Annotated in this window: 91 protein-coding genes, 2 tRNA genes and 1 pseudogene (1 of these 94 only partly in view); 38 read left to right on the forward strand and 56 right to left on the reverse strand. The window is 47.8% G+C overall.

What is annotated here, in order from left to right; translation table 11 throughout:
• Both treS and AMD24_RS02985 read left to right on the forward strand, forming a co-directional pair.
• Nucleotides 1–2,452, forward strand: partial view of a maltose alpha-D-glucosyltransferase gene (gene treS / locus AMD24_RS02980; RefSeq protein WP_082383035.1) — the 3' portion only. The gene continues 827 nt to the left of window position 1, outside the view; the window shows 2,452 of its 3,279 coding nt (coding positions 828–3,279); its start codon lies off the left edge, out of view; its stop codon occupies nt 2,450–2,452.
• A 756-nt stretch (nt 2,453–3,208) separates the two neighbouring features.
• Nucleotides 3,209–4,342: an LptF/LptG family permease gene (locus AMD24_RS02985; RefSeq protein ID WP_062100596.1), complete on the forward strand. Its 1,134-nt coding sequence runs from the start codon at nt 3,209–3,211 to the stop codon at nt 4,340–4,342.
• A gap of 236 nt (nt 4,343–4,578) precedes the next feature.
• Here the strand turns inward: AMD24_RS02985 and proS are convergent, their stop codons facing one another.
• Both proS and AMD24_RS02995 read right to left on the reverse strand, forming a co-directional pair.
• Complete coding sequence (gene proS, locus AMD24_RS02990) at nt 4,579–6,096, reverse strand: proline--tRNA ligase (protein WP_062100597.1); 1,518 nt, start codon at nt 6,094–6,096, stop codon at nt 4,579–4,581.
• 73 nt (nt 6,097–6,169) lie between these two features.
• Complete coding sequence (locus tag AMD24_RS02995) at nt 6,170–7,117, reverse strand: NAD-dependent epimerase/dehydratase family protein (RefSeq protein ID WP_062100598.1); 948 nt, start codon at nt 7,115–7,117, stop codon at nt 6,170–6,172.
• A 214-nt stretch (nt 7,118–7,331) separates the two neighbouring features.
• Between AMD24_RS02995 and AMD24_RS03000 the strand changes: the two genes are divergently transcribed.
• On the forward strand, nt 7,332–7,550 hold the full coding sequence (locus AMD24_RS03000) for a DNA-directed RNA polymerase subunit omega (RefSeq protein ID WP_062100599.1): 219 nt from the start codon (nt 7,332–7,334) through the stop codon (nt 7,548–7,550).
• A gap of 97 nt (nt 7,551–7,647) precedes the next feature.
• The gene (gene smpB / locus AMD24_RS03005; protein WP_200906702.1) at nt 7,648–8,112 is read left to right on the forward strand and encodes an SsrA-binding protein SmpB; all 465 of its coding nucleotides are present in this window, start codon (nt 7,648–7,650) and stop codon (nt 8,110–8,112) included.
• 103 nt (nt 8,113–8,215) lie between these two features.
• Here smpB and AMD24_RS03010 read toward each other — a convergent pair whose 3' ends face one another.
• On the reverse strand, nt 8,216–9,316 hold the full coding sequence (locus AMD24_RS03010; RefSeq protein ID WP_062100600.1) for an FtsW/RodA/SpoVE family cell cycle protein: 1,101 nt from the start codon (nt 9,314–9,316) through the stop codon (nt 8,216–8,218).
• A gap of 436 nt (nt 9,317–9,752) precedes the next feature.
• Entirely contained in the window at nt 9,753–10,529 is a 777-nt protein-coding gene (locus AMD24_RS03015) for an HAD family hydrolase (protein ID WP_062100601.1), read from the reverse strand.
• Nucleotides 10,530–11,122: 593 nt separating this feature from the next.
• Between AMD24_RS03015 and AMD24_RS03025 the strand changes: the two genes are divergently transcribed.
• Entirely contained in the window at nt 11,123–12,262 is a 1,140-nt protein-coding gene (locus AMD24_RS03025) for an ABC transporter substrate-binding protein (RefSeq protein WP_158404370.1), read from the forward strand.
• Between the two features lie 615 nt (nt 12,263–12,877).
• Complete coding sequence (locus AMD24_RS03030) at nt 12,878–13,783, forward strand: branched-chain amino acid ABC transporter permease (protein WP_062100887.1); 906 nt, start codon at nt 12,878–12,880, stop codon at nt 13,781–13,783.
• 33 nt (nt 13,784–13,816) lie between these two features.
• On the opposite strand, the gene AMD24_RS03035 is transcribed toward AMD24_RS03030, so the two are convergent.
• The 6 genes and pseudogenes from AMD24_RS03035 to AMD24_RS03060 form a co-directional block, all read right to left on the reverse strand.
• Nucleotides 13,817–14,167, reverse strand: coding sequence for a YbjQ family protein (locus AMD24_RS03035; RefSeq protein WP_062100604.1), 351 nt, complete (start codon nt 14,165–14,167; stop codon nt 13,817–13,819).
• 107 nt (nt 14,168–14,274) lie between these two features.
• Nucleotides 14,275–14,583 (reverse strand): hypothetical protein, encoded by a 309-nt coding sequence (locus AMD24_RS03040; protein ID WP_062100605.1) that lies wholly within the window; start codon nt 14,581–14,583, stop codon nt 14,275–14,277.
• A 136-nt stretch (nt 14,584–14,719) separates the two neighbouring features.
• Complete coding sequence (holA, locus tag AMD24_RS03045; RefSeq protein WP_062100606.1) at nt 14,720–15,883, reverse strand: DNA polymerase III subunit delta; 1,164 nt, start codon at nt 15,881–15,883, stop codon at nt 14,720–14,722.
• 305 nt (nt 15,884–16,188) lie between these two features.
• Nucleotides 16,189–16,482: pseudogene (locus AMD24_RS04465) on the reverse strand (hypothetical protein); the annotation flags it as partial.
• A 177-nt stretch (nt 16,483–16,659) separates the two neighbouring features.
• On the reverse strand, nt 16,660–18,384 hold the full coding sequence (locus tag AMD24_RS03055; protein WP_082383037.1) for a serine hydroxymethyltransferase: 1,725 nt from the start codon (nt 18,382–18,384) through the stop codon (nt 16,660–16,662).
• Between the two features lie 396 nt (nt 18,385–18,780).
• Nucleotides 18,781–20,052, reverse strand: a complete 1,272-nt coding sequence (locus AMD24_RS03060) for a Glu/Leu/Phe/Val family dehydrogenase (protein WP_062100608.1) — start codon at nt 20,050–20,052, stop codon at nt 18,781–18,783.
• A gap of 362 nt (nt 20,053–20,414) precedes the next feature.
• Between AMD24_RS03060 and AMD24_RS04420 the strand changes: the two genes are divergently transcribed.
• A complete protein-coding gene (locus AMD24_RS04420; protein ID WP_158404372.1) occupies nt 20,415–20,597 on the forward strand; it encodes a hypothetical protein in 183 nt (60 codons plus the stop codon).
• 298 nt (nt 20,598–20,895) lie between these two features.
• Here AMD24_RS04420 and phoU read toward each other — a convergent pair whose 3' ends face one another.
• From phoU to pstS, 5 genes are all read right to left on the reverse strand, one after another.
• Nucleotides 20,896–21,573: a phosphate signaling complex protein PhoU gene (gene phoU, locus AMD24_RS03075; RefSeq protein WP_062100889.1), complete on the reverse strand. Its 678-nt coding sequence runs from the start codon at nt 21,571–21,573 to the stop codon at nt 20,896–20,898.
• Nucleotides 21,574–21,624: 51 nt separating this feature from the next.
• Complete coding sequence (pstB, locus tag AMD24_RS03080) at nt 21,625–22,377, reverse strand: phosphate ABC transporter ATP-binding protein PstB (RefSeq protein ID WP_062100890.1); 753 nt, start codon at nt 22,375–22,377, stop codon at nt 21,625–21,627.
• Nucleotides 22,378–22,514: 137 nt separating this feature from the next.
• On the reverse strand, nt 22,515–23,390 hold the full coding sequence (gene pstA, locus AMD24_RS03085) for a phosphate ABC transporter permease PstA (protein WP_062100611.1): 876 nt from the start codon (nt 23,388–23,390) through the stop codon (nt 22,515–22,517).
• Complete coding sequence (pstC, locus tag AMD24_RS03090) at nt 23,387–24,328, reverse strand: phosphate ABC transporter permease subunit PstC (protein ID WP_062100612.1); 942 nt, start codon at nt 24,326–24,328, stop codon at nt 23,387–23,389. Before pstC ends, pstA begins: the two co-directional genes overlap by 4 nt.
• 9 nt (nt 24,329–24,337) lie before the next feature.
• The gene (gene pstS / locus AMD24_RS03095) at nt 24,338–25,366 is read right to left on the reverse strand and encodes a phosphate ABC transporter substrate-binding protein PstS (RefSeq protein WP_062100613.1); all 1,029 of its coding nucleotides are present in this window, start codon (nt 25,364–25,366) and stop codon (nt 24,338–24,340) included.
• A 152-nt stretch (nt 25,367–25,518) separates the two neighbouring features.
• Between pstS and AMD24_RS03100 the strand changes: the two genes are divergently transcribed.
• Nucleotides 25,519–26,175, forward strand: coding sequence for an ABC transporter ATP-binding protein (locus AMD24_RS03100; RefSeq protein WP_148565188.1), 657 nt, complete (start codon nt 25,519–25,521; stop codon nt 26,173–26,175).
• A gap of 68 nt (nt 26,176–26,243) precedes the next feature.
• Nucleotides 26,244–27,398 carry a glycosyltransferase family 4 protein gene (locus tag AMD24_RS03105; RefSeq protein ID WP_062100615.1) on the forward strand — a complete coding sequence of 385 codons (1,155 nt, stop codon included), beginning with the start codon at nt 26,244–26,246 and terminating at the stop codon, nt 27,396–27,398.
• A 26-nt stretch (nt 27,399–27,424) separates the two neighbouring features.
• Here the strand turns inward: AMD24_RS03105 and pnp are convergent, their stop codons facing one another.
• Complete coding sequence (pnp, locus tag AMD24_RS03110) at nt 27,425–29,557, reverse strand: polyribonucleotide nucleotidyltransferase (RefSeq protein ID WP_256379091.1); 2,133 nt, start codon at nt 29,555–29,557, stop codon at nt 27,425–27,427.
• A gap of 11 nt (nt 29,558–29,568) precedes the next feature.
• Nucleotides 29,569–29,853, reverse strand: a complete 285-nt coding sequence (rpsO, locus tag AMD24_RS03115) for a 30S ribosomal protein S15 (protein ID WP_269464968.1) — start codon at nt 29,851–29,853, stop codon at nt 29,569–29,571.
• 451 nt (nt 29,854–30,304) lie between these two features.
• Here rpsO and AMD24_RS03125 point away from each other — a divergent pair, with 451 nt between their 5' ends.
• The 5 genes from AMD24_RS03125 (at nt 30,305) to AMD24_RS03150 (ending at nt 35,542) form a co-directional block, all read left to right on the forward strand.
• Nucleotides 30,305–30,724, forward strand: a complete 420-nt coding sequence (locus AMD24_RS03125) for a secondary thiamine-phosphate synthase enzyme YjbQ (protein WP_062100618.1) — start codon at nt 30,305–30,307, stop codon at nt 30,722–30,724.
• Between the two features lie 32 nt (nt 30,725–30,756).
• On the forward strand, nt 30,757–33,138 hold the full coding sequence (locus AMD24_RS03130; protein WP_062100619.1) for a DEAD/DEAH box helicase: 2,382 nt from the start codon (nt 30,757–30,759) through the stop codon (nt 33,136–33,138).
• A gap of 348 nt (nt 33,139–33,486) precedes the next feature.
• A complete protein-coding gene (gene ruvA / locus AMD24_RS03140; RefSeq protein ID WP_062100621.1) occupies nt 33,487–34,086 on the forward strand; it encodes a Holliday junction branch migration protein RuvA in 600 nt (199 codons plus the stop codon).
• A 4-nt stretch (nt 34,087–34,090) separates the two neighbouring features.
• Nucleotides 34,091–35,422 (forward strand): hypothetical protein, encoded by a 1,332-nt coding sequence (locus tag AMD24_RS03145; protein WP_235503177.1) that lies wholly within the window; start codon nt 34,091–34,093, stop codon nt 35,420–35,422.
• Nucleotides 35,423–35,469: 47 nt separating this feature from the next.
• Nucleotides 35,470–35,542, forward strand: a tRNA-Ala gene (locus AMD24_RS03150).
• 152 nt (nt 35,543–35,694) lie between these two features.
• Here the strand turns inward: AMD24_RS03150 and AMD24_RS03155 are convergent.
• Both AMD24_RS03155 and AMD24_RS03160 read right to left on the reverse strand, forming a co-directional pair.
• Complete coding sequence (locus tag AMD24_RS03155) at nt 35,695–37,299, reverse strand: hypothetical protein (protein WP_148565189.1); 1,605 nt, start codon at nt 37,297–37,299, stop codon at nt 35,695–35,697.
• Nucleotides 37,300–37,429: 130 nt separating this feature from the next.
• Nucleotides 37,430–37,741, reverse strand: coding sequence for a HesB/IscA family protein (locus AMD24_RS03160; RefSeq protein ID WP_062100624.1), 312 nt, complete (start codon nt 37,739–37,741; stop codon nt 37,430–37,432).
• 673 nt (nt 37,742–38,414) lie between these two features.
• On the opposite strand from AMD24_RS03160, the gene AMD24_RS03170 reads away from it, so the two are divergent.
• On the forward strand, nt 38,415–40,370 hold the full coding sequence (locus AMD24_RS03170) for an alpha-1,4-glucan--maltose-1-phosphate maltosyltransferase (RefSeq protein WP_082383081.1): 1,956 nt from the start codon (nt 38,415–38,417) through the stop codon (nt 40,368–40,370).
• A 79-nt stretch (nt 40,371–40,449) separates the two neighbouring features.
• Here the strand turns inward: AMD24_RS03170 and AMD24_RS03175 are convergent, their stop codons facing one another.
• The 9 genes from AMD24_RS03175 to fumC all read right to left on the reverse strand — a co-directional run bounded on the left by AMD24_RS03175 (nt 40,450) and on the right by fumC (nt 51,182).
• Nucleotides 40,450–42,033, reverse strand: a complete 1,584-nt coding sequence (locus tag AMD24_RS03175; RefSeq protein WP_062100627.1) for an Rne/Rng family ribonuclease — start codon at nt 42,031–42,033, stop codon at nt 40,450–40,452.
• A gap of 330 nt (nt 42,034–42,363) precedes the next feature.
• Nucleotides 42,364–44,460 carry a penicillin-binding protein 2 gene (gene mrdA, locus AMD24_RS03180; RefSeq protein ID WP_062100628.1) on the reverse strand — a complete coding sequence of 699 codons (2,097 nt, stop codon included), beginning with the start codon at nt 44,458–44,460 and terminating at the stop codon, nt 42,364–42,366.
• A 10-nt stretch (nt 44,461–44,470) separates the two neighbouring features.
• Nucleotides 44,471–45,019: a hypothetical protein gene (locus AMD24_RS03185; protein WP_158404374.1), complete on the reverse strand. Its 549-nt coding sequence runs from the start codon at nt 45,017–45,019 to the stop codon at nt 44,471–44,473.
• Nucleotides 45,016–45,840: a rod shape-determining protein MreC gene (gene mreC, locus AMD24_RS03190; RefSeq protein ID WP_082383040.1), complete on the reverse strand. Its 825-nt coding sequence runs from the start codon at nt 45,838–45,840 to the stop codon at nt 45,016–45,018. Before mreC ends, AMD24_RS03185 begins: the two co-directional genes overlap by 4 nt.
• A 50-nt stretch (nt 45,841–45,890) precedes the next feature.
• Nucleotides 45,891–46,940 (reverse strand): rod shape-determining protein, encoded by a 1,050-nt coding sequence (locus tag AMD24_RS03195; protein ID WP_062100631.1) that lies wholly within the window; start codon nt 46,938–46,940, stop codon nt 45,891–45,893.
• A gap of 84 nt (nt 46,941–47,024) precedes the next feature.
• On the reverse strand, nt 47,025–48,140 hold the full coding sequence (gene leuB, locus AMD24_RS03200; protein WP_062100632.1) for a 3-isopropylmalate dehydrogenase: 1,116 nt from the start codon (nt 48,138–48,140) through the stop codon (nt 47,025–47,027).
• Between the two features lie 19 nt (nt 48,141–48,159).
• Nucleotides 48,160–48,831 (reverse strand): phosphoribosylanthranilate isomerase, encoded by a 672-nt coding sequence (locus AMD24_RS03205; protein WP_062100633.1) that lies wholly within the window; start codon nt 48,829–48,831, stop codon nt 48,160–48,162.
• A gap of 177 nt (nt 48,832–49,008) precedes the next feature.
• The gene (locus tag AMD24_RS03210; RefSeq protein ID WP_062100634.1) at nt 49,009–49,434 is read right to left on the reverse strand and encodes a phage holin family protein; all 426 of its coding nucleotides are present in this window, start codon (nt 49,432–49,434) and stop codon (nt 49,009–49,011) included.
• A gap of 341 nt (nt 49,435–49,775) precedes the next feature.
• Complete coding sequence (gene fumC / locus AMD24_RS03215) at nt 49,776–51,182, reverse strand: class II fumarate hydratase (protein ID WP_062100892.1); 1,407 nt, start codon at nt 51,180–51,182, stop codon at nt 49,776–49,778.
• A gap of 570 nt (nt 51,183–51,752) precedes the next feature.
• On the opposite strand from fumC, the gene AMD24_RS03220 reads away from it, so the two are divergent.
• From AMD24_RS03220 to AMD24_RS03255, 8 genes are all read left to right on the forward strand, one after another.
• Nucleotides 51,753–52,442: a YggS family pyridoxal phosphate-dependent enzyme gene (locus AMD24_RS03220; RefSeq protein ID WP_062100635.1), complete on the forward strand. Its 690-nt coding sequence runs from the start codon at nt 51,753–51,755 to the stop codon at nt 52,440–52,442.
• Nucleotides 52,443–52,672: 230 nt separating this feature from the next.
• Complete coding sequence (gene secA, locus AMD24_RS03225) at nt 52,673–55,648, forward strand: preprotein translocase subunit SecA (RefSeq protein ID WP_062100636.1); 2,976 nt, start codon at nt 52,673–52,675, stop codon at nt 55,646–55,648.
• A gap of 302 nt (nt 55,649–55,950) precedes the next feature.
• Nucleotides 55,951–57,219 (forward strand): adenylosuccinate synthase, encoded by a 1,269-nt coding sequence (locus tag AMD24_RS03230; RefSeq protein ID WP_062100637.1) that lies wholly within the window; start codon nt 55,951–55,953, stop codon nt 57,217–57,219.
• Nucleotides 57,219–57,926: an isoprenyl transferase gene (locus AMD24_RS03235; RefSeq protein WP_062100638.1), complete on the forward strand. Its 708-nt coding sequence runs from the start codon at nt 57,219–57,221 to the stop codon at nt 57,924–57,926. The genes AMD24_RS03230 and AMD24_RS03235 overlap by 1 nt, the downstream gene beginning before the upstream one ends.
• A 596-nt stretch (nt 57,927–58,522) precedes the next feature.
• Entirely contained in the window at nt 58,523–59,515 is a 993-nt protein-coding gene (locus tag AMD24_RS03240; RefSeq protein ID WP_082383041.1) for a peptidylprolyl isomerase, read from the forward strand.
• A 452-nt stretch (nt 59,516–59,967) separates the two neighbouring features.
• Nucleotides 59,968–60,039 (forward strand) — tRNA-Ile (locus AMD24_RS03245).
• A 911-nt stretch (nt 60,040–60,950) separates the two neighbouring features.
• Nucleotides 60,951–61,724, forward strand: coding sequence for an MBL fold metallo-hydrolase (locus AMD24_RS03250; RefSeq protein WP_062100640.1), 774 nt, complete (start codon nt 60,951–60,953; stop codon nt 61,722–61,724).
• Between the two features lie 269 nt (nt 61,725–61,993).
• On the forward strand, nt 61,994–62,344 hold the full coding sequence (locus AMD24_RS03255) for a hypothetical protein (RefSeq protein WP_158404376.1): 351 nt from the start codon (nt 61,994–61,996) through the stop codon (nt 62,342–62,344).
• A gap of 295 nt (nt 62,345–62,639) precedes the next feature.
• On the opposite strand, the gene ribD is transcribed toward AMD24_RS03255, so the two are convergent.
• Nucleotides 62,640–63,728 (reverse strand): bifunctional diaminohydroxyphosphoribosylaminopyrimidine deaminase/5-amino-6-(5-phosphoribosylamino)uracil reductase RibD, encoded by a 1,089-nt coding sequence (gene ribD, locus AMD24_RS03260; protein ID WP_082383042.1) that lies wholly within the window; start codon nt 63,726–63,728, stop codon nt 62,640–62,642.
• 323 nt (nt 63,729–64,051) lie between these two features.
• Here ribD and AMD24_RS03270 point away from each other — a divergent pair, with 323 nt between their 5' ends.
• Both AMD24_RS03270 and AMD24_RS03275 read left to right on the forward strand, forming a co-directional pair.
• A complete protein-coding gene (locus AMD24_RS03270) occupies nt 64,052–64,504 on the forward strand; it encodes an Hsp20/alpha crystallin family protein (RefSeq protein WP_082383043.1) in 453 nt (150 codons plus the stop codon).
• 32 nt (nt 64,505–64,536) lie between these two features.
• Entirely contained in the window at nt 64,537–64,926 is a 390-nt protein-coding gene (locus AMD24_RS03275) for an Hsp20/alpha crystallin family protein (RefSeq protein ID WP_062100644.1), read from the forward strand.
• A gap of 198 nt (nt 64,927–65,124) precedes the next feature.
• Here the strand turns inward: AMD24_RS03275 and folK are convergent, their stop codons facing one another.
• From folK to gltX, 12 genes are all read right to left on the reverse strand, one after another.
• Nucleotides 65,125–65,667, reverse strand: coding sequence for a 2-amino-4-hydroxy-6-hydroxymethyldihydropteridine diphosphokinase (gene folK / locus AMD24_RS03280; protein WP_062100645.1), 543 nt, complete (start codon nt 65,665–65,667; stop codon nt 65,125–65,127).
• Nucleotides 65,664–66,425, reverse strand: coding sequence for a 4-hydroxy-tetrahydrodipicolinate reductase (dapB, locus tag AMD24_RS03285; protein WP_235503178.1), 762 nt, complete (start codon nt 66,423–66,425; stop codon nt 65,664–65,666). The genes folK and dapB overlap by 4 nt, the downstream gene beginning before the upstream one ends.
• A complete protein-coding gene (gene dapA / locus AMD24_RS03290) occupies nt 66,422–67,321 on the reverse strand; it encodes a 4-hydroxy-tetrahydrodipicolinate synthase (RefSeq protein ID WP_062100646.1) in 900 nt (299 codons plus the stop codon). The genes dapB and dapA overlap by 4 nt, the downstream gene beginning before the upstream one ends.
• Nucleotides 67,322–67,339: 18 nt before the next feature.
• Complete coding sequence (gene dapF, locus AMD24_RS03295; protein ID WP_235503179.1) at nt 67,340–68,149, reverse strand: diaminopimelate epimerase; 810 nt, start codon at nt 68,147–68,149, stop codon at nt 67,340–67,342.
• A gap of 21 nt (nt 68,150–68,170) precedes the next feature.
• Nucleotides 68,171–68,983, reverse strand: coding sequence for a tryptophan synthase subunit alpha (trpA, locus tag AMD24_RS03300; RefSeq protein ID WP_062100647.1), 813 nt, complete (start codon nt 68,981–68,983; stop codon nt 68,171–68,173).
• Between the two features lie 126 nt (nt 68,984–69,109).
• Nucleotides 69,110–70,225 (reverse strand): lipid-A-disaccharide synthase, encoded by a 1,116-nt coding sequence (gene lpxB / locus AMD24_RS03305; protein WP_062100648.1) that lies wholly within the window; start codon nt 70,223–70,225, stop codon nt 69,110–69,112.
• Nucleotides 70,197–71,174, reverse strand: a complete 978-nt coding sequence (locus AMD24_RS03310) for a Gfo/Idh/MocA family protein (protein WP_082383046.1) — start codon at nt 71,172–71,174, stop codon at nt 70,197–70,199. Before AMD24_RS03310 ends, lpxB begins: the two co-directional genes overlap by 29 nt.
• Nucleotides 71,171–71,989, reverse strand: a complete 819-nt coding sequence (locus AMD24_RS03315; protein ID WP_062100649.1) for an LpxI family protein — start codon at nt 71,987–71,989, stop codon at nt 71,171–71,173. Before AMD24_RS03315 ends, AMD24_RS03310 begins: the two co-directional genes overlap by 4 nt.
• Nucleotides 71,990–72,057: 68 nt before the next feature.
• Nucleotides 72,058–73,101 carry a tRNA lysidine(34) synthetase TilS gene (gene tilS, locus AMD24_RS03320; RefSeq protein ID WP_158404384.1) on the reverse strand — a complete coding sequence of 348 codons (1,044 nt, stop codon included), beginning with the start codon at nt 73,099–73,101 and terminating at the stop codon, nt 72,058–72,060.
• Nucleotides 73,031–74,410, reverse strand: a complete 1,380-nt coding sequence (gene serS / locus AMD24_RS03325) for a serine--tRNA ligase (protein ID WP_320408891.1) — start codon at nt 74,408–74,410, stop codon at nt 73,031–73,033. The genes tilS and serS overlap by 71 nt, the downstream gene beginning before the upstream one ends.
• A 998-nt stretch (nt 74,411–75,408) precedes the next feature.
• Entirely contained in the window at nt 75,409–76,362 is a 954-nt protein-coding gene (aroE, locus tag AMD24_RS03330; protein WP_062100652.1) for a shikimate dehydrogenase, read from the reverse strand.
• Nucleotides 76,359–77,684, reverse strand: a complete 1,326-nt coding sequence (gene gltX, locus AMD24_RS03335) for a glutamate--tRNA ligase (protein ID WP_062100653.1) — start codon at nt 77,682–77,684, stop codon at nt 76,359–76,361. Before gltX ends, aroE begins: the two co-directional genes overlap by 4 nt.
• Before the next feature lie 124 nt (nt 77,685–77,808).
• On the opposite strand from gltX, the gene ispD reads away from it, so the two are divergent.
• Nucleotides 77,809–78,528 carry a 2-C-methyl-D-erythritol 4-phosphate cytidylyltransferase gene (ispD, locus tag AMD24_RS03340; RefSeq protein ID WP_062100654.1) on the forward strand — a complete coding sequence of 240 codons (720 nt, stop codon included), beginning with the start codon at nt 77,809–77,811 and terminating at the stop codon, nt 78,526–78,528.
• 418 nt (nt 78,529–78,946) lie between these two features.
• Here ispD and AMD24_RS03350 read toward each other — a convergent pair whose 3' ends face one another.
• Complete coding sequence (locus AMD24_RS03350; protein ID WP_062100656.1) at nt 78,947–80,572, reverse strand: cytochrome c biogenesis protein; 1,626 nt, start codon at nt 80,570–80,572, stop codon at nt 78,947–78,949.
• Nucleotides 80,569–82,290 (reverse strand): cytochrome c biogenesis protein ResB, encoded by a 1,722-nt coding sequence (locus AMD24_RS03355; RefSeq protein ID WP_062100657.1) that lies wholly within the window; start codon nt 82,288–82,290, stop codon nt 80,569–80,571. Before AMD24_RS03355 ends, AMD24_RS03350 begins: the two co-directional genes overlap by 4 nt.
• Before the next feature lie 314 nt (nt 82,291–82,604).
• Between AMD24_RS03355 and hisS the strand changes: the two genes are divergently transcribed.
• The 4 genes from hisS (at nt 82,605) to AMD24_RS03385 (ending at nt 90,311) form a co-directional block, all read left to right on the forward strand.
• Entirely contained in the window at nt 82,605–83,879 is a 1,275-nt protein-coding gene (hisS, locus tag AMD24_RS03360) for a histidine--tRNA ligase (protein WP_148565191.1), read from the forward strand.
• Entirely contained in the window at nt 83,860–85,647 is a 1,788-nt protein-coding gene (aspS, locus tag AMD24_RS03365) for an aspartate--tRNA ligase (protein WP_062100659.1), read from the forward strand. Before hisS ends, aspS begins: the two co-directional genes overlap by 20 nt.
• Before the next feature lie 357 nt (nt 85,648–86,004).
• Nucleotides 86,005–87,090: a ribonucleotide-diphosphate reductase subunit beta gene (locus AMD24_RS03370; RefSeq protein ID WP_062100660.1), complete on the forward strand. Its 1,086-nt coding sequence runs from the start codon at nt 86,005–86,007 to the stop codon at nt 87,088–87,090.
• 647 nt (nt 87,091–87,737) lie between these two features.
• Nucleotides 87,738–90,311 (forward strand): ribonucleoside-diphosphate reductase subunit alpha, encoded by a 2,574-nt coding sequence (locus AMD24_RS03385; protein WP_062100663.1) that lies wholly within the window; start codon nt 87,738–87,740, stop codon nt 90,309–90,311.
• Nucleotides 90,312–90,415: 104 nt separating this feature from the next.
• On the opposite strand, the gene glk is transcribed toward AMD24_RS03385, so the two are convergent.
• The gene (gene glk / locus AMD24_RS03390) at nt 90,416–91,447 is read right to left on the reverse strand and encodes a glucokinase (protein WP_062100664.1); all 1,032 of its coding nucleotides are present in this window, start codon (nt 91,445–91,447) and stop codon (nt 90,416–90,418) included.
• Between the two features lie 240 nt (nt 91,448–91,687).
• On the opposite strand from glk, the gene AMD24_RS03395 reads away from it, so the two are divergent.
• A complete protein-coding gene (locus tag AMD24_RS03395) occupies nt 91,688–91,990 on the forward strand; it encodes a hypothetical protein (protein ID WP_062100895.1) in 303 nt (100 codons plus the stop codon).
• Nucleotides 91,991–92,294: 304 nt separating this feature from the next.
• Here the strand turns inward: AMD24_RS03395 and AMD24_RS03400 are convergent, their stop codons facing one another.
• From AMD24_RS03400 to AMD24_RS03415, 4 genes are all read right to left on the reverse strand, one after another.
• Complete coding sequence (locus tag AMD24_RS03400; RefSeq protein WP_062100665.1) at nt 92,295–93,002, reverse strand: hypothetical protein; 708 nt, start codon at nt 93,000–93,002, stop codon at nt 92,295–92,297.
• Nucleotides 93,003–93,230: 228 nt separating this feature from the next.
• Nucleotides 93,231–93,998, reverse strand: a complete 768-nt coding sequence (locus AMD24_RS03405) for a succinate dehydrogenase/fumarate reductase iron-sulfur subunit (RefSeq protein ID WP_062100896.1) — start codon at nt 93,996–93,998, stop codon at nt 93,231–93,233.
• Between the two features lie 16 nt (nt 93,999–94,014).
• Nucleotides 94,015–95,934, reverse strand: coding sequence for a fumarate reductase/succinate dehydrogenase flavoprotein subunit (locus AMD24_RS03410; protein WP_062100666.1), 1,920 nt, complete (start codon nt 95,932–95,934; stop codon nt 94,015–94,017).
• A 4-nt stretch (nt 95,935–95,938) separates the two neighbouring features.
• The gene (locus AMD24_RS03415) at nt 95,939–96,709 is read right to left on the reverse strand and encodes a succinate dehydrogenase cytochrome b subunit (RefSeq protein ID WP_082383049.1); all 771 of its coding nucleotides are present in this window, start codon (nt 96,707–96,709) and stop codon (nt 95,939–95,941) included.
• Nucleotides 96,710–97,387: 678 nt separating this feature from the next.
• Here AMD24_RS03415 and AMD24_RS03420 point away from each other — a divergent pair.
• The 3 genes from AMD24_RS03420 to AMD24_RS03430 are packed head-to-tail and all read left to right on the forward strand — an operon-like array spanning nt 97,388 to nt 99,406.
• Complete coding sequence (locus AMD24_RS03420; protein WP_062100668.1) at nt 97,388–97,852, forward strand: NfeD family protein; 465 nt, start codon at nt 97,388–97,390, stop codon at nt 97,850–97,852.
• 50 nt (nt 97,853–97,902) lie between these two features.
• The gene (gene floA, locus AMD24_RS03425) at nt 97,903–98,919 is read left to right on the forward strand and encodes a flotillin-like protein FloA (protein WP_062100669.1); all 1,017 of its coding nucleotides are present in this window, start codon (nt 97,903–97,905) and stop codon (nt 98,917–98,919) included.
• Nucleotides 98,920–98,926: 7 nt separating this feature from the next.
• A complete protein-coding gene (locus tag AMD24_RS03430) occupies nt 98,927–99,406 on the forward strand; it encodes a hypothetical protein (protein WP_062100670.1) in 480 nt (159 codons plus the stop codon).
• An 11-nt stretch (nt 99,407–99,417) separates the two neighbouring features.
• Here AMD24_RS03430 and AMD24_RS03435 read toward each other — a convergent pair whose 3' ends face one another.
• On the reverse strand, nt 99,418–100,233 hold the full coding sequence (locus AMD24_RS03435) for a phytoene/squalene synthase family protein (protein ID WP_158404386.1): 816 nt from the start codon (nt 100,231–100,233) through the stop codon (nt 99,418–99,420).
• Between the two features lie 169 nt (nt 100,234–100,402).
• Between AMD24_RS03435 and AMD24_RS03440 the strand changes: the two genes are divergently transcribed.
• Together AMD24_RS03440 and der are read left to right on the forward strand one after the other, a co-directional pair.
• Nucleotides 100,403–101,044: a CDP-alcohol phosphatidyltransferase family protein gene (locus tag AMD24_RS03440; RefSeq protein WP_082383050.1), complete on the forward strand. Its 642-nt coding sequence runs from the start codon at nt 100,403–100,405 to the stop codon at nt 101,042–101,044.
• A gap of 6 nt (nt 101,045–101,050) precedes the next feature.
• The gene (gene der / locus AMD24_RS03445; protein ID WP_082383051.1) at nt 101,051–102,454 is read left to right on the forward strand and encodes a ribosome biogenesis GTPase Der; all 1,404 of its coding nucleotides are present in this window, start codon (nt 101,051–101,053) and stop codon (nt 102,452–102,454) included.
• 75 nt (nt 102,455–102,529) lie between these two features.
• On the opposite strand, the gene AMD24_RS03450 is transcribed toward der, so the two are convergent.
• From AMD24_RS03450 to aroB, 7 genes are all read right to left on the reverse strand, one after another.
• Nucleotides 102,530–102,865, reverse strand: a complete 336-nt coding sequence (locus tag AMD24_RS03450; protein ID WP_062100674.1) for a glutaredoxin family protein — start codon at nt 102,863–102,865, stop codon at nt 102,530–102,532.
• A 1-nt stretch (nt 102,866) separates the two neighbouring features.
• On the reverse strand, nt 102,867–104,564 hold the full coding sequence (locus tag AMD24_RS03455) for a 30S ribosomal protein S1 (protein WP_062100675.1): 1,698 nt from the start codon (nt 104,562–104,564) through the stop codon (nt 102,867–102,869).
• 158 nt (nt 104,565–104,722) lie between these two features.
• The gene (zwf, locus tag AMD24_RS03460) at nt 104,723–106,207 is read right to left on the reverse strand and encodes a glucose-6-phosphate dehydrogenase (RefSeq protein WP_062100676.1); all 1,485 of its coding nucleotides are present in this window, start codon (nt 106,205–106,207) and stop codon (nt 104,723–104,725) included.
• A 937-nt stretch (nt 106,208–107,144) separates the two neighbouring features.
• Nucleotides 107,145–107,657 (reverse strand): methylated-DNA--[protein]-cysteine S-methyltransferase, encoded by a 513-nt coding sequence (locus tag AMD24_RS03465; protein ID WP_062100677.1) that lies wholly within the window; start codon nt 107,655–107,657, stop codon nt 107,145–107,147.
• A 59-nt stretch (nt 107,658–107,716) separates the two neighbouring features.
• Nucleotides 107,717–109,075 carry a transcription termination factor Rho gene (rho, locus tag AMD24_RS03470; protein WP_235503180.1) on the reverse strand — a complete coding sequence of 453 codons (1,359 nt, stop codon included), beginning with the start codon at nt 109,073–109,075 and terminating at the stop codon, nt 107,717–107,719.
• 18 nt (nt 109,076–109,093) lie between these two features.
• Nucleotides 109,094–109,855 (reverse strand): YebC/PmpR family DNA-binding transcriptional regulator, encoded by a 762-nt coding sequence (locus tag AMD24_RS03475; protein WP_062100678.1) that lies wholly within the window; start codon nt 109,853–109,855, stop codon nt 109,094–109,096.
• 585 nt (nt 109,856–110,440) lie between these two features.
• On the reverse strand, nt 110,441–111,523 hold the full coding sequence (gene aroB, locus AMD24_RS03480) for a 3-dehydroquinate synthase (RefSeq protein ID WP_062100898.1): 1,083 nt from the start codon (nt 111,521–111,523) through the stop codon (nt 110,441–110,443).
• A 246-nt stretch (nt 111,524–111,769) separates the two neighbouring features.
• Here aroB and fabV point away from each other — a divergent pair, with 246 nt between their 5' ends.
• Together fabV and sufT are read left to right on the forward strand one after the other, a co-directional pair.
• Nucleotides 111,770–112,957, forward strand: coding sequence for an enoyl-ACP reductase FabV (gene fabV / locus AMD24_RS03485; protein WP_062100899.1), 1,188 nt, complete (start codon nt 111,770–111,772; stop codon nt 112,955–112,957).
• Nucleotides 112,958–114,359: 1,402 nt separating this feature from the next.
• The gene (gene sufT, locus AMD24_RS03490) at nt 114,360–114,899 is read left to right on the forward strand and encodes a putative Fe-S cluster assembly protein SufT (RefSeq protein WP_062100679.1); all 540 of its coding nucleotides are present in this window, start codon (nt 114,360–114,362) and stop codon (nt 114,897–114,899) included.
• Nucleotides 114,900–115,343: the final 444 nt, after the last annotated feature.

Below are 115,343 nucleotides of genomic sequence, written 5' to 3' on the forward strand. Positions count from 1 at the left end.
TATGGCGTTACAGATGGAAGACCGCTTTCCACTAACTGACATTTTCGATCAGACCCCTGCTATTCCAGAAAATTGCCAGTGGGCCATTTTTCTTCGTAACCACGACGAGTTGACGTTAGAGATGGTTTCTGATGAGGAAAGGGATTACATGGTGCGTCTTTATGCAGAGGATATCCGGGCCCGTATTAACTTGGGCATCCGTCGCCGTTTAGCTCCCTTGCTGGGAAACAATCGCCGTAAGATCGAATTGATGAAATCCCTTCTGCTTTCACTGCCTGGCACTCCCATTTTGTACTATGGAGACGAAATCGGTATGGGAGATAATTTCTATTTGGGAGACCGTAATGGAGTACGCACGCCGATGCAATGGAGCGCCGACCGCAATGCTGGGTTTTCACGCGCTAACCCCCAGCAGCTATTTCTACCTATTATCATAGATCCTGAGTTTCACTATGAGACGGTGAACGTAGATGTGCAAAGAAGGAATCTTTCTTCACTCTTCTGGTGGATGCGGCGCATCTTAGGAATTCGCCAAAAGCATCCGGCATTTTCCCTTGGAGGTATCCAATTTCTCTCCACAGAGAATTCTAAGGTATTAGCCTATCTCCGCCGGTATAAAGAGGATCAGGTCTTACTTGTGGTAGCCAACCTCTCACGTTATTCCCAGGCGGTTTCCTTGGATCTTTCTGAATTCTGCGACCGATTTCCGGAGGAGCTTTTTGGCAACACACGATTCCCTATCATTAGCAATCTTCCTTATCTTTTTACTCTTGGACCACATGGGTTTTATTGGTTGCAGCTACACCCCCTTTCTGTAGAAGAGGAAGGAGTGTTAACTGAAAATGCTCCCCCACTGCTTACGGAGGCGGCTGAATGGACGCCAAAGCTCCACCATGCGCTAGAGCGCACAATTCTACCGCACTATATGCAAAAGTGCCGCTGGTTTGGGGAAAAACAATCGGCGTTACGGAAGATTCGCATTATGGAGAGCTTTTCCCCAAAAGAAGATCCGTACACGCAAATCCTCTTGATAGAGGTGGCCTTTACGCAAGGACACACCGCTATTTATGTAGTTCCACTGACCATCAGAAATAAGGACACTAGCGACATCAGCTCCCACTCCACTGTAGCTAGCTTCGCAAGCGGTGAAAAGCTTTTGGATGCACTGTGTGTCCAAGAGGTGCGGCAACATTTTCTCAATCTCATCGCACAAAAACAAACATGGCGCTGTGGAACTTCCCGGCTTTTCGGCATAGGAGAGGATATTTGTCCAGAACCTTCCCTCTCCCGATTGTTTGGAAGTGAACAATCTAATTCATCACTAGTCTTTAATGAACAATTTAATTTGAAGCTTCTACGCCGATATGAAGCTGGTCACAACCCTGATGCCGATCTCCTTCGAGCATTGGGAGAAGTGGGGTTTTCACATGTGCCACGCTACTGCGGTGAAATACGCTACACGGGCAGCAGGCAACAGGGAACTATTGCATTACTCACTGCTTATGTTCCAAACCAAGGAGACGCCTGGGTATACACCCTGGACTCACTTGGACGCTTCTTTGAGGGTGCACTCGCAGCGCCATCTCTAGAAGAGGGAAACAAAATGCTTCCAGAACTTATGGCCGGTTATCCAGAGCGAGTGTACCAACTTGGCCTGCGCACAGGCGAGCTTCACCGATGCTTAGCAACACTCCCAGGGACAAATTTTACACCAGAACCTTTTACTAATCTTTACCAGCGTTCCCTTTACCAAACATTGCGCAGCCTAGCACGCCGGACTGAATTAGACTTGGCCAGCAAGACCCCTTATCTTCCGGAATCCCTTCAGGTGCAAGCTAAAAGTTGGATTGCAGCAACACCCCGCCTGCTTGCATTTTACGCAAGGCTCCTCGGAACAAAGATATCTGCGAAAAAAATTCGTGGCCACGGGGACTACCATCTGGGTCAAGTGCTTAATACCGGCAAGGATTTTGTTATCCTAGACTTCGAGGGGGAGCCGTGTCGTCCGCTCGGAGAACGGTTGCTCAAGCGCCCCGCATTGGTTGATGTTGCTGGTATGCTACGCTCGTTTGATTATGCTGTGCAAAGTGCATTGCTGGCCATCGAACGCCAGGAGGATCACATCCGGCTTGCTCCCTGGTGTGATCTTTGGAAAAACCACATTACATCCGCGTTCCTGGAAGGATACTTGGCTGGCGTTGCTGGAGCCGCTTTTCTCCCTCGGACAGAGAAAGATTTTACTTTTCTTCTCAAGGTTTTTCTTCTCGACAAGGCACTCTATGAAATCTGGTATGAACTGAGTTACCGTCCTGACCTTCTCGGCATACCACTCTGTTCTGCCTGTCAGATGCTTCAAGCAGTTGATGAATGGGGAGGGGTTATTACAGAGACCTTTAACCGCTTCACTGAAGCAGTGAGGGCAGAAGACGCTGCTGAAAAGGCTCCGGAGTAGCCTCGCGTTTTTCCAAAAAACTCATTGACTGACTATTGTCTCTAGCATGTCACACATAGCGTGCGTGGTGGGCAGTTATACTTCTCGCATGACCCCCCAGTAATTGCCCGACAACGAACGTACTGGGATAACCTGTGGAAACTTAACGCTGGTTTGTCCGGAGCAGAGAATTGAAGGCCTGCCTGTGTAAAGAAAACCCTCATTACTGGAGCATTTGTGTCTAGGGCCTTTTTTCTCCTTTGTGTCATTCTAACAGCCAGAGTTTAGGCCACGATTCTCGTAATTGGATTATTACTGAACTATTAAGGTAGCTAGCGTGTACAGCAATAGGGACTGGATGCACCGAAGGTGTCGAATGCATTTTTTGCAATATCCCCTCGCGCACTACTTGGTTGTAAATGGTTGTAAACAAATCACCCTTTCTTAGGAAAGGCTCTTTCAAGGGATCGTTCATAGGCTAGATGTTAAAGATATATTCATTAGCACTTCCACTCTAGGCGGTTAAATAACCGTTTAAGAGAGGTGTAGACTGGATACTTAGGTAGGGTATAAGGTTTGTCCCGACAGGAGGATCAAATGAAGAGCAACATTTTCTACTAGGGAATTAACCCTCAGATTAAGGAAACTGCCTGGGACTCAGATTGAGAGAATAGCAGGACACTGTGGTCAGAGTGAAAACACCTAGCGCCCTCCGGTAGCCAGGTAAGTCGACTAAATGGAAGAAGCATTACCCCGAAGTAGAGGAAGCTGACTTGGATGACTATTCTGGATCGCTATCTTTTAAAAAAGTTCCTGACCCCCTTTTTTTACTGCGTCATAGGATTCACCATGGTTTGGTTTATCTTTGACTTGAGCGACAATTTGTCCACCTTCCTAAAGGGAAGGGCTAGTTTCTCTCTTAAGCTCCGGTATTATTGGTCTCAGCTTCCCGCTACCCTTGTGCTATCTCTCCCTGTGGGCACTCTCCTTGCACTTCTATATAGTTTGTCTGCAATGTCTCGCAGTAATGAGATCATTTCCATGCTGGCTGCTGGAAAAAGCGTGTTGCGCGTGTTAGGTCCACTTCTGACGGTGGGTCTGCTACTCGTCGGGGTGACTTCCTATTTTAATTGGTCCACTGCCCCGCATGCACGGCATATAAAGAGGCGGATGCTAAATGAAATAAAGCAGGGGGGTACTACCAAAAACAGCTATGTCATGGCTCACATGTTCCGAAACCGTCGAGACCACCGGCTGTGGTTCATGCGCCGTGTCCTCCTGAAGCAGGCTAAATGGCAGGTGGAAGATTTGCAAGTCGTTCAACAGAACGCTTGCAGTGAAGTCACTGAGGAATGGTTTGCCAGGAAAGCTTCCTATGATCCCTTCAAAAGGAACTGGACTCTGTCGCAGGTGCGACATCTAAAGTTAGATCCACGGGGAAATATCTTGAAGAAAATTGACTCTGATCGGCTGACTATCTCGCATTGGAGCGAGACGCCACAACGTATTGCCAGCCTGATTACAAATCCCGATTACCTTTCTGTACCAGAATTGCGAGAATATCTTGCTCAAAATTTAGATTCTCCCTCAGGTCGCCTGGCTCCCTATCGTACGCACCTGGAATACCGTTTCGCGCTACCCTGGCAAGCAATGGTGGCCATCCTTCTGGCTGGGCCGCTTGGAATCGTCTACTCGCGCTACAGTCTCTTTCGGGATATCACCATAGCGATTATTCTTTTTTTCTGTCTGATCTTTTTGGATAAAGTATCCATTGCCTTGGGGGAGGGAAATCACGTTTCCCCGTTTGTAGCGGCTTGGGCCCCCCTCATAGGATGTTCTATCCTTGGTTGCTGGTTTCTATGGCTGCGTTCTACTAACCGGGACATCCCTAGCTTGAGGAATGTCGAATAATGTCCTAATACAAAAGATGGCACACCTACACAAAATGAACGGAACTAACATCGCCTGAATAGAATCCTTCATTTGGATGATATGGATAGAGTAAGTGCTTAGGATCCGACCTCAAGCAGAGGGCCTTATTGCTTTTACTTTTTATAAATATCCAGTTTCTGCAGAGTCTTCTGTGGGTTCTAGTGTTTGTCAGCCAGCCTGGTAGAAATTGTGCTACTTGCTGACAGAGTTAATTCTCAGTAGGACTTAGCAAAAAGGGCCAGTTGGGAACTTGGTTTACCAGTGAAAATGCATATCCCTGATTCTTTAAAGGTATTGGAAGGGATACAGCGGAGGGTGACCTTAAGATCCGTCTTAAGTTTCTCTTCAATGTTTGAAGAGTCATTCCAGTAAGTTAGGGCAAATCCTCCGTGAATTTCAGGCTTTTCCGTGTTCCGAGGGGTAAAAAATTGATAGAACTCCCTTTCGGAATTAATATAGTGGGTGTGCGTCTCGCAAAAGTTTGTAGCGCGAGTTAGTAGGTTTGCTTGAATGTTGGCAAGAAGGTGGGGTACCTCTGCTAGGGCCTGGTCAGCTGGCAAGAAGCATCTCTCCTCGGGAGAGAGATCCCTCCTGGAAATGGCAACGGAGCCTGTCTCCAAGTCTCGTGAACCCAATTCGAGGCGTATGGGGACTCCCCTCTTAATCCATTCCCATTTTTTTGCCCCGTTCCCCAAGTTGCGGGTGTCAAGTTCCACACGGATGGGCTGATTGCAGAAATATCTCCTGCGAAGTTCTCTGGCAACTGACTCTGCACGAGTGAGCACCAGGGCATGTGTTTCTCCTTTAGAAAGGAGAGGTATGACAACTACTTGCGTAGGTGCAATCCGTGGGGGCAAAACTAGACCGTTGTCGTCGCTATGCGCCATAATGAGAGTCCCAATCAGTCGCGTGCTGACCCCCCAACTAGTAGTCCAAGCATACTCTAACCGTCCGGAGCGCGATTGAAACCGAATACCTGAAGCGCGGGAAAAGTTCTGCCCAAAAAAATGGGAAGTCCCAGCTTGGACAGCTCTGCGGTCTTGGGCCATGGCTTCGATGCAGAAAGTGCGTACAGCACCCGGAAAGCGCTCAGAAATTGTCTTTTCTCCACTGATCACAGGCAGAGCTAGGTAGTCTCTAGCAAAGCTCTCATAGAGAGATAGCATTCCTTTAGTCTCTTCAGTTGCCTCAGCTTCTGTTGCGTGGACCGTGTGGCCTTCTTGCCAGAGAAATTCAGCAGTCCGCAGGAATAAACGAGGCCGCATTTCCCATCGGACCACGTTAGCCCATTGGTTAAGGAGAATAGGAAGATCGCGGTAGGAGTGGACCCATCTAGCAAAAGTGGATCCGATAATGGTTTCTGACGTAGGACGCACTATCAATGGCTCTTTGAGAGGAGAAGTAGGAATCAACTTACCACCATCATATGTTTCTAAACGGCAATGGGTGACTACTGCGCATTCCTTAGCAAATCCCTTGACATGTTTAGCCTCCCGCTGAAGATGGCTGAGTGGAATAAGCAGGGGAAAGTAAGCGTTGCGATGGCCGGTCGACTTCAGCATGTAATCGAGTGCCGCCTGTATATTTTCCCAGAGTGCATATCCCCACGGCTTGATAATCATGCAGCCGCGCACTTCAGAGTTCTCTGCTAAATCAGCAACCTGGATAACCCATTGATACCATCCAGAAAAGTCTTCTTCACGGGTGGGAGAAATCGCCTGTCGTGATTTCATAAAGGGCCTTCAGCTCCATGGAGGGGATAAAATCCCCCCTGTTTATCAAGGATGGAAACTTCTAGAGCAATCCTCATTGCACCTTCTCCAAGTACCAGCTCACAAATTTTTTGATTCCGACAGGGATGCTGATTTGTGGTTGGTAGCCGAGCAACCTACGCGCCTTTGAGACATCTGCACATGTGTACGGCATGTCACCATTTTGTTCGGAGAGTGGCCGTATAAGCGCCTTTTTTCCGAGAGCTTCTTCGATGGTCACTATGAGCTCGTTGAGGGTAGTGGTACTACTCTTCCCAAGATTAAAGACCTCAAAGACCTCTCCCTTGTAATACAGAGCCTTCAGTATTCCTTGAATGACATCGTCAACGTAAGTGTAGTCGCGTTGTGTAGTGCCGTCACCAAACTTTTGAATTGGAACTTCTCTAGAAATAGACTGAGTGAACTTATAAATGGCAAGATCTGGACGTTGCGCCGGGCCATATACAGTGAAGAATCGTAGGCAAACCACGTGTATGCCATGGAGACAAGCAAAATCTCTGCAGAGCTGTTCAGCAACGAGCTTGCTAGCTGCATAAGGGTTAAGCGTTTGCGAAAGGGTTATCCCTTCGGAGAAGGGAACCTTTTCTTTCAGACCATAAACAGAAGAACTTGAGCCAAACAAAAACTTGGGTACACCTGCTCGGTGCGCTGCCTTTAAAAGCTGTAACGTACCGTCGACATTTGTCTTCAAGTAGAGCGTTGGATACTGAACAGAGGGACGTACTCCAGCGTAAGCTGCAAGATGAACCACGGAGTCAAAATGCCAACGCGTAAAAAGCGCACCTACGGTAGCCGAGCAGCAGATATCACCCTCCACCACTTTAACTTGACTCGAGAAAGAGGAAACATTCACGAGTTTAAGACTCGGCGCATAGAAGTCATTAAAGTTATCTAGAATGACCACTGCATGTCCCTCCTTAGACAAGGCAGACACCAGATGCGAACCTATAAACCCCGCACCTCCTGTTACCAACACCCTCATGCTAAGGAGGATAAAAAAACCGTGGGAAATAGGGCAAGCTCTTTTCCTAAAGACTACTTTAAACTTTTGCTGAATTTAGGAGAAATGGTGTCCACGCTCCTTCTTGCGGAAGAAGCGCCAGGTTTTCTCCGAAAGTAATTCAAGTGAGAGAATATGTTAGCTTTGTGTTAGCTTTGACAGGCAAACAGAATCTTGCTAGCAGTGGGGCTGTTGTATGAATAGCCAAATCCTTGAGGAAGCCTTTAGGAGGGTTGAGAACGCTCCGGTCCTGATTAACATGATTTCCAAGCGCGTGCGCCAGTTGAACGCAGGTAGCCGCCCTATGGTAGCGGTTCGATCAGGTATGGGACTCTCTGATGTGGCCCTTTCTGAAGTAGCGGCTGGGAAGCTTGGAGTTCCGCAGTATCCTACCAGTCCTGCAGCCGTGGATTAAAAGTGCCTGGCTTGTTTGATTTTGCGTTGATAGGACCGTACTTCTTCCGCCACTACTGCTGGTGGAGTATATGACGGTGCTATTCTTCTAAGTGTTCGTGAAACTTCATATCAAGGATATTGTTACCAACCGCAGAGCCTTACAAAACTATGCAGTTCTGGATAAGGTGGAAGCTGGAATCGCTCTGGTGGGAACGGAGGTGAAATCCATTCGCGAGAATTTAATTAACCCTCAGGCTGCTTATGCGAAGGTAGAAGGGGGGGAAGTGTTTTTGTACGATCTTTTTATTCAACCTTATGAACGGGCAGGCTCTAAGCAGCATGAGGCTAAGCGCAGACGCAAGCTCCTCCTCCATAGAGGTGAAATCAATAAGCTTCTTGGCAAGGTGTCAAGAAGAGGTTACTCCTTGGTACCGTTGCGCTTTTACTGGAGAAATGCACGAATCAAGGTGGAACTGGCTATTGGAAGGGGACAAGCTTCCTATGACAAACGAGAAGTCTTGAAAAAGAGAGCCACACAACGTGAAGCAGCGCTGGAAGTAGCCTCTGTATACCGCAGATAACCTTATAGCACATAAAAAACACGCCAAAACACCACCCCCCCTTTTAAGGTATCCTGCTAATTACGACCCCCTTATTAGAAGCTTCCTTGCTCAGCCGCTCAGCCTATCCGTGCCCTTTTCGGTAGATCCAAATGCTTTGTAGGAGAGCTAAAGAGGTCATTACTGTAAACAAGAAGGTTCCCCCGTAGCTCATGAGCGGCAACGGAAGGCCCGTGACAGGCGTAACTGCAACGGTCATGCCAAGGTTCATGAAAATGTGTGCGAAAAGCATCATTGTAATGCCTAGAGCAAGCAAACATCCAAAATCATCGTCGGCTTGCGAGGCAACATAGAGGCCTGTCAGCAGCAAGAGAGCATATGTAACGACTAGGCATAGTCCACCAAGAAATCCATGTTGTTCTCCCATTACGCTAAAAATAAAATCGTTGTGGGCGGCTGCCCTTGGTAAATATCCAAGTTTGTTTAGGGTATCTTCAGCCCTAAACCCCTTTCCATACAACCCACCTGAACCAATAGCGTTCAAAGATTGGTTTATATTGTAGGAGGTATTCAGTGGATCAACGTCGGGATTTAGGAAAGTCGTGATCCGTTCTCTTTGATAAGGCTTTAGGCCGAAATATACTACCACTGGCACAGCTGCCACCGTGACCAGTAGCATAACGATTAAATAGCGCTTAGGAATACCAGCCACAAATAGCATTCCCATAAGCGTAAATCCCCACACCAAAGAAGACCCTAAATCTGGCTGTAGAAGTACTAAGACCGCAGGTACTCCTACAAGAACCAGGCTAACCATAATGCGAAAAAGTGGGTGTAGTCGATGTGATTGATGCAAGAAAATAGCCAACATGATGATACCCGTTACAATCGCAAGGCTCGAGGGCTGGAAGCTAATAGAACCGAGGCTAAGCCAACGGCCACTGCCATAGACGACCTTAGCGCTCGAGTACGTGACCGCCAAACTTCCAATTCCCAAGAGGTAGAGCGGAAATCCACACCACCTGAGCCAGTGATAATCCAGTAGAGTCAATGTGAGGAAAACGGGCAAGGAGACCAGAAACCACGCAATTTGCAAATTGTAAAAGCGCAAGTCTCGCATCCAGGTTGCGCTGTAGATGGAATAAATGCCGTAGACCCCCAGCCCCAATGTGAGGGTCAGCAAAAGCCAGTTTAGTCCGAGAAGTTTCTTGAGAAATGGATGCATGCAGGAAGCTTTTGGTCTATCCATTTTTGGGGAGTGGAAAGGACTACTATAATTCCGCTTGTAAGGGAAAAACAAATGGACCGGACAAAACATCTGTTGGTTCTCGGATGACTCCTTTCCTTGCATCAACTTGGGAATACCGCATGATTCGTAACGAGCGACGAAGCAGCTCTGCTGCTCATAACTTTTAGCTTCCCATCGCCAAGCGATCTACCTGTGTGAAGAGACCCGTTACTCTTAGGTCAATCCCACCCTTACCTCGCTAGGTAGAGAGACCATCTGCCTGGGTCTCTTCTTACACTTTTCCCAGACAGATGTTGCAGTGGCAGAACAGTACGTATTTTCTAGCACCAGATATCTTGCCAGGAGGCCTCTATCGATCGATAGCCCGCAATTTCACCGCAAAATACCGCTTTGAGGTTTATCAGGGTGAAACCTATTCGCGACCGTGAAAGTGATCAATGGCTTCTACTACTCCAGCAGCATAAGTCCTGGAAGCGACAAATCCGCCTGCCTGTGAAACGGCTTGCTTCACCGCAGCGACGGCATTTGCGGGGCAAGCACACATGGCTGCCGCCTCTCCGTCCAACATAGAAAGATCGTTATAGCTGTCTCCAATAGCAAGGACAGCTTCTTGCGAGAGGTTGATGAGTCTGCAGAGCTCTACTAATGTGGACCCCTTGTGGTAGTCAGCATGGCTAAAACGCAGGTAAACAGTGTTTCTCTGAAAAGAGAATTTTGGGAAGTTTCTACAAATTTCCTCTAATTCCAGGATGAACCGGCACATAATTTTTTCTTCAGGAATAATTAGGCCAACAAAAGCTTCCTGCTCATGCACGACTGTCACCCCCCGGTGTCGAACTGCTTGTTTATAAACTTCTTGCAGTGATTCTTGGCATTGAAACATAAGTTCTTCTTGCTGAGAACGCCCTAGTTCTGTCCAATCGCTAAAATGCTCCCACCCTCCGGAAGGGATATGACGATAAATTTCTCGTTCGAGCGAGATAATGTATTCGGGAGATATAGGAGATCGAAACTTGCTGAGTCCATCTAAAGTGTATGTAAAAGAACGGCCAGTATTAATTACCCAGATTCCTCCCTCTTGTTGGTGACGGAAGAGTCTGTTCATAAATTCCTCTGTGCACTGTCCGTGAAAAAATGGATTAATTAGGGTGCCGTCAAAGTCGGTACAGAGTAAAGCAATAGTAGACATTGGGTGATCCCCAACTTAGGGGGGGTGTAGATTAAGATAAACGGGCGTTAGACTGCCCTTGTGGAACAAGGGCCGTAGAAACACCACTTCTAGCGAAAAACCGACTCCAAGCAGGGGGCCATAGAAAACAGGCACGGTAAACAAGTCGCAAGTTAAGTGCACACTTGCTTCTTAAGATGACTGGGCAATTCTCAGACAGAAACCAAGGTACCCTAGCGGGGGGGCAGGCTACCGAGAAACAACGAGCAAAAGAAGCAAAATATTCTGCGTCCCCACTTTTCCGTGAAAGCAGTGCTTTTTTTGCTTGGCAAGTGGGAGCAATTTTCGCGAGCCTGTCTCCCACAGGCGGAACACTGTGAAAGGGGGTCTGCGCTCTTTCCTTGCTTTTAAAAGGTTAGTGAGCTTCTAACAGCCAGGAGCACATACCTTTGTGTGCGGAATTACCCTGATGTGAACACTCCGTGTCCTTCTTGTCTCCCATGTCTCAGATGATTTCTCTAAGGAACTTGACTCTTGTATTATCCGCTGTTCTTGTCCTTTCAATATTTTCCTTCCAGGCCCTCCAGAGAGGGAGAGACAGACAAGTTGGCAATATGCAAGAACCAATTCGCATTGGGGTGTTCCAGTCGCTTACTGGGGCAGAAGCTAGTTTTGGTCAGGAAGTGATGAAGGGAATCGAGATGGCCATGAAAGAAATCAATGCTCAGGGAGGGGTATTGGTGAAATGGAACAAGAAAAATTCCTTAAGGTGTCCTCTAGAGATCATTGTGCGTGATAACCAATCTAAACCAGGGGAGACTTCAGCCATTGCTAGAGAACTTATTAGCCGCTATCGTGTGGTGGCTCTCATTGGAGAGGTTTCCTCGGGACGCACCTTGGAGGCTGCGCCTATTGCCCAAAGATATCATGTTCCTTTGCTGGCCAACTCTGCTTCCAATGACAGGGTTACGAAAATTGGGAACTATGTTTTTCGCATAAGTTATCGTGATAGTCAGCAGGGAGAGGTTCTAGCACGATACATATATCTCTTAGGGAAAAGGAAGGCCGCACTTCTCGTGGATTCTAGCAGAGATAACAGTGCCACCATGGCCGACAGTTTTAAAAAGCAGTTCATCGCATTGGGTGGCGACATTGTAGAAAGGCAAAGTTATAATGCTCACGACAAGGATTTCCAGGCCCAGGTTACTACCATTAAGAACTCTGGCGCTGACTGCCTTTTTCTACCGGGAGTTTATACAGAGTGTGCCACCATTATGAAACAAGCACGGTCTTTGGGATTAAACCTATCCACATTTGGCGGAGATTCCTGGGATTCTCCAGTTTTTGTCAATGTGGCAGGAAAGGCGGCTGAAGGAGCAGTCTTCACAAACAGCTTTTCTGCTGATGATCCCGATCCTACTGTACAATCCTTCGTTCAGAGCTATCGGAGTAAATATGGCCAACATGCTAAGCCTATGGCTCTTGCCGTAACAGGTTTTGATGCGCTCAAATTAATGGTGAATGCTATTGAGCGCGCTAAGGTCGACGGTCCAGATGTTAACCTGAAAGACCCAGGTAGGCTCAAGCGTTTTCGGCACGCGATTCGTGATGCCCTTGCAAAGACCTGTAATTATGGAGCTGTTAGCGGTAGCATTACCTTTGACAAAAACGGTGATCCTGCCAAAGCTATGGTGCTGTTGCGTGTTTGCCATGGGCGGTTTGAATTCATCCGAAAGGAGCCTCCTCCTCAATAGGGTTGTGATACACCCCAGTTGGATAGCATGCCTATGCGAATAAAGTATAAGGAAAAGGGATGGAGGACAACCGTCTACGCGGTAGAGTCGATTCAGGGAGATGCATTGGAAGGTTGCTTCCATCGCTCGAAATGGCAGGTTTAGGTTCTCTCATGTGCTCTGAAGCTTCACCATGAATGAAGCGCATGCACAAGTACGGAGATGTTTGTTGCCAAGTGTTCGCTCCTGGAAATGGAGAGGCCCTTGGAAAGGTAAGGCTTTAAGGGTGTTGCGTACATGTAGCAACAGTTCATGATAAATTATGTGGAAGAATGCAGTATTTTCCTTCTGTATTGCTATCTTGCCTACGTTCCTATAAGTCCACTAAAAGGATGTCGCTATGGAATACTCTATCTCTCCATACTCCTAGAGCTACTTATGCAGCGCAAAGCTGGAGGGGGGCGTGTATGCCCCACGGGCTAGTAGAAAAGCCTTGGAAGGGACTTCTGCTGAGACGCCCTGCGAGGTTTCTAAAACCGGAGGGTGGTGCGCGGCAAAATTGGAACCCAGAGGATCTGCAGTAATTCTCGTGTACAGGACAGGAAATTTACTTACCTAGAGGGCTTTTGCTCCGAAATGGAATTTTCTCAACAACTGATTAACGGACTCTCGCTTGGCTCGATTTATGCGCTTATCGCTTTAGGATACAGTATGGTATATGGTGTGCTGAGGTTCATTAATTTCGCGCACGGAGACATTCTAATGGTGGGAGCTTTTGTTGGCTATTACTTGACTCCGAGGATGCAAGTTTTCTTAGGTGGTTTTGGACTGATACCGGTTGGAATTGCAGTGTTGATGTCGACAATGGTAATCTGCGCCCTGCTGGGGGTCTCCATCGAATTTTTCGCCTACCGCCCCTTGAGGAAGCACCCAAGGCTCACAGTGCTAATTACCTCAATTGGTGTGTCTCTCTTGCTAGAGTACGGTGGCCAAATTCTCTTTGGTGTCAATGTTAAACCGTTCCCTAGCCTTCTTCCATCCTTTCGCATTCCCTTGGGATTTGGGTTGAGTGTGGCCTCTAACCATTTAGTAGCGCTTGGAGTATCTGGAATATTACTTTTAGTGTTACGCTTGTTAGTGTTGCGCACCAGACTGGGCCTGGCTATGAGGGCGCTAGCTCACAACCAAGAGGCAGCCTCACTCATGGGGATTAACACAAATATTATTATTTCTCTCACTTTCGCTGCTGGATCTGCACTTGCTGGTGCTGGGGGGATCCTTTATGCCTTGAACATCCATTCTATTGATCCTCTCATGGGGATTCTACCGGGCATGAAAGCCTTTGTTGCAGCAGTGTTAGGTGGGATTGGAAGTCTACCTGGCGCAGCCCTAGGAGGGATTCTCTTAGGTGTGGTAGAAAGCCTAATTGGAGGCTCTTCAATCTCTTCTTATCGAGATGCTGTAGTGTTTAGCATTCTTATTCTGATCCTTTTACTGCGCCCGACGGGGATTCTTGGCAAGGTAGTCCAAGAGAAAGTTTAAACTGGAAGCATACGCTCGGAAGATCTGGTTCCTTCATGGAGAAGGAAAGTTTGTTGGTTTAACAACAACGGCCGTTCCATAGGCAAAGACTTCCGTGATGCTCTGTGGAAGTTCGGTACTGTCGTAATGGACAGCGAGGAGAGCATTAGCTCCACGCTCCGATGCCTGCGCGATGAGCACATGTAAGGCCTCTTGGCGGGCCCTTTCACAGACTCTGGTACACAGAGTTTTTCGGTTGCCAGTTATCATCTTCAAGAAGTCCAGAAATCTCTGAGCTCCAATGGAGAAGCGTATGGCAGCACCGTGCACAATCCCCAACTGGCGGACTATTTGGTATCCTACTAACTCGTTTGCAGTAGTAGTGAAGAAATTTACGGAGTCCATATCGTTTGCGCCCTAAGGATGAGGAGTAACAAGCAAACGGCAGTTTGGATTAAGTTGTTCCTTATATCGGTAGATATTAGTTGGTGCAACAGAAAGGAGATCGGCTTTTAGCAAAACAAACTCTGGATAAAATTGGTTACTTGCAGGCTCATATACGGTTTGGCCGGAAAAATATCCCCTAAGGGAGTACTCATGATTATTATCAAATCCAATCCTATTTTGCTTTCTGTCAGGGGCAAGGCATTGTAGTCTACTTTATACATCCGTCTTCCAATAAAATAGCTCTCGGGTCCATCGTGGACAATGGCCCTTTGTGTGTTGGTAGAATCACAAACGGAGATGACTGGCTCAAACACTTTACAGCCGACTAACCCTATAATGAAGGCAGTGGGCAAAAGCGACAAAAAGCGGTTCACAGAGACTTCTGCTCCTTAGCAGTATTAGACTACGACTTTCGCATTCTCACAGGATAGCTGACTTTAGACTCAAGGAGAAGTGGTATTGGGAAGGGCTAGTAGGATATGTGACCTTTATCACTCTAACCCGTTACTCTTAAGAATAAGCAGAGGAGATATAGTCGGTATTCGTTGCTGTCTTCCCTACAATACGCAAAAGGAGATGCGTGAGAACTGTCGCTTCTTCCAGTGGAGAAGGATTGATGAGCAATCGATTTGTTTCTAGACATTTCTTTAGGGCAGTTCTCAGTTCCGCTTGCGAGTATCTGGCGGAGTGTATTGCGGAAAGCCCAAGGGCGTATGTGTTTAGAGTGCCGTCCTTTTTTCTTGGAAAATGAGAAACTACGCTAGTGGGAAGTTTTCTAATTAAGTGAGCAAAGGCGTTCGCATGTGTGGGTGGAGAGATATCATGGCGTTCTATGAGAGCTTTAACGATGAGGAGGTTACGTATGGTAGGAACTATAGCTACTAAAAGGATGCCTATGGCATGCTCGCCCTGGAGGATAAGTTGTCGGAGGAACTCTAAGCAAAGGGGCGCATTTCGGGTCAAGATCGCATTGGAGAGGTCAAAGATGCTGCTCGCACGCGTGGCAGGAACTAACTCTCGTACCACAGCCTCCGTGATGGTATTGCCGTCTTCTGAACTTAACGAGACGAAAAGTTTTTGAAGCTCTAACTCAGCCTGGGAGGTGCTTTCCCCGACACGAATCGCAAAGAGATCTAGAGCAGCAGGTTCAAAGCAAAAGTGGTGCTTGGCGGCATTTTTTTTTATCCATTCAGTGATATCAGCATTGGAGATGTGCCATCTTGAGCTGGGGTTATCGCAAATTATTACCTTTGCCAGCTTGGTTAATGATTTATAAGTGGATCTTCGCCTATCTGCACCAGGCGTGCTTAGAAGAAAGAAGACACCAGTAGAAATGCCCGATTTCAGGGTATTTTGCAGTTCTTCCAGGGCAGAGCTAAGGACTGTTGAATGCCCAAGCACGGGATCCGTGAGCATCGAGGCATTTTTTAACCAAACCAACTTGTTTTCATATAGGAGTGGAGCAGTTAGCAGAGCCTGAATAGTACTCGTGATGACCTTTACCGCGTGACCAACCGTTTCTGTGGCACCATCAATAATTTCCCTAGCAAAGGAATGCGCGTGTGGCACCAGGCGCTCTGCCAAATCTGCAGCGGCGAGTTGGACCGCAGCTTCGTCTGAGCCTGTTACAATATAAAAGGTCCCATCCGGCCTATGGAGTAGTGCGGCAGACATATTCGGGCTATCCAGCTCATGAGTCTACAAGCGTCAGCTACGCGGTGGAGAATCCTGGAAGTCCTGGCAGACAGACACCTGGCGCCAGTTCCGTGTCTTTTTAGGTATACAACTCAGCCCATCGATCCTGGTGCTACGGAAAAAGCCGGGGATTACAGCAGGAATTCCCGACCCTCCAGCATAGCTGTATTACCTTCTGGCTGCAAGAAAAGTGTTCGCCAAAACCCCGGATCGGTAACAGAAAAACCTTCTGAGAGATGAGGGAGGTGGAGATAGGGGGGGAGTTAGGAAAACATGCCCGACTTTCATTTGGCAGTAGGGAGGAAGCGTGGATAACAAGGGGGGGGTTGTTTTCTCTTGTGGGGGGCTCCTGAACTCCTCAAGCACCCAATGTAGTTTATACGCCAGTAGTGGTTGCCACAAAGTTCTGGAACGTAGAAAGCAATGCGCACACGATTCTGCACCCCCCTAAGTCTAAAGTTATAGGAGACCTCCTCAGGTCTTGACTCATGCAGGAGTCTTGCACGGCTGATGTTAAATGCAGAAGAGCAGTGGATAATTCCGTGTACTGTGTATTCCTTCTTAAGGAGAAGTTCTGTAAGGTAAGAACCTTCCCATTAGTAGAAGCTATGGAAAGGACAAGAGACACTATTCTGTAGGTAGGATGGAAAAAAATTGGAAAACAGAGTAATTCAGTTGCACTTTCTCTTGCCTTGTTCAATAAACCACGCTGGTGCAAGTTTGCCGGAGCAGCTTCCAGAGCCACTGGTGGGATTCTATCCACTAGGGAGAGTTGCAGGAGGGGGGAACTTCAGAGTGAAGTCAACAACCTTGGAACGGATCTTCGCAAGAGCCTGATCGTCCGAACGCACTTTGAGGGAAGCATCGACAAAGTCTGCAATTTCCCCAATGGCCTCTTCCTTCATTCCTCGAGTAGTCACAGCTAGCGTACCAAGACGAACGCCCCCAGTCTTTGTGATAGGCTCTGTGTCGAATGGCAGCGCATTTTTATTAACCGTAATGGCAGCCTTATCTAGGATAGTTTGGGCCTCGGCTCCACGAATGTTTTGAGGACGGAGATCCACGAGGAACATGTGATTGTCTGTGCCACCAGAGACTATGCGATAGCCTAGTGAAGAAAGTTGACTAGCCAGTAGCCTGCTATTGGAAATGACTTGCCGTGTATAGGACACAAAAGCGGGCTGGAGTGCCTCATAGAAACATACAGCTTTCGCCGCAACAACGTGCGGTAGAGGACCGCCTTGTATACCAGGAAAGACCGTTGAGTCTATCTTTTTGGCATACCGTTGCCTACATAAGATTAACCCGGCACGTGGCCCACGGAGACTTTTGTGGGTAGTGGCAGTCACAAAATCAGCGTAGGGAATGGGACTGGGATGTACCCCACCAGCGACCAGACCAGCAATGTGTGCCATATCCACAAGCAACAATGCGTCGACCAGATCAGCAATTTGCCTAAATAAAGCAAAATCAATGATGCGGGAATAAGCAGAGGCTCCCGCTATGATCAGCTTAGGGTGAATCGTCTCGGCCTGACGAGCTAAAGCATCGTAGTCAATCTGTTCTGTTTGTTGATCAACTCCGTAGTGGTGTATTTCGTAGAGTTTTCCAGAAAAATTTGCCTTATGGCCATGGGTAAGGTGTCCTCCATGAGCAAGATCCATCGTCAAAATACGATCGCCAGGCTCTAGACAACTAGAGCATACAGCCATGTTTGCTTGACTTCCCGAATGGGGCTGCACATTTGCGTGCTCAGCCTTGAAAAGCTTTTTCGCACGCTCAACAGCAAGCAACTCTATGGCGTCTACAAACTCACAGCCACCATACCACCGCCTTCCAGGGTAGCCTTCTGCATATTTATTTGTGAGGCAAGAACTTTGAGCCTGCATCACCGCAACGCTTGTATAGTTTTCTGAGGCAATAAGCTCGATATGCTCAAGCTGGCGGCGTTGCTCCCTGCAAATTGCTTGGGCGATCTCAGGATCTAAAGCTCCCAGTTGCAGGGAAGAAGAGAAGAAGGAGGGAGTAGCATTATAGTCTAAAAGACCAAGAATTTTTTGCACAGCACTCTTAATTGCATCCTTACACCGCTGGTATGTTTCCAGATCGTTCCCAATAGGATCTGGGATATCTAGAGATGTATCGGACTCAAGCTCACGAAGAAGAAAAGATTTGCTCGTAGCGGATGGATGAAACAATACGAGTCTTCTCTTCTGTTCACGGCTCATAACAAAGATATGCGTGGCATGCTTAATGTGCTCCTCCGTAAGAGGATGGCTCCGATGAGAGGAGATGTTAATGTCTTCTTCTTCATGAAGAATCTGTAGGGCAAACTGACTAGGGGGGACATCAGGGATAGCGTGGAGACCGGCAGACTGCACCTCGATGTCTTTTCGGCCACGTAGCAGCTTTTTCAGAAGAGCTTCTGCCATTGGACTACGGCAAGTATTTCCTGTACAAACGAACAAAACCGATTTCATCAAGGAAGAAGAGAGACAAAGACTAGGGTTAGAGTAATTTGCTAGGGGTTGAAGTCAATGCCTGAAACCAAGCAACCCCCAGAGCAGTGGGGGGGGTCTCTTCGCAGAGTGTGATCATTCAATGGAATGCCTTCCTATATGAGAAAACGCAGCCCACGACGATCCCTAAGCACCTAGGGCGCCATCCATCCTCAAGAGATGCCGGTTCTAGAAAGAAGGATGTGTCATTTCTCAGGACCCGCCCCCTGCCTGGCTGTACAACATAATATCCTTGCCTAGGTTTTCTTCCCTCTTCTCAGGAAGAATCCTAGTTCGGTCGCGCGATAGGGGGATGTAAAGGTAACAGCCAACCTCTTTTGCCACCATAAGGCAAAACACCACGAATCATGGCCCCTCTTATGGGAACAAGCCCCTCAGCCGCTTAGCGGCTTGGACGCGCTCAATACCAATAGAGAGGGCCGAGTTCCGATGAGAAATACCCCTCTCTTTTGCTCTTCGTACTACTGCGGAAAAAGCACTCTCCAGAATCCTGCATAATCTGTCAACTACCTCTGTGTTGGTCCAGAGGAAGTTTTGCATATCTTGAACCCACTCGAAGTAGGATACTACAACGCCGCCCACATTGCAGAGGATATCTGGTATGATGAAAATCTCCTCTCGCCTTTGATCCAGAATAGCGTCAGCCTCCGGGGTTGTAGGGCCGTTAGCAGCTTCTGCTAGAATACGGCATTGAAGTTTCCCAGCGTTGGACGCCGTAATAACGCGCTCTATAGCAGCTGGAATCAGTACATCACAAGGAAGGGTCAGGAGTTCCTCAGGATCAATGACTTCTCCACCTGAAAATCCTGCCAAACTCTTGTTGTGTTCTGCAGCGTAGCGATCTGCCATGGCTACATCAATTCCCTTGGGGTTATAAATGGCGACTGCCTGGTCACTAATGCCGATAATTTTCATTCCAGTGCGATAGGCAAGACCGCAGGCTGTTACAGAGCCCACATTGCCGAACCCCTGCACGATGGCAGTACGACCCTGTGGATTGATCTGCATATGGCTAAAAGCACGCTCCACAAGAAATGTCACACCGCGGCCAGTAGCCTCGCGTCTTCCAGCACATCCACCCAGGGCTGCTGGTTTTCCGGTGACAATCTCAGCAACTGACTTTCCTGAATGGGAGGAGTAAGCATCCATAAACCAGGCCATGATTTGCTCATTTGTACCTAAATCTGGCCCCATGATGTCCGTTTGTGGTCCGACAAAGGGAATCATCTCCAACATGTACCTGCGAGAAATCCTTTGAAGCTCAACTGAAGTCAGGCTTCTGGGATCTACGGCAACCCCTCCCTTTGCGCCCCCATAGGGAAGACTAGCAAGGGCGCATTTCCAACTCATCCATACAGCCAGTGCTGCAGATTCACCTAAAGTCAAGGAAGGTGTAAAACGGGTGCCTCCCTTTGTAGGACCAAGGGCAAGATGGTGCTGTACGCGGTAGCCTTGGAAGACAGTGATGCTTCCATCTTCACGATGGATAGGGATCGATATGGAGATCGCTCGTTTAGGAAGGATAAGCTGGTCGCGTTCACCATCGTGGATCTCTAACATGTCAGCCACAGTATCGAACTGCTGCCGAGCCATCTTAAAGGTGGGATCCAAATGGATTTCTCGTTCCATATTCTTTTTGAGATAGCGGAGGGTCGATGAGGCTAAGCTCTACTAGTCAATTTACCGCAGCCACTTCTACCTTGCAGGTAGTAAAATCCCAGACGGCGGTGGCCAGTCAAGTGTTGTTCATGCATTTGGTAAAAAGATCTTTTCACAACAAGGGGGCTGGTGTCCTCTTTTGTGTAAGTCTGCATGTCCTCCCCGCCTGCTCTAGTACTCCTGATAGAATGTGTCTGGCTGGCGCAAGTAGCGAGTGCCTAAAGACCCAGCGCAAAGAATGTGGTCTCTTTTCTACACCAAGAGGCGACAGGGAGGTGATGTATCCCCCAGGTGATGTATCCACCTAATGCGTTAGAAGATTTTTATTCAGAGTGAACAGAAAATGGCACCCTTCTCCGCTAACGAGCGCTTGGGGAGATATAGGTGCCATTCCGTATTTCTACCTCAGTTTTTTTGCTGCTACTGGAAGTAATATCTTCTCCTGCAATGGATGGACTTTAGTCATTAAGTCTTATGGTATAGCGGAGGCCGTGAGAGAGGGGGGTGACATCTGACCTGGCACGGGAGAGGGACCGTCCTTGTATGCATATCTTACTTGAAATCTTTCTCCAAGCGGTATCTTGCCCGGAAACAGACAACCGCATTCCTCTGTATTGCGAGGCAATAAAAAACCTTATTCTGTATAGCCAAAAAAGTGCTTCCTGTGGGAAAGTGGCGCGTAGCAAATACCTTTTTGCATATGAGACTTGCACTTGTAGTCGCAGTGGTTACCCTCTAGAGTGAGAATGCGCTTGCTAAGCGCTCCTTCCATTTGGAGGTTGTATTGCCCTTTTGGGGATTTTCTCTGGAAACCTAGTTTTGGTGTCGAATGTCCAGTGCTGAAATAAGAAAAACTGTATCCTCCGCGATGTTGGTGGAATGATCTCCGATGCGTTCAATATAGCGGGCGATAAAAATTAAATTCAAGTAGGTGCGAACACGAAAAACATCCCTCAGCATGGTATCGCTAAGTTTCTCAGCGATTTCCTTGTTCATGTCGTCTAGTCTTCTGTCACGCGATCTAAGTGCTAGGGCAAGTTCGATGTTGCGATTAGCAAATGCCTGTAGGGCATCCACAAACATGTTAGTAGCATGGCAGAACATTTCGTGAGTTGCTATGACTTCTGGAACTGACGGAACCGAGTTGAGTTGAATAACTCTGCGTGCGATTCCAACAGCTTGATCGGCGATACGTTCGAGATGAACGCTGAGTTTCATGGTAGCCAGGACTTCGCGCATATCGGAGGCAACCGGATTAAAGCGCATCATTGTCTCAGTGCCGTCTCGGTCAATTTGCACCTCTAGAGCATCAATTTCTTCATCGTCAGCAATGACGGTTGTGCAAGGTTGGTTTTCACGTTGAGTTAATCCAATGAGAGAGTTTTGTAAGTTTCGCTGAGTAAGACTTGCCATCATAAGCACGTTCGTTCGCAGAGAAGTCATAGCAGCTTCGAATGTACCCAAAATGTGGCGTGAGATACGTGCATTCATCCTTTTTACCAGGCGCTCATGCCCCTCCTTCTCCATTCCAACGTAGGGAGATTAGCCAAAACGCCCCGTAATGTAATCTTCTGTTTGTTTCTTTCCAGGATTAGAAAAGACTTTTGTGGTAGTATCGTACTCGACGAGATACCCGAGATAGAAGAAAGCGGTTCGGTCAGAACAACGTGTGGCTTGCTGCATGTTATGGGTAACTATAACGACAGTGAGTTTTTGTTTAAGTCTCTGGATGAGTTCTTCAACCTTAGCAGTAGCGATGGGATCAAGGGCTGAACAGGGCTCATCCATGAGAAGCACCTCGGGTTGATTTGCGATGGCACGGGCAATGCAGAGGCGCTGCATTTGACCCCCTGAAAGCCCTAGCGCACTTTCGTGAAGGCGGTCTTTGACTTCTTCCCAAAGGGCGGCATCTCGTAGGCTCCGCTCCACAGTTTGATCCAGGAGGTTCTTCTTACTTTGTCCGGCAATCCGGAGGCTGTATACGATATTTTCGTAAATAGACTTGGGAAAGGGATTTGATTTTTGAAAGACCATACCAATTCTCCTCCGTAATGCGATGACCTCTATCTGTGGGCCGTAGATACTTCTCCCCATCAAGGTGATATCACCCTCATGGTGTACCCCTTCAATTAACTCATTCATGCGATTGAAGTTGCGTAAGAGAGTTGACTTGCCACATCCTGAAGGGCCAATAAAGGCGGTTACCTCCCTTTCAGGGATCTCCATGGAAATACCATGAAGCGCTTTCTTAGAACCGTAGTAGAAGCTGAAATTTTGAACCGAAAGTAGGTCCATCCGCCTTACAGGCCGTGGCTCTAGAATCAGGGACGAACTCTCTTCATCGTTACATTGCACACCAACACTCTGAGCACCAGGAACCACTAGGTGGGTATGGTACTCCACTTTGGAATCCGCTTGCAACCGGTTAGGAATCACTTTTTTCTAACGAGAAGCTGCGCGGTGACGCTGGTGATGGTAACGATACCTACCAATACCAACGAAGCGGCCCATGCTAGCCTTACTTGGTGATCATATGGGATGTTGGAAAAGTTGTAAATAAGTACTGAGAGGGAGGCAGTAGGATATCCAAGAGACTTAGGCCAGTAAGGGTTAAAGAGCGCTGTAAAAAGTACTGGAGCTGTTTCCCCTGCAGCACGAGCAATTGCCAGCATAAGACCGGTCGTCATAGCAGGCAAAGCTTCAGGAAGCACTACACACCAGGTAGTTTGGAATATAGTGGCACCTAATCCAGTGGAAGCTTCCCGCAGAGAATAGGGTACTCCCAACAAGGCCTGTTCAGAGGTAAGAAGGATGGTGGGAAGAATAAGTATGGCAAGGGCGACGCTACCTGCCATGGCAGAAAATCCTATGTGGATAACCAGGATGGAAAAGACAAAGACTCCGCAAATAATGGATGGAATACCAGTTAACAGCTTAGCTACAAAACGCACTGTGCAGGAAAATCTGGAGCTACGGTCGTATTCATTGATATAAATTGCGGCAAGAACACCAACTGGGGCTGCAATGATTAAGGCAAGGCCTACCATGATAACGGTGCCAATGACAGCATTTCCGAATCCACCTCCCGCTAGTCCCGCCGCAGGTGGAAGACTGGTAAAAAGAGAGGGTGTTAGAAGCAGGATGCCGTTCCTGAGTACGAGAAAGACGATTGATAATAGAGGAACAAGCGTGAGAAGCGAAAGGCCAATGCAAACGAAACTTAAAAAAGTGCTGAGAGAGGAACGCAATTTTGCCTTCTGTGCCTTGGATGCATCCACCAGACAATTCAGGGAGTTTATGGGACTCATCGTTGGCGGATTTTTACTGTAGTACGCTGAGTGCGTCTAAGGATGATTTCTCCTGTGGCGTTCACCAAAAGAGTAAGCAACATCAGTAAAAGTGCGGCATGCATCAGAGAGGAAACTTGTAGTCCTTCCGCCTCAGCAAATTGATTGGCTAACAGGCTAGCCAGAGTTCCAGCTGGAGCTAAAAGAGAAAACGTCAACCGTGTACTATTCCCAATAAGCATGGCTACGGCCATTGTCTCCCCCATGGCCCGACCAAGGGCGAGTATGGTTGCAGCAACGATGCCAGGGGTTGCAGTTGGCAAAATAACACCGAGAATTGCTTCCCAACGGGTTGCTCCGAGTGCATATGCTCCTTCTCTCAAAGTTTTAGGCACGTCAACCAGAGCAGTACGAGAAATGGCAGTGATGGTAGGCAGCACCATGAGGGCCAAGATCAAACTTGCAGCCAGCATGCTGTTGCCAAAAACAGGTCCCTGGAACAGAGGAATAAATCCTAGGGAGCTGGACAGCCAATTGCCGCCTCTTCGGACAATTGGAATCACCACAGCAATACCCCAAAGCCCATAAACCACGCTAGGAATGGCAGCAAGAAGCTCTATTACAAAACGGATGGATTGGCGAAATACGGAAGGGAGGAAGTCCTCGCTTAAAAAGATTGCAATTGCCACCCCAAGAGGCAAGGCAATAAGGAGTGCAAGGACAGAACTCATTGTAGTGCCAACCAGAAAAGGAAGCACTCCAAAACGGTTTGTGTTGGGATCCCAAGAAACGTGGATAAAAAACTGCAGTCCAAATTTTCTGATGGAAGGAAGTGCTTGGCTAAAAATTTCTAGGACGATCCATGCCAAGAGTGCAACAGTAGCTGCTGCAGCTGTCCAACAGAGGACGTGTAACCAGTCTGGCCAAGACAATCTTCCCCCTTTTCTCTTCTCCTTCATAGTGAGAGCCTATTCTGTTACAGATCGAGGTTTATTTATACTTATCAGCTTCTCTTGAGTTTTCTTTACCATTAGGGATGAAAGGGGAACGTAGCCAAGTTGCGTAGCAAATGATTGACCAGTGGTTAGAGCATAACCTACAAAGGCCTTAAGAGCCCTGCCCTTCTCAGTGTCCTCATAGCTTCTATGCAGAAGGAGCCAACTGAAGGTGACAATGGGATAGTCCTCCCTTCCATCCGGATCTGTGGGGGAATCCTCAGATGAGGAGACGGAGGATAAAGCAGCGTAGCCACTTGCTGGCGTGGCTCTTACGAAGTTTCCGGACTTGTTTTGTAGTTTGGGGAACGTGACCTTGCTGCTGACAGCGTAGCTATATTCCATGTAACCAATGGCACCGGGGATTTGTTTAATAAGTGTGGTAACCCCGTCATTTCCCTTTCCAGCTACACCAATAGGCCAAGCTACAGATTTGTTGGCACCAATAGCTTTCTTAAAATCTTGGCTGATTGCAGAGAGATGGCGGGTAAACGCGAAGGTGGTCCCACTTCCATCCGAACGCGTTACGACGAGGACAGGAAGATTTGGAAGTACTACTTCACGGTTTATGGAGGCGATATTAGGATCATTCCAGCAGGTAATTTTTCCAAGAAAAATATCAGTGTAAGCTTTGCGAGAAAGCTTGAGGGAGGTAATACCAGGAAGGTTATAGCCTAAGACAATTGACCCTCCAATAGCCGGGATTGTTACAATACCCTTTGGGATGGCTACACTCTCCTCAGGGGCTATAACATCGCTTGCAGCAAAGTCTACAACATTCCTTTTTAAACCTTTAATGCCTGCACCGCTTCCAATCGCTTGGTAGTTTACTTCAATGTCAGGGCGTATCTTCCTAAACTCGGCGATCCAGCGTTGATAAAGAGGGGAGGGAAAAGAAGCTCCTATTCCTTGTAGGAAAATCTGTTTTTCCGTACTTGAGAAGGCGGCCATAACTAGAAATAATGTAGCTATCCAGATGGGGATAAGTAGAAAGAACTTCATGGATGACGACAAAATTGACCTCTCTCCCTCCTTGTGTCTTCTTCAGTTTGAAGAAATGCTAGGAAAAAGTGTTAATTGTATAACCCTCTCGGGGAAAAGTTTTTCGACTTTTGGTTGCGTTCCTAGATAAGGTTTCTTTACCATCCGTGCCGGTGTCCGCAGTACAGGTAGAGGCAGTTAAGCTTTGTCAGTCCTTCCGGGTAGGAGAAGAATGCGTGGAAGTCCTTAACGGTGTCGATCTGCAAATTTCCTGTGGGGAGACTGTGTTTATTTGCGGTACCTCGGGTGTTGGTAAAACAACCCTACTTTACGCCTTAGCAGGGTTAGAGCGGCCTGAATCGGGTCAGGTTCTCTTTGAGGGTGTGTCTCTTTATGAGGTGAGCCATGTTCGGCTTGCTAAGTTGAGAAACTCTAGAATGGGATTCGTATTTCAATCCTATTTCCTCCTTCCTGAATTAACTGTCCTAGAAAATACACTCTTGCCGGCCATGATCCTCAGTAATCGGCCCACCAGCCGCGCTCAAGAGCTTTTAGATCAGGTAGGCCTAGGGAAGCGTGGGCATCATCTGCCTGCAGAATTAAGTGGTGGGGAGCAACAACGTGTTGCGATTGCTAGAGCTCTCATCAACAAGCCTATCATTGTATTTGCGGATGAACCCACGGGAAATTTGGACTTACGCACTGGAAAGACAATCATTGATCTCCTTCTAAACCTAGTACACCAAGAAGATCTGACTCTTGTGGTGGTTACTCATGATCCACACCTTACTCGACGTGGAGATCGATGGGTAAGGTTGAAAACGGGGTAACTCTTTTCCACATGGAAGCAATGGGAGATACACGAGAAATACCTAGACGCCAGAAGATGAGATAGGAAATGCGTATTTTGCACGTAGAGTCTGGGCTCAACTCCGGTGGGGAAGAGTATCGAATTGCTGATGAGGTGCAATGGTTAAATGCAGCTGGACATCATGCTTGGATAGCATGCAATCCGGATAGCGAACTTTTCCAAGCTGGACTTACCCATGGTATGTGCGTGCTACCACTAAAGATGGTGTCTATCTTTGCCCCTCCATCCACCTGGAAACTGTATGGACTGGTCCGTAAGCTTAAATGTGACTTAGTGCACACGCATAGTCCGATTGATGCTTGGATAGCTGTCCCCTTGCGGTTATTTGGCGTCCCGATAGTTCGAAGTCGTCACATTACTAACCCAGTGGGAAGGAGTTTTTTTAGGACGTTCTGCTACCGGTACGGATGTGATCATCTATTACCCACCGCAAGGGTAATTCGCAATGCCCTTTTGCAGTACAATCGGATTCCGTCAGAGAAGATGACCGTTATCGGAGAGGGAGTAGATATTAAGCGCTTTCATCCAAATGTAGATGGAAACGAGTTTCGTCTTCTTTGGGGAGCAACTCCGCAGGACATTTTATTTGGTTGTGTGGGCATGCTACGCCCTGAAAAGGGACAGGGTATCTTTATCAAGGCAGCTGCAATTGTTAGAAAGTATTCGCCGAAAGCCCGTTTTGTTGTTGTTGGGGACAACGTCAAACAGGGTTCTTCGATGCGAGTAAGGTGCCTAGAGATTGTGCAGAGGGAATTTGGCTATAATGGATGGAAACCAGAGAATTCAATATCCCTCTCTAGGGAAACCCCTCTAATTTTACATGGACACGCGGAGGATGTAGCAGCAGCAACTGCTGCCCTAGATGTTGCAGTGGTTCCCTCCCTGAGGGAGGCCCAATCTAGGACCGCGCCAGAGGCTATTTGTCTTGGAAAGCCGGTGATTACAAGTTGTGTTGGTGGCCTTCCAGAGGTAGTCAGCGCTGGGGAAACAGGATTACTGGTGCCTCCTGGCAATGTAGAGGCTCTAGCTGAGGCGATGCTCAAGTTGGCAGAGGATAGCCCGCTACGATCAAAGCTTGCAAGGAAGGCAGCAATGGAGGGCAGAGAGCGATTCTCACTCGATAGTCGAATGCAGGAAACCGTACGGGTTTATAATAAAGTACTAGCAGAAAGCTGCCCTTAAGTAAGGGAAACAAAAGGGGAATAGTTCTATTCTTTTGGAGACAGAACGGACTCAACGCTACGCCTTTTCATAGCTGCTCTCCGGCTGAGTTTCACGCGCCCTTTTTCGTCAATCCCAATACACTGTACCCAGATACTATCTCCAATAGAAAGCACGTCCTCTACCCTTCTTACGTGTGAGTCAGCAAGTTCGGAAATATGCACCAACCCATCTTTTCCTGGAAGAATCTCGACGAAGGCGCCAAATTCCTTGATAGATACCACAGCACCCTGATAAATCTCACCTACCGCGACCTCTCTGACCATACCTTGAATGATTTCCTTGGCTCGTTGAAGGCTCTCTCTGTTACTAGAGTAGATGCGGACAGAGCCGTCATCTTCAATATTAATCTCTGCTCCGCTCTCAGCAACGATGCCTCGGATAGTTTTCCCACCAGGGCCAATTAGAAGTCCAATCTTTTCACTAGGGATGCAAATGGTTTCAATGCGAGGAGCATAAGGGTTGAGCTCTGCACGAGGTGCAGAAATAGTTGCAACCATTTGCTGAAGAATATGCACTCTGGCTTCTGTAGCCTTAGCAATGGCTTCAGCCAGGATTTCATGACCAATCCCAGGTATCTTGAGGTCGAGCTGGAATCCAGTTACTCCCACAGAGGTGCCACAGAGCTTGAAATCCATATCTCCAAAATGGTCTTCCAAGCCGATAATGTCGGTAAAGGTAGCGTGACGAGCTAGAGACCCGTCATCTGCAAACTCAGCGACAAGGCCAATAGAGATGCCAGCTACAGGCCGCTTAATCGGGACTCCTGCATCCATGAGAGCGAGAGTTCCGCTACAGACAGAAGCCATCGACGTGGAACCGTTGGACTCCATTACTTCGCTACTAATGCGGATGGCATAGGGGAATTCGTCCTCAATAGGAACAACAGGTGCAATGGAACGCTCGGCAAGAGCCCCATGCCCAATTTCCCGTCTGCTGCTTCCGCCTAGCCGGCCAGTCTCTCCGACGCTAAATGGTGGAAAATTATAGTGAAGAATAAACCGCTTGCTTCCTTCCCCCCCACCATAGGCATCAATCATCTGAGCCTCATCAATGGCACCAAGAGTTGCTAGAGCAACGGCCTGAGTTTCACCACGTTGAAACAGCGCCGAACCGTGAGCTCGCGGGACCAACCCTACTTCGGAGATAATGGGGCGCAGCTGATGGAGCCCACGTCCATCGCAGCGCTGCTGGCGGTCTAGGATGCCGATGCGAAACGCCCTCTTTTGGAGGAGGTCAAATGCCTGAGCAAGGTCAAAAGGAGTTGCCTGCGGATATTTCGCAAGCGCAGCGGCTCTCACCTCCTCCTTTAAGGCTCCTATGGCCTTTTCCCTAGCCCGCTTGTCTTGGATGTAGAGGACCGTCTCGACACGATTCCCTGCCACTTGATGGACGGTCTCCGACAGAGAAGTACATACAGTGAGTAGAGGTACCGTGCGTTTAACTCTTCCGGCAAGGCGCTGAAGCTCTCTCTGAGCATCGACTAGAGTGGCAACATACCTGCGGGCAATGGGAAGTGCTGCAATCAGTTTAGATTCGGGAAACTCCCCCGCGGTACCTTCGATCATAATGACATTCTTTCCATCTCCTACATAAACGAGGTCGAGATCACTCTGAGCGCGCTGTGTGTGAGTAGGATTCACAATAAACTCCCCACAGATATACCCTATACGCACAGCACCCACCGGCCCGGCAAATGGAATGTCAGAAACAGCAAGCGCGGCAGAGGCACCATTGATGCTGAGAATATCAGGATCATTCTCCCCATCAGCACTCAACAGAAGACTGATGATTTGTGTGTCATAAAAATACCCTTTCGGAAAAAGGGGGCGGAGAGGGCGATCAGTCATCCTGGAGGTCAGTGTCTCCTTTTCAGTAGGGCGCCCCTCCCTTTTGAAATACCCTCCAGGGAACTTGCCAGCTGCGGCCGCCTTTTCACGGTAATCTACGGTGAGAGGAAAAAAATCCTGCCCTTCCTTGAGGGTTGCCGACGAAACCGCAGAGGCGAGAACGATGGTCTCCCCACAGCGGACGGTAACAGCACCATCGGAAAGCTTCGCCATTTTCCCTGTTTCAATGGTGATTGCTCTCTCCCCTATTTGACGAGTTACAGAGTACAAATTTTTACTTCCTATTTTCGAAGTTGGAGCTTCTCCCTGGCGTTTTGATAACGTTCAAAGGTGACACCTCTTAATCTTAAGTAATCCAGCAAACGGCGCCGGTTAGACACGAGCTTGACAAGACCCCTCCGACAGGAGTGATCCTTCCTATGCCCCCTGAGATGCTCCGTTAGCCGGTTAATCCGGCTCGTGAGGAGGGCTACCTGTACGTCTGCGCTGCCGGTATCTCGCTGGTGTAGGCGCAGCTGCCCCTCTATCCCAGGACCATCCGCCCTAAGCATAACTCGTTTCTTCATTAAAGCAACCTCGCGCTGAAGGTAACATTATTCTTTCGTGCTGACAAGGTGAAAAAGGTAAGGAGTTTATAAGGAGTTTATTGTGTGGAAGGGTACCATTTAGCAGTTTTTAGAGATATTTAACTATGCGCTGGAAGAACGAGGGGTGTCTGGATAGGGATCATGCGACCGAGATCAGCGGCAAAATGATTGAAATCTCAACATACGAGTGTGCTACACTTGCACATGTGATTGTGGATTGGATGTATGGCGGCATGGATTGCGGGCGGCAATCGATAAGCAACATTTATAATACGGGCCCTCCCGAGGGGGATGGTTGGACTCTTCGCTAACCATCTTTCTCTTCGCTTGCCCAATTACTCTTGTCAAGAACGACTGGCGCCATTATTCCCCCTGAGGGGTGGGATTTTTCCATGAAAGAACGGGCTACCCTTTCTTGTAAATACTGCTCATGAAAGTTCTTCATCAATTTATCACTGTCTCTACTCGTGGGAAGAGGACTTATGAGATTACCCAAGCAATTCAAGGAGTCGTACGGCAATCACTAGTTCGGACAGGGGTAGTGACAGTATTTATTCGGCATACAAGTGCTAGCCTAGTAACTTATGAGAATGTTGATCCCACTGCCCGCGAAGACTTGCACGCCTATTTTGAGCGCGCGGTACCGGAGGGAGATCCGAATTTGGTACATACAACAGAAGGGTCAGATGATTCCACTGGTCATTTACGCGCAGCACTTACCCGCACAAGCGAAACTTTTCCCATCGTCTGTGGCAGTCTCACTCTGGGAACATGGCAGGGGATATTTGTCTTTGAACATCGTAAAACTGCTCACTCCAGAGTGGTAGATATAACTGCTATAGGAATCTAGAGTGTTTGTGCTGTGGTACAGGTTTCGATTATATGACCCCTCCAAAATACTTACCTGTGGAATTGACAGAGAAAATTTTGATGTCTATGGGGGGAGCACAGGTATTCCTTAAGGCAAGACGCCTATGTGCTGATAGTCTAATTAGTGAAGTTGCTTATGAGCCGCCGATGCTCAAGGGAAAAATTAAGATCCGCGGAAGGCGGTTCTTTTCTGGCTTGCTGGTCCGAAGCTCTGTTGATGTAGACAATCTATGCTCTTGCAAGGAATCACGTCTCTATGGAACCATCTGCGAACACTCAGTGGCCATAGGGTTAAGTCTACTACTTCCATCAATCCCTGCTACTCTACCAACTTCTACTCCCCTTTCTAGCCCAGAAAGTGAGGAAGATGAAGATGTAAAGAGCGAATTCCCACAAGTGGAACTATTCCTAGAGGGTTCACTTCATCATATGGAAGTTCAGCTCCGTTTTCATTATTCGCAACCTGGCTGTCGGAATCCTGCGGCAGAAAATACTGTCTTTGCAGAATTGTGTGCCTGGGGATTTGAGCATGGCAGAGGGTACATGCATCTTCGGGGAGAAGGGGCAATACTCAACTTTTATGCCGCAGGTCTTCCTAAATTACGTAGCAAGTGGAAAATCATAGAAGGAACGAGATGGAGTCGTATTGCTGCGAACCTTGTGTCCATTGAGCCTCACTTTGCCATCTGCAAGCATGCGAGTGGTTGGTTGGACTTTCACATTCATTACACAGCTGGCACAGAGGCCATTTTTTCCCAGGCAGATATGCAGAAACTTCTTGTGAGAGGACGTTCTTACATCCACCTAAAAAGCGGTAGTATAGCCACACTCAATGTGCCGGAGCTTACTGATATAGAAGAGGTGCTGCGGGATTGTAACCCAGTTCAGAGGGGTGGAGTGTGGCACATTCCTGCAATGTTTGCTCCCTATCTGCAGGATAGTACAGCGATGTGGTCCGGTATATCACCGACTATATCTCCAGTCGACGATACGCTGCGATTAGGGAACTTGGGGAGTATGAAGGGGCGTCTACGTCCATACCAAATCCGAGGGGTACAGTGGCTATTGGAACGATCGAGGGCTGGCCTTGGTGGCCTCCTTGCTGATGAGATGGGATTGGGGAAAACAGTACAGATACTTGCCATGCTAGAGTCTATAGGTGGACCTGCATTGGTAGTTTGTCCATCATCTTTGGTTTGGAACTGGGAGAGAGAAGCCAAACAGTTTTTCCCTGAACTAAGGGTGGCCACCATAAGTGGCCCAAAACGGGCAGCACTTTTTTCAAGGATTCTGGAGTATGGATTAAGCATAACAAGTTATGCACTCTTGCGACGTGATATAGATCAATATCGGAATATTGAGTTCTCCGTTATTATTTTGGATGAGGGCCAACACATTAAGAGCCCGGAAAGTCAAAATGCAAAGGCCGTTTATACCCTTCGCGCACAGAGCAGGTTTATCCTCACTGGAACCCCCATCGAAAATTCCATACAAGATTTGTGGGCCCTGTTCCGTTTTCTTCTTCCAGGATATCTAGGTCCACTGCAGTCTTTCAGGGATCGTTACGAAATCCCTCTTCTTGAAGAGGAGGGAAGAGACGATATAGCACGTCGTCTCTTCCGTCGTATCCAGCCTTATGTTTTGCGGCGGCTAAAGCAGGAGGTCTTAGACGATCTCCCCGATAAGATTGAAAAAGTGGCAGAGGTGGAGCTAAGCAGAAACCAAAAGGAAGCGTACGTGGCCTTTCAACTTGCCGCTCGAAGAAAGATTGATGCACTCATGAAAAAATCTGATTCTGATGCGGCCCGTATGTTGACCTTAACTGCCCTATTACGTTTGAGACAGCTCTGTTGTGATCTCCGTCTCATCCATCCGGAAGCTAGGGAATCCTCCTCAAAAATTGCAGCATTGCTAGAGCTGATGCAGGAGGTCATAGGCGGAAACCATCGTGTGCTAGTTTTTAGCCAATTTACTTCTATGCTGGACCTTATAGCGCTGGCTCTGGACGGAGAAAAAATCCGCTACTGTAGGCTGGATGGAACCACGCGGGACCGCAAAAACGTTGTTGACCGATTTCAAGAAGATTGTTCACTAACTGTTTTTTTAATCAGCCTTAAAGCAGGTGGAGTAGGACTCAACCTGACTGCGGCAGATACAGTGATTCACTTTGATCCCTGGTGGAATCCAGCAATTGAGGAGCAAGCTACAGCTCGTGCACATCGTATTGGTCAGAGACACACTGTGACTTCTATTAAGCTTATCGCGCGTAACACTGTTGAGGAGCGTATCCTACGTATGCAACAGGCCAAGAAGGAATTGCTGAGTGGGGTCCTTGACCTGGAGGGAGCGCTTAACCGGCTGTCACTTATAGAACTACGGGAGCTCATTGCTTAAAGTGGAAGAGGAGTCGCGATCATCCTTAGCCAGAAGGGTTCGCACCATCACTCTCCTAGAACTAGCTGTGGCAACCACCACCAAAAGTGTGTCAGGGATCTGGCGGCTAGCAGCGGTTTTGACTACGTGCTTTCTTGAAGAGAAACAGCGGCTCCTTATTCTAGGCCAGAATAAGCGTTACTATGCTTCCCGTGCCTGAAACAGGGAAATTTAGCCTCAATCCCTCCTGGTAGAAAGGAAGTGATGGAAAAAACTTGTGATCGGAACTGAGTACTACAGAACAAGAAGCTCTACTTGGGGGTGGAGACTTAACCTTTTTAGTGGAAGTAAGCGAGCTAGAGGTGTACCATGATTGCCTTTTTAGAGGGCATCTTATCCGAGATATTGCCTGCGCAGATTGCAATCAACGTGCATGGGGTTGGCTATCAGCTTCACGTTCCTACATCTATCATTTGTCAATTACCAAAGATAGGGGAAAAAGTGCGGATTTTGACCCACCTGCTTGTTCGGGAGGACAGCCATGTCCTTTACGGATTCATTTCTTCCGACGAAAGGGATCTTTTTCGACTTTTGGTACAACGTGTATCAGGTGTAGGACCCAAGTTGGCACTTTCTATCCTAAGTAGGATGAGCGTGGATGCCTTTAAGGCTGCTGTGATCCGTTCGGACCTGACAACTATTTCGTGTGTCAACGGCATGGGAAGGAAGACAGCTGAGCGGGTGATCCTGGAGTTAAGGGATAAACTAGGTGTAGTAGCAGAATGGGAAGAAGTCGGCCTCACTCACATAGATAAGCATGCTTCCGCCAATGCTAGTGATGCGGTCTTTGCTTTAATGTCCTTAGGTTATAGGAAACCGGAAGCTCGCCGAATGGTGTATCAAGTACTGAAACACTCGCATGGACTGGTTTCCTCAGAAGAGTTGGTCCGAAAAGCCCTTAAACTATAGTTCCGTGAGCGTAGAAGTACTGTCTAGGCAAGCAGCCCTTTGGAGGGCGGCACGTATTCGGGATGCTTTTCCGGAAGGAAGATTCTTTCACGAAAAATCGTGGAGAGTCTCTCCAGATCCCTTTCCATTGTCACCTTCTCTTTTGGAAGAAATCCATCAACTCGGAGATCGGCTCGCTCTTTTTATTAAAGCATGCAATTTGCTCTACCGCCTGAGTTGCGATGGAAGGAGTCCCCTATGGATTTCTGAACTACTGGATCGCGGAAAACCTCCAGGACTCGTTGCTTTCCAGAGAGAAAAAGTGTTCACCAACGATCTTCCTAGGGTATTGCGTCCGGACCTTGTCTTGACTAGAGAGGGAATTATTGCCACTGAGCTGGACAGCGTGCCTGGGGGTATTGGCCTAATGGCCTGTCTAAATGAGGTTTATGCGGATATAGGCATACCAATCTTAGGCGGCCGTGATGGGATGCTGAGGGCGTTTCGTAGCGTTTTTCCTGGGGGGGATATTTTGGTTTCGGAAGAATCAGGAGCTTATCGCCCAGAAATGCAGTGGTTGGCACAGCGGCTTAATAAGGATACGCTAGATGGAAAAAAGTTCCGGGTTTTTGATGCTGTCCCGAGGGGGGATTGGCAATCCAATGTATATCGCTTCTTTGAAAATTTTGACCTGAAGAATATCTCTGCTGCTGAGACTTTAAAAGCAAAGCTTCTCTCTAAAAAAATTTCTGTTACCCCACCATTGAAACCTGCCTTGGAGGAAAAGATCTGGTTTGCCTTGTTTTGGATGCAACCCTTGGAGCATTTCTGGCTACGAACATTAGGTAAGCGTACCTTTGTGGCTCTGAAAAAAGTCATCCCCTATAGTTGGATTGTTGATCCTACACCCTTACCGCCGCATGCAGTCCTCCCATACTTGGAGATCCAAGACTGGACTCGTCTAGCACAATTTAGTCAAAAACAACGTGAACTTGTTTTAAAGGTCAGCGGGTTCTCTGAACTCGCCTGGGGGTCACGCGGGGTTATTGTAGCTCAGGATATACCGCAAGAACGATGGTCCAAAGCCATTCAGAGGGCACTTATTGAGTTCGAGACTAATCCATGGATACTCCAAAGGTTTTATAAAGGGCGAATAGTGGAACACTCCTATGTAGAGGCGGACAATTCTATACATTTACTGCAAGGCCGGGTTCGTCTTTGTCCATACTACTTTACTACCTATGTACGTGTACCCCAGACAGTGCTTGGAGGAGTGCTTGCCACGATTGTTCCTGCTGACAAAAAACTCATTCATGGGATGCCTGAGGCCATTCTGGTTCCCAGCATCTCAGCCTAGTAATAAAGTTGACACTTGGCTTCTCTTAAGTAAAAGCAAGCCGGACTGGGGGTATAGCTCAGCTGGTAGAGCGTCTCGTTCGCAATGAGAAGGTCTGGGGTTCGAATCCCCATGCCTCCACTGATAGACTTCTATTCATCTGCGGGGATATTTTCCTGCTCATCACCTTTTTAAGAAACTGTACTGGAAGTAAGGGAAAAACCGGACCAGCATCCCCCCTTATTCTTTCCAACCTAGAAAGAATAAGGGGGGAGAATGCTTGGCAGGTGCTGCTAATCATGGGTAACTTCTCTGGCAAATATATTAGTTGTGCCGGCTGGAGATCTCTGGATATCTATGATGAGGAAAGGGCGGCGCTTCCCGCGAAGGAGGGAAGAGCCTAATTTTGGGGTGGCTAAGTGGGAAGGAAATTCGACAATGACGCGGACCTTTGCACAACGGTGATTTAGGAAGGAAAGTGGTCTCAAGCTTTGAGGGCGAAGTACGACTCGGTTGTGGAAAGAGGCAGTTACTCGAAAGCCACCTTTAAGGTAGACTCGTTCGTTCCAGAGTCTATGTTTTATGGGTGGTTGTAGCTCCGAAATATCCACTAGTCTCCCTAAAGGCATTTGACCTGCCCTATAGGTCTGCCAGCTTCCAGTAGAAAGATTGGTAAGTGGAGTAGTTACGGAAAAAGTTGGCAAAGAAGGGACATGAGAGGTAGAAGAAGAACTCAAGAAGAGATCTTCTGGTTGAGCTGAAGAGACGGAGGATGTGATCCCCTTCGAGGGATGTGTGCATTCCACCACTGGAGTAGGAGGTATAGCATCCGATTGAATTGGTGTTGCTTGAGTCATTTTTGTTTCCTGCATAAAAATAGGGAGTACGGTTTGTGCCTTTTTAGGTTGGACGTTCCGGGGAAAAGTAGGTGAGTGGTGAGAATAACTCTCTAGGGAAGCACCAGCAGTTTTCTCTGGTGGAGGTACCGGTCTTTCAATGCGTATGAGCTGGCCTTCTTTAGAAGATCCCGTTGTATTAGAGGTAAGAGTACGTGGAGGGGTGTCCTTTTTGTGAAAGGATTGAGATTTTGCTAGGGAAGTCTCCAGTTCAGATTGCCTGCGGTGGAGGCGATAGGTTCTACTGGCGGCTTCTATTTCTTCTTGGGAGAGAATTGGAAGACCTGCTCTAATATTGAGAAAAGCAGGGGGGGATAGAGAAAAGCTTCCGGGACCATGGTAGGAAGAGTAACTCCCGTAAAGGATCGGGAGAGTGGTAAAAAGCATACGTCCGTCCGTTGTGCGCTTTGCGTGGATTAATGCAGAAAGATCAAACCGCCTTTCTAGGCGGATGTTCAGCCCGGTGAGGAGGGTTCTCTGAAGAAGAGGTACTACCCGTTGTCTGGCAGTAAAGACACTCTCTAGTAGCACGCTCGGAGAGTCTATAGATTGGGCGAGGACAACTACACCAGAAGAGAAAAGGTTACGAGCACTTAGATCAAATGAGTCAAGGATGGTATAAGTCCCAACAACGTAGGGAACTAGATCGCGTGTTTCCTTGTAATTGCGGATAAAGTTGCGCAGCAACCGAGCATTAGCGCTATCTAGCACTCTAGGGCCCATTGCCCCATATCGTCGGGAGAGAGCCTTCGGATCTAAAAACTCCCCTTTTGGTGCAGTTGTCAGCTCGAATTTTTGGATATTCTCCAATTTTCTTAGCTTTCTAAGAGCCTCGTAACTTAGGGGTTTTTCCGGATATCCGAAAATGTAGTAACTTCCTAACCAGCAGAACACGGCGAATAATGTGAGGAAGAGAATAAAAACGGTCCAGGAGAATAGCCCATTCTTATCCCCTCTCCGCCGGCCGCTAATAGACAAATCGTCGCCTTCTTCAAGCCTCACGAGTTTTGCCATCCAAGTGCTCTTCAAGTTTGTTAGAGGACAGGGTTAACATCTCCCCTGCCTTCAAGCGTGGGCTGCCGGAAATAGCAGTAGTGAGATCTCTCGGCCAAGTCGCAGATGAAGAGAAAAACTATGAAGCTATCTCAGTTCCACACCCACAGCTGCGAGATGCCTGGGGATTTTGAATGTGGAAACCACTCCCGTTGAGGAAATCCTCGTAATTCAAAGTGCTCCCACTTAGATAAGGAACACCTTCCTGATCAACGAAAACACGACTCCCCTCGCATGTAAGGACCACATCTCCGTCCCCCTGGAAGCCCAGAGACATCACATACCCTAATCCTGTACACCAGCCACGCTCCAAAGAAATGCACAACCCCCTCCCACCAGCAGCTAGGAGCTCAGCAAGATGCCGAGCCGCACTTTGGCTCATCTCCACCATGCGGCCCAATCTAAGAACTATCGCACGCGGAAGTCAAATCATCTCATCATCTCATAATGGGTGACTTCGAAGTTTTAACAAGAGGAGCGTATCATGTCCAACTGTCTCCGATAATCGTCTTAAAAACCGCGGTTATAAAAGAGGCCTAGAAATTTTTGGCGCACACAGTTTGATAGCTACATAGCTGGGCGTGGCGCGTGTAAAGAAGTAGTCTCCTGTCTAATTAGGATTGAGAAGGATGTTCCTTCCTGCTAGGCAGGGCGGGCTAGAGCTTTTCCTAGAAAAGCGAACGGATGTTGGATTAGCAGTGTGAGGCACGTCTTTTGTGAAAATCAATTTTGGCCAAAAAACAGTGCAGTTTTTTCAAAAAAACCTATGGTCATGTCCCCTTAGAAAGGGGGCCAAGTCTGCTTGGCCCTTTCCTCAGCATTGCGCCACTATCCGAAAGCCCGGAAATCCAGGTTGTTTTTTGGACCTTTAGAGTAGAAGTACCTCACGAATTTTATGTGGTAAGGTCCTGGAGATATCTTATCAGCTGGTTTTGAACTGTGAGTTTTCAAAGTTCTTGCGTCATGATAGCTCTTCTGAAGGAAGGTTAGCTTGAGGGACGGTAAGGGAAGTTCTCTTAAGGCAGGGGTATACTCTAGTAAACTTTCCAGTGGTAAACTATCCCGTGAAACAACCAGCCGCTATCGTTATTCAGCACCTTACTCCAGAGCTGGATTGCGGAAAGTTTCCTCTAAAACGGGCAGTGGGAGGGGACCTTTGCATTGAGGCAGACATTTTTAAGGAAGGGTGTGGAGTTCTCAGGGCCGTCCTAAAGTGGCGATTTGTGGGCGAAAAAGTATGGAACGAGGGGATGATGTTTGCCCTGGAAAACAATCGATGGAGGGGGGCATTCCCCCTACTTAAGGTAGGAATGTGGGAGTATACTATCGAAGCATGGCAAGACGAGTTCCTTTCCTGGCAGCAGGAAATTTGTAAGAAATTCGATGGCGGCATGTATGAGCTCCGTAGTGAGGCTTTAGAGGGATCTCAATTTATAGAAACAGCTGCTCAGAATGCAGGTGCGACCACCGATGCTTCAATCTTGGAAAAGTTTTCCGAAACGGCTCGGCAAGCCAACACCGAACAGTTACATTCCCTCTGCAAGGATCCTAAGTTGATCGCACTGATGATGTATTGGGGAGAGCGATCGCTTTCTGCAGTGTTATTACCCACTCGAAGGGTGCGTGTAGATCGTCAAAGAGCGGTTTTCGCAGCGTGGTATGAGTTTTTCCCACGTTCAGCGGAAGGAAAAGCAGAGTCAGGGTCGACATTGCGAAATTGTCTAAACAGAATCGACGATGCGAAGGAAATGGGGTTTGACGTTGTCTACTTCCCACCGGTTCATCCTATTGGAGAAACTAACCGCAAGGGGAGAAATAATGCCCCAAGGTGTATGCCTGGAGATCCAGGAGTACCCTACGCAATCGGCAACTTCCGCCAAGGGGAAATGGGTGGTGGACATCGGGATATAGCACCTGAGTTGGGAACACTCAGGGATTTCGAATGGTTGGTTTCGGAAGTACATAAGCGGGGTATGGAAGTTGCATTGGACTTTGCCATCAATTGTTCTCCAGATCACCCTTATCTTCGCGACCATCCCGAGTGGTTTTTTTGGCGTCCAGATGGCTCCATTAAGTGTGCGGAAAATCCACCTAAAAGGTATGAGGACGTTTTTCCACTCAACTTTTACGCTAAGAATTGGAGGATTCTTTGGGAGGAACTATTTCAGGTGCTACTATTCTGGTGTGCCCGCGGGGTACTTATCTTTCGCGTAGACAATCCACATACAAAACCCATATTTTTTTGGGAGTGGATCATTTCCAAGGTTCAGGAGAAATATCCGCAGGCTATCTTTTTAAGTGAGGCTTTTACCCACCAAAAAATGATGCAATTGCTTGCAAAGGTAGGCTTTACCCAGAGCTATACTTATTTTACCTGGAGAAATACCAAGCGGGAGCTCATGGAGTATTTTACTGAACTTACTCAGTCAGAAATGAAGGAATTTTTTCGCCCAAACCTCTTTACCAATACTCCGGATATTTTGCCGTATTTTCTTCAGCGAGGAGGACGCGCTGGGTTTCAAATTCGTGCCATCTTGGCGGCCACACTGGCCACAGTTTATGGCATTTATAGTGGTTTTGAGCTGTGTGAGAATGCTGCGATTCCAGGTGGTGAGGAGTATCTGAATTCAGAAAAATATCAGTTTAAAGAGCGAGACTGGAATGCTCCTGAAAACATTAAGAATTACCTCACTGCACTTAATAGGATTCGCCGAGAAAATAGGGCGCTGCGTTTTTATGAAAGTCTCCGATTTTATCCCGCGGACAACGACCAAATTCTGTTCTACAGCAAATCTACTCCTTCCAAAAACAATGTCCTCCTTGTTGTGGTCAGTCTGGATCCACATAAGCCACAGTCTGCCTACGTCAATGTTCCTCTCGAGGAGTTTGGTTATGTGGAGCAGGACACTTATCAACTAGAGGATTTGCTCAGTGGAGAGAGATTTTCCTGGGCTAGGGATCAAAATTATGTGGCCCTGAACCCCTCATGCCCAGCGCATATATTGCGTTTACGGCGATGATCGACCTGGAAATGGGAGGTGTACTTAGCATTCACCCAATTTCATGTGCAACGAAATAGTCCCTTGACCCTAAAATGTATTAGGGTCCCATCTCCTCATTGGTTATAGCATTTAAAATCGTAAATCTCTCATGATGGAAGTTGGGGTCTGTGCGGAAGCTCAGTCGCACGGCGTAGTGGCGCTCAATATCTAGAAGCAGCTCTTCGTCCTCTGTACGTAAGCGACTCAGAAGATCGGGGTGCACGGTAATTCTAATTTCATGGACGCTGTTGACATGCCTGCGCATGACGGAGTGGATGGCTCTTTGAAGTTCGACGCTCATCGTTGTTGGACTCTTGACAGTGCCATGCCCGTGACAGTAAGGACAACCAAGATAGTGAACACTTGCTAAACTTTCTTTGGCACGCTGACGAGTCATCTCCATGAGACCCAATGGAGAAATGGGAAGGACATTCGTGCGTGCCTTGTCCCGCCTGAGACGTTCACGGAGTCTTTGGTAGACGGCCTGTTGGTCTCTACGGTTCTTCATATCAATAAAGTCTGCGACGATGATACCCCCAATATTCCGAAGGCGAAGTTGGCGAGCAATTTCATCCGCAGCTTCAAGGTTAGTTTGAAGAATAGTTTTTCCTATGTCCTTTGTCCCTTTATTACGACCTGTATTGACGTCGACGGCAATCATAGCCTCTGTTTCGTCAATGACAATATAGCCACCGCATGGCAGCCACACTTTCTGTAGAAAAGCTGCCTCAATTTGCTTCTGGACGCCAAAACTTTCAAAGATAGGCTGTTGTCCACTATAGAGGTGGACCTTATTGCGAGCACGTCTAGAAATATGTCCAATTAGGGTTTGCATACGCTCACATGCTTGCCTGTCGTCTAAGTATACGGCATCCACGCTATCTGTAAGGAAGTCCCGTACCGTACGGTCGATAAGATCCGGTTCTGATGAGAGTACGGCAGGGGCAGTCTTTTCCTCCATTCCAGTTTGGATTTGCTGCCATTGCTCTAGCAAGAGGCTTAAGTCACGCACAAAGAACCGCTCACGTTGTTTTTGTCCAATTGTGCGGATAATGAGGCCTATCCCTTCAGGAAGACGAAGTTTTCTTAAAATGGTGCGTAGACGCTCGCGTTCTCTAGGGTCTTCAATTTTGCGTGAAATGCCACACTGGTCGTTAAATGGCATAAGGACCAAGTAGCGTCCTGGTAAACTGATGTCCGTCGTAATTCTAGGTCCCTTGTTGCTGATAGGCCCCTTCCTTACCTGGACCATAATCTCTGAACCAACAGGGTAAATGGAGGGGACATCTTTGGCCGTGACCCTCTTACTTGCAGGGGGATTTTTTTCCTTTCCACCGCGGCTAATGGTTTCAACTCCACTGTCTAATGCTGCTGGGATAGCATCCCAGAACTGGAGGAAGGCATTTTTTCCAAAGCCAATATCGACAAACATAGCCTTAATTCCAGGCTCAATATTACGTACCTTCCCTTTGAAGATAGCACCAACGACGTTGCGTTCTGTTTCCCTCTCTGTAGAGTACTCCTCTAGGAGACCGCCCTCCAAAAGTGCGACGCGCTTTTCAAGCTTTTCGCAGCTCACAACGAGGATGATATCAAGTTTCTTTTTACCAAAACCAAGGAGGCGTTTTACTGATTCAATCATGGAAGATAAAGGAACGGCAGGAGCTGCAGACTAATCCACGCTGCTGCATGTAAAAGAATAGAGAAGAGAGTGAGCTCTTTCTCTAAAAACTAGTGCATTACGCTAGGAAAAGTTGCACAATGGCTGCGAGGGATGAGGGGCCTTTCCCCCTTTTTGTTGAACTCTTTCTGGAAAATCATAGTAAAAGCACTGACTCCCCCTTACTCTTACACGTCTTCCCTTGGGGGATGGAAGGAGTGTTGTGTTTCGGTTCGATGAAGGTTAGAAAATTTCCTGATTCTTGCTTTAAGCGGAGGTTGTTTAAATGCAGATCCTTCTATATCTGCCCCTTTATCCACTAATATCGGGTTGCGTGGCCTGTGTTGCCTTACTACCTGCAGCGTGTAGGCCCGGAGTGACTAGAGTTTTAGCAACTCCTTCGTTCTCAATGGTTTTAGCCCCTACGCTGGGGAGGGTGTCTTCAAAATCTACCGATTCAATTTGAGAAAAGTCCCCTTTAGCCGGACTCAGTGCAGTCAAGTGGGGCTCTTTACCGTTCTCCATAGCGAGAATATCCCCGAGGATTTTTTTTACGATGGGGGCAGCAACGCTACCACCAGACTGCGCCCCTTCTACCATAACGCACACAGCGTATTTAGGTTTTTCAAATGGGGCAAAGGCAACAAACCAGACCCGGTTGTCCTTAATGTGGTCACGCCAAAATTGAGCAGTCCCACTCTTGCCAGCCACAGAAACATTTTGCACGCGTACTTTCCCTCCTGTACCCCTCTTGGAGTTGACAACTCTCCACAGGCCATCACGTACTAACTCAAAGTCCTCTGGTCGTATCCCTCCATTTTTATCGAGAAGATTTGTTCGAATAACCTTAGTAGGCTCTCTAGTAACGATGCAGTCGTTTGGGGAAACAACGCGGTCAATTAGGCGAGGGTAGTAGGTGATGCCGCCATTAGCGATCGTTGCAGTAAGGAGGGCCATTTGAAGGGGAGTAGTGAGCACGAAACCCTGACCGATAGATGTGTTGGCTGTATAACCTGTGGACCATCTCTCTGCAGGATTGAGAGTGGAAAGCCACCCTGGAGTAGGGAGGAGGCCAGAAGATTCTCCGGCAAGAGGGATTCCGGTTTTTTGCCCTAGCCCGAGCATACTTCCAGTCTGCACAATTTGATCGATGCCTGTGGCGTTTCCATACTGGTAAAAAAAAGCATTGCAGGAAACTTCTAGGGCCTCGGAGAGAGTAAGGATTCCGTGGGAGCGCAGGTGCTTCTGGACAACCCAACACTGCATGTATTTATTCCCATATTGGATGCCACCGGTACAAGTAAAAGGCTTGTGTCCGAGCCTTTTAGAAAGACCGGCAAGTGCGGTGACAATCTTATAGACAGAACCAGGAGCGTAAGCGCCAATGGAGCGGTTGATCAATGGATTTGTGGGATCAGCAATCAGAGTGTTCCAGTCCCTTGCACTAATTGCGGGAATGAATTTATTTGGATCAAAGGAAGGAACTGACACCATAGCGAGAACATCTCCGCTGTTGGGATCCACTACCACAGCAGCGCCCCTACCGACGGCGCGCATGGCTTTTTCCGAAATATATTGGATGCGGGCATCAATGGTAAGGTAGACATCACTCCCACGCTTTGGGACAATCGTACTGACTTCTTCCTCAGCAACACCCCCTCTTATCTTGCTCCGAAGTACGCGTATTCCAGGAGTACCTTTTAGCCACTCATTCGCATAGAGTTCAATCTGAGATTTCCCTTCTATATCTGGCTGAAAGAAAGAGAATTTAGAGGCTTCCTTCCGATTGATATGGCGCGGCATGCCTACATAACCTAGCACGTGTGCCGCCATGGCCCCATAGACATAACGACGAATAGGCTGCATGGCGACTGTTACTCCTGGTAATGTAGCATTATTTTCGCTAAGGCAGGCCACAGTATCGAAATCGATATCCCGGCGGTAATGAAAGGGAATCTCGACGCTACCCCGATAGTGTGTCTGGAGTTTGTCGAAATTGAAACTGTGCATAAGTCCAAGGTCTTCCAGTCGAAAAATAAGCATTTGCTTGACAACAGCGACGATATCATCCTCGGTCAGATCCTTGATCATATTGCCTATAGCAGCTCGATGACTAATCTGGGGCGGGTGGCCATAGATTTGTTTGTAGGCGCGCACTACAGCAGGTAAGTAGAAGTCCATATCAAAGCTGGCTCGGTTTTGGACTAGCGGTATTCCGTTGCGGTCACGAATTTCCCCACGTACAGCTGGAATCCGTATAGTAAGCTTGGAGCGTGCGTCAGTACGCGCACGGTAATCAGCTGATTTGATGATTTGAATATACCACAATTTTGTAGTAACTGCGCCGAGCGCGAGGAGAATAATGGCAGCTAGGAAGTATAATCGGAGTTTTGTCCGCTTCCGGTTCATAAAGAAGTCTTTATGGTTTCTGGCCTGTCTGCTTCCTAGGAAACAAGGTGGTTTCTAGGACCGCGAAGGGGACCCCTATTACGGGGGAGAGCAGGAAGGCTATCATAGCGGGAAGGCAGACCTTCCAAACGACGGTTGTATTGAAAATAATGCCGTCTCTGTGTAGAGCGATCGCGATGTAGTGGAAAGAGAGCAGAGAAAATGTACATACGGCACTTAAGAAGGGGTGCAGCCACCACACTCCTCGCAGGAGTGTCTTATCTCTGACGTGTTGTACAAGTGCACCTAGTACGGAGTAGGCAAGAATGGACCAGCCTATCCCGATTTCAATCGTTCCACTGACTACCTGGAAGGTGGAGAGATCAGTAAAAAACCCGGTGAACGCTGCCAGTACTAGCATGGCGGAAAATGGAAGAGAGAGGGCACCATAGGTAAATAAAATGGGCGTGAGCAGGATGTGCGTGGGTTGCAGGCCATTCAAAGGTGGCAAACAATCTTGGATGATGAAAGAAGACAACGTGGAGACAGAGAAGATAATAAGCAGAGATATAGACCTCATCTGGTCCCTTTTGCTATGACGAAGACATCCTTATCTTCCAGATGAGAAAGATCAACGGCAGGCTCCAGCTGTGCCTGGCTATCTAGTTCTCTAGAATGGACACACCTAATAGTCCCTATAAGGATTCCAGGAGGGAAGATCCCCCTACTGACCCCAACGGTATAAACCCGCTTTCCAGATTCGATTTGGGCATCCTTGGAGAGGAAATTTAACTCCAGGAGTGTAGAGTTGCTGGTAGAGATCCGATGACCACTGGTGATACCCTTTTCCCGTGTTCCTTCCACTGTGGCAGCCACCTTACAATTTTCATCTGTGACAAGCAAAACAGTAGAAACGCCCTTTCCGACGGTGATAACTTTTCCTACCAATCCAACTTCCGTAATGACAGGCATGTCTAGCTCGACCCCATCTTGAAAGCCATGGTCAATTAGGATAGTGCTCCACCAGATAGAGGCGCTGTAAGAGATTACACGAGCAGGGACCAAATGAAAAACGGAGCGCTCACGATAAGCAAGTGCACTACGGAGCTGGTTGTTTTCCTCTTGCAAGCTCTGCATCAGTTTGACAGTAGCACGGAGCCTATCTCTCTCTTGAGAGAGAGTGCTTATCCGTCGTTGCAATTGGGTGGGCGTAGACAGAGAGGACTGTGAGTAGAAGAAACCAACAAAAGTTTCCTTAATTGTCGCAACGGTCTTCATTACTGGAGAGAGAAAAGAGAGGAAGTTAGACTGCATTTTCTGGACAAGTACGGCCCGCATATTGGTCAGCGTTAGTACGGCTGGCAACACGAGTAAAAGTAGGGCGACGTGAATCTTTCTCATTGCACCGGCCAGTTTTTTCTACGAAACGGCGGACGAGGCTGGTGGGTAAGCTATATTGACTGTCTCCACTGAGATTTGTCTGTGGAGGCAACTGCACGCAAAAAACTGAGTTCCTGAAGAGCTTTTCCTGTACCTTCGGCAACAGCACTCAGGGGATCTTCTGCAATATGAACAGGAAGGGCAGTTGCTTCTGACAACAATTTATCTAAACCTCGGAGTAGCGCCCCTCCACCGGCAAGAACTAAACCACGGTCTACCAAATCTGCAGAAAGCTCAGGAGGACAGCGTTCGAGTGTAATGCGCACGGAATCCACAATCGTAGCAACAGGCTCAGTGAGCGCTTCTCGGACTTCCTGTGAAGAAATAGCGATAGTCTTTGGAAGTCCTGCCACCAGGTCACGCCCTTTGACTTCCATTGTCGTCTCTTTATCCAGTTTATAAGCTGACCCAATCCTAATCTTAATTTCTTCTGCAGTGCGCTCCCCTATCATAAGATTATATGTACGCTTCATGTATTGGGAGATGGCCTCGTCAAGCTCATCTCCTGCAATGCGTACACTCCGGCTGAGGACGATACCAGAAAGGGAAATTAGAGCAACTTCGGTAGTTCCGCCCCCAATATCGACAATCATGTTCCCAGCAGCATCCTGGACGGGCAATCCTACTCCAATAGCGGCTGCCATTGGTTCTTCTATGAGATAAACCTCCCTGGCGCCAGCATGAGTTGCAGAGTCCTTGACGGCGCGTTTTTCCACCTCCGTTATGCCGCTCGGTACGGCGATTACTACTCGTGGACGCACCATGTATCCTCGATTGTGTACCTTACTAATGAAATGCCGCAGCATTTCCTCAGTGATTTCGAAATCAGCTATGACACCGTCTTTTAGGGGACGAATGGCAACAATATTACCAGGAGTCCTCCCCAACATCCGCTTGGCCTCATCTCCTACAGCCAACACCTTGCTCGTTCCTTGGTGAACAGCTACCACGGAAGGCTCGCGCAAAACTATGCCACGATCCTTCGCGTAGACCAGGGTGTTGGCTGTGCCCAGGTCAATCCCGATATCATTGGAGAAAAATCCCAGTAACTTATCAAACATTTTCTTCTTTTAATCAAAAAGCATACCGGTGAAGCGATACGGGCACCACCTGAGAGGTATATGTCATTTTTCGGAAGAAGTTCCTTATTGGAAGCTAATAGCGTCAGCGATTGCTTTGCCCATCTCCGAGGTTCCTACTTTTGTCGTGCCTTCTGTCCAAATATCTGCAGTGCGAAGTCTCCCCTCGGTAATAACGGAACAGACTGCATTTTCAATAGCAGTCGCTGCCGCAACCGCTGATTGAGAAGTGCTAAAAGAGTACCGTAAAAGCATGGCTACGGAGAGAATTTGAGCGATAGGGTTAGCAACGCCTTTCCCGGCAATATCAGGAGCTGACCCACCACTAGGTTCGTAAAGCCCAAATCTTCCCTGGGGGGTAGCTCTGGCACTCAGGCTAGCACTGGGGAGCATGCCTATAGAACCGGCGAGCATAGCAACTTCGTCGCTTAGGACATCCCCAAACAGATTTTCAGTGAGCAGCACGTCAAAGTTACATGGATTTCTAATTAGCTGCATAGCAGCGTTGTCTATGTAGAGATGATTAAGAGAAACGTCCGGATAATGAGCGGCGACATCATCCACTATGCGGCGCCAGAGTACTCCATTTTGGAGGACATTTGCTTTGTCAATTGAGGTAAGGTGTCTAGACCGTAACAGAGCCGCGTCAAAAGCAACTTTGGCGACGCGGCGAATTTCGCTCTCGCGGTAGACCATGGTGTCAACGGCAACTCTTTCCCCCTTTTCTTCACTAATGCCCTTTGGTTCTCCAAAATAAAGTCCACCAGTTAATTCTCGGACACAAAGGATATTAAATCCTTTCATGACAATACGTGGATGAAGAGGAGAGGCATGAGCAAGAGCAGGAAGACAGATAGCAGGGCGTAAATTGGCAAATAGGGAAAAGTGTCTGCGTAAGAAAAGCAATGCAGCCCTTTCCGGTTGTCGTTCTGGTGGGAGGAAGGCCCACTTTGGCCCACCTACTGAGCCAAAAAGAATAGCATCCGAAGTCTCGCAAGCCTGCAAAGTTTGGGGGGGAAGAGCAACTCCAGTTGCATCAATAGCAGCACCTCCAACCAATTGCCTGGTCAACTTCAATCGAAGTCCAAAGTGAGACTGTACTTTGTAGAGCACGCGAAGAGCCTCCTCCATAACTTCCGGACCAATACCATCACCTACAAGAACTGCTATTTGAGCCGTCATGCAATATGGTAGACTTTACTTACAATTTTTCATGTTCTACTACGTCTTCCCTTGCAGCCTTAATCAAGGCCTGGATTTTTGACGCTGATTTATACCCAAGATCGTCTTCAACGCCGCTAGAGACGTCAACCGCAAAGGGATGTACCATAGAAACAGCCTTCCTAACATTTTCTGGGCGTAGCCCTCCTGCCAGAAGGAAACGCTTATGTGGAAAGGCATGAATCACACGTTTAGCTAGGGAAAGATCAATGAGCATTCCTGTACCGCCATAAACCCCACTAGGAGAATCGGCATCCAGTAAAAGATAAGGAGTTGGGAAAGAGCGTACTTGCCTTTCGGTAAGTTCATAGCTACTTACCCGTATAGCTTTGATCCAAACGGGGAAACCGGAGTTTCGGCAAAACTCTGGAGATTCGTCCCCATGAAATTGGATGGCATCGAAAGCGCAAGACGCAAGGAGAAACTGAAGTTCTGCAGAAGTAGGATTTACGACTACGGCAACACGCGCCACCTTGCGCGGTAATGTGGATAATAGAGACAAGGCGGACCCTGGAGAAAGGAAGCGCTTGGAAGATGGAAAAAAATTGAACCCTAAAGCGTCTGCTCCCGCATGAATAGCGACCTTGGCTTCTTCGGAGGTTTTCAACCCACAAATCTTAATTTGAAGCTGGCTATGAGAAAACAGAGGCATCAGTAATTAGCATAGCAATGAAGTAATCCAAGTCACGCCTGGTGAAAGGCAAAGCAGCTTTTTATTCTATGGTGCAGAACTTCTGGATTCTCCATTGACCTTAGGAGGAGAGGTGGTACCTCCGTGTATTTCTCCTTTCTCTCAATTATCTCAACCGTGTCCCATGGCGGGACTGCGTCATGGGTCGTCAACTATGCGGGCGTCGGCACGTTTAATGGTAGAGTGGTGTCTAATGACGTGGACATGCCCATCACTACTAGTACTAGTGCGGAAAAATAGGCCGAGCATCCAACTTATCGAGCTGATGAGAAAGGATCCAAGAAATGCGCTCCAAAATCCCTCTATTTGAAAAGAGGGAAATAGCCAGGAGACAAAGCTTAGAAGCAGTGCGTTAATGACAAAGATGAAAATGCCCATTGTAAGTAGGATAAAGGGGGTACTTAGCAATAGTAGAACCGGGCGCACGAAGGTGTTTACAATCCCAAGAAGTAAGGCAGATCCTACTAAGGTACTGAGCGAGCCTACATGCATTCCAGGAACGATGATTGAGGCAACATAAACGGCGACTGTCGTGATGACCCACCGGATAATGAATGCTTTCATTAATAAAAATAAAAATTGGAAAACAGCTGGAACGCTCTGGGGTATGACCGCGTCTTCTGCACCCCTTGCCTTTCCATTATACCCAGCCGTCAGCTCAGCAATCAGACTGATTACAATGTAGCCATGGCACTAGGCTTTACTAACACTGGGGCGGAAAGCCAAGCAAAAGTGCCCGCTTGGTTCTGTTTATTCCCCTACAGAAAAAGGAAGGAAAAAGTCGAGCCCTCTCCATTCCATATCCATAAAGCCCGGCTGACATTGTAGAGCGCTATGACGCTGCCCAACAATTGACTGAGGTGAGTCACGGCTAATTTTTGCCAGGGTAAACTCCATGGTACTTATCAAGCGGCGGCATGAGTCATGTTCTCAGGGCGAACAATATTATCAAACTGTTCCCCGCTTAAATAGCCAAGTGTCAAGGTAGCCTCGCGGAGGCTAAGATTTTCTTTGTGAGCTTTCCTGGCAATTTGGGCGGCTTTATCGTATCCAATGACGGGATTTAAGGCGGTGACTAGCATGAGAGAGGTTTGGACGTAAGCATCGATGCGTCCGTTGTTAGCCTCGATGCCAGAGGCACAGTAACTGCTGAAAGAGCTACCAGCATCCTTGAGCAGTCTGACAGAGTTAAGAAAGTTGTGGATTATAACTGGTCTAAAGGCGTTGAGTTCAAAATTGCCCTGGCTACCGGCAATTCCAATGGCAGTATCGTTTCCTAGTACTTCTACTGCTACCATGGTCAAAGCTTCGGACTGGGTGGGGTTTACTTTTCCTGGCATAATAGAGGAACCCGGTTCGTTTTCAGGGATGTTCAATTCACCGAGGCCGCAACGTGGACCAGATGCAAGCCAACGGACATCGTTGGCGATCTTCATGAGAGTGCAAGCAAGAGTTTTGAGGGCGCCGCTAGCAAACACCAGCTCGTTATGGGCAGAAAGTGCAGCAAATTTGTTGGGAGCAGAAAAAAAGGGAAGTCCAGTAAGTACTGCAACATGGTGAGCGGCAATCTCCCCAAAGAGAGGGTGAGAGTTTAGCCCAGTTCCTACGGCAGTACCTCCAATCGCTAAAGCATATAGACCGTGAAGCACGGCCTGCAACCGCTCTAAATCCGTCTCAAGTAGAGCAACGTAACCAGAAAACTCTTGGCCTAGGGTTAAAGGAGTAGCATCTTGCAGGTGGGTACGCCCAATTTTAACAATACCTGAAAATTTCCTCTGCCTTTCAGCAAGTATGTCTCTTAACCTACGGACCATTGGAAGCAAGGCATTGTGTACCTGAGAGGCAGCCGCAATATTCATTGCAGTTGGAAAGACATCATTAGAAGATTGCGACAGATTTACGTCATCATTGGGATGGATTGGTTTTTTGGAGCCAAGCACACCCCCGTCTATTTCAATGGCACGGTTAGAAACTACTTCGTTTACATTCATATTGCTTTGCGTGCCACTCCCAGTTTGCCAAACCCGCAAGGGAAAATGACTGTTTAGCTCCCCGGAGATAATTTCGTTCGCTGCTTGGATGATGAGACAAGCCTTTTTCTCAGAAAGCTTTCCAAGCTCTCGATTGGCGAGAGCACAAGCTTTCTTGAGAATGCCTAAGGCCTTGATTAGTTCTTCGGGCTGAACCTCTTTGCCAATATTAAAGTGGATAAGTGAACGGGCGGTCTGCGCCCCATAGTAACGGTCAGTTGGAACGTTAATTTCCCCTATGCTGTCGGTTTCAGTACGATAGGCAGTGGTATTGTTAGACATAGCGATATTGAGAGAGATGACAATGCTCAGGCAGCTCCCTACCCACATGGTTATTCCCTGGGAGGAAACAGCCTTTTGGTAACGAATTGGAAGGTCGGCTCCTCAGAAGTAGCTGATCGACAGCGAGGGTATTATCATATCGACTGGAAAACAAGTCGAGACACAATGTATCTCCTTCTTCCAGTGGAGTCTCCAATTGATTTGGAGCGTTTTGATCCAAAACACATATCTCGCCCTAACTAATAATAATAACCAAACTAAGTTCCTTGCTAAGGCTACTAATTGCATCTTGCACCACTAAGCTGGATGATATAGAGGGTGGAAACGATCAGATGCCGATAGTGTGGAGGAACTCAAACAGAAGATGCGAGGTAAGAGGGGTCATTGGGTCTTCTCTAGGAGGTTTTCCAGGTCGGCGTGGGCTTTTCCACTTCCGCTCTCTTGGAGGCCTGTTTGACCTGTGTTGACTAGAAAGGATGCCAGCGGCAACACCATCCTTATAGGCGTTATCGTCCTAGGGCGGTTTGGTAATTGGGGCGCTTACTCGCCAGTGGGTGCCTGGTCAGAAAGATGCGAAGTGTTGCTCAGAAATTGATAGCAGTTAGGGAAAAACTGGTCCAAGCGGCCCGGAGGTCTAGAAGGAATCCGGACGAGATCACCCTGGTAGCTGTTTCTAAGACGCACCCAGCAGGCCAGGTTCAAGAGGCCGTCGACATCGGACAGCAAGTGTTTGGAGAGAGTTATCTCCAAGAGGCTTTGAAGAAAGCGTCTATGCTTCCTAGTTATCTCAATTGGCATTTAATTGGACATTTGCAGACCAATAAAATCCGAAGGGCACTAGGGTTGTTTAGTCTGATACACAGCGTGCACTCTCTAGCACTGGCCAGAAATATTGATAAGATAGCCAGAGAAAAGAATGTTCTCCCATGCCTCCTTTTGGAGGTTAATGTTTCCGGTGAAACATCTAAATTTGGATTTACTCCAGCAGCCTTAGAAGCTTGCATGGAGGAACTGCTGGCTTTGCAATGCATCCAAATCAATGGACTAATGACCGTAGCGCCATATGCTCAAGATCCGGAGGATTCTCGCTCTTTTTTTGCTCAACTTCGGGAATGCCGAGACCGCCTGGCCAGACAGACTGGCACACCACTAGGAGCACTCTCCATGGGGATGAGCAGTGATTATCAGGTAGCAGTAGAGGAGGGAGCGACTTTAATCAGAGTAGGGAGTTCTATCTTCGGAAAGCGGCATACTCGTTAAGTCCCCTTTTACCAGTCTATTAATTCAACTATTGCTCAGCTCTCTTCTCTCTTTGAGTCTAGTCTCAAAACCGCCTAGCCGATAGTTTCGCTACTAGTTTTCTTTGCTTTTCTCAGGCAGATCTGTTTCGCCTCACGAGGCGATTTCGCACTTCCTGTTTGCTTTTTCTTGAAATTGGACTTTGCGTGTCTGGCTATCTTGTTTAGCTAAGGTCGATTGTTGTCATTTTCATGATTAGCCGGCTTTTAAAAATTCTAGGTTCTAGAAACCAGCGGGAGCTTCGTCGGATGCAGCCCCTCATTTTACAATGTAATGAGGCTGAACGAAAACTACAACTTTGCTCAGATGAGGCACTAAGGGAAAAAACGACTACCTGGAAGGCACATTTTTCCGCGATTCAGTCTCCTCGTCACCTGGCAGCTGACCTAGAGTCTATTTTGCCAGAAGCCTTTGCGGTGGTAAAAAATGCAGCTCATCGCCTTTGTGGGCATTCCTTTACTGTCTGCGATCAACCAGTGACCTGGAATATGGTGCATTTTGACGTGCAGCTTTTAGGAGGAATTGTTCTTCACCGAGGACGCATTGCAGAAATGTCTACAGGAGAAGGAAAGACGCTGGTAGCCACGTTGCCAGTCTTCCTTAATGCATTGGCAGGACGTGGTGTTCACGTTGTCACTGTCAACGATTACCTAGCTAGGCGGGATGCAGAATGGATGGGCCAGCTTTACCAATTTCTTGGATTAACTGTTGGCTGCATTCAGCACGACCAATCTCTGGAACTCCGGAGGCAACAATATATTCGAGATATTACATACGGGACTAATAGTGAGTTCGGCTTTGACTATCTACGAGACAATGGAATGGCAACTAGCAGGGCAGAACAAGTACAACGAGGACACTATTATGCCATCATAGATGAAGTAGATTCTATCTTGATTGATGAGGCACGTACTCCTCTCATTATTAGCGGTCCGGCTACCATTTCAACCCATCAGTATGATCATCTCAACCCACTGGTGGAACAACTGGTACGGAAGCAAACCATGCTTTGTAATCACTTAGTTTCTGAGGCTAAAGCAGCCGTGGAAATCAAGCATTTCGAAGAAGCTGGTAGAATTCTCTTCAAAGTAAAGCTAGGACAACCTCGTAACAAGGGGCTTTTGAGGATGATGGAAAGTCCAGAACTACGGCGTGTGGTTGAGAAAGCGGAACTTTCCTTTTATCAGGACACAGACGGCAAGAAACGCCTAATTGAACTGAAAGAAGAACTCCTTTTTACTATCGATGAGCAGCAACACGATGCAGACTTAACGGAGAAAGGACGCAACTTTCTTGACCCAAATGACGGCGATGCCTTCATGTTACCCGATCTGTTGACGGAATTTGCGGACATCGACGGTAACCATCAACTAGATGAATCAGAAAAAGCCAACAAAAAGGCTCAGTGCCAACTTTACTGCAACGTCCAAGCCGAGCGGATCCATAATATTTCCCAACTACTCAAAGCGTACTGTCTCTACGAAAAGGATGTTGAGTACGTGGTCGAAGAAAATAAAATCGTTATCGTTGACACATTTACCGGACGCAAGATGCCTGGTCGTCGATGGAGTGATGGGTTACATCAGGCAGTAGAAGCAAAGGAAGGAGTTCAGATTGACCGAGAGACACAGACCTTAGCCGCTATTACTATCCAAAATTACTTCCGTTTGTATGAAAAGTTGTCTGGCATGACTGGTACAGGAGAAACGGAAGCCAATGAGTTCCACGATATCTACCAGCTGGACGTGATAGTTATCCCTCCCAACTGTCCTGTACAACGGAGGGATTTAAATGACCGTATCTATAAAACACGTCGTGAGAAATATAGTGCCGTAGTTGAGGAGATTAGAAGCGCTCACAAGCGGAAGCAGCCTGTCCTTGTTGGCACAGCGAGTGTGGAAGCTTCTGAATTAGTGAGTCGCATGTTAAAGCGGGAGGGGATCCCGCATACTGTGTTAAACGCAAAATATCATAGGCAGGAGGCGGAAATTATTGGTCATGCGGGAACAGCTGGGGCAGTAACGATTTCCACGAATATGGCTGGGCGAGGAACAGATATCAAACTTGGCCGGGGAGTAGGCAGTCTGGGTGGTCTGTATGTCATTGGTACAGAACGTCATGAATCCCGTCGAATTGACCGGCAGCTGCGAGGTCGTTGTGCTCGGCAAGGAGATCCTGGTATGTCCAGATTTTATGTGAGTTTTGAAGATGACCTCATGCGCAATTTCGGAGCTAGCGAGCGCATGACAAAAATGATGGAAACTTTCGGCATGAGGGAGGGAGAGGAGCTAGAACATCCCCTGCTAAACAAAAGTGTAGAAACTGCACAGAAACGTGTAGAACAACGCAACTATCTGATTCGACGCCGCACGCTAGAATTTGATGACGTGATGAACCAACAAAGAGAGATAGTTTACAGCCGTCGTAACGAAATTATGGATGCAGAGGATTTGCGTGCAATGATTTTCGAGATGATGAGCGAAGTAGTGTCGAAGAAAGCGGGGGAATTTGCAGCAACAACAGAGGATGCTGACATCTGTGGCCTTCTTAACTGGATTCACACAACATTTTCGCTCGGCTTATCTGTAGAAGAGGCAAACTTCTCCTCTCGGTCTTTTGAAGAAAACAGTGTGTGTCTAGCAAAACGCGTTTGTGATGCTTATGAATGTCAAACGATGACAGAAGATCCTCTGGAGATGAGAGAGTTGGAGCGTCGTATTATGCTCAGTACGGTGGATCATCTTTGGCAGGAGCACCTATATGCCCTGGATGGACTCCGAGAGGCAGTATACCTCCGTGCGTTTGGACAAAAGGACCCATTAGTTGAATATAAGAATGATGCCTACACCATGTTTGTGGAGATGATGGACGCCGCTAAGGTGGAGATCTTGGTTAATCTCTTTCGGAACTGCTTTGTTCGTCCCTCTACGGGACCCCTTTTGTCTCGTAGAGACCTGATAGAGAGAGCTGCATTTGTCAGTTCTCCAGTTTTTTCCTTATCCACCTCATCAGTGTCTCAGGACGGAGAGCAATTCCCTTTTTACGGAGAAGGAGGCACACACAAGGTAGGGAGAAATCATCCCTGCCCTTGTGGGAGTGGTAAAAAGTTTAAAAACTGCTGCGGACGTCAAAGTTCCTTTTCAAATGAAGGGCAGAACTGTGTCTAGAATGGCCCAAATAACCTTAACCTATAGTTCTCCGAGGTATTTCGGCAGACGTCCCGTGATTGTTGAGTTGATCTGGTCAACGGAATCTATGAGGTTACTTGACTAGCTTTCTTGTTAGAAACAAGTTCTTGCGTCCTTCGGATCCAAGAGAAAATAGGCAGATAGCAGGCTGAAGAGGATGGCTATAGAAAGAGGCATGATTTCCCTTGTGTACCCGAATAACGAGTCCTAGAAGGTTACGGGCCCTGGACCTATCTAGAGGTAAAAGACTTCATCTTCTGTTCGAGTAGTTTTTACAAAAAATGGCAAATACTGTCCTCGTTGGTGCTCAGTGGGGAGATGAGGGGAAAGGGAAAATTATCGATTTCCTTATGGAGGAAGCGGATATTGTAGTCCGTAGTCAAGGGGGAGATAATGCTGGGCACACCATCGTCTGCGGGAAGAGAAAGTACATTTTACATCTGATCCCTTCGGGGATTTTACGGCACAGTAAGGTATGTGTCATCGGAAACGGCGTAGTCATCGATCCCGTTGCGCTGGTAGAGGAAATTCAAGCCCTTCAAGTTCACGGGGTTAAGGTGGAAAACAATCTACTTATCAGTGAACTAGCCCATCTAGTTCTCCCGTATCATCGCGTGCTGGATGAGCGCCTGGAAACTCTTAGAGGCAATAGCAGGATTGGCACTACAAGGCGAGGGATTGGTCCTGCCTACTCAGATAAAGTAGCTCGCATAGGGTTGCGAATGTGCGACTTGGTTAGTCCGAAGACCTTCACAGAAAAGCTAGCCGAGCGCATTCGCGAAAATAACATGGCGCTGCGCCACCTAAAGGCAGAGCCGCTAGACTGCAAAAAGGTCTTGGAGGCTTATCAGGCGGCCGCTGAGGTTTTACGCCCTTTTGTCTGTAATACGGTGGTTTTTCTTCACGATGCTATACTTAGGAAGAAAAGGTTACTCTTTGAGGGGGCACAGGGCACCTACCTAGACCTAGACCATGGTACTTACCCTTTCGTGACCAGCAGTAACACTACTGCAGGTGGTGCCTGTACAGGCAGCGGTATACCACCGCAGGAAATAGACCATGTTATTGGGGTAGTCAAAGCGTACACTACTCGCGTGGGAAGCGGCCCATTTCCTACTGAAAACAAGGAATTAGGTCATTTCTTTCACAAAATGGGACGTGAATTTGGCGTGACAACTGGCCGGCCTCGCCGATGTGGTTGGTTTGATGCCGTAGCCGCCGGCTATGCAAGTATGGTAAACGGTATCGATAAGCTAGCGATCACCAACTTAGACGGTCTGGATACTATAGCGACTATCCAAGTATGCGTCGGTTATCAACTAGAAGGATGTATGCTCCGCACGCCTCCCGCTATGGTGTCTGATATGGAAAGGTGCGAGCCGGTTTACAAAGAGGTTCCCGGTTGGCAGTGCTCCACTGCTTGTGCACGCACCTATGGCGATTTGCCCGAGAGAGCAAGGAAATATATAGAATTGATCTCAGAACTCACGGGTGCCAACCCAACATTTGTTAGTGTGGGAGCCAACAGGGAACAGACCATACGGATCTAATGAATAATGAAAAAGTTCCTACACACATTGCTATCATTATGGATGGCAATGGGCGTTGGGCAGAGCAGCGGGGGTTTCCACGCCTGTCGGGCCATCAAGCTGGGGCAGATTCTATCCGGGAGTGCATAGAAGTCTGTGGGAAGATAGGGGTCCAATACCTAACTTTATATGCATTTTCGTCTGAAAATTGGAAACGACCTTCTGCAGAAGTGAAAGGATTAATGGATCTGCTAGAGCGCTTTCTTCGGGAAAGCATTGAAGAAATGATCCATCAGGAAGTCCGTTTATGTGCCATTGGGCGTTTACAAGATTTACCGATTACCTGTCGGCATCTTCTAGAAAAAGCAAGAGAACGCACTGCTTCTAACCGCGGCATTACACTAGTCCTTGCTTTGAACTACAGCAGTCGAATAGAAATCGTTGATGCGGCCAGACGTATTGTACAAGCCGTACAAGATGGAAAAGTGGATATGGATCAAATTGATGATCGGCTATTTGGGAATTACCTGTACACTCAGGGTATACCTGACCCCGATCTTTTGATCCGGACTTCCGGGGAAATCCGGCTTTCCAATTTCCTTCTTTGGCAGTCTAGCTATACGGAGATTTATGTGACATCGAAACTGTGGCCGGATTTTCGGGCCGCAGACTTGCAAGAGGCTCTGAATGACTACGGTCGTCGTCGTCGTCGCTATGGAAAGCTATAACAGTTCAGTTGCTGGTAAACAGAGAACAGCAAGTTTTGGCTCTTTAAGTGTCGTGATGCGGGCTCTAGTGTAGAAATTGCTGACGGTTATATTGAGTAAAGTGCCCACTGTCAGCTTAATTTATAGCCACCAGTTGCCAGCTCAAGCATACCCTAGCAATGCGTTGCTAGGGCCCGTGTAGCACTTCTCAAAACTTAATGACGACGAGATGCAACCTGTGAGCAGGAAGGTTTCTTTCCGTGCTGAATAGCGTAAACTTCCAGAGCCAGCCCAGAGCCTAGCAAAAGGGGATAGATAAAAGCGGAGTGCACCTATATTGTTGATACTGTGCAGGTATATAAGCGCACCCATCGGATCCTAGCAAATCTCCTGAGCAGGGATGATGGCACGAGAATGGAGGAAGCGCATTATAATCTTCCTTCTGGGTATTTGAGATTGCAGATAAGCTAGATGACAGTTAGAATCCTGCTATGGCGGTAGGAGAGGAAAAGCATGGCTGTTCGGGTGCTCGCAGGGGGCGTCTCCTTGCTTGATGCTTGGAAATCTAAAGTCCGGGGTAGCCGTCCTTGGGCCGTCTTGGCGAGACGTTCAGGATAATGTACAAGTTAACAGTTGTTCTTTTATGCACCCTTGCTGTGGCTCCTATAGCTCCCGCGTGGGTCTGGGGTTCTTCTGAGGGATTCTTGGATGGAGTTGCTGCTGTCGTCAATAGTAGCGTGGTCACGGTTTCAGAGGTCCGGGAAGCTATGCATAATAGGAAGCAGGCGGCGCTGGAGGACTGGAATGGAGTTGAACGCCAGGAAAAATTACAAGGCTTAAAAAACTTGGTGATTAGGGAGCTAGTCGACCGTCAGCTCATACTCCAAGAGTTCCGAAAACGTGAGTTTGCTATACCTTCTGGCGTAGTAGAGGGACAAATACGGAAGATTGTCTGTGAGAACTTCGACGGGGATCGGACAGCGCTTGTCCGAGTCCTATGGTCCCAATGCTGTACGCTGAGCCAGCTCGAAGAAACAGAAATGGACAGAATGGCCATTCTGGCGATGCGTCAGGAAAACGTAAAAGATGATTTTGTTATCTCGCCCAGGCAAATTTGGCAGTATTTCAGAAAAAATAGGCGCTTGTATACTACTCCAGAGCGGGTAAAGCTGCGGATGATCGTTCTGCGTGAAGGCGACAGTAGCAATGATCTTACAGTGAATAGAGGAAACAGGAGGGCTATAGCTGAAGAGATCCGCGCTAAACTGCTCAGTGGAGAGAAATTTGACCGTATGGCGCGTGTATACTCTGAAGATGCTTCTACCAAGAACTCCGGGGGGGATTGGGGCTGGATTGAGCGGACAACCCTAAATGCAGATCTTTCCGACTTAGCGTTTTCCATGAGACCTGGAGAGATTAGCCCTGTTACCTCCATTGGGGGCGCCCATTACATCCTGTTTGTAGAGGCTCATAAGCATGCCTTAGTAAAAGGAATCGAAGAAGTTCGCGACGAAATTGAACGCTATCTCATCCGCCAGCAACGTTTCAAAATTCAGGAGCGTTGGTTGAAGGGACTGCGGAAAAGGGCTTACATCAAAATTCTATCTTGATAAGTATTTTTCCGCCAATGGTTGTGATCTTCTCTGGTGTAGCTTTGGAAGCGTCCTGTAAGGCTCGCATTTATCAATGGTGGAACAGCTAGAAGGTTCTGTGGCTTTCTTCTAGTGTCATTGGAAGGTTCTTAAGGTCCCCTCGGGAGGAGTCTCAAGGAAACTTATCCGGTTGCTTTGCTTCAGCTGCTCTAGTTGGGCTTAGACGCGAGGCAGTAATGTCTATCAAAAAAGGAATGGAGACGCAGTGGGTCCCTTGTAGTTCCTTCAGATAAAGGCTTCATTGTACAGAGAAGGAGGCATTCGACGCCGATGCTATTCCCACGATGGGATGATAGGACTGTCCCACTCTCAAATGCCTAATTTTTCTTGATCGATGATGTAGTCACAGTCCGGTTCGTTTTTGCGTTGAATAATCACTGCGGGAGAAGCAAGGTCTACTTTACGGATGCAGGGGCGTAGCTCAATGGCAGAGCAGGCGGCTCATAACTGCTTGGTTCCCGGTTCGAGTCCGGGCGCCCCTAACCTAGAACTATCTTTAGTGATCCGAAATGAATGGGCTGCTAGCAAATCCGTCTAAGACGCGGTTCCTGTCAAGAAGGGATTTTAGAATCTGGTAGGAGAACAGAGACTCTTCGCATTTTATGTCACAAGAACGCTGGAGCCATCTCCAGTCTGCTCTACATATGAGAATGGGGGAACTAATATGAGTCCAACTTTCCTGCCAACTGGCCTAGTACCTAATGCTTTTAGTGCTTTTTTGGCCAAATCAGCATAGAAAGCTTGGTTCCAATGGAACCCTCTACGTTAGAAGGTCCATAGATATAGGAAAATAGGGTGTTGGGATTGGGAGGTTGAGCTTATACTGAATTCCGGACTGGGATGGCCGACTGCAAAAAGACTGGAAAATGTCTAGCTAATTTTCCTCTAGCTGAGGAGCAGTTCCACTGCATCTTTCGACCCCTCGTGCTTCCTCCTCCATAGGGCCCTTGTTCCAAGGGGAACACAACTTTAACTTTTCTTGCCAATTCAGGTGTTCATATGCTGCTTGCAAGGCTATAATCCTACTATTGCTAAGCGAGCTGAAAGCCTAATCAGGCTTGCAAAAAAGTCTTGGGGAGTGGAAGAAACCTTCAACATTCATGCTAGATCCTTCTAAGTCGGTAAGAAATGTACGCTAAGCTTTTTGAAATATCCTGGGTTCTCCACACTGGCGGGGTAAGGGGTTATCTATTGACTCATCTCTAAAAAATTAGAGAGTCACAGAAGGACGGGTGCTTAGTGAGGGCACACCCCTGACAACAAATCCTAGGCTGCATCCACACTTTGCTACCTCTAACCTCACACAGCTGACCGGCGGGGCTCACGGGGCTCCCCCCCCCCTTCCACGAGGGACATGTTTCTCACATGGAACATACGAAAATAAGGCACCATTATGGCAAAATTAAAACTTACCTTTTTAGGAACCGGAACCTCCACTGGCGTACCAGTTATTGGTTGTAACTGCGAGGTTTGTCATTCGCAGGATCCAAAGGACCACAGGCTACGGCCCTCCATCCTGCTGCGGACCGAGCAGATATGCATTGTTGTAGACACACCACCGGATTTCCGCACACAGTGCTTGCGAGAAAATGTTCATGGTATGGATGCTGTCCTCTACACGCACGCACATTCTGACCATATTCTAGGATTCGATGATCTGTGTCACTTCCTTAAGTTCAAGAACCGTGATATACCCATTTACGGTGTTTCAGAAACACTTATAGGGATTAAGAGGATGTTTTTCTATCTCTTTGAGAAGATAGGCAATTACGTACGTCCATGTTTAAGAGAAGTCCACGAGGAATTCAAATTAGGAGATCTCCTAATTGTCCCAGTAGCTCTTCCTCATGGAGTGTTCACCACAGCAGGTTTTGTATTTCATCATGCAGGCAGGAAGGCCTTAGCCTACTATACAGACTGCAGTGCTGTTCCTCCGAAGGCACAAAGTGAAGCAAAAGGAGTGGAAGTCCTGGTGGTCGATGCGCTGCGTCACACACTCCATCCTACCCACTTAACAGTCCAGGGTGCTTTAAGAGTAGCCAGGAATTTAAGGAGCCGCACCTGTTATTTTACTCACATGGGACATGAACTCAAATATGCGAAGATCCAGTCTTCCTTACCTAATGGAGTTTTTCCTGCTTATGATGGGCTCCAAATCCAAATCTAAGGAATCTGGTGATGTGGGTGATCTGGGAGTTTTTGGGGGAGAATCGTGGAGTTGCTAAAGATAGGAGGAGAGCTGCTCTCCGCATAGAGTAACGCCACAGCCTGCACTGCTTTAACAAGAGCCCAACCAAAACTTGGTCGGGGATACCAATAGTGTGCTATATGTCTTCTCTAGCGGAAAAATAATTCCTGTACACACGAACTTTTAGGTGATTAGCACTTTTTAGTGCCAATGCCAAAGTGCCTGCCACGGAGCCCATTGGAGAAATCATGAATATCCAATGGAATGGAGATTTAGAGGTAAATAAAAAAGTCTGTAGGAGGGAAAGGGTATTTCTCATCAGTAGTTATTCCGGGGGCTTTTGGAACCGCCTTGCTTTTCTCCTATCAGTATGTCAGTGCCTGGGCCAGGCTGCAGCCTTCTTTCTTGCGCGGAAGCTGAAGTCCCTACCTCTCGGTCTTAATCCTACGAGATTTGCAAGATATCCGGTGAGCTTACCACCAGTGGCTGTAGAGGGAGAGCTCCTGTCGGTAGGGGAGAAGACGGAGCAAGACAAAATTTATGTGGAGTACAGAACGTCAGCACAAATCCCAAAACCCTCTGTAAAATACATGGGATAGGGGCCAATGTAGCGAATTTTGGTGGGGGCCGGATTCAACCTTTGCTGTGGGGCCTAGAAGCGACAACAGTGGTGGACGTTACAAGAAGGTATGCGCCCAGTATAATTTTGTTAAGAATCCTACCTTGCTTGGTCTAACCGGCGCCCAAATCTGTTCATCCCGTTTGTTTCTCAGGGAACTGAGGATATGTTCACGCAGGCCACATAGGCCATCAGAATAGAGAAAATATCGCGTCGCTCTCCCCATAAATGAAAAGGCGCGCAAAAGCGACGGTTCCGTCCGTATCAGAACTCTTCTAGGAAGTTCCTGGCACAATTTTAATTGGCGATACATTTAAACGGCCAGAACAGCCACCTATAGCAGTTGTTTGGGGGTAGGCCTCTAGGCGGACGTCATCTCCAATACATCTATACCGAACTTTAGTCAGTCTTAATGCTTGAGCGAGAGAAGAAATACCCAACCCACCAAAGGCTGGCACCCTCCCACCCAAAAATAGTGGAGCATAATAAAGGCAGAATTTGTCAATGACGTGCTGATCTAGTGCTTCTCCAAGCAAATACCCCCCTCCTTCGATTAGTACGGACCTAATGCTACGTGCTCCCAAGGAGTGGAGTATTTCCCTAAGAGAGCTTTTCTGAAAGACTAGAGTGCGATCGTGGTAGCGATCGGTGAAAATCCTCGCATCCGGAGGTAAGCTTTTTTGCGTCCAAACTACACGCCAGGGTTGCGGACGAGGTGGAACCCTACGAAGGGTAAGGCGTGGATTATCAGTTCGGATTGTTTCTCCCCCAACTAGAATGGCGTCCACAGTGGAGCGGAGACCCATGGCATCCCGTCGGCTGGCAGCACTGGTAATCCAGCGTCGTCGCGGGTGGGAAGAAATATAACCGTCCAGAGACATGGCAGCCTTAGCGATAACCAATGGACTTCCAGTGCATATCCACTTATTCCACCCTTCGTTAAGAAGGAGACATTCTTCCTCCAAAACGCCTGTAGCAACTTGAATTCCTGCGGATCTTAGTAAAAGCACCGCATGGCCAGCATGGAGAGGGTTTGGGTCAAATGCTCCAAATACTACTCGGGAAAACCCTGCGGCGATGATGGTATCGGTGCAAGGGGGCGTCCGCCCGGCACTAGAACAAGGTTCTAGCGTAATAAAGAGCTCGGCGCCACGGGCATCTCCGGGCGATTTCAGCATCTGCAATGCTGCAATTTCTGCGTGAGGACCACCAGCCCGACGATGAAAACCCCGTGCAATGAGGCGCCCCTCCCGCACAATAACCGCCCCCACAGCTGGGTTTGGGCTTGTCCAACCTACACCCCTTACGGCCTCAGCGAGCGCCCTCCTCATCCAGAGCGTATCCGAGGCAAGATGTAGGTCCATCGACACTTATCAGCAACCAAAACTACTAGAACTACTCTAAAGAGGATCCCACCTTATAGCAAGGGTAAAATAGCTGGGGGCTACTACAACTTATTGTGCTTGTGGTCTACTTTGGTCCACTCTATGAAGGTTCTTTTAAATGGCGCTTAAGAGCCAGTCTCTAGAATTGACGGCAACAGGAAATAAGAATCATTCCGGCTGCTTTGTAAGCAAAATAGCTTACGGTCTTTTAGGAGAAGGATTATTGCAGAGAACTGGCCAAATTATTGTTGCTAATTCGGCTTATAGGGTGTATAGCTCCCCCAAGGTGAAAGGAGGAGAAGATGAACAGACTTCAAGATTACGAGATGTCCCCCTGGGGAGCATTCCACCAAGCGTCGTCGCTGCGTGATTTTTTTAGTCGCGCTCTCGAGTGGATTTCCGAGCCGTCATTTTTACAGGCTTCCTGGGAGCGTTACTTCTTTACTATGGAAGAGGAAGAGGAAAGAGTTATTGTGAGGGTGGAGCTGGTGGGGATGAAGCGGGAGGATTTTGAAGTTGAGTTGAAGGATGGTCTGCTTACTGTTGGTGGTCAGCGCAAGGTCGAGCGGAGAGCGAAGGAAGGAGAGCCGCTCCGAAGGGAGCGCTTCTTCGGGAAGTTCTCTAGGTCTGTTAGTCTGCCCACGAGAGTGGACGAGAGTGCGGTAACTGCTTCCTACAAGGAAGGCATCTTAGTCATCGTCCTACCCAAAAGTGAGAGGGCGAAACCAAAGAGGATCGCAATCCATGCAAACTAAGGTAGTTTTACCGGTAGTTTTACCATAAGCCTATGTCTCAAGCTATTATTCATAAACCAGAAGACAAGATAGAGCGGACTGAGAGTGGTTCATTTTTCATCACTCCCGTTGCGGATATCTGGCACGATAGGGAGGGCTACACTCTGGAAATAGAAGTACCGGGTGTCGATAGGAGCGGCGTGGAGGTGTCTATTGAAGATGGAAAGTTAGTGGTAGTAGGATGTCGCCAGTCGGATCGGTCTCCTGCAGGAGAGAAGCCGCTGCCCCGAGAGAGAGGTGAGAGGAAGGGCTACCGGCGAGTGTTTGATCTTTCTCCGGAGGTAGATGCCTCTGGTATTAGGGCCTCTCTAGAAGAGGGGTTACTTACGCTTCGTGTACCGAAGTCAGAGAGGGTACAACCGCGGAAGATTCCTATAGAATAAAGGAGACGGTAATTTGGTGGAAGGCTGCCTGTCTCTCGCACATTGCGGCAGCAGGGTCTGTGGTTTTTTTGCGGGGGGATTCAGCGTCCTGTCTTTTTTTAGCCCTTTCTCTCGCTTCTCGGCTCCGAAACAAAGAGGGGCGGAGGGAGTTTTTAGTGGCTGCTGCTCTGCTCCCTGACTTTACAGGCTTGCCGCCTTTCAGAGGAGGGCTTGTTCGATTCTCTCTACGGAAGGGAAGGTTGGAAGCAAGAGAAGTTGCTCCCGGACCGTCTTCTTTTCTCTGAAGAGAAAGAGGTGAGGCGCAAAATCAGACAGTGGAGCAAGAACAAACCTGCGGCATCCGATCTTCGGATGCGGCAATATAATCGGGCCGAAGATTCCTTGGTACGAGCTAAGGTAGAGCAGATCCAAGTCTAGAGGGCGAGGAGCGTGTCTTGGGTGTGGATGCTTGCGACCGGCAAGAGTTTCCAGTCGCTGGAGCTCCTCCCACAAGGCTTCCGGTCCAGAGCTCCACCCGATTTCTATTACGGCATTCAGAAAGTGTCTAGAATCTGAGGGGCAATCCACTGGAGCAGTTCGATAAACGCTCGAGGAATAGTTGGCAGCAAAAGACCGTGAAGGAGAGGAAAGCGAAAGAATAGCTGCTGCAGCCCTCCGAAGATGAAGCAAGCTACTTCCCAGGTTAGAGCCCAAAGCAATACCTGCTCGGCAATTAGAAGAGGAAGGAGAAGAAAATCTCATCTCGCTAGCAACCCAAGAACATCCTGCATGCTGTAAAGTCCAGCAGGTTGCCGAAGCACCCAGATAGCAGCCTGCAGAGAGCCTAAAGCAAAGGTATTTCGGCTGGAGGCCTTGTGAGCAAGTTCAAGACGTTCTCCACCACCAGCAAATATTACAGTGTGTTCCCCAACGATATCCCCTCCTCGGAGGGAGTGCACTCCAATCTTACGCTTGGAGTAAGGTGTAGCGGTTGCTACACCTTGTCGGCTATGTTCTATCTTTTCTGGAATACAGAGAGAAGGGTGTACCTCTGCAAGAATTTCTTCCAGTCTTGCGGCGGTACCGCTAGGAATGTCTCTTTTGTGTCGATGGTGCATCTCTATAACTTCTGAGTCAAAGTCTACGCCCAAGATTTCCACGGCCTTACGGGTAAGCCAGAAGAGAACATTCACGCCAGTGCTAAAATTGGGGGAAAAGACAATAGGGATAGCACGCGCATACTGTGCAAGGGTAGGACCTACAGCATAGGAATGCCCTGTGGTACCGATGACAATAGGTTTACCGGCATGGGCTGAAGCCTTGACAAATGGCAGCGTTGCTTCCGGCTGAGTAAAGTCGATAGATACGTCACTCTGGGAGAGTGCTCTTGGGAAGGAGTCGTTAGAATTGATTTCAGCGGAAATTCGAAAGCGCGGGTCCTCCCTGGCGCACGTGGCAACCGCTTTTCCCATCCTACCATGACTACCAGCTATGAGGAGCCGAACGGGAGGAATCATCATGAAAGAAGGGTACCACTGGTGCTAGATTGCAGTATATCTCTAATATACCCTTTACTGGGCTCAGTGAGTTCACATAGCGGGAGACGGACTTCCTCGGAAATCCTCTTGGAATGCAGGATAGAAAGTGCGTACTTCACTGGTACAGGACTGGTTTCCACGAATAGACTTTTGAAAAGGGGAAAGTATTTGTAGTGCAGTTGCATTGCCAGTCTGGACTGGCCTATCTTCCAGGCATGGACCATCTGGTAGACCTGTTTCGGAATCACGTTGGAAGCCACGCTAACAACTCCCTCAGCCCCCACTGCTAAGAAAGGCAGGGTGAGCGAGTCATCACCGGAAAGAATGGTAAATGAGTCGGGTAATTCCTCCCGAAGTTGGCTGACACGTTCCACACTTCCCCCGGACTCTTTGAGAGCAACAATATTTGGACATCCCTCTACCAAACGTACAACTGTTTTTGCACTAATTTCCACTCCACAACGGCCTGGAATATTGTAAAGGACTAACGGTAGCCTGGTGGAAACAGAGATTGCTCTGTAATGTCGGTAAATCCCTTCTTGGGAAGGTTTATTGTAGTACGGCGCTACTAAGAGGGCGCCATGCGCACCCAATTTTTCGGCTTCTTGGGTTAAATGGATAGCCTCTGCAGTGGAGTTAGATCCTGTACCGGCAATAACGCGCACGGTGGAGTTGCAAGCTACCTCGACGGCTACTTGAATAGCTCGTGTATGTTCTTCCGTGGTGAGTGTCGGAGATTCTCCCGTAGTTCCTACAGGAACGACTCCATCCACCCCAGCCGCAATTTGTTGTTCGATTAACCAGCGATAAGCTGGGATATCCAGTTCCCCCCCCCGAAAGGGGGTGACAAGGGCAGTGTAAGTTCCGCAGAATTTCATAGAGCTAGGTAAGGCTACTTAGAAAATTTCTATTTCTCCATCAAAAACAAAGCTAGCAGGGCCACAAACACACACGTTGCGCAAATTAGGAGAACTTTCGAAAGAAACTCGTAGGGTATCTCCTCCTTGCACCGTAACCCAGATTGGAGAAAGAACAGACCTGTGCATGTGATAAAGGAGAGCGCATGCGGCAGCTCCAGTACCACACGCCAAAGTTTCCGCTTCTACCCCCCGTTCGTAGGTACGGATGCGCAGGTGATCAGTGGCAACAATTTGTATAAAATTGACATTTGTTCCCAGTGGGGCGAAGGCTTCATGAAGACGAATCTCCTTCCCATGAAGGTTAACATCTACTTTTTCCACAGCCTCTACAAAAACAGCTGCATGAGGAACCCCGATACTGAGAAAATGCACCTCTTCCGTCACTCCTGCTATCTGTAAGAAAGCAGGCGGACAATAGTTACTAGGCTCGCTCATCTGGACTTCTACGCTCTCACCCAGCAACGCACCACGGATAAGGCCAGCTGGAGTTTCAAAAGAAAATGCTCTCTGCTTACTCTTTAAGATACGTTGAGCATATCGAGTAAAGCAACGGGCGCCGTTCCCACACATTTCTGCCTCTTGACCGTTGCCGTTATAGTAGCGCATCCTGAGATCGCCCCCATTTTGAGGTGACTCCATAAGAAGTAACCCATCAGCCCCAACCCCATAATGCCTATCACAGATTTTGGTAATTTGAGAAGGGGCAAGATGCACCCGTTGATCCCGGTTATCTATCAGCACGAAGTCGTTACCGGAGCCGTGCATTTTTGTAAAGGAGAGCCTCATGGAATGGAGCTGGTAACTGCTTTATGCTGTCCGAAGAGTTTCAACAAGTGGTTCCACAAACTCCTTGATCTGTAACAGCCACCGTGGGGAGGAGGCATATTCGGCAATGCGACGCACAATAGCACTACCTATTACTACCGCATCTGCGTAACCAGCGACAACCCTTACTTGATCAGGAGTGGAAATACCAAACCCTACTGCTATTGGAAGAGAAGTGTATTGACGAATGCTCTGGAGCTGAGTGCGGAGAGTTGTAGCAAGTTCAGGTCGCTCTCCAGTAACCCCTTCTCTAGAAACGCAATATACAAAGCCCCGAGCAGCGTTAACCAGACATGGAATTCGCTCCTGGGGGGTTGTTGGAGAAACGAGCTGAATAATCTGTAGCTGATGATTTCCGATAGCCAAGTCTTCATTGCAAGAAACTTCATCGGGTGGTAAGTCGAGTACTAGAAGCCCGTCCACCCCTGCGGAGATGGCATCCTCTAAAAACCTTTTAATTCCATAAAAGTAAATGGGATTAAGGTAGGTAAAGAGGATGACTGGAAGGGAAGATGATTCACGTAAATGGCTTATAAGTTCCAGAATTTTTTCTACACTACTCCCCGCGCGCAACGCGCGCTGGATAGCTGCCTGGATGGTGGGTCCATCTGCTAGTGGGTCTGAAAAGGGAATCCCCAACTCTAGCATGTCTACTCCTAATTCTTCCAATACATGGATAATTTCTAACGTGCCTTTCAAGGATGGATCTCCCCCAGTGATATAGGCAATTAGGCCCCTTTTTTTCTGGGAACGAAGGCGGGCGAACACCACGTCCATCCGGGATTGCTTGGACATTCTATAGGAAATAGGGTAGAATAAAACTCTCCCCACGGGAAAGGTAGAGAAATAGATCCATCCACGCTTGTCAAGTACAGCCTTCTTTCGGATCGAAGTAGTATGACTTGTAAAGAGAGTCCTTCCCTAGGAAACAGCTGCCAAAATGGCTTTTGCTGCTCGCATAGCAGCCCCAGACCCACTAAGAGTAGTTACGACTGCGCGAAACTTCGCAACCAGTTGTCGGCGATCTGGATGGGAATACAGTAGTCTGAGGCACTCATGAGCAATGGCTTCTGGTTTGGCCGAGTGCTGGACGAATTCTCTCACGACGAGTTCCCCTGCAAGGATATTAACGATTCCAAGAAATGGAACTGTGGCGACACAACAACCCATCCAAAAGGTAACCCAAGCTGTTTTGTAAATAAGGCAATATGGGAGCTCAAAATAAGCAGACTCAAGTGTGGCTGTCCCGGAACAAACAATTCCTGCACAGGCACGCTGCATTAGACTGTAAGCGGTACCTGTGCAAATACACATTGGAATCTGAGCCTCTCTTGCTCCGTTACGCATCCACTTGGCATGATTCTCATTGGCTGCTGCTACTTCAAACTGAATGCATGACCTTCTTTTTAGAAGAAGGGAGGCAGTACGCAACATAATAGGAAAGATGCGATGTACTTCTTCCCAGCGACTGCCTGGAAGTAAGGCTAGCAGATCACTGTCGCGTCTTGCACAGAGGTGTTCCCCTTCCAGTTTCTCTACAAGAGGATGGCCAACAAACCGGCTTGCTAAGCCGGAGGACTCATACAGCTCCTTTTCAAAGGGAAAGATACAAAGTACAAGATCCAGGAGCTTGGCCATTTTGGTCATGCGCCTTCGGTTCCACGCCCAAACCTGGGGGCTAATATAGTAGAGAATTTTGAGGCCAGGAAACCGAGAGCGCGCTGTCCTTGCTAACCGCAAGTTGAAGCCAGGGTAATCGACAAGCAGTAAGGCATGTGGTTGTGCGTTGTTTATACGTTGTAGCATTTCAAAAAACTTCTTGCGGAACCATGGGTAAATCTTAAGAACGTCCCAAAGGCCAGTTACACTAGCTTTTTCCACCCAGTTGTCGAACGGTTGAGTGGAGAGACGCTCCATTTTTGGACCACCTGCTCCCTGGAAAATTACGTTTGGATCTTGCCCAAGAATCGCTTCCATAACTGTGGAGGCATGGTGATCTCCACTGACTTCACCAGCAATTACCCAGATTTTTTTCACGGAGGGAAAGAGGGAAAAAATTATGGGGACCACTATGCCAAATTTGGCGAGTAATTTCGAGCGCAACGTCTAATGCAACTGCCGCTTCATGGCCACTAACACGCGGTCTTTTTTTTTCGCATGCGCAGGAGATAAATGAAGCAAGTTGGAACTTTAAAGGCTCCCCACGAGGAACTCTTAGTCGATCTGTCACAATTTTTCCGTCTACCAGCCGATGTATTTTGCTGCTTTGGCGATAGTAATCGAGAGAAAGGTAGGCATCTTTTTGGAAAAGACGGATCTTGCGGAGCCTCTTATTGCTAATGCGGCTGGCAGTGACATTGGCTATGCATCCATTTTGAAAGCGAATCCGTGCATTTGCGATGTCTTCATTCTTACTGAGAACGGCTATTCCTACCGAGTCCATATTAATGACTGGTGACTGTACGATGTGCAACACGACTTCAATATCGTGAATCATTAAGTCTAGAACTACCCCAATGTCCGTGTTCCGATAAGGGTAGGGAGAAAGGCGAATGACCTCTAGAAAGCGCGGGTTCCTTAGCTTGCACTCTAGGGCTTCTAGTGCAGGGTTGAAGCGTTCTACGTGACCCACCTGAAGAATGCACTGCCTTTCCTGAGCAATTAAGACTAGCATGTGAGCATCCCTTGAGGTTTCTGCAAGAGGTTTTTCTACCAGTAGATGTTTCCCGCGTTCAAGTAGGAACCGGCTAATCCCGAAATGTGTGGCCGTTGGAGTACAGATTGTTGCCGCATCTACATGGTCCGCAAAATTCTCCATAGAGACGGCAGCAGGAACACGATATTTCCTGGAAACAGCTTCTACCACCATACGGTTTGTGTCGAAGATAGCTGTTAATTGGCACGCATGGTTAAGCTCTGAACACACCCGCACATGATGCATGCCCATGTGACCGAGCCCAACAACACCTACTCTTAATGGATTCATGAAGCTTTTAATCCATAGATAGACAGAGAGTGGAGATCGGCATATTCAATCAATCTGTCCTTTTCTAACAGGAGTGTGCAATGGGCCTCTATACCTATAGATCGGATTCGCACGCTACTTGCACATTCTAGCGTAGTCAGACCAATAGCAGGCACGTCGAATCGCATATCCTGGTTCGGCTTAGCCACTTTGACAATAGTAGCATTTTCTATTCCTAGCTTGCCTCCTCGGAGAATGGAGGCATTTGTTCCCTCGAATGCCTCCACAGCAAGTACTGTCCCTTTACGGACAACTACTGTTTGACCAATATCCAGCCGGCTGATCTCCTTAGCAATTTGATAACCAAACCGAAGATCTTCCATTACAGGAAGCTTAATTTTGGGACCGGCCAGAAGGCCCTCATCGGCAAGATAGTTGTTCAGAAAGGTAGTGGCAGGAAGTAGCTCAACGCCTATATGAGATAACTCGTCCGCTACTGCTCCAAATAGAGTTTCAGCGTTCCTCTTGCGGAGGCGAGCAAGAAGAAGGAGAGCTCGCATGTCTAGATGTAAATCAAAAAGGTTTTTTGGAGCAATCTGTCCAACAGCCATCGCATAGCATGCGCCAGACTTCCTTGCAACAGAAAGGAGATGGCTGAGTCGTCCAACTCGTACGGTATAAATTTCATCAACCCATCTACTAAGTTCTGGAGAGGTTTCTCCTTCAAAGGCGACTAGGATAATACGTCTCACACCGGCTGCACGAGCAGAATGAACCACGAGGAGTGGGTATTTGCCACTTCCAGCAATCAGGAGTAAATTTTCAGGTGGATACATGCTACAAATTTGGTCAACTAAACACCGCGTGGTCTGTGTCTGGAAGCTTGCTTTTGTAAGCCACGTTCCTAGCAGTCGAGATGTGGTGGTCTCTCCAAGAAGAGCACACCAGACCGCCTTCGAGCATGGACTCCGAAAGGCAAGTTAACTTTTGCCAGCTTCGAAAGCGGAAGGACTATCAGACTGCGGATACGCTCCACTGCGGCAAAATCCACCTCTGGCACTCCCTGTTTCAGTAACCATTGCCGCAAAATTCTTCGTTGAAGCCCCCTAGGGAGGGAGCAAAGTTTTTTATAAGCAAGCTGTGTCTCATAGGAAAAACTCTCGGCAATTCCCTTCATCCAGTCCTCCTCATCTGCAAGGATTTCTGTGCAACGCAGAATGGCTTTCCGATAGTTAATTCCAAATCTTCGATCCAAGAAGGGTAATAACTCATGGCGTATACGGTTCCGCATTAGATTTGTATCCAGATTAGTAGCATCCTCCCGAAACGGAACTTTCCTTTCGCAGGAAAACTGCACAACTTCCGAGCGAGAAAGTCTAAGAAGTGGACGGATAATATGTAGGGTATTCCCTCTTTCCTTTTCTATTCTGCGTGCCGATTCCATCCGCATCCCAGCCAGACCAGCAGTGCCTGTTCCTCGTAGAAGGTTTATCCAACAGGTCTCTAGTTGGTCATCAGCATGGTGAGCAAGAAGAAGGGTAGCACAGTGGGTCTCCTTGGCAACCTCAGCAAAGAATGCATAGCGTAATTCGCGCCCTGCCATTTCGGTGCAGAACCCCTGATCAGAGGCAAATTGCTCCGTTTGTGCTCGTGCAAGCCTAAGTGATAGGCCTAACTCTTGTGCCTGAGAGATAACAAAGCGCTCATCCATTCTTGCTGCTGCTCCTCGTAACTGGTGATTAAGATGGCATAAAATAAGCCGCTGGTATCCGAGTGTTAACAATCCATAGAGGAGACACATGGAGTCACGACCCCCAGAAATCCCCACGAGAAATTTAGTCTCGGGAAAGAATCTGGCAAGACCCCTAGAGAGTTTGTTAAGAAACAGGCTCAATGCAGTCTGCTCGAAAATATCCACGTAGAGATTGCGGGAGCAGCACAGATCCATCCGACTGTACGTGATTCTCAAGAAGGGCCACATACAAACGAGGGAGGGCGGTCCCAGAACCATTGAGTGTATGAGCAAAGCGGCTTTTTCCATTGAAGTCCTTATATCGGAGATTCATACGCCGGGATTGAAAATCACGGAAATTCGAACAGCTGGAGACTTCTAAAAAGGATCCCTGCCCGGGCGACCATACCTCAATATCGTAAGTGTGCGAAGCGCTAAAGCCAAGATCGCCTGTGCAGAGTTCCACTACGCGATATGGAAGATCCAGCAATTGTAACACTTTTTCTACATCAACAGTGAGCGACTGTAGCTCTTGCTCTGAATCTTCAACTTCACAAATTTTTACCAACTCTACTTTGTCAAATTGGTGTAGACGGATCATGCCGCGCGTGTCGCGGCCTGCTGAGCCAGCCTCTCGCCGAAAGCAAGGGGTATAAGCCACGAAGCAAAGCGGCAGGTGAGAAATGTTAAGGACTTCGTCACGATAAAGGTTAGTTACAGGAACTTCTGCTGTAGGAGCAAGGAAAAGGCGACTACTATCGCCATTGACAGCATACATATCTTCCTCAAACTTAGGCAATTGGCCAGTGCCAACCATACATTCGCGATGAACTAAAAGTGGGGTGTTGACTTCACGGTAACCGTGTTGTACAGTGTGGAGGTCTAGGAGGAAGTTAAGCAGCGAGCGCTCTAGGCGGGCCCCGGCCCCGGTAAAGCAGAGGAAGCCGCTCCCGCTGATTTTTGCCGCTCGATTGAAATCAAAGAGTCCCAAGCGCCGCCCGATGGCAACATGGTCTTCCGTTGTGCTTTTCTCTGACGGGTTGCCCCAGGTGCGGAGCGTGGGATTAGCAGAGGCGCTCGTCCCGTGCGGGACAGCTTCCTCGGGGAGGTTGGGGAGCTGAAGTAAGAGATCCTTCTGGCGGAGGTTGAGTTCTGTCGTACGCGAATTGAGGGCGTTTATCTCCTCACCAAGGGAGTTCGCGGTCGCTTCGGCTTGTAAAGGAGCCCCCCCTTCCCCCCTGCGTAGCTTTTCGACCTGCCTACTTAGGCGTCTGCGCTCCGCATACAGAAGCTGAAGGCGAGTCTTTGCCAGCCTGCAGTCGGCATCACACTCTAGCACAGCATCAATTGCGGCATCTAGTGACTTTCCACGTGCGGCAAGCTTAGCCTTTATTAAACCAGAGTTTTCTCGGATGAGACGGATATCAAGCATGCAGTAAGAACCGAGTAAAAGATAATGGAACGCCGGGGAGTATACGAGACAGCCTACGGCATGAGGACTTGCTTTCGGAGATAACTTACTCACTCCATAGCTTTTCTTGGTCTGTTGGCTGGGTATGTGTCTTTCGGTGACCAAACGTCCCAGGGAGTCTTTTTGTTAGTACAAGTCGGACCGAGCCCACTCAGGTCATGTCCAGTCTGTACCATTTAGCACAGCGGCTTAGTTTCTAGGTTATATTTAATTGTAAACTGGGTTATCCCTCTCGCTCTCTGCAGGCCCCCCCCTGTTGCAGCTCTTAACTGCTCTTCCGATGAAAGAAGAGCATACAAGCACTTCTAGTACAGCCAAAATGAGGAGCTTGCCAAAGAGAAAAACCTGAGAAAGTCAGCAAGGTCTTGAGTATTTTCAGAAAATGCAGGGGTGTGATAATCTAGAAAAGATGTGCGTTTTGAAGGAGCTCAGCTTTAGAGCCACAGAGTGGGTATAAACCACACCTGGCAGGGGCAGACATCCAAAAGCACATCTTGGCGCTAAACTTCCACTGGACCCCCCCTTTCTGGTGGTTTCTCAGAAACAAGAGGGCCTTAGAAATATTCTAAAAGGAACATGAGAAGGGTCATCAACTCACTCAACAGGTCAAGGAGAAACTCGGGTAAGTAAAAGAGCAAAAAGAGTAAAATATATCAAGTTAGGCTGTTAGGCTATTTCTTCGTGTCTACTTCAGCTGCCGCTAAGACCGTATGATGGGAAAGGACAGTTACATCCAAACGTTAAAAGGTAAAGACGAAACTACATTCCTACTGGTACGCGAAATAAAAAAGCGTTGCGGCGCTTAGATTAGTGTTTCCCTGTGGTCCTCTTGTGGGAAAGAGAGCCATGGCAACTTCCCGCCGGTATTACCCAGTCGCTCTTGCATTTTCATAAAAAAGGTCTCATAAAACTGACGAGATTACCGGCTAATCAAAAGTTATGCCAAAATACTTTGGGAATCTGGTATTTATTCTATCTGAAGGTGCCTGGGAATTGAGACTAGGACACTAAACGAAAACAGAGTGTCACGAATCTCATGAGAAAGCAGGAAGTTATGCCGTGGCAGGAGAAATGAGTCCCTTTCGCATTATTGCAAGCGGCGCTGGTCGATTAAACCAGATCTCGAAGGAAAGGGCTCCTTGATGAAGGAGCATAGAAAGGCCATCAGTTACACGCGCTCCATTAGCCTCTGCATCTAGCAAAAGCTGCGTTTTCTTCCCACCAGTGTAAACGCTATCCAATACCATTAAACGAGGAGTAAGGAGGAGTCTGGGAACCAACTGAAAATCTGAATTCTTCTCCATTCCGACGCTGGTAGCGTTAATAAGCAGGTCGGTTCGAGGCAGTTCACTGGATAGAGCACACTCATCCAATTTTATAGCTACAAGGCGTTCCATGGAGCCAAAAAGGGGTCTGTTCCGGAAATAGGGCTGTAATTGCCTTTTTAGTGACTCTATCTTCTCGAAAGACCGGTTGGCAAGTACGAGACGTTCACAACCTCCCAAAGCACACTGCGCGGCAATTGCTCGACCTGCTCCTCCACAGGCACCTAAGATGAGGATTGTCAAATCCTTAATATCTACACGAAACTTTTCACGGACAGCCTGTACGAGACCAGGACCATCGGTATTATAGCCACTGAGACTGCCATCATTCCTCACTACAACGGTGTTAACTGCACCAGAAAGGAGTGCAAGGCGGTCCATATGGTCCACAAGCTTAGCAGCCGCTGCTTTGTGCGGGATCGTGAGATTTGCGCCAATCCACCTAGCATTAGCCAAAGCGCGCAAACTGGCAGGAAGCTCATCTGCACGCACATGGATTCTTACATATTGAGCTTCTATCCCAGACTCCAAAAGAGCAGGATTATGCATCTCCGGAGACCGAGAATGACTGACAGGATCTCCGAAGACAGCAATTTTTGCTGGGGGAGAAAACTCTTTGAATTTTTCTGGGTTATAAATCAGGTCTGTTGCGGAAAATTTGCGGGGAGCTATGGTCGTCATGCGAACTTTTGTAGTGTTCTTGTGAAACGCATTAACACGCGACTCTTACCGAGAACCTCTAGCATATGATACAGACTGGGCCCCACGGAGCGGCCACTGGCTGCAACGCGAGCTGGGTGCACGAGACCTCCCAGACTGCATCCTATCTCTGCAGCAACTTCCCTAAGTTTGACTTCCAACGCAGCAGCACTCCAATTTTCCATGGCTGTATAAGCCTTCTGAAGTACCTTGAGACGGTCGAGGGCATTAGGGGCATAAAGAACTTTTTCCACACTATCCGGGTCAAAAATAAATTCTTCCGTAAAAAAGTAGCTAGTCCAATCGGGGATATCACACAGAAGTTTAATCTTTTCCTTTATAAGCGCCAAAACTGGCAGAAGTTCCTCGTAAGAACCATACTCGATACTCCTTCTCTCTATAAATGGAAGAGCCAGCTCAGTAAAACGCTCTAGCTTCATCTGCAAAATGTGCTGCCGATTTATCCAAAAGCATTTATCCAAGTCAAAGATAGCATTACGCCGACTGATAGATTCTAAATCGAAGAGCGTCTGAATTTCCGAAAAACTCAAAACTTCTCGATTACCTCCTGGGGACCACCCTAGTAGGGCAAGATAGTTGAGCATTCCCTCAGGGACATAGCCCTGAGTGAAATATGTAGCAATGCTCGTACCACCGTCTCGTTTGCTTAGTTTTTTTCCTTCTTGGTTTAGAATGAGAGGAAGGTGTGCAAACGTAGGTGGGGTGATTCCGAGTGCTTGGTAGAGTTCAACATGCTTTGGTGTATTAGAAAGGTGATCTTCCCCTCGGATCACATGGGTGATCTTCATTTCTATATCGTCTACTACGTTCACAAAATGGAAGACCCAACTTCCATCAGAACGTCTAATGGTCATATCCGGATGAGTAAGAGGGTTGGACATATCAAAGGAAATCCGTCCGCAGACCACATCCTCCACTACAATGGGGGCACGCGGTGAGCGGAATCGAAAGGCCCCCTTTTCCTCATATAGTACACCCGCTTTCTCAAGTCGGCCAAAATAGCTCTCATAAATAGAACTCCTTTGGCTCTGACAGTATGGTCCAAAGCTACCGCCGGTTTCCGGCCCTTCATCCCAGCTAATCCCTAGCCAGCATAAGCCATCGTAAACTGCTTTATAACCCTCAGCAACATTGCGTCTTTTGTCGGTATCCTCTAGGCGCAGAATGAACTTACCACCATGCTTTCGACTGAAAATCCAGTTGAACAGGGCAGTCCTCGCCCCGCCCACATGAAGATATCCGGTAGGCGACGGAGCAAACCGAGTGCGAACCTCAGAGGGCATAAAGAAGAAGACATTTGCTTGGAAGTTCAGAGGACATGGACCTATTGGGGAGATGCAGGAGAAGGATATACAAATTCTTTAACTCTTTTTTACTCTTTCGTTTTACATTGTTCTACCGAATATCATGACTATACCCAATGTAGTAGCAATTATCGTTGCTGCAGGCACAAGTCGACGCATGGGTTTTGACAAATTAACCGTTCCACTAGCAGGACAACCCCTACTCACCCACACGCTACGTGCATTTGAACAGTGCGTCTATGTATCAAGGATAGTTCTAGTCTGTACCCCTTCACGGGAGGACGAATTTCGTCGCATTGCTCGAAGGGGTAGAATTAAAAAGCCGGTCACTTTTGTATTTGGAGGCAAGGAGAGACAGGATTCCGTGTGGAATGGACTTCTCGCAGCAGGAGAGTCCGCCGAATATTTAGCAGTGCATGATGGGGCGCGTCCGCTAGTCACGCCATTTCTCATTGCTAGCTGTATTCGCGCCGCCCAGCGCTGTGGCGGAGCTTGTGCAGCTGAACCTCTTACAGATACCGTGCACCAGGTGAACAGAGAGAAATTGCTTGTAAAGTCTATCGAGAGGAGGGGGGCTTGGAGAATGCAAACCCCGCAGGTTTTCCTCCGAAGCAGTCTTCTGGAGTCATATCTCCAACTCATGCGAGAGGGTTGGTCTATCACAGATGAAGCATCCATCCTGGTTCGATTCGGGAAACGAGTCGTCATTGAAGAGTCTGTAGATTGGAATTTTAAAGTTACAGTTCCACAAGATCTTGTGTTGGCTGAGGCGGTACTAGCTTACCGCCAAGGTAGGTCATCGAAGTGGAAATGGGACTCCTAGTTTTTCAACGAAGCCGTACCTTCTGAGCATTTCTACTAGCTCTTCCTTGCCGAAGTAATGCCATACGCGAATACGATCCCTTCCTGCCATAAAAAAGAAGGTCGGATGCTTGCTGCCCTACCCGCAGGGGGTCATTCTGGTTTTGTAGAGCGAAGGGTTCATTGGGGAATAACTATCTTTTCACAGCTAGCATCCTACCTAACTTGTTTCCTCAGCGTAGCAAAATGGCACGATGAGACCTATTGCTGCCATCATATTCGATCCTGTATTCTTAACAAAAGGCCTCTCCCCGTTTGGGTGATAGGGAGGGTGGACTACTCTTCTACGCAAGCATGCATGAGCATGCTGAGCTGAAAGAATATTCTTTCTGATTCTACTTTGACGGCATTGCGCTTAGGAAAGCCTCATGAGCACACTATCAATGTCCACGAGATACGTGGAAATATTGGCCACGAACTACCGCAGAAATAACAAACAAAGCGTCTAGTCCAACCGCTGAAGCGACATATGCACGCCCACCTACTCCAAATCCATAGCTATGTAAGCCTGTGCCAAGTACAAAATTAACCCCATACCAAGCCATTAGGACAGATAGGAAACAAACAATGGCACCTATAGCTAGCCCAAGTGCATCCCATTGGTGCGCAATACGTCCGTGAAGAAGCACTAGGTAGGTGAGGAGTGTGACTAAAGCCCATGTCTCCTTTGGATCCCAATCCCAAAATCGTCCCCAGGAGTAGTTCGCCCATATGCCGCCTAGAAAAATTCCCCCAGTCAGCAAAAAGGTACCTATTTGTAGGACGCGGTAAATATACTCGTAGAGGGAGTCGGAAATTGGTTGACGGAAGAAGACTTTCCATAGAGCGATATGGCTCATACCCATGGCAAGAGCAAAAGCAGCATAGCTGAGAGTGGTAATGAGAACATGAGTAGTGAGCCAAAAATTGCTTTGCAATACTGCGGTTAAGGGCTGAATAGAGTGAGTGAGAATAAGTGGTTGCCTATCGGCAAGGAAGAGGGCTGCGCTGGAAACAGGAATAGCCCCGGCAAGAAAAAAATGGGTGCGATAGACTTGCTCAAAGAGCAAAGCGAAAAGAATAGTGCCAAAGGCAAACCAAACTACTGACTCGTACATATTGGCAACGGGTGGACGTCCAGCAATTAGGATGCGGCAGATAAAACCAAAAAGTTGAAACAAGAGACCAGCAACGGTTAGCACTCGAGCGCATAGATATGATAGTGTGCTAGGATAAGAATTGGAGAAAAGGAGCACAAGACCACCTAACAGATAGAGAATCCATGCCGAACGGAACGGGCGGATAGTCTGGTAGAGGAGCTCTAATCGAATCTTGAACATTCCTTTTGCATAGCAAGCAGGAGCTCCCTTTGCGAGGGAGGTTTTGAGAGCAGTGACGGCAGTTTCAAAGGCTGCAACATTCCCAGAAGTGTAGGTGGACCGCAAATACTCTAGGCAGGGATCGAGTGGACTAAGAGCGCTCCAGGGAGCGCTATTGTCGGATGGGTTTGGAACTATTCGGACAAGGGAGCCACTAGCCAAGTCTACCAGGAGTGACATGCGGGTAGCGACTTCCTCTGCCGCTCTAAGTGCAGCCGGAAGTTTTACGCTCGGATTACGTATGCGAGCAGCCCGTGCTTTCTCAATTTGCGATTGTAAGGTACGGTTGTCTCGTAGGGTCTCAAAGGAGAAGAGACCTTGGTTTTCTGTCAGTCTGCAGGCCTTTTTAAGAGATTTATCTCCTACCAGAAGAATGTGTATCTGTTCCCACCCCTCCGGAGATAGCCAAAGGGCAACGACTATTTGCACGGCAGGAAGAGAGGTGTGGCCTAGTGTGAGAGAGGAAGCCCCAGCTACGGAAAGCAAAAATTCGTTTGCGAAAGCTAGGAACGGCTTCTTCCTACCTTGATTCTGGATAGGAAGAGACTCAAGAGAGGGGGGGAGATTTAAAGCATGCAGGTCTGCATAACAGGATAGGGGGACCCCAATCCATAGGTTGACTAGAAAAAGAAAAAACCGAACAGTCATAATTGCCTATGGGTAAAGTAGAACATTGTGAAGATACCAACGCAGATAGCGAATGAACCACTCCATTTGAAAAGCCATCCTGGATCGTAAAGCACTTGGAGAGTTGTTTCTCGAAGATCAGTTGGATCCCATTGAGCTTGGGAGAATTTATAATTCCAGCCTGTAAGAGTTCTCCACCATCCATCAGGAAAGCTCGCAGGGTGGTTCATTTTGGATGTGGTTTGCTTGCGAGTGCCAGTGCGGTCATCTTGAAAATCCAACAGCGAAATGTAGTCTGATGGAATGTCCGTGCCCTCATAGCGTGGGACTACAAAATTTCTCAGCCGAATATTGAAAGGAAGACGACGCACTGACAGGCCGTAGGTAATGCGTACGAGTCCATCTCGGTGTAAAAGTGTAGTTACCACCCCCGGCCCGATCCATGCAGAGGGACCACAGAGACCGTCTTTGCTTTGGAGGTAGGCTCGAAATCCGGTTATGCCAGGGTTTGCAGAAGGAGTAAGCCGTGAAGCAAGAGAAGCTGATGGAAGAAAATCCAAGAGTGTGGCTTTCCAGTCCCCCCACCCCGTGTGGAAGGAATCGCCGGACGTAAGGCTGCCAGAAGCGTAGATGGTACCGCCACGACTCAGTTGATAGCATAGGATATGTCTATTATCTGAATGAGGAGCAATTTCTAGCAATGGAAGGTAGCTACTGCTTTTTGAAGGAGCTGAGATGCGTAAAAGCACTGCTGGGTTCTTGGGCAGGCAAGAAGCGCTGGCAGGTTTTCCATTATGGATTCTAAAATCTGGCCAGAAAGCTTCTACGCGAATGGTGGCAAAATCCGTCTGGATGGAATGACCGAGATGCTCAGAGACCTTCAAAGTTTTAGGTTGGTTAGTAGGGCTGATGAGGGTTAATACTGAGCCGTCCGGGTTAAGCATGGCTTCCCATCCGGTGTTTTCCTTAGAAATTCCCTTTATGGGTGGGTGGTGACTGAAGATCATGTGCGACTCTGAGACAACGTGGGATATCCGTTTGGGTAGTTTTGGGAGAAACAAAATGTTGGCTAAACGAAAGAAATCAAATTCCTGTGACGAAAAGCCAAGAGAAAGTGGAACTCGAATTGGGACAGCAATCATAGAGCTAGAAAACTCTAGCAATATCGCTGGTGGTGCATCCGATGCCGCAAGCAGTTCTGGATCACTGCGGAGTGAGGTGCTCAGGTCATTTGCCACAATAGTGAGTGAGGTACCAGGTACAGCAAAACGACGGAGTCGCCTAGGAGAAGGGGGGGTCATTTCAGCATCGAAGTCCATCCAATATAATCGACCATCAGTAGAGTCCTCTACTTGGACCACATTACGGCTAGTGGTGACTTGATTGGTAGGAGCATCATCTACCCGCAGGGTAACATTCCCTTCAAATCCCCATGTGGAACCGACGAGAGCGCCGACCAGGAGGGTGACGATACCAAAGTGTGTAATTACGAACCCAATATGCTTGCGTTGCCACGGCCAACGAGTGAGGGTAACCGCTAGGAGATTTATGCAAAGCAGCGCTAACCAACAAGTGAACCACGGTGCCTTGTAAACGGTTGCCTGGGCAAGCTTAATGCTGAAATTGGACTCAGTAAAGGTAGCAACAGCACAGGCAGCTGCTAGCGTAGCAAGGAGGACAAGAGCAAGCTTTAAAGAGCCGAAAAGGTAGATGAGTTTCCAAATCGGAGAGTTACGCATCCTAGTTCTCAGTGAGGAGAGTAGTACCGTATAGATTCCACTAGACAGAAAAAAACTCCCTGGCGAAAGGAGGGATAATTTTTACCGAAGAATGGTATGGCTCTGACTGTGCAGGCATGAATTTGATGAAACTCATCGGCTAGATAAGATGGGGGCAAGAAGCTAGAACGCCTCATTAAGCGCGTGACGATCCCACGGCCTCTCCTTTCTTAGGAGGCTGAAGAGACACGAAACCAGTAGTGCCAGACCGTGTGGGTACGCCCTCGCTCCTTTCTCCTGCTAATTTTGACCAAAATACTACAAGTCCTTCTATTATGCAGATACTCCCAGGATTTCGCGACTTTTATCCCTTGGACATGGCAAAAAGGAACTACCTTTTTTCTACCCTACGACGGGTTGTTCTTAGTTATGGATTTGTAGAGGTGGACGGTCCTACGCTGGAAAGCACTGATCTTTACAAAAGAAAGGGTGGAGGTGAGCTAATGGGGCAACTTTATCAGTTTATGGACAAAGGAGGCAGGGAAGTGACCATCCGACCAGAAATGACACTCACGGTTGCACGCATGGCTGCGAGGTCTGAAAAACACTACCGTAAACCTATGAAATGGTTCAGCATTGGTAGCTTCTTTCGTCATGAGCGGCAACAGAAGGGTCGGTTGCGAGAATTTTCTCAACTAAACTGTGATCTCATCGGCGAAGCTTCGTTTGCCGCGGATGCTGAGCTTCTGGCACTGGTCATCGATTGCCTACGTGCGTTTGGATTGGGCCCGCACGATTTCGTCGTACGACTCAGCAATCGCACAGCATGGCTTCGTTTCTGTCAAGAAAGAGGAGTCCGGGTGGATCAGATGGAGGAATTTCTCCAAGAGGTGGATAGAATGGAACGCTATCCGATGGGGGAAACTGCCAAAAAGTTCGCAAAATTCGGAGTGAGCCTACGGGAGGTGCATGACTTTGTCGAGTCAAAGGACTCTACCCATTTTAGTGAAGTGCTTGATGAGCTCTCTGCCCGTGGGCTTTCTGAATACGTAGAAGTTGATTTAGGCATTGTGCGAGGGCTGCTTTACTACACCGGAACAGTATTCGAGGTGTTTGATCAGAAGAAATGCTTGCGAGCTATAGCCGGTGGAGGACGCTACGATCAGCTGATTTCTTCCGTAAGCAACGGGAGGGTAATTTTGCCTGCAATAGGGTTTGGCATCGGGGACGTAGTACTCGGAGAATTGATCGAAACAGTCCCAGTTGCTGCTGAAAAAATGCATACTGCCTTAGCGTCTCAACCAGGATGTGAAGTCTTTGTGGTCATTGCCGAAGAAAATCGAAGAAAGCAGGCCTTGCGGTTAGTTCAACTCTTACGAGAAGAGGGGAAAAGCGTAGATTTCTCCCTGGGGGTGATACGTATTGAAAAGCAGTTTCGGCGTGCGCAGCAGCTGAGGGCCCAATATCTTGTCGTTGTCGGAAGAGAATGGCCTCAGGTCAAATTTCAACGATCAGCTTTCCACGAGGCATCTGTCTGTTCATATGAAAAACTTGCAGAGCATCTGAAAACTGATCATCCTGTCGCCCCTAATGAGGTATCGAACTTGTAGCTGTGGTGCGCTTCGTCTCGCACATGTTGGTGTTGAGTCTACGCTTTGTGGTTGGGTAGATTCTCGCCGCGACCACGGTGGTGTAGTTTTTGTGGATCTTCGCGACAGAGAGGGAAAAACACAGGTGGTTTTTCGCCCAAGGGGGGATGCTGTTGTCCTCACGGAATTAGCACACAGCTTGCGTTCTGAGGATATCATTCAAGTGATAGGAAAAGTGGCTGCTCGCCTACCAGGTACGGAGAACAGAAAACTGGTTACTGGAGAAATTGAGGTGGTCGCCTCCTCGCTTAAAATATTTAGCCGTGCAGACGTACTCCCATTCCTGCTCGGTGATTCGGAAATGACTAATGAAGATCTTAGACTTGCCTATCGCTATCTCGACCTTAGACGTTCTCCCATAATACGTAATCTTCGCCTACGCCATCGTCTCGAGCAGAGTACTCGCCTATACATGGACGCACTGGGATTCTTAGAAGTAGAGACGCCCATCCTGACCAGAAGTACCCCTGAGGGCGCACGTGAATTTCTAGTTCCGAGCCGTCTCCATCCCGGCCACTTTTATGCTCTTGCTCAGTCCCCACAACAGTACAAACAACTGCTCATGGCGGGGGGGGTTGAAAAATATTTTCAGATTGCAAAGTGTTTTCGCGATGAAGATGGCAGGGCGGACCGTATTATGGAGCTCACACAGATAGATATTGAAGCTTCCTTTGTAAGCCGCGGGGATATCTTCGTCCTTATTGAGGGACTGATGGAAAGAATTTTTCGAGACACACTGGAGATACAAATTCCAGTTGCGTTTCCGCGTCTAACCTATCGACAGGCTATGGACCGCTTTGGAAGCGACAGGCCGGATACACGGTTTGGCATGGAATTGGTGGATATAGGTGACATTTTCCATCTGAGCAGTTTTGGAGTATTTCGTAGAGTCTTGGACGCTGGGGGTTATATCAAAGCGATTAATGTCAAAGAAGGAATGTTCTATGCTACCGCTGGCCGCATTGAAAAGCTTGAGCAGATTGCCCACCGACATGGAGCCCAAGGGATCTCCTTTATTAGTGCGGAAAGTAGGGGATGGAAGTCTCCTGTTGGAAAATTCTTTTCCCGTTTAGAGAGAGATACGCTCACCAGTCGTCTACATATTGAGGAAGGCGATCTCGTTCTCTTTTGTGCAGACAAGTGGCAGACTGCCTGCGAGGTATTAGGGAAAATCCGCCTCTATTTAGCAGAGGCTTTACAACTGATAATAGATACAGGCCGTTGGGATTTTGTGTGGATAGTGGATTTTCCTCTACTAACACTCGATGACGCGGAAGGGAAATGGGTAGCAGTACACCACCCTTTCACGCGTCCCAAACAAGAGGATTTTCCCTTGCTGGATTCCGGAGAGTTTGGCCAAATACGCGCAGAAGCCTACGATCTAGTACTCAATGGAATTGAGATTGGTGGAGGTAGTTTAAGGGTCCATGAACCGGACTTGCAGGCCAGAATTTTTGACGTGTTGGGGATAGCTCCGGAGAGACAGAGTCGACTTTTTGGTCATCTCTTACGTGCTTTCCAATTTGGAACCCCACCTCACGGGGGTATTGCAATTGGAGTGGATCGATTGACAATGCTCCTGTGTAAGACTCCCCATATTCGAGATGTTATTGCCTTCCCAAAAAGTGGTCGTGGTCAAGATCTTCTCTTTTCTTCCCCTTCTACAGTAGAGAATTGTCAACTGCAGGAGCTTTCCATTCGACTAGCTGGAAATCCATCTTCGTCTTGACTTCTTTTTTTATGCCATTTGGAGGACATGCGCCCCGCTTTAACGGGCAAAACATCTAGTCGCTCACCAGTAAGTAGCCTTTTATGGACGCAGCAGAAAAGACTATCCTGTTGGTTTGTCTCATATAGGAAAGAAGGGGGATCCCCTCTTGTCGAGGACTTTTACTGTTAACACAATATATTGTGGAATACTGGTTTATTCTACACAATATACAGGTTTTGTTGACTTTCTTCTCCTCGAATGCTGAACTTTGCAGGCACGGTGGTCGGTATAGGCCGATGGGGTTTTGGGAATATTGATGGAGAGAAAACTGCGCGTATACGGTTGAATTAATCAAAGGGAGACCAGCATTTCACTATGGCGATTACCACAATCCAAATTGGAGATAGGCGTTTCGTGCTGGACCGTGATAAAGCCGAAGCAGCGTTTGCTGCCAAACGAGTTATCAACGGACGGAAAACAATGTTCTTTAATATCCTCCCCCTCAAGTACCAATGGGCTTATGATCTATACAAGAAGATGAAAGCTAACCACTGGGAACCCGAAGATATCCCTATGCAAAAAGATTGCGAACAATGGGGGGATCTGGCTACTCCAGAGATTGAGCACTGGATCATTAAGATGGGTGTTGGTTACTTCTCAGCAGCCGAGGGAATTGTTGGGGATAACATTATGCACGTTGTTCGGGAGCTAGTGACAGCGCCAGAACTGAAGCTGGTTTTAGGACGCCATGCTCACGAGGAGAATATCCATACTGACTCCTTGGTGTATATGATTAGCTCCTTGGGAATCAATGCCCATGAATGTGAGGCGATGTTTGAGGATATCAAAACGATTAGGAAAAAAACGGATTTCGTGGTGAGCAACAGCCACAAAATGCGGCGCAGTTTGGATCTGACAACCAGAACGAACAAACAAGCATTAGCAAAAAACATTTTCCTCTTTGGGCAGTGTGTAGAGGGAACCCAGTTTTTTGGCTTATTTGGGCTCATTCTCGCTCTTTACCGAAACAATAAATTTCCTGGTATTGGACAAATGTTCCGATACACCCTTCGTGATGAATCCAACCACATAGAACTTCTGCGCAACCTGCTAATGGATCTTGTAGAAGAGAATCCAGAGATTTGGACAGAAGCTTTCCGTTCAGACTTAAGGGAAACTATGGCTGAAGCTGTGCATCTAGAAAAGCAGTTTATCCAGGACTGTTTACCGGTTCATGTGGTCGGTCTGACGGGTCAAGAGTTTAAACTTTATATCGATTACATCGGAGACCGGCGTCTTATGGAGTGTGGATTACCCCCGTTAAATGTGCCTATTGCTAATCCGTTGCCGTGGATAGCCGAAATGATGGACATTAAAAAGGAGCAGAACTTCTTTGAAGGACGCGTTACCGATTACCAGAAATCCAATGTTCTGACTACCTCGCCTGATGACGAACTCTAATGCTCTAATTTGTTCCTGCGGTGCTTCCGCCATATGTCGCAAGGGGTCATAGCACCTAAGCAACTTGTCCAGTTTCCACAAGAAGAAAAGCCTTGGTGCACTTGTCGGGAACGGAAGATGTTTCAATGAAGATCACTATGTATAGTGGCAGAAGGGGGGGCAGCTGAGTGCGAATGAAGCAGTAGACAAAGTAAACATTTTTTCGAAATTCCTTTCTCCCTTTTCCCCGAAGGGAGAGAATCCAGACCGTAACCATGAGTTTGTGGCAGGGTAGTATGCTTTAACTCCGCTCGTGGGATGAGTGGAACAACGGACAAATGCTCCATACATCTGAGGATGACATTTTTTTGCTTATCGAAATTGAAATCTAGTCGCTCTCCGAGGGGTTGTAGTAACTACTATGGAAACAGTTCCCTTTGGGACCGATCCTCCAGGCTAATTGCTCTTCCGATCCAGCAGAGTAGTCCTGCTGCGTCTCGGCATGAAGCAAAGTTAGGACTGCTTTCAAAAAGGCTTTCCTTGCCGTGGAAGAGTTTCTATCCCCAGCATCAAAAATCGCAATTACTGTTCCCGAACGATTTTTATAAAACAGCGATACCTTGTTGGTCTGCCTTCTGGACATACAAGATATGGTATAAGAAGAGCTAATGTGCGATGGTCACTACAGCGAAGTTACAGAGAGTCACGTCCTTTACCGTATTCAACGCTCTCGTCTACGATATGAAAAATCTGGACGGGTCTTCTCTGGTCCGCCTGAACAAAAGGAACCTCCTATTATCGTCCGTACTATGACAGGCCAAAGTGTCTTTTGGGATGGAAGTGATCTAGAACACCGCATTCAGTTTGCCTCAGTTGGTCTGGATCTTTGTCTGAATAGCATACAGATTGAGAGCGAGTTGCGTCGCTCCATTGGAATAGAAGTTTCTGAAGACGTCCTCAGGAAAACTGTCATTTTGAATGCAAAGACTCTAATTGAGCGTGATGCCGATTTTTCCAGGTTTGCAGGTCGTATTCTACTTTCCTACATTTATGAAGAGGTGCTGGATTGGCACATTGCGCGCGATGGTGCTGAAGGTCTAAAGGCAGCGCACTGCAAAGCTTTTAGCACATATTTGGAGAGGGCAATCACTATTGAACGTTTAACTCCGAGATTGCTCTCCTATGATTTGGGGCGTCTAGCTGATGCATTAGATCCTTCTGCGGATTTAGACTTTGATTATCTTGGAATGCAAACCCTTTATGATCGCTACCTTATAGTAGACAAAACCGTAAAGCCGATCCGCCGCCTTGAAACCCCACAGTTTTTCTGGATGAGAGTAGCCATGGGTGTCTTCCTTGAGGACTTTGGGGATCGTACTGCCCTAGCCATGCAATTATATTGCCTCTACAAAAATAGGAGGTTTTGTTCCTCTACGCCTACATTGTTTAACTCTGGCACCCTGCATAGTCAGCTTTCTTCATGTTACCTCTATAAGGTGGATGATAGTATCGAATCCATCATGCAACGGGGTATCGCAGATAATGCCTATCTCGCAAAGTGGGCAGGGGGACTTGGAGGGTCGTGGACAGCGGTACGTGGAACTGGTAGTTACATTAAAGGCACTAATGGGGAAAGCCAGGGAGTGATCCCGTTTCTAAAACTGCACAACGATCAGTTGGTGGCCGTTAACCAAGGGGGGAAGCGCAAAGGCTCTGGCTGCGCTTATTTAGAAACATGGCACAGCGATATTTTTGACTTCCTCAAGCTGCGTGTCAATACAGGTGATGAGCGGCGGCGCACCCATGATATGAACACAGCAAATTGGATTCCGGATCTCTTTATGAAGCGCATGGAAGCACGGCAAAGCTGGATGCTTTTTCGCTCTAATGAGGTCCGAGATCTTCACGGACTTTACGGACGGTTATTTGAGGAACGTTATCAATATTATGAAACCCTTGCACGTCGAGGTCAGATCTTTGGACAAGAGGTACCTGCGATTGATTTGTGGAAGGAGATGCTCAGAATGGTCTTTGAGACAGGTCATCCCTGGATAACTTTTAAGGACCCTTGCAATATTTGCTCACCGCAGGACCACGTTGGTGTGGTCTACTCCTCAAACCTCTGCACGGAGATTACGCTTAATACTAGCGAAGAGGAGACAGCGGTTTGCAACCTTGGATCCATTGTTTTAGATAGCCATATTCTTGAAGATGGCAGCATTGATCACACGATGTTGAGAGATACTATCCGGACTGCTGTGCGTGCACTAGATAATGTTATTGATATTAACTTTTATCCAATCGAAGCCGCTAGAAGAAGTAGCCTACGCCATCGCCCTATTGGGCTAGGCGTGATGGGATTGCAAAATGCTCTACACAAGCGTGGGATCGGTTTTGCCTCACAAGAGGCCATAGAGTTTAACGACGAATTTATGGAAGTAATTGCATTCTACGCCTACAGTGCCTCTAGCGATCTCGCAGCTGAGCGTGGTACTTACGAGAGTTATGCAGGCTCCAAATGGGACCGTGGCATCCTCCCCCAGGATACTATTACTCTTCTGGAGCAGGAAAGAGGAGGATTCACAGAAGTTCCAAGAGACTGTAGTAGGATGGATTGGAAAATCGTACGCGAAAAGATACGTAAGCAGGGGATGCGCAATTCGAATGTGCTTGCCATCGCTCCTACTGCAACTATCTCCAATATCATGGGGACCACTCCATGTATTGAGCCAAATTTCCGCAACCTTTACGTGAAGAGCAATTTAGGTGGTGATTTCGTTGTACTTAACAGGGAGCTTGTTCTAGATCTGAAAGCGGAAGGGCTGTGGAATTCAGATATGCTCGACCAACTCAAATACTTTAACGGTGAGCTTGAAGACATTCCAAATATCCCTAAGCCTCTTAAGGAGAAGCACCTTACAGTATTTTCTATCGACTTTAATTATATTGTCGATGCCGCTGCACGCCGCCAGAAGTGGATCGACCAATCTCAATCTGTGACCCTTTTTCTGGCAGATCCAGACATGAAAACCCTTAGTCACATGTACCGTGCCGCTTGGAGAAAGGGACTAAAAACGACCTACTATCTTCGCATACTGAGTGCTTCTGACATCGAAAAAATCACTCTTTCCGAATCAAAGAAAAAGATCCGTGGAACAGTTGCCAAAGTGGCTGCAAGTGCAGCAGCGGTTTGTTCCCTAGAAACTCACCAGGTCAGCTTTGGGTGTGAGGCTTGCCAGTGACTTGACCGGGTGCTATGTGCCTATGCACGGCATAATTTGCCCCCAAAATCTTCCATCACCGCAAAGCAAACGTGGGAAGGGCCTCTCTTTGGAAGAATTGCCTTTTAACTCATAGATTCTAGAGCGTACCGTGCTGCGCCTAGAAGGGCGGTTTGATCATTTAGGATAATCTTGATGGGCATTGCTTTCATCAAAGAACCCATCCTTCCCTTATCCGCAAATGCATGGAGAAAGACAGAGCTTTTTATGTATTCAGCATTTCGTATGGGGATGCCGCCCCCTAGGTAGACCCCACCGGTAGCCATTACTTTTAGGGCTAAATTTCCAGCTTCTGCACCCAAACATCCCACAAAAATTTCCATGGTTTGTACACAAACAGGACACGTTCCTGCGTGAGCATACTTAGAGACGACGTATGCAGCATCCTGAAAGGCAACATGTTGCTCTGCCATTTCTTCTACCACCCTTGGTGAGGGCTCCATGCGTCCTGTACTTTGCAAAAAATTAAAGATGTTCTGGATACCTTGACCGCTAATAATGCGCTCATAGCTGACATGTCCAAATTGGCGTGTGAGATAGCGTAAAAGAGCGATTTCCAGATCACTGCGAGGTGAAAAATCTGCATGCCCCCCTTCACAAGCCCAAACTTGGTGGCGTTTTCCATCCCAGTAGATGCCAGCTTCACCCAGTCCTGTTCCAGGGGAAATAACACAACGGTTGCCAGCACCTAATTCGAGATTTCCTTCCTGAATAGTCAGAAAATCGGAGAGTTTTAGTTCTGTGATTCCATGCGCATTTGCAGCTAAGTCATTGATAAGATGTACCGAAGGAATGGAAAACTCCTCTGCAATCTCTTGGCTGTGAATGCTCCAGGGCAAATTACTTAACTTAACCTCATCTCTATGGACAGGCCCGGGCACTCCAAAGCATGCTGCCTGGATGGGGAAGGTCTCTCTAAAAAGAAATCCACGTAAGATTGTATTCAGACGTGGAAAGGAGGCGCTTGGATATCGGCGAGTTCTTAGTAGCACTAGGTGCTTTCCTGTTTTATTGTGGTCTATGCTGAAAAGAGCAATGATGCATTTTGTGCCGCCGATATCTCCTGCCAGAATGTATTCTGATCGATGAGGGGGCATGAAGAAGTGTAATGTTAGCAATGTTTTGCTTGTTAGGGCAAAGGCAGACAATGCCATTGATACCTAGAGTTGGCAATAAGGATGATAGGTAAGTCTCCCTGTCAGAAACTAATGAATAGCTCCCCTAAGAGTGTCCTTTCCTGACGGGGAAAGAGTAAGTTATTGCGAATAACCGCTTGGCATTAACAAATTCCTTCTGGATATTTTTTGAAAGAGTGATAGACTCCGGTGTACTCCCTTATGCAAAGAAAAAGTGCTTTCTCCCGTCGGATTCCAGACCTTGTTACGGAGGAGCTTGTTGCTGCTCTTCTTAAAGGGAACAGTGCCTTTGAATTCAAACATCTGTTTGATATCGTCCACGAGAGACTGCGTGCCAGAAATGCTGCAAGTGGCGGTGAAGAGATGTTGCGCTTGAGAGCTTACGAAAAGCTTCAGAATCTTGTCTCCCGTGGGATGGTTAAAAAAAGTGGCAGGAAGTATAGGGGGTTGGCCTCTTTAGCTAAAGCATCGACTGCAGCAGACACTCCTCTAGCTATTAAGTAAAAACCCCTCCTCCTTTTTAGCACGCCAAGCGAGCCCTGATATAGTAGGACAAATGTCTCCTTCCATGAAGGAATCTCCGCATGAAAGCAGAAGGGACTGCGTTGGAGAAGAGAGCAACCAGAAGAAGTCCCCCAGGAAGGGCACACAAGAGAACCAGTCGATTCTGCCTGCAGTGGAAGAACGGAAAAAATGCGTCAGGGAGGCCCCAAGAAAAAGCTCAGAATAAAGAAAGATAGGTTCGGCACGAAGTTTCTAAAACTGATGCCCCATAAAAAGGCTTTGTAAACTCACATGACTACAGCACTTACGGAAATTTCTGAGAGCAACTGGTAAGTATGGCGCGAGCTACCATACTCTCCCAAAGCTTCTTCTTTTGAAAGATCTCAATGCTCTGACGTACAGAATCCAAAAACGCGTTTGGTGTGGCATCATAAAAGATAAATCCATATCCTGTATTGCTAGTCTCATCGTACTCTTGCACTAGCCTGCAGAGGCTCCTTCTGGCAGAGGCAACCGGAATGGCTCCGTACCTTAATGCCCGTGTCAGGAAAATGCTACCTGGCTCTTCTTCTGTTATAGGTGTAGGTGCTAAGAGCGCATGGGATCCTCTAAGGACACGATTGGCCCACGAATCATCATACTCCTGTAGATAGGAGAATTTAGAGACATGTCTACGAGCAATAAATCTGAGTGTGGATCCGTCTTTATCTCGAACATCACCTAGGACAATGAGACGTACATCTTCAGCAAGAAATCGGTCCAGAACAGGCAGCAAAATGTTCATCCACCCATCTTCTCCCAGCATTTGACTGATCAAGGTAAAGACAGGTCCCCGAGGAAAAGGAGCAAGCCAAAGCGAGGAAAGAAGCCTGGTCGTGCACAAAAACTTATCCCCTACTATACCACGTACTTTTGCCGACGATGAACAACCCTTATTGGAACTCTGGACTGCATCGCCTTTTCCACTTTGCCGGATGCCTGACTTACCACCAACCTTCGTTCTGGGGAACATACAAAACTTAAGAAAGCACAAAGATATAATATCTATCTTAGTAGGCTATCTTAGTAGGATTACTGGGCATTGCGTATAGATATCTTCGAGCAAAGGATGAATCTCACCTGAGTTAAAGTACGCGGATACCCTCCCACCTTCCCTACCTTCGGTACTATCCTTTACCACGTTTTCGGCAGCCGAAGTACGTCCCGGCGTGTAGCCTCCTTACATAAAAGTGCTAATTTGTCAGTCAGGAATACCGATGGCTGTCCTCAAAGATGCCATAGTATAGTGACGGTTCGTTCTAGAGATAAATTCTACTGGAATGCTTGCAGGACAGACGGCCTCACACTCGTAAAAATTGGAACATCCTCCAAATCCCTCGGCATCCGTGGCATGTATCATATTGAGAACACGCTGCCGAGCTTCCAGTCTCCCTTGTGGCAGGAGTTCCAAGTGCGTCACTTTTGCAGCGACAAAGAGCATAGCGGAACTATTTGGACAAGCGGCCACGCAGGCTCCACAACCAATGCATGCTGCAGCATCCATAGCTAACTCAGCGGTGGCTTTTGGAATAGGATGGGCATTTGCGTCCGAAGCAGAACCAGATCGTTCGCTAATGAAGCCGCCTGCTTGAATGATACGGTCAAACGCAGAACGGTCGACAGAAAGGTCACAGAGAACAGGAAATGAAGTAGCCCGAAAGGGTTCGATGTAAATAGTTGAACCATTAGAAAATTTCCGCATGTAAAGCTGGCAAGTAGTCTCACCTCCCGTACAGCCATGGCCATGCGGGACGCCATTGATTGTCAGGCCACATGTCCCACAAATTCCTTCCCGGCAATCATGATCGAACTGGATAGGAATCTCCCTCCGGGAGGTAAGGTCTTCATTGACAATGTCCAGCATTTCTAGAAATGAAGCCTCAGATGGAATATTCCTTGCTTCGTAGTCTACCATTCTCCCGAGCTCTCTTGGGCCGGCCTGTCGCCAAACCTTAAGATGGAAATTCATGGCTGTGTGCACGGCTCTATTTGTAACTTCGTGTAGCAAACTGGACGGATTCGTATACAAGGTGCTCTTTTATGAGAGAAGGAGCAACGTGTTCCCCATCAAACTTCCATGCTGCTACGTAGGCATAGTTTTCGTCGTCGCGAAGGGCTTCTCCCTCATCTGTTTGATGCTCTATACGGAAATGACCTCCACAGGATTCCTCTCGGTGGAGAGCATCGTAGCAAAGAAGCTCACCAAACTCCAAAAAATCAGCTATGCGGCCAGCCTTTTCCAAGGACTGATTCAACCCCTCTCCAGTACCTGGAATGCTAGCATTCCTCCAGAATTCCTCGCGGATCTTTGGAATCTCCTCGAGTGCCCTCTGCAGGCCTTCTCGGCTACGAGACATGCCGCAGTTGTTCCATAAAAGCAACCCTAATTCACGGTGGAAAGAGTCTGTTGAACGGTTGCCACGGATAGAGAGCAGTTGCGCAGTGCGAGTACCTACCCTGTGCTCTGCGCTACGAAAGGCAGGATGGTCAGACGAAGGCCGCTGGACTCCCAATTGGGTAACAAGGTAATCTGTGAGGGTGTAAGGAATAATAAAATAGCCGTCTGCAAGCCCCTGCATGAGGGCACTAGCTCCAAGCCGATTAGCGCCATGATCAGAGAAATTGGCTTCCCCCAAAACATAAAGACCAGGAATATTACTCATCAGATTGTAGTCAACCCAAAGCCCACCCATAGTATAATGGACCGCTGGGTAGATGCGCATTGGCAACTCGTAAGCGTCTTCCCCGGTGATATTATTGTAGATTTTGAAGAGGTTGCCGTAGCGTTCCTCAATTATAGGGCGTCCCAGTCTTCTTAGAGCATCACTGAAGTCAAGGTAAACACCACGCCCTCCTGGGCCAATTCCACGTTCCTCATCGCAGACTTCCTTCGCGCTGCGGGAGGCAATGTCGCGGGGAGCTAGGTTACCATAGCCTGGATATTTACGCTCAAGATAGTAGTCCCTTTCAACTTCTGAGATACCCCTGGGGGGCCTGAAACAGTCCTCTTTACGTTTGGGTACCCAGACTCGACCATCGTTGCGCAACGATTCAGACATAAGGGTAAGCTTAGACTGGTAATCTCCACTGGCAGGAATGCAGGTAGGATGGATTTGGGTATAACAGGGGTTGGCAAATAAGGCGCCTTGCTTGTAAGCCCTGTACGTGGCAGTCACGTTGCAGCCCTTTGCATTTGTTGAAAGGTAGAAAATATTGCTGTACCCACCGGTGCAAAGGAGCACTGCATCAGCTGCGTGGCTATCCACCCTACCGGTTACAAGGTTACGCACAACAATACCCTTAGCGTGTCCGTGTACTAGAATTAGGTCGAGCATTTCTGTGCGTGGCAACATCTCGACCTGTCCTAAGGCGACTTGGCGCTGCAGGGCCTGATAAGCACCTAACAGAAGCTGTTGCCCAGTTTGGCCGCGGGCATAAAAGGTTCTGGAGACCTGAGCCCCTCCGAAAGAGCGATTAGCTAGAAGTCCACTATACTCGCGTGCAAAGGGGACCCCCTGTGCAACACATTGATCGATAATAAAAGTACTCACTTCAGCGAGGCGATATACATTGGCTTCACGTGATCGGAAGTCCCCGCCTTTGATGGTGTCATAAAAAAGACGAAAAACACTGTCGCCATCGTTTTGATAGTTTTTTGCGGCGTTAATCCCTCCTTGAGCTGCAATACTGTGAGCACGTCGGGGGCTATCTTGATAGCAAAAACACCTTACCTGATATCCCTGTTCCCCCAATGTTGCCGCTGCTGAGGCTCCAGCCAGACCGCTTCCTACCACCAGTATCTTAAACTTGCGCTTGTTGGCGGGGCTGATAAGCCCTGCAGTATCCTTGAATAGAGCCCACTTCTTTCCAAGGGGCCCTCCGGGAATCTTCGCGTCCAGCGTCATTTTATCATCTTATAAAGTCCGCACCTAGTCCAAAAAATAGAATGGAGACAGGGATGGAAGTGTAGCCTACAAAAAGCATCCATGCGATAAAATAACCAGCAGCGCAAAAGACTGGCCGAAACTTTCGGTTGGAAATACCTAATGTTTGGAAAAGACTTCCAACACCATGGCTTAGATGGAAAGCAAGCAGAAAAAGACCGAGGATATATAGCCCTGAAATAAAAGGATTGCGAAATCCATGAGCAATCATGCTGAATATATCACGTTCACCATCAGGGGTCTTTAAATGCGCATGCGCAGGTTGTACAAGTCCCCATGTGAAATGACAAAGATGGAACAAGACAAAGATAAAGACGCTGACCCCGCTCAGCCGTACTGTGCGATTAAAAAGCCTCGTTTGAATGTGTGTGCGAAAAACATTTTTTATGGTAGCCTTTGCAGCTCCTCTCCATAGAGCTACAGTAAAGTAAATGTGAAGAAAGCCTGCTACTAAAAGAATAATCCGTACTGTCCAGAGGACGGGCCAGAAGTCTCGCAAATGTTTCCCATAACTGTTGGTCCAACTTGGCCCCATGTAAACGGTCAAGTTCCCCAATAGGTGCCCAAACAGGAAAGACAGGAGGATAATTCCGGTGAGGGCGACGATGGTTTTACTTCCCACAGAAGAATGTGCCCAAACAGAGGAACCTAGCGAGGAGGAATTTCCCCGCAAGGTAGTCCATGTTGGAGGAGACGACATATCTGAACGTCCTATTACCCCTATTAAGGGGGACATTCAATACTTCTTTTGGCAATCTTATGCTTGCAATCCAGGGTAACAGTTCATTGAAAGTTTATTCATGGATAAAATTTATCCCTTTCCAAAGCAAGCTCGCCTTGGTAAGGAAATGCGGCCTAGACGTAGCTACCGTAGCAATAATTAAAGAGAGATACGGTCGACGCCTGCTGGATACGGGAACCCTAAAAAATCGATCCTAACCAAGCATTGAGGATTGCAAGCGTTCAAGAGAAAAAACAACAGGTATGGTTTCATTGTACGAGTTATAGGCTGAGAAGGATAAGCGGTAAGGGAGTAGTTTGGCAGATCAAGCTTTTTGATTACACGGGAACAGTTGTTTGCCATTTGCTAGTCTCGGCGAAGGACGGTTCTGTTCTACTGCCCCTAGCGTCGGAGCTTAGTAGGTCTTCTCGATCTCGATCGAGGAGTGAGTGGATACAGGGCCGGTCTGGTTGGATATAAGAGGTCCACCGCCTTAACTCTCGCATACAAAGTACGGGACCCTAGTAGACAAATGGTAGATAAAACTAAAGACACCTTTCTGCGTACTGTAGGGACTCTCCAAGAGTGGATTACAGGAAAACGAGCCATTGCAGTACACTAAGAAGATAGCACTCCCTGAGCATTTAAGATAGAGTGAGTCGATAGAGTAAGTCGGTGCTGAGTACAACTTGTATGCATACAGTCTTTATCTTCGCCCTGGTTGGTTTCTTACTTTTGTCAGCGGAAGTATTTTTTCCAAGCATGATGCTGGGGGCACTAGGATTGATGGCGCTTATTACAGCAATGGTACTTGGGTACGCAGAATATGGCCCTATCTTAGGAAGCTGGGTTTTTGCTGGAATAGGGGTGCTTTGTTCAATGGGATTTCTTCTCTGGTTGAGAGTCCTTGCATATTCCTCAATTGGGAAGTGTATTTCCAACCGAGAATCCCTTTCATCTTCCTTGACAGGCGGTCCTCGTATGATAGGAGCTCGTGGTGTGACTCTTTCTGCATTGCGTCCTACAGGTATTGCTTTCGTTAATGAGAAACGACGAGACGTTATAAGCGATGGATCCTTCATTGCTCCTGGCGTGTCCGTTACAGTCATCGCTGAGGACGGACAAAGGCTGGTTGTACAGGCTTCGGATTGCGGGTAAAGCTTGCTGATCATATATGAATATGATCTTGTAGCCAGGGCTTAACAGTGATGAGCATTCCCTCCTACTTTTTTTCTACTTTTCTAGTTACAGTAGTTGTCCTAGTACTGTTGTTTTCCTTCGTTCTCGCAAATTTTTTTGGGGTTTGGTTACGTGCTAAAATTGCGGACGCTTCAGTTCCTTTTTCCAAGCTTATTGGAATGAGACTGAGGCGAGTGCCAGTAGGGCTCATCGTGGATAACCGTATCACGGCCCTCAAGGCTGGTTTGGAAGCGGATACTGATTTGCTAGAGGCTCACTATCTAGCAGGTGGTAACGTGTCTCATATCGTACTTGCTCTTGTTGCTGCAGATAAGGCCAGTATTCCCCTGAGTTTTAACCGTGCCTGTGCCATTGATCTTGCTATAAAGGGGACTAGCAAAACTGTGTTAGAAGCTGTACGCACCAGCATTAATCCAAAGGTGATTGATTGTCCCAGTCCTTCCACTGGGAAGGTGACCATTGATGCTGTTGCGCGTGATGGTATTGGCGTAAAAGTGCGTGCGCGGGTAACAGTGCGTTCCAATCTCGATCGCTTTGTGGGTGGAGCTACCGAAGAGACTATCATTGCGCGTGTGGGTGAAGGTATCGTTACGGCTATTGGTTCCTCCCCATCCTACAAGGATGTCTTGGAAAATCCCGATCGAATTTCTAAAGTGGTCCTGGAGAAAGGATTGGATAGCGGCACCGCGTTCGAGATTTTGTCGGTGGATATTGCCGATGTAGATGTTGGCGAGAACGTTGGGGCGAAACTCCAGGTAAAACAGGCAGAAGCAGATAAAGTAGTTGCCCAAGCGAAGGCGGAAATGCGTCGAGCGGCAGCAGTTGCCTCCGAGCAAGAGATGAAAGCCAAGACACAGGAAATGCAGGCTAAGGTAGTAGAGGCTGAAGCGCAAGTGCCACAAGCGATGGCAGAGGCTTTTCGAAGGGGCAATTTGGGTATTTTTGACTACTTGCGTATGAAGAACTTACAGTCAGACACTCACATGCGAGAAACCATTGCAGAAAGCCCTCGGCCGGAGGAATAAGCAAAGTGTGAAAGAAAAGTTCTTCTTGCCCATTGGGCTAGAGCAAATCTTGCTGCTGGTCGCGCCCTTGCTCATCTTTATAGTGCTGTTTAAAAAGAGGTTCCAGCCAGGAGAAAGCGTCCGAGAAGAGAGGGCAAAGCCACCGCAGGTTACTGCGGAAAGATCTCAAAAAAAGTTAATGGAGGCATTGGGCCTGCCGGAAAGCATGGTGCCACCGGGTCCTCTATCAAAAAAAGCGTTTCCTCCGTCTGAAAAATTATCCCCAGTGTCACCTCGGCTTTTGTCCCAAAAATCTGAGGGGCGCATAGATTTCTCCACTTTTGCTGAGAAGAAGGTTACCTCGCAAGTAAGACAGCGGTCTTTGTCTTTTCAGATTTTTGATCGGGCGCTACTGCAGCATGCTATCGTTGCACGTGAGGTACTTGGTCCACCAAGGGCTTTGGTAGGGACTGTGGCTGGGGCCCCATCTCAGATGGGCATGCGTTAGGCTATGACTTTTTATCTGCAGATGAAAGCTTTTGTCGCGCACCATATTTTTTGAGCTCTGCTTAGTGTATAATGCTTCGTGAGGGACTGGAATCCATCTACTTCCATTATGGCAAGTAGAGTTTCGTAGGCAAAACGCATGGTTTCGGCTGGGAGAAGGTTCTTGCGATCTGACTGAGGGAAGACCATTTTTACCTCATCAAAAAGCTTGCGGATACATTGACTTTCAAACCTCATAAGTTCGCTGAACCTCGGTTCACGCTCTCGGCGAAGAAGAGCCTGACGAGTAATCTGAAAATGTTGAAGGTCTTCCTCCGGAATATAAACCCGACCAAGTTGGGCATCTTTACCAAGATCGCGCAGGATGTGTGTTAATTGGAGTGCTAATCCGAGCATTTCAGCGTAGGTATAGCTTTGTGGGTCTTTACATTCAAAGATCTGGATGCTGATAAGTCCCACTGTACTTGCCACACGCCAGCAGTATCGACGGAGCTCGTAAAGAGTCTGGTATGAGACTGGATGTAGATCAGAGGAAACCCCGTGGATAATTTCTAAAAAGAGAGACGGATTTAATGCTCGACGAAAAATAAGATCGGAGAGTTCGCTGGGAAATGGGGAGTAATCGCATGCAATAAACGCGTCGGCCCAACTCTCCAGCATGCGAGATTTCTCTTTTGTTGACAGATTAGGGCTATCAGCAATATCGTCTACCGACCGGCAGAATTTATAAAGTGTGCGAATATCGGCTGACTTTTGTCCTCGTAAGAGTGAGAAGGCGAACGCAAGGTTCGATACCTTCTCAGCGGAGGAGGTAATCCCTGGTATCATAAAGGCCATAGGAAGAAGCAGTTAAACTTATTTAAGTCCCCCCTCAGTGAGTCGTCAGGAAATTGGGTTCTCTTTCGTTGTTTCTCATGCTAGGAGCAGGCTTTCCTGATCCAGGCTTACCTGGAGTCCAACAGATTCAAGAATTTCCCCTATCTTTCCCTTTAAAGAAATGGGCATTTTCCGGGGAGTGACTTTAGCCAATTGGATTACTTTAGTTAGAATTTTTCTCATACCAGTTTTTGCCCTTCTAGCTACCTATTATGGCATGAGTGTGGTAGAAGGGAATCCCAAGGAGTGGTGGCGCTTAATGGCAAGTGGAATTTTCCTTCTGGCTTGTGCTACTGACGCCTTAGACGGTTGGGCGGCCCGTCGGTTCGGGGGGAATACTCGGCTGGGGAGTATTCTGGATCCTATTGCGGATAAGGGGCTTTTGCTTACAGCAATTTTAGCTCTCAGCTTTAGTAAATGGCCCATAGTGCTGCCGCTGTGGTTTGCATTATTAGTCGTCACTCACGATTTAGTGCTTTTCCTCGGCTGCAGTTTGCTCTTTTATGCCTCGGGTGGTATTGACATTCGGCCTAGTTCTTTGGGAAAAATATCGACAGCATTCCAAATGTTGGCAGTAGGATGGATTATGCTCCAGTTTCCGTTGTTTTGCTATCCCGTGTGGATCGCGGGGGTTTGTACTTTTATTAGTGGGGTAGATTATGTTTACCGTGGTACACTTTTCCTTCGTGGTTTGTATAAGAGGCTTGAGCGAAGGAACAGAAAAAATGGCCAACAGTGGGACGAATTGGACGGAAAGGAATGAGGGCAGGTGGGTCATTTTCGTCGTACTCCAAGGCTGACATTGTTTCATTCATCCGGCTATTCCAGCGCAGGGTCCGTAGCTATTGTAGGCCGTCCTAATGTAGGAAAGTCAGCGCTATTTAATCGTCTGGCGGGGAGAGGGATTTCTGTCGTTCACAATCAGCCAGGTACAACCAGGGACTGTGTTGTTGCCGTTTGTTATCTAGGAAAATCCCCATTTAAGATCACAGATACTGGAGGAGTTAGCATGGAGTGGAATTCAGACTTCTCTTCTGAAACTACCTCTGCTGCAGAAGCAGCGATGAAAGATGCAGAATTGCTACTCTTCATGGCAGATGCTCAAACAGGAGTCGTACCCTTAGATAAGGAACTCTCCAAGTGGTTGCACGCAACTGCTAGGCGACCCTTGATACTAGTAGTCAATAAAATAGACCATGAGGGACAGGAGAGCATGGTAGCGGATTTTGCAAGCTTAGGGTTCGAGTTTTGCATAGGCGTGAGTGCTATCCATGGACGGGGAATTACGGAGTTAATACTGCTTATTGACCGGTTGCTGTCTGATAAAACTAAACAGGCGGCACAAACAGCTTGGAAAGATGCTCCACGTATTACAGTTGTGGGTCGACCTAACGTAGGAAAGTCTTCTCTAATTAATGCTATTCTTGAAGAAGATAGGATGATCGTAAGCGAGGTTCCAGGTACCACCAGGGATACCGTGGATGTCACTTGCACTTGTCGTGGAGCCTGCTACACGTTCTGCGATACGGCTGGGATACGTCACCCTTCCAAAGGGAAAGCCTCTGTGGAGGCTTTTAGTATAGTGCGCTCGATGAAGGCTATCGAACATGCCGATCTTTGCTTGCTAGCGCTAGATGCCCAGTCGGGCGTAACGAGCCAGGACAAAAAGATCGCGGGCCTCATTCAGAAAGCGTGTAAAGCGGTGGTCATCCTCCTCAATAAGTGGGACTTAGTCAAACCTCAGGATGGGCAGCAGAAATTTCTGCGTGAGCTTGCAAAGGAGACAAAACGCGACTTGTTTTTCATAAATTTTGCGCCTGTCGTCATGCTCTCTGCAAAAACACGCGAGCACGTTCAGCAAATCTTTACTGTTATCCGCAAGGTTTCCCAATGTGCAGCATGTCGTATAGGGACCGGAGAGCTCAACCGCCTACTACAGGATGCCTTACGAAAGCACCCCCCTCCGGTACGCAGGAACAGGCGGCTGAAGGTTTACTATTCTACCCAAGTCCACTCCGAACCTTGTCATCCGTTCCCCACTCCTCGCTTCCTACTTTTTGTAAATGATCCCGGGCTGTTAGTGGGTACCTATCAGACTTACCTAATAGGACAGATCCGCAAACACCTGGGGTTCCCCGGACTACCCATTGAGCTTCGTTTGCAGGGAAAGTAGGATCTTGGCTCCATCCCTTTGTAGATGAGATGTGGATGATGGGAAAAGCCCAAAAGGGCCCCACGGCTCTTTCATTCATGCCCGTTTTTTTTGCCCATCAGCGGCAACACAACAAGGGGAGTTTAGGGGGACGCTTGTTGTGTGATGTGGGGCGTCCTCTACTAGTTTGCTGGAGAGCAAATAATGCTCCAGCTCTTCTCCGCTAATATCTGCTAGCATATGACCATTTACTACCACACAAGGGGAGAGGGACTGTTTGCTTCTCTGTTCCATTTCCAAGCGGAACTGAGGGCTAATGGTTATGTCTTTCTCTTCATAGGGAAGTGCGTACTTCTCAAGAACAGCACGCACTCCATTGCTCCACCCACAGGATGGTTTTAGATATGCAGTTATTTGTAATTTCTGTTTCATGTTAGCTATTTTTCTTCTTGGAATCACTGGGACGATACTCTTCTTCCGCCGCCTGAAAAGCTTGGGCTAAGCCCACCATGTCTTCACCAGGGCGTAGGCCGCCGAAAGCTTCGCCTTCGCGCCGTAAGTCTTCCTTACTGTAACTGGCTGCCTTAATTGAAAGGCCAATGCGTCGTTCACTTCTATCCACCTTGATGACGCGAGCCTCCACTTTGTCCCCAATCTTAAGGAACTCCTTTACCTTTTCCACATGACTCTCGCTAATTTGGGAGATGTGAACTAGTCCATCAATACCACCCTCTAGTTCTACAAAGGCGCCAAAACTAGCGATTTTAGTGACAGTTCCGTGGACAAGGTCACCAAGATGAAAGCGCTTATCCATTTCTTTCCACGGATCCTCCTCGAGGTGTTTATAGCCAAGGCTGATACGCTGGTTCGACTTGTCAATATCAATGACAATAGCCTCCATTTTCTGTCCTTTCTGCAAGATCTCACTGGGATGGTTGATTTTTCGCGTCCAACTTAAGTCTGAAATGTGCACCATACCATCAATTCCATCTTCCAATTCAACAAAAGCCCCATAGGCAGTCATATTGCGAACCTTTCCAGATACTTTCTTACCAATGATATAACGCTGCTCAATCTCATCCCATGGATTGGGTGTCAACTGGCGTATCCCCAAGGAAATCTTCTGCTCCTCTTTGTTTACACCTAATACAACTGCTTGAACTTGCTGTCCCAGATTGAGAACGTCTGAAGGCCGCGCAATACGCTCGGTCCAAGATAGTTCAGAAACGTGGATTAACCCTTCTACCCCTTCCTCAACTTGCACGAAGGCCCCGTAGGGCATCAAGTTAGTGACAGTGCCACTAACGACCTGTCCAGTGGGGAAGCGCTCCTCAATCCTCTCCCAAGGGTTATCTTGTGTCTGCTTGAGGCCGAGGGAGACACGCTCTTTTTCCTTGTTGACGTCCAGGACAACTACCCTCACAGACTGTCCTACCCTGAGCATGGCACTAGGATGGTCCACTCGGACCCAGGAGATATCGGTAACGTGGAGGAGGCCATCAATGCCATCCAAATCGATAAACGCACCAAAATCGGTGATGTTCTTGATGACACCATGGACTATATCCCCAATCTGGACCGAACTTAGAAATCTGGAGCGCTTTTCGGAGCGTTCCTTCTCAATGATTTCGCGACGGCTTAGAACCACGTTCTTACGGTCTTCATTGATTTTTACGATCTTAAAGTTGTAGACGTTGCCGATAAATTGCTGCAGATCCCGAGGAGGAGTAATGTCAATCTGTGAGGCAGGTAAGAAGGCTTCTACACCTACGTTTACCACAAGGCCCCCCTTGACGATTCCCTTAACTTTTCCCTGGACGAGGCCTTCCCTTTGGAAGACGGAGACGATTTTTTCCCAATTCTGGCGCTGGGCGGCCTTTTCTTTAGAGAGGATGCACATTCCCTCCTCATTCTCTAGCCGCTCAAGCAAGACCTCGACCTCGTCTCCAACTTCCACCTCCGTTGGGTTATCAAACTCTGCGGCGGGGATGATACCCTCCGACTTGTATCCAATATCCACCAAAAACTCCCTTGGACGAACCTCTAGTATGAATCCTTTGATAATACTTCCCTCTCTATAATTTTTGACGGACCTAGCTATTAATTCCTGTAATTCTGCCTGTTCGGCCATATATGAAAAGTTATGTTGAGCAAACGCACGAGCACCCTTTACAGGTACCCCCCTCCGGTTACTTTTTCTTAAACGGGGAAAGGGTCACGGATTGCACTGTTTGGTGACTAACCACTTACTGCTGTAAGACAGCTCAATCAAGCAGTATTTTGTCGGCGTTACAAACGCCTCCATTTTGCACCGCATACCTCAGTGAGACGATCTGCCTCCGAAGAACCCCAGCTTCCCGCTGGATAAAAGGCGACGTCCTTCGTGGAGGAGGTATTCCAATGGGAGCGGATGCCATCCACAAATCTCCAGGCTTCTTCTACTTCATCGCGGCGGGCAAAGAGTGATGCATCGCCGTTTATAGCATCCAACAGAAGTCGTTCATAGGCTTCTGGGGTAGCCCTTCCAAAGGAGGTACCATAATGAAAATTCATCTTAACCGGTTGGATACGTACAGTAGAACCTGGAAGTTTGGCACTCACCTGAAGGAATACACCTTCGTCAGGTTGAATACAAATGGCTAAGACATTCTCTTCTACCTCTTGGATAGCCTTCTTAAAGAGGATATGTGGGACACTCTTAAAATGGACGGCAATTTCCGTTCTCCGTTTGGGAAGACGCTTACCAACTCGGATAAAGAATGGGACTCCAGCCCAGCGCCAATTGTCAATATTTACGTGGAGAGCCACAAAGGTTTCTGTAAAAGACTGCGGATGCACACCACGTTCTTCACGGTAGGCAAGTACCTCCCGACCATTAATAGTACCGGCCATATATTGGGCTCGCACCACGTAGAGAGGTACCTCATTCCCTACGATAGGACGTAGGGAGCGTAATACTTTGACTTTTTCATCACGAATACTATCAGCTCCCAGATCAATTGGCGGTTCCATTGCGATGAGACAGAGAAGCTGTAGCAGATGATTTTGTACTATGTCTCGCAGAGCGCCTGCCTGCTCATAGTAACCTGCGCGGCCTTCCACACCAATAGTTTCACTTGCTGTAATTTGCACATGGTGAATATAGCGAGCGTTCCATACTGCTTCAAACAAGGCATTTGCAAAGCGTAGGACCATAATATTCTGAGCAGTTTCCTTTCCAAGATAATGATCAATGCGATAAGTACTATGCTCTGGACAAACTCCCTCAACTAGCGAGTTTAAGCGCTGAGCACTCAAAAGGTCCGTTCCAAACGGCTTCTCTATAACGATACGTGTCCAGCTATTTGCACGAGTTGTACTCAATTCGCTCTGCCTAAGATTCTCCAGGATTGTTTCAAATTGCTCAGGAGCTGCTGCCAGATAAAAGAGACGGTTGCCACATGTCCCTCGTTGTGTATCCAGTGCATCTAGAGTCTTGGCAAGAGAAGTATATTGCTCTGTTGCCCCAAATGCTCCCCTGCAATAGTAAATCGAGGAGGCGAAGTGTTCCCAACGTGTTCCATCAATCTTCTGGCGGGAAAATTCCTCTGCCGTTTCTTTCAGCTCGGAACGGAACTGTTCGTTGGTTTTTTCTCTCCTTGCAAACCCTAGTATAGTTAGAGCCGAGGATAAATTGCCATCTATCCAGAGGTTATAGAGTGCTGGAATAAGTTTGCGGTGTGTGAGATCACCAGTGGCCCCGAAGATGATTAGAGTGCAAGGCTGTGATGGCATGAACCGATAAGTGGGACAACCAACGTGAGGATCAGACCCATAAGATCCCCCGCAAAGCTACGCAGTATAGTCTATATGGCTTCCTACAGTCGACATAATTAAACCATTCTGATGGAAAGTCCATCAGCCAGTTTCTCTTGCTACCTCAGTTTAAAGGGATCGCCAAGCATATGAAACGAGATTTGTTAAGGCGAGATACCCTGCTAACAAGGATAGTTTGGACGGTTGCTTCCCACTGTTTCATAGTCTTGTCGATATGGAAACAGAAAAGACGGCGGCTAAGCATTGCATGTGCTTTTTTTGTGCTTGTTGAGAGCCCTGAAGAGCCTGCTGCTTAAGCCAGCCCACATTTTTCGGAGTGGCATGTGGGCTTGCAGGGGTTGGCATTCTCGCGTTATCGAAATGCCTGATGCTATACCCTGTGCTGCTGACTGCATTCAATCTTTGTGGCGTTAAGGAAACCTCAACGGCTACACCACGTGGCCACGGCGCAACGTATTCTATCTTGCTCTCCTTGCTTCCCTCTCCCTGAGGCCAGAATCCTCTAAGGGAAGGGGCTTTGGAATAATGGCTTGGAGAACTTCTATGTCAATCACAAGTCTGAAACCCTAGAACACCCACTAGCTCGGATGAGTTGCTCCATGTTAAACATTTTCCCAAAATGGCCGACACGTAATCCATACCAACTTGAAATCCAGCAGATTTTTAAGCAAAACCTAGGCCGGCTGCGACCCAACACGCCTAGGTACGAGCAAGCGTCCTTCTGGAGGAAGCGCACGCTTTTCCTGGGTACTTTACCAAAAATGAGAATGGCACCGTTGGGAACTAGAGTCCTCGGTCTTCTTGCTTAACTGGTTTGAGATGGGCAGAAGTTAAGTTTTTACAAAAATTAATCTTTGAATTCAGAAGAAATTTTAATTGTCCACCCCACTCCCAATTAGAGATAAAAGATCCCCTCGAGACGCAGGAGCAGTGCCTTGCGATGTAGGCCACCGGTGTAACCGACGAGTTGTCGAGTCCTACCTAGGACACGATGACAAGGAATAAAGATGGCAATTGGATTTCTTCGACAAGCTGCACCAACAGCGCGAACAGCTTTCGGGTGACCCAAGTCACTGGCTATTTCTCCGTAAGTTGTCCACGAACCACATGGAACTTTCATCAGTGCGCTCCATACCTTGCAGCTGAAGTAGGACCCCTGGGGACGGACAGGAATCGTAAATCTCCTTTGCCTACCGTGGAGATAATTGTCAATTTGGTAAGAAACCTCTTGGAAGAAGCTGCTTGAGTGTTCCCCTAGGTTTGAGATGGGAGGTAAACCATGGGGAAATGTATCGAGAAAAGAGGCGTAAACCAATGCACGGTCGTCTGCAGCCAATAGCATCTCTCCGAGTAAAGTGGAAACACGAATGGCCCTACTTGCTGAAGGGAAGCAGCTTATGTTACTCATCACAGCCTGTGGAGGTAAGCGCAGGAGAGTTCTTCACTCATAACAAACTCTGACGACTCCTATCCTGGAATATTATGCAACATTTCTGCATTGGAAGAGTATTTTTGGACAAAAAATAGCAGCCTCTCAATGGCCTCAATTGGCTTGTGTCCAGCTAAACCACGGCGGATAATGTTTACCTTGTGGAGGTCTTGCTCCGGAAGAAGCAGCTCTTCGCGGCGAGTGCCAGAGAGGAAAATGTCTACTGCTGGATAGATGCGCTGATCACTGATTTTACGGTCTAAAACGAGTTCCATATTTCCAGTTCCTTTGAATTCTTGGAAGATCAGTTCGTCCATGCGACTGCCCGTGTCAATGAGAGCCGTAGCCATGATGGTGAGAGATCCAGCCTCCTCAGTGTTGCGGGCAGCTGCAAAAAGTTTACGGGGAATTTCCAGTGCTCTAGAATCGACTCCGCCAGACATGGTACGCCCCCCTCCACTTTGTACGTTATTAAACGCTCTCCCGATACGGGTCAGGGAATCCATAAGGACAAAAACATGCTTTCCCATCTCTACAAGGCGTTTGGCTCGTTCGATGGCTAACTGGGCAACACGGGTGTGGCTTTTAATGTCACTGTCGTTGGAACTAGCCATGAGTGCAGCCTGAGGGACTGTCCTACGGATTTCTGTCACCTCCTCGGGGCGCTCGTCCACAAGGAGAATAATTAACCCCATTTCCGGGTAATTTTTTACCACTGCTTCTGCGATATGCTGAAGAAGTGTAGTTTTTCCAGTACGTGGGGGGGCCACAATTAAACCTCGCTGTCCGCGCCCAATGGGCGCTATAAGGTCCATGATGCGGGTTGTAAAACGCTCTGGGATTGTCTCAAGTCTTATTCTGGCTTTTGGATTAACTGTTGTTAGCTCTTCAAAGATGGGAAAGTTTCGAACAATACCTGGTACCTCTCCCTCAATTCCGATAAGTCTGAAAAGCTGGAGGCCACGGCTACCTCGGCGAGTCTCGCCCTTAATTTTCATCCCGTCTCGGAGACCGTGTTTACGCACAACCTCTGGAGTAACAAAGACATCATTCTGGGATTGTGCAAAATTCCGCCTCGCTTCCCTCAGAAAGCCGAACCCCTTACCTGATACTTCTATAATTCCCTCTGCGTAAGAAGGAACATGTACGGAGGAAGAACCTGAATATTCTTCAGCATGATACTGCGTCGGGGACTCTGCAGTAGAAGGGGTTGTACCTTCCTTATCTGTAAGAGTGAGTGTGTTTCCTGGGGAAGCAGTTAGAGCAGAAGACTGCGGGAGAGGGCCCATGGTAGAAGTAGGGAAGGCCCGAGTGGGAGCGTTTTTCTTTGGATGGCGCAAATGCGCCGCACGTTTGCGCCTAGGCTTTGTATCAGCGGTTTCTTTTTCTTCAATCATATCACGCAGATGTTTGGATCAATTTGGGTGGATTTTTGCGAGCAACTCTTCTGAGATATCAAAATTAGAGTGGACGTGCAGAACATCATCATGGTTTTCCAATACATCGCAAAGCTGGAGAATGTAAGAAGCTGTTTGCAGATCACTAATATGCACGATTCTTTGTGGAAGGAAGGTTAGCTGCTGAGATTCAATCGGGACTTGGAAATTCCTCAAGGATTCCGCAACTAGGTGGAACTGGTTAGGAGATGTAAGGACAGCAAAAGATTCGTCGTAATAGACAAGGTCTTCAGCCCCAGCCTGCAGCGCTGCTTCCAAAAGCCGCTCTTCTTGCAGAGCACTTTTTGAGACGAAGATTTGTCCCTTTCGGAGGAAAAGATGAGACACGCTGCCAGGACCACCTAAAACCCCTTGTTTTTTGGAAAACAAGGAGCGTAAAACAGCGGCAGTTCGGTTTCTATTATCAGTGGCTGCCTCCACAATGAGAGCAACACCTCCTGCACCGTAACCCTCATAGAGTACTTGTTCTACACTGCTAACAGTAGCGGATGCTGCTCGTTCTCCCCTTTTGATGGCCCGTACAATGTTTTCGTTTGGCATACTTTTAGATCGTGCAGATTGAACTGCAGCTCTGAGTCGGGGATTCAATAGGAAGTTTCCCCCGCCCAATCTGGCAGCAATCATGATTTCCTTTGAAAGTTTAGAGAAGAGCTTGCCGCGTTTCGCGTCTAGGGTCCCCTTCAAACGCTTAACTTTCGACCATTTACTGTGGCCGGCCATGAAGTAATTAACAAATCTGCTTTTCGCTTTCTTGGTAAGAAGGTGTACCTTGACCTGATGCGTACGCTCTTGCGAAGACTCTATCAGGATTAGTGAAGATTCTACTCCCGTGCTTGTGAGGTCAGAAACGGTCTGAGCACCCAGGGGGGGGATCCAAAACCTACCAAAGAACGCTTTTCGCCTCTTCTGTCAACTGAAAACCTAGACGCCGCACCTGCTTAGCCAAGACACCTCCTTCCAGCCCAACTTCAACAGAAACAGAAGTACAAAAGGTGCCAGAAACCCAAAGGCCCTCCGTCCAGAGGGTAAAACACACACGCCCACCCCTGCTCAGTTACACTAAATACCGCTACCAGTAGCAGTAGCATTAAAACTAAACACATTACAACATCATAGTAGATTGTAGTGGTCAATATTGAGCTTAACTACGAGCTAAAAATGACCGAGCCTAAGGAGACAACTGCAACCGTCTTGAGGTGTCCCAATACTGCGACTTAATATCCAATCGTAATCTCGTAACCTAAGCGAGAGGACACCGTCGCTCGTTTGCCAATAAAATTGGCCTGCTTGCTAAAAAGTTACCGGCTAGTTCGGCTGGAGCTTTCTGAGGAATTCAATTGCAGAACGGGCGTCCTGTAGGTCAACCTCGTCGCTCAGATAGGCACTCCCTAGGCGGTGAGTGAGCACAAAGCGTGGCTTCCCTTGCTCGAACTTCTTGTCCTTTCTCATAGTGGTTAGGACGGAGTCAGTAAGAATCCTGTCAGGGAGTACGATAGGAAGAGAAAGGCGCTGTAGGATTCTCGCAATATATTCCAAATCAGATTGCAGGAGCCCTGAGAAACGTTTCGAAAGCCAAAGCGCAGCTATGATACCAAGACTAATGGCCTCTCCATGGAAGAGTGAACCATAACCAGCAGCAGTCTCAATTCCATGTCCAATGGTGTGCCCGAAGTTTAGAAGCGCACGTAGTCCACTTTTATCCCCTTCGTCAGAGGCAATGAGAGCGGATTTGACAGTTATGTTCCTGGCAATAAGAGCACTCAGATCTTTTGGCCGCTCGGGGGACAAGGTTTTTAGCATCGCCATATCCTGGATGATGGCGTGTTTTACTATTTCTGCAAACCCCTCCCAATATTCCCGATTTGGCAATGTGTTTAGTGTAAGGGGATCCGCAATGACCAATTGGGGCTGATGAAAGGCTCCAATCAAATTTTTTCCCGCCGCAACATTAACGCCAGTTTTTCCACCAACCGAACTATCCACTTGGGCAGTGACAGTCGTCGGGAGTTGCACGAGCGGAATCCCGCGCTGAAAAATTGCCGCAGCGAACCCCGACAGATCCCCGATAACACCGCCTCCAAGGGAAAACAAAACAGATTTTCGGTCTAAGCCAGCTACGACCATACTATGACACAGGTTGTATACCTGGCGGAAAGATTTAGATCGCTCTCCAGAGGGAACCACCAGTGTTATGGGTTTAAATCCTACATTTTTTAGGGAGGCAAGTACTGGCTGCAAGTAATGTCTTGCTACATTAGAATCAGTTACGACTGCACACCTACTAGGGGCCAGTATCTTGGCGACGAGATCTCCACTGTGGGTGAGTAGCCCGCCACCGACAAGGACGTCATAGGAGGCATGCGAGCAAGAAATAGGTATTTTTAACATAGAAGAAAAGTTATCTTTCCCTGTATAAACGCGGGGCCTAGTCCTGTCAGCTGTAGACAGTGGGAGATTTGGAGACCAAGGGAAGCTCGCCGCAAGGTAGAAACTATCCTTGATAAAAGCCACGGCTATACTAACGAGAGTCTCTTTAACTCGTGTAAAGAACAGGAAAATAGCTAGGCAAGTCATTTCAAAGACTTGCCTCAGAGGGTAGAGCAATCAATACTGGGCGAGAGGATGTGGACTGGTATGTTCATCAAGCCGAGAATCCGTAGTTTTGTTTGTACGACAGCTCACCCTGACGGATGTGTTGCCCATGTCCGGCAACAGATGCGCTATGTAATGTCTAAGCCCTTACTGCCTAGTGCTCCCCAGCGCGTACTCGTGATAGGTGCCTCGTCTGGCTATGGACTTGCTTCACGGATTGTGGCAGCGTTTGGTGGCCGTGCATCGACAGTAGGTGTCTTCTTTGAGAGGGAAGGTACTAAAAAAAAACTTGCTTCAGCAGGTTGGTACAACTCCGCTGCTTTTGAAGCAGCTGCAATCAAGGAGGGACTTTACGCGAAAAGTTTTAATGGCGATGCCTTTTCTGAAGAGATGAAGAAAAGAGTGACTTCAATTATTCGGAGAGATTTAGGCCAAATAGACCTTATTGTGTATAGCGTAGCTTCTCCTCGTCGTCTGGATCCAGCAAGGGGAAAAATCTACAAATCCACCCTGAAACCGATAGGATCTTCCCTTGTCACCAAAAGCATCTGTACGGATAAGAAAGAAATCGAGTCAGTAACTCTCGAGGCTGCTACATGGGAGGAAGTTTTCCATACAATTAAGGTGATGGGTGGGGAGGATTGGAAGATATGGATTAGTTCTATGGCAGATGCTGGCGCATTATCGGAGGGGTTTAGAACAGTTGCCTATTCCTACTTGGGTCCAGGACTCACTCGGGCAATCTATGCACAGGGCACTATCGGACGTGCTAAAATAGACCTGGAACGGACGGCTAGAGAGCTAAACAAGCAGTTTGGTGATAGAACTGCTTTTATTTCAATCAACAAAGCAGTAGTAACCCAGGCAAGTTCCGCGATTCCTGCTGTTCCACTTTATATATCTATCCTCTTTAAAGTTATGAAAGAAAGGGGGATACACGAGGGGTGCATTGAGCAAATGTATCGCCTATTTAGGGATCATCTTTGCTCTCCGAGGGGTCCAAGACTGGATACAGAAGGTCGTATCCGTCTCGATGACTTGGAAATGCGGGAGGACATACAGACCGAAGTTACCAAGATTTGGAGGGCGATTACTACAGACACAATAGACAAACTCTCTGACTTTAAGGGATATCAGAAGGAATTCTATCACTTATTCGGATTTGGCTTTCCAGAGGTAGATTATAGTAAGGAAATTAACCCTGTCCACTACCTTCCAGATCCCACTTAGGGGACTTTTATTCCTTTTCCTTTCTTCTTAGCAATAGGTGGGCAACTCCACCCTCGGTGCGACCTTTTAGTAATAACGGATTCTGCTATAACGTGATGCTAGGCGATGCCAAACTCGTATGGCGCTAGTAGGCCCTTCTTCCTTTCCCTGATCCTTTTGTCGCGACACCAGAAAGACTTGGATATAAGGGGGAACATGCAAATCTGCGCGAGGGGAAAGAGTAACGCGAGCGTCCGTCTATGGATAGTTTGTCACACTAAAACCAAAGTAATGACGGTGAAAAGAAGCTAGGAAGCGGAGTGTTATGTCCTCCGACTGACAGACTTTATTTGTAACTCGGACGCTTTAGGCATCACAAGCGAAAGAAAGAGACTGTGACTGTTAGAGTGGGTAAACAAGTTACCGCAGTGTCCGATCGACTTTTCCTCACCTTTTCCTAACCGAAGAATAAATAACGTCAGCGAAGTGACTAAACTGGCAACTGCAGGAGTAGGGAGTCCTTTAAAATCTTTTACTCTTTTCCCTGATGGGTGCCTACTTGACTCAGGACTCTCTCTGCATGGGGAGATGGAGTTTGATATGTGAGAATCAATCTAATCATTCTGAACCGCTCATTTACAAAATCCGATTACCTTCCTAGCCAGAATACTAGGAGCTGTCCACACTAACGCTTAATTTTTTTCGTCGAAAAAAGAGAAGGCTATAATGCTGGGTTCTAACGCAGATAAACTCGTTCACCTGCACTTCTTCTACCGGCTATCATTCCGCCATTAGCTGGAAACTGCTAGACCGACCAGTTGATACTTGGCACTCCGAGCCTTGAAAAGCACAAAGCAAGTGCAAGGCAATACCAAGAAGGAGCAGAAATAGAGGGTGGTAAGAAAGAACTCGAAAGTCCCTAATACTTAAGTGACACAAGGATATAGGTGCCTTCCAAGAAGCGCTCAAACTTTGTAACGCGATGTAGGATCGGACGCCCGTCTAACATTGATCCCTTTCCAGTACCAGCTATCAAAAATAATGAACGTTCGAACTTTATAGGCAAATACAGGCTCCTATTTGCAATGGTAAGAGGCACCGTTTAGAAGGACTGGTGGAATAAGCCCTCCAGAAAGTTTCGCTCAGAAGGGAGAACAGAGTGCGAGCACTCTCTATTCTCTGTCGGTTCATCGTTCCTATCCATTACCTTGGAATGTGTATGATTTAATCGAAGCTACACAAAAATATGAAGAATCCCTGGTGGATTCCACAGTCATGTAGTTCTCTAACGCTGGCTTGGACTGCCTTCAACGAAGGCCTTACCTCATCTTTTCATTTACTCTGGGCCGCCGACTTGCCACTATTGCCACCGATCAGTGGTGGCTTTTAGGTCTTAGAAGGGCGCCCACTCCCATGCTAGTTTATGAACAGTTCTCAAGAAACCCAGCTTTTACGCGACTGTGACGCCATTCAAATCCCGAGCGGCAATCCGTTGGTTCTTCCACAGGGTACCTCTGTCATTATTACTCAAATGTTAGGAGGAACCTTTACCGTAGCTACCAATGCGGGACTTGTTCGTATTGAGGAAAGGGACGCTGATGCTCTCGGCTGGGAGAAAGCAAATTTAGAGACAGAGATGGTAGAAGGTGGTCCTACTGAAGAGGCAGTCTGGAATCAGCTGAGGACAGTCTTTGACCCCGAGATTCCCGTTAACATTGTAGACCTTGGTTTGGTCTACGACTGCCAAGTTATTTCCAAGGGGGCGGAGAAGATTCAAGTTCTTGTTAAGATGACGCTGACTGCTCCAGGTTGTGGTATGGGTCCTGCCATTGCTGCAGATGCCAAAACCAAGATTCTTGCCATTAACGGGGTGGAAGACGCCGAAGTAGAATTGGTTTGGGATCCTCCCTGGAATCAGGGGATGATTAGTGAAGCTGGCCGCATGAAACTAGGATTAGTGTAGCTAAGAAGCTGCGTCTGTTAGCTAGAGGTCCTACTGTCTGCCTGTTGGGTTATCTTCAAAAAGCAATAAAACTGTACGAAGAGCTTACGTCCAGATATCGCGGCTCTCGGGGTGATTGTGTATTTGAGGCCTCGCATGTCTTGGCGTTGGGAGGGGCTACTTGAAGAGGGTTCGTACCCTCCTCTTCTTAGCGGGGTGATATGGAGTTAATCGGGAGCTATGAGACTATGCCAGCGGTGTTCGTTCCATACGTACTACGTCGGACAAAGGGGGTATGGGACTTAACCAATAAGGGCATTTGCTCAGCCGAAAAATGGGCGGAATGCGCATACTCAGCCCCTACGGGGCCAAGATGACTTTTAGCTTGGCGATCCAGAGTCGGTACAGCACTAGCAGATGCCGAGGAGTCGGACGTTGTCTACTACTCACAATCCAGATTTTCTA

It is taken from the genome of Candidatus Xiphinematobacter sp. Idaho Grape, assembly GCF_001318295.1.
GTDB lineage: Bacteria > Verrucomicrobiota > Verrucomicrobiia > Chthoniobacterales > Xiphinematobacteraceae > Xiphinematobacter.

Coding starts and splice junctions, on each gene's coding strand:
- ribD (WP_082383042.1), bottom strand. CDS start 63,728: ATGGACCTACATCTTGCCTCGGATACGCTCTGGATGAGGAGGGCGCTC.
- ispD (WP_062100654.1), top strand. CDS start 77,809: ATGACTATACCCAATGTAGTAGCAATTATCGTTGCTGCAGGCACAAGT.
- pstS (WP_062100613.1), bottom strand. CDS start 25,366: ATGAAGTTCTTTCTACTTATCCCCATCTGGATAGCTACATTATTTCTA.
- floA (WP_062100669.1), top strand. CDS start 97,903: ATGAGCATTCCCTCCTACTTTTTTTCTACTTTTCTAGTTACAGTAGTT.
- mreC (WP_082383040.1), bottom strand. CDS start 45,840: ATGAGAAAGATTCACGTCGCCCTACTTTTACTCGTGTTGCCAGCCGTA.
- dapA (WP_062100646.1), bottom strand. CDS start 67,321: ATGAAATTCTGCGGAACTTACACTGCCCTTGTCACCCCCTTTCGGGGG.
- mrdA (WP_062100628.1), bottom strand. CDS start 44,460: ATGAACCGGAAGCGGACAAAACTCCGATTATACTTCCTAGCTGCCATT.
- AMD24_RS03410 (WP_062100666.1), bottom strand. CDS start 95,934: ATGACGCTGGACGCGAAGATTCCCGGAGGGCCCCTTGGAAAGAAGTGG.
- AMD24_RS03235 (WP_062100638.1), top strand. CDS start 57,219: ATGAATAATGAAAAAGTTCCTACACACATTGCTATCATTATGGATGGC.
- AMD24_RS03130 (WP_062100619.1), top strand. CDS start 30,757: ATGACCCCTCCAAAATACTTACCTGTGGAATTGACAGAGAAAATTTTG.
- dapB (WP_235503178.1), bottom strand. CDS start 66,425: ATGATGATTCCTCCCGTTCGGCTCCTCATAGCTGGTAGTCATGGTAGG.
- AMD24_RS03370 (WP_062100660.1), top strand. CDS start 86,005: ATGGCGATTACCACAATCCAAATTGGAGATAGGCGTTTCGTGCTGGAC.
- AMD24_RS03275 (WP_062100644.1), top strand. CDS start 64,537: ATGTCTCAAGCTATTATTCATAAACCAGAAGACAAGATAGAGCGGACT.
- ruvA (WP_062100621.1), top strand. CDS start 33,487: ATGATTGCCTTTTTAGAGGGCATCTTATCCGAGATATTGCCTGCGCAG.
- AMD24_RS03435 (WP_158404386.1), bottom strand. CDS start 100,233: ATGATACCAGGGATTACCTCCTCCGCTGAGAAGGTATCGAACCTTGCG.
- AMD24_RS03465 (WP_062100677.1), bottom strand. CDS start 107,657: ATGAGTAACATAAGCTGCTTCCCTTCAGCAAGTAGGGCCATTCGTGTT.
- AMD24_RS03105 (WP_062100615.1), top strand. CDS start 26,244: ATGCGTATTTTGCACGTAGAGTCTGGGCTCAACTCCGGTGGGGAAGAG.
- AMD24_RS03385 (WP_062100663.1), top strand. CDS start 87,738: ATGTGCGATGGTCACTACAGCGAAGTTACAGAGAGTCACGTCCTTTAC.
- rpsO (WP_269464968.1), bottom strand. CDS start 29,853: ATGAAGAAACGAGTTATGCTTAGGGCGGATGGTCCTGGGATAGAGGGG.
- AMD24_RS03055 (WP_082383037.1), bottom strand. CDS start 18,384: ATGAAATCGGTTTTGTTCGTTTGTACAGGAAATACTTGCCGTAGTCCA.
- AMD24_RS03255 (WP_158404376.1), top strand. CDS start 61,994: ATGAATATCCAATGGAATGGAGATTTAGAGGTAAATAAAAAAGTCTGT.
- AMD24_RS03220 (WP_062100635.1), top strand. CDS start 51,753: ATGCGAAGTGTTGCTCAGAAATTGATAGCAGTTAGGGAAAAACTGGTC.
- AMD24_RS03310 (WP_082383046.1), bottom strand. CDS start 71,174: ATGAATCCATTAAGAGTAGGTGTTGTTGGGCTCGGTCACATGGGCATG.
- AMD24_RS03025 (WP_158404370.1), top strand. CDS start 11,123: ATGCAAGAACCAATTCGCATTGGGGTGTTCCAGTCGCTTACTGGGGCA.
- AMD24_RS03035 (WP_062100604.1), bottom strand. CDS start 14,167: ATGGACTCCGTAAATTTCTTCACTACTACTGCAAACGAGTTAGTAGGA.
- holA (WP_062100606.1), bottom strand. CDS start 15,883: ATGTCTGCCGCACTACTCCATAGGCCGGATGGGACCTTTTATATTGTA.
- AMD24_RS03160 (WP_062100624.1), bottom strand. CDS start 37,741: ATGGTGGAGATGAGCCAAAGTGCGGCTCGGCATCTTGCTGAGCTCCTA.
- AMD24_RS03230 (WP_062100637.1), top strand. CDS start 55,951: ATGGCAAATACTGTCCTCGTTGGTGCTCAGTGGGGAGATGAGGGGAAA.
- AMD24_RS03355 (WP_062100657.1), bottom strand. CDS start 82,290: ATGCGTAACTCTCCGATTTGGAAACTCATCTACCTTTTCGGCTCTTTA.
- AMD24_RS03060 (WP_062100608.1), bottom strand. CDS start 20,052: ATGGAACGAGAAATCCATTTGGATCCCACCTTTAAGATGGCTCGGCAG.
- AMD24_RS03270 (WP_082383043.1), top strand. CDS start 64,052: ATGAACAGACTTCAAGATTACGAGATGTCCCCCTGGGGAGCATTCCAC.
- AMD24_RS03440 (WP_082383050.1), top strand. CDS start 100,403: ATGGGCATTTTCCGGGGAGTGACTTTAGCCAATTGGATTACTTTAGTT.
- AMD24_RS03350 (WP_062100656.1), bottom strand. CDS start 80,572: ATGACTGTTCGGTTTTTTCTTTTTCTAGTCAACCTATGGATTGGGGTC.
- AMD24_RS03015 (WP_062100601.1), bottom strand. CDS start 10,529: ATGTCTACTATTGCTTTACTCTGTACCGACTTTGACGGCACCCTAATT.
- aroE (WP_062100652.1), bottom strand. CDS start 76,362: ATGACGACCATAGCTCCCCGCAAATTTTCCGCAACAGACCTGATTTAT.
- AMD24_RS03475 (WP_062100678.1), bottom strand. CDS start 109,855: ATGGCCGGCCACAGTAAATGGTCGAAAGTTAAGCGTTTGAAGGGGACC.
- pstA (WP_062100611.1), bottom strand. CDS start 23,390: ATGAGTCCCATAAACTCCCTGAATTGTCTGGTGGATGCATCCAAGGCA.
- gltX (WP_062100653.1), bottom strand. CDS start 77,684: ATGCCCTCTGAGGTTCGCACTCGGTTTGCTCCGTCGCCTACCGGATAT.
- dapF (WP_235503179.1), bottom strand. CDS start 68,149: ATGAGGCTCTCCTTTACAAAAATGCACGGCTCCGGTAACGACTTCGTG.
- folK (WP_062100645.1), bottom strand. CDS start 65,667: ATGAGATTTTCTTCTCCTTCCTCTTCTAATTGCCGAGCAGGTATTGCT.
- AMD24_RS03240 (WP_082383041.1), top strand. CDS start 58,523: ATGTACAAGTTAACAGTTGTTCTTTTATGCACCCTTGCTGTGGCTCCT.
- secA (WP_062100636.1), top strand. CDS start 52,673: ATGATTAGCCGGCTTTTAAAAATTCTAGGTTCTAGAAACCAGCGGGAG.
- AMD24_RS03415 (WP_082383049.1), bottom strand. CDS start 96,709: ATGTCCCCCTTAATAGGGGTAATAGGACGTTCAGATATGTCGTCTCCT.
- pstB (WP_062100890.1), bottom strand. CDS start 22,377: ATGGACCTACTTTCGGTTCAAAATTTCAGCTTCTACTACGGTTCTAAG.
- AMD24_RS02995 (WP_062100598.1), bottom strand. CDS start 7,117: ATGAGGGTGTTGGTAACAGGAGGTGCGGGGTTTATAGGTTCGCATCTG.
- fumC (WP_062100892.1), bottom strand. CDS start 51,182: ATGTCTAACAATACCACTGCCTATCGTACTGAAACCGACAGCATAGGG.
- zwf (WP_062100676.1), bottom strand. CDS start 106,207: ATGCCATCACAGCCTTGCACTCTAATCATCTTCGGGGCCACTGGTGAT.
- phoU (WP_062100889.1), bottom strand. CDS start 21,573: ATGAATGCACGTATCTCACGCCACATTTTGGGTACATTCGAAGCTGCT.
- AMD24_RS03395 (WP_062100895.1), top strand. CDS start 91,688: ATGCAAAGAAAAAGTGCTTTCTCCCGTCGGATTCCAGACCTTGTTACG.
- fabV (WP_062100899.1), top strand. CDS start 111,770: ATGTTCATCAAGCCGAGAATCCGTAGTTTTGTTTGTACGACAGCTCAC.
- AMD24_RS03205 (WP_062100633.1), bottom strand. CDS start 48,831: ATGCCTCTGTTTTCTCATAGCCAGCTTCAAATTAAGATTTGTGGGTTG.
- aroB (WP_062100898.1), bottom strand. CDS start 111,523: ATGTTAAAAATACCTATTTCTTGCTCGCATGCCTCCTATGACGTCCTT.
- AMD24_RS03250 (WP_062100640.1), top strand. CDS start 60,951: ATGGCAAAATTAAAACTTACCTTTTTAGGAACCGGAACCTCCACTGGC.
- aspS (WP_062100659.1), top strand. CDS start 83,860: ATGAGGTATCGAACTTGTAGCTGTGGTGCGCTTCGTCTCGCACATGTT.
- leuB (WP_062100632.1), bottom strand. CDS start 48,140: ATGACGGCTCAAATAGCAGTTCTTGTAGGTGATGGTATTGGTCCGGAA.
- AMD24_RS03010 (WP_062100600.1), bottom strand. CDS start 9,316: ATGCATCCATTTCTCAAGAAACTTCTCGGACTAAACTGGCTTTTGCTG.
- pstC (WP_062100612.1), bottom strand. CDS start 24,328: ATGAAGGAGAAGAGAAAAGGGGGAAGATTGTCTTGGCCAGACTGGTTA.
- AMD24_RS03030 (WP_062100887.1), top strand. CDS start 12,878: ATGGAATTTTCTCAACAACTGATTAACGGACTCTCGCTTGGCTCGATT.
- sufT (WP_062100679.1), top strand. CDS start 114,360: ATGAACAGTTCTCAAGAAACCCAGCTTTTACGCGACTGTGACGCCATT.
- tilS (WP_158404384.1), bottom strand. CDS start 73,101: ATGGATCTGTGCTGCTCCCGCAATCTCTACGTGGATATTTTCGAGCAG.
- trpA (WP_062100647.1), bottom strand. CDS start 68,983: ATGTCCAAGCAATCCCGGATGGACGTGGTGTTCGCCCGCCTTCGTTCC.
- AMD24_RS03000 (WP_062100599.1), top strand. CDS start 7,332: ATGAATAGCCAAATCCTTGAGGAAGCCTTTAGGAGGGTTGAGAACGCT.
- AMD24_RS03175 (WP_062100627.1), bottom strand. CDS start 42,033: ATGATTGAATCAGTAAAACGCCTCCTTGGTTTTGGTAAAAAGAAACTT.
- proS (WP_062100597.1), bottom strand. CDS start 6,096: ATGAAATCACGACAGGCGATTTCTCCCACCCGTGAAGAAGACTTTTCT.
- AMD24_RS02985 (WP_062100596.1), top strand. CDS start 3,209: ATGACTATTCTGGATCGCTATCTTTTAAAAAAGTTCCTGACCCCCTTT.
- AMD24_RS03400 (WP_062100665.1), bottom strand. CDS start 93,002: ATGTTCCCCAGAACGAAGGTTGGTGGTAAGTCAGGCATCCGGCAAAGT.
- hisS (WP_148565191.1), top strand. CDS start 82,605: ATGCAGATACTCCCAGGATTTCGCGACTTTTATCCCTTGGACATGGCA.
- glk (WP_062100664.1), bottom strand. CDS start 91,447: ATGCCCCCTCATCGATCAGAATACATTCTGGCAGGAGATATCGGCGGC.
- AMD24_RS03455 (WP_062100675.1), bottom strand. CDS start 104,564: ATGGCCGAACAGGCAGAATTACAGGAATTAATAGCTAGGTCCGTCAAA.
- rho (WP_235503180.1), bottom strand. CDS start 109,075: ATGATTGAAGAAAAAGAAACCGCTGATACAAAGCCTAGGCGCAAACGT.
- AMD24_RS03185 (WP_158404374.1), bottom strand. CDS start 45,019: ATGAGGTCTATATCTCTGCTTATTATCTTCTCTGTCTCCACGTTGTCT.
- AMD24_RS03450 (WP_062100674.1), bottom strand. CDS start 102,865: ATGAAACAGAAATTACAAATAACTGCATATCTAAAACCATCCTGTGGG.
- AMD24_RS03315 (WP_062100649.1), bottom strand. CDS start 71,989: ATGTATCCACCTGAAAATTTACTCCTGATTGCTGGAAGTGGCAAATAC.
- AMD24_RS03210 (WP_062100634.1), bottom strand. CDS start 49,434: ATGAAAGCATTCATTATCCGGTGGGTCATCACGACAGTCGCCGTTTAT.
- AMD24_RS03125 (WP_062100618.1), top strand. CDS start 30,305: ATGAAAGTTCTTCATCAATTTATCACTGTCTCTACTCGTGGGAAGAGG.
- AMD24_RS03195 (WP_062100631.1), bottom strand. CDS start 46,940: ATGTTTGATAAGTTACTGGGATTTTTCTCCAATGATATCGGGATTGAC.
- AMD24_RS03405 (WP_062100896.1), bottom strand. CDS start 93,998: ATGAATTTCCATCTTAAGGTTTGGCGACAGGCCGGCCCAAGAGAGCTC.
- AMD24_RS03420 (WP_062100668.1), top strand. CDS start 97,388: ATGCATACAGTCTTTATCTTCGCCCTGGTTGGTTTCTTACTTTTGTCA.